This is a genomic window from Streptomyces sp. NPDC002669 (assembly GCF_042889165.1).
Taxonomy (GTDB): domain Bacteria; phylum Actinomycetota; class Actinomycetes; order Streptomycetales; family Streptomycetaceae; genus Streptomyces.
Genome location: NZ_JBIAQQ010000015.1, coordinates 1 through 115343, shown reverse-complemented (window position 1 = coordinate 115343; position 115343 = coordinate 1). Strand labels below are relative to the sequence as shown.

The 115343-nt window shown below is 72.1% G+C and carries 93 protein-coding genes, 1 pseudogene and 2 CRISPR repeat arrays (1 of these 96 running past the window's edge); of the genes and pseudogenes, 51 read left to right on the top strand and 43 right to left on the bottom strand.

The window, feature by feature from the left end:
- The 3 genes from ACFYW1_RS22560 to ACFYW1_RS22550 all read left to right on the top strand — a co-directional run.
- Window positions 1-467, top strand: the 3' portion of a protein-coding gene (locus ACFYW1_RS22560; protein ID WP_388995870.1) for a DUF3017 domain-containing protein. It extends 259 nt beyond the left edge of the window; only the last 467 of its 726 coding nucleotides appear in the window; its start codon lies off the left edge, out of view; its stop codon occupies window positions 465-467.
- Window positions 468-1086: 619 nt separating this feature from the next.
- The gene (locus ACFYW1_RS22555; protein WP_388995867.1) at window positions 1087-2076 is read left to right on the top strand and encodes a malate dehydrogenase; all 990 of its coding nucleotides are present in this window, start codon (window positions 1087-1089) and stop codon (window positions 2074-2076) included.
- Window positions 2077-2214: 138 nt separating this feature from the next.
- Window positions 2215-3591 carry a B12-binding domain-containing radical SAM protein gene (locus ACFYW1_RS22550; RefSeq protein WP_388995864.1) on the top strand — a complete coding sequence of 459 codons (1377 nt, stop codon included), beginning with the start codon at window positions 2215-2217 and terminating at the stop codon, window positions 3589-3591.
- A 44-nt stretch (window positions 3592-3635) separates the two neighbouring features.
- Here ACFYW1_RS22550 and ACFYW1_RS22545 read toward each other — a convergent pair whose 3' ends face one another.
- Both ACFYW1_RS22545 and ACFYW1_RS22540 read right to left on the bottom strand, forming a co-directional pair.
- Entirely contained in the window at window positions 3636-4370 is a 735-nt protein-coding gene (locus ACFYW1_RS22545) for an isocitrate lyase/phosphoenolpyruvate mutase family protein (RefSeq protein ID WP_388995861.1), read from the bottom strand.
- A gap of 135 nt (window positions 4371-4505) precedes the next feature.
- Window positions 4506-5024, bottom strand: coding sequence for a carboxymuconolactone decarboxylase family protein (locus tag ACFYW1_RS22540; protein ID WP_388995858.1), 519 nt, complete (start codon window positions 5022-5024; stop codon window positions 4506-4508).
- A gap of 47 nt (window positions 5025-5071) precedes the next feature.
- Between ACFYW1_RS22540 and ACFYW1_RS22535 the strand changes: the two genes are divergently transcribed.
- The 3 genes from ACFYW1_RS22535 to ACFYW1_RS22525 all read left to right on the top strand — a co-directional run bounded on the left by ACFYW1_RS22535 (window position 5072) and on the right by ACFYW1_RS22525 (window position 8091).
- Entirely contained in the window at window positions 5072-6481 is a 1410-nt protein-coding gene (locus tag ACFYW1_RS22535) for a PLP-dependent aminotransferase family protein (protein WP_388995855.1), read from the top strand.
- Window positions 6482-6612: 131 nt separating this feature from the next.
- Window positions 6613-6885: a hypothetical protein gene (locus tag ACFYW1_RS22530; RefSeq protein ID WP_388995852.1), complete on the top strand. Its 273-nt coding sequence runs from the start codon at window positions 6613-6615 to the stop codon at window positions 6883-6885.
- Between the two features lie 6 nt (window positions 6886-6891).
- Window positions 6892-8091 (top strand): glutathionylspermidine synthase family protein, encoded by a 1200-nt coding sequence (locus tag ACFYW1_RS22525; RefSeq protein WP_388995849.1) that lies wholly within the window; start codon window positions 6892-6894, stop codon window positions 8089-8091.
- A gap of 22 nt (window positions 8092-8113) precedes the next feature.
- Here ACFYW1_RS22525 and ACFYW1_RS22520 read toward each other — a convergent pair whose 3' ends face one another.
- Together ACFYW1_RS22520 and rocD are read right to left on the bottom strand one after the other, a co-directional pair.
- Window positions 8114-8929, bottom strand: a complete 816-nt coding sequence (locus ACFYW1_RS22520) for an SMI1/KNR4 family protein (RefSeq protein ID WP_388995846.1) — start codon at window positions 8927-8929, stop codon at window positions 8114-8116.
- Between the two features lie 115 nt (window positions 8930-9044).
- Window positions 9045-10250, bottom strand: coding sequence for an ornithine--oxo-acid transaminase (rocD, locus tag ACFYW1_RS22515; RefSeq protein WP_388995843.1), 1206 nt, complete (start codon window positions 10248-10250; stop codon window positions 9045-9047).
- Between the two features lie 246 nt (window positions 10251-10496).
- Between rocD and trpS the strand changes: the two genes are divergently transcribed.
- The gene (gene trpS / locus ACFYW1_RS22510) at window positions 10497-11510 is read left to right on the top strand and encodes a tryptophan--tRNA ligase (RefSeq protein ID WP_388995840.1); all 1014 of its coding nucleotides are present in this window, start codon (window positions 10497-10499) and stop codon (window positions 11508-11510) included.
- A gap of 111 nt (window positions 11511-11621) precedes the next feature.
- On the top strand, window positions 11622-12212 hold the full coding sequence (locus ACFYW1_RS22505) for a 2'-5' RNA ligase family protein (RefSeq protein ID WP_388995837.1): 591 nt from the start codon (window positions 11622-11624) through the stop codon (window positions 12210-12212).
- A gap of 65 nt (window positions 12213-12277) precedes the next feature.
- Here the strand turns inward: ACFYW1_RS22505 and ACFYW1_RS22500 are convergent, their stop codons facing one another.
- Both ACFYW1_RS22500 and ACFYW1_RS22495 read right to left on the bottom strand, forming a co-directional pair.
- Window positions 12278-13237, bottom strand: a complete 960-nt coding sequence (locus ACFYW1_RS22500; protein WP_388995834.1) for an SDR family NAD(P)-dependent oxidoreductase — start codon at window positions 13235-13237, stop codon at window positions 12278-12280.
- Between the two features lie 80 nt (window positions 13238-13317).
- On the bottom strand, window positions 13318-14682 hold the full coding sequence (locus ACFYW1_RS22495; protein ID WP_388995831.1) for an FAD-binding protein: 1365 nt from the start codon (window positions 14680-14682) through the stop codon (window positions 13318-13320).
- A gap of 142 nt (window positions 14683-14824) precedes the next feature.
- Between ACFYW1_RS22495 and ACFYW1_RS22490 the strand changes: the two genes are divergently transcribed.
- On the top strand, window positions 14825-15766 hold the full coding sequence (locus ACFYW1_RS22490) for a YihY/virulence factor BrkB family protein (RefSeq protein ID WP_388995828.1): 942 nt from the start codon (window positions 14825-14827) through the stop codon (window positions 15764-15766).
- Here the strand turns inward: ACFYW1_RS22490 and ACFYW1_RS22485 are convergent.
- The gene (locus ACFYW1_RS22485) at window positions 15714-16967 is read right to left on the bottom strand and encodes a D-alanyl-D-alanine carboxypeptidase family protein (protein WP_388995826.1); all 1254 of its coding nucleotides are present in this window, start codon (window positions 16965-16967) and stop codon (window positions 15714-15716) included. The genes ACFYW1_RS22490 and ACFYW1_RS22485 overlap by 53 nt on opposite strands.
- A 121-nt stretch (window positions 16968-17088) precedes the next feature.
- On the opposite strand from ACFYW1_RS22485, the gene ACFYW1_RS22480 reads away from it, so the two are divergent.
- The 3 genes from ACFYW1_RS22480 (at window position 17089) to ACFYW1_RS22470 (ending at window position 20575) form a co-directional block, all read left to right on the top strand.
- Entirely contained in the window at window positions 17089-17334 is a 246-nt protein-coding gene (locus ACFYW1_RS22480) for an SCO4848 family membrane protein (RefSeq protein WP_388995823.1), read from the top strand.
- 54 nt (window positions 17335-17388) lie between these two features.
- Window positions 17389-18810, top strand: coding sequence for a metallophosphoesterase (locus ACFYW1_RS22475; RefSeq protein WP_388996114.1), 1422 nt, complete (start codon window positions 17389-17391; stop codon window positions 18808-18810).
- A gap of 208 nt (window positions 18811-19018) precedes the next feature.
- Window positions 19019-20575 carry an ABC transporter substrate-binding protein gene (locus ACFYW1_RS22470; protein ID WP_388995820.1) on the top strand — a complete coding sequence of 519 codons (1557 nt, stop codon included), beginning with the start codon at window positions 19019-19021 and terminating at the stop codon, window positions 20573-20575.
- Between the two features lie 138 nt (window positions 20576-20713).
- Here ACFYW1_RS22470 and ACFYW1_RS22465 read toward each other — a convergent pair whose 3' ends face one another.
- The 8 genes from ACFYW1_RS22465 to ACFYW1_RS22430 all read right to left on the bottom strand — a co-directional run bounded on the left by ACFYW1_RS22465 (window position 20714) and on the right by ACFYW1_RS22430 (window position 27035).
- Window positions 20714-21457, bottom strand: coding sequence for a TetR family transcriptional regulator (locus ACFYW1_RS22465; RefSeq protein ID WP_388995817.1), 744 nt, complete (start codon window positions 21455-21457; stop codon window positions 20714-20716).
- A gap of 55 nt (window positions 21458-21512) precedes the next feature.
- Window positions 21513-21950, bottom strand: coding sequence for a hypothetical protein (locus ACFYW1_RS22460; protein ID WP_388995814.1), 438 nt, complete (start codon window positions 21948-21950; stop codon window positions 21513-21515).
- Window positions 21951-22160: 210 nt separating this feature from the next.
- Window positions 22161-22742: a hypothetical protein gene (locus ACFYW1_RS22455; RefSeq protein WP_388995811.1), complete on the bottom strand. Its 582-nt coding sequence runs from the start codon at window positions 22740-22742 to the stop codon at window positions 22161-22163.
- Window positions 22743-22921: 179 nt separating this feature from the next.
- Window positions 22922-23680 (bottom strand): succinate dehydrogenase iron-sulfur subunit, encoded by a 759-nt coding sequence (locus tag ACFYW1_RS22450; protein WP_388995808.1) that lies wholly within the window; start codon window positions 23678-23680, stop codon window positions 22922-22924.
- The gene (gene sdhA / locus ACFYW1_RS22445) at window positions 23680-25434 is read right to left on the bottom strand and encodes a succinate dehydrogenase flavoprotein subunit (protein WP_388995802.1); all 1755 of its coding nucleotides are present in this window, start codon (window positions 25432-25434) and stop codon (window positions 23680-23682) included. The genes ACFYW1_RS22450 and sdhA overlap by 1 nt, the downstream gene beginning before the upstream one ends.
- Window positions 25435-25462: 28 nt before the next feature.
- Window positions 25463-25939, bottom strand: a complete 477-nt coding sequence (locus ACFYW1_RS22440; protein ID WP_356932342.1) for a succinate dehydrogenase hydrophobic membrane anchor subunit — start codon at window positions 25937-25939, stop codon at window positions 25463-25465.
- Window positions 25940-25944: 5 nt separating this feature from the next.
- Complete coding sequence (gene sdhC, locus ACFYW1_RS22435) at window positions 25945-26325, bottom strand: succinate dehydrogenase, cytochrome b556 subunit (protein WP_148838815.1); 381 nt, start codon at window positions 26323-26325, stop codon at window positions 25945-25947.
- A 206-nt stretch (window positions 26326-26531) separates the two neighbouring features.
- Entirely contained in the window at window positions 26532-27035 is a 504-nt protein-coding gene (locus tag ACFYW1_RS22430; RefSeq protein ID WP_388996110.1) for a 2-oxo-4-hydroxy-4-carboxy-5-ureidoimidazoline decarboxylase, read from the bottom strand.
- 412 nt (window positions 27036-27447) lie between these two features.
- On the opposite strand from ACFYW1_RS22430, the gene ACFYW1_RS22425 reads away from it, so the two are divergent.
- The 3 genes from ACFYW1_RS22425 to ACFYW1_RS22415 all read left to right on the top strand — a co-directional run bounded on the left by ACFYW1_RS22425 (window position 27448) and on the right by ACFYW1_RS22415 (window position 30884).
- The gene (locus tag ACFYW1_RS22425) at window positions 27448-29055 is read left to right on the top strand and encodes a glycoside hydrolase family 20 protein (protein ID WP_388995798.1); all 1608 of its coding nucleotides are present in this window, start codon (window positions 27448-27450) and stop codon (window positions 29053-29055) included.
- A gap of 338 nt (window positions 29056-29393) precedes the next feature.
- Complete coding sequence (locus ACFYW1_RS22420; protein WP_388995795.1) at window positions 29394-30101, top strand: DUF4328 domain-containing protein; 708 nt, start codon at window positions 29394-29396, stop codon at window positions 30099-30101.
- Between the two features lie 201 nt (window positions 30102-30302).
- On the top strand, window positions 30303-30884 hold the full coding sequence (locus tag ACFYW1_RS22415; RefSeq protein ID WP_388995792.1) for a hypothetical protein: 582 nt from the start codon (window positions 30303-30305) through the stop codon (window positions 30882-30884).
- A gap of 193 nt (window positions 30885-31077) precedes the next feature.
- Here the strand turns inward: ACFYW1_RS22415 and ACFYW1_RS22410 are convergent, their stop codons facing one another.
- Window positions 31078-33762, bottom strand: coding sequence for an FG-GAP-like repeat-containing protein (locus ACFYW1_RS22410; RefSeq protein WP_388995789.1), 2685 nt, complete (start codon window positions 33760-33762; stop codon window positions 31078-31080).
- 308 nt (window positions 33763-34070) lie between these two features.
- On the opposite strand from ACFYW1_RS22410, the gene ACFYW1_RS22405 reads away from it, so the two are divergent.
- The 4 genes from ACFYW1_RS22405 (at window position 34071) to ACFYW1_RS22390 (ending at window position 37779) form a co-directional block, all read left to right on the top strand.
- The gene (locus ACFYW1_RS22405; protein ID WP_388996108.1) at window positions 34071-34712 is read left to right on the top strand and encodes an RNA polymerase sigma factor; all 642 of its coding nucleotides are present in this window, start codon (window positions 34071-34073) and stop codon (window positions 34710-34712) included.
- Window positions 34709-35491 carry a hypothetical protein gene (locus ACFYW1_RS22400; protein ID WP_388995786.1) on the top strand — a complete coding sequence of 261 codons (783 nt, stop codon included), beginning with the start codon at window positions 34709-34711 and terminating at the stop codon, window positions 35489-35491. Before ACFYW1_RS22405 ends, ACFYW1_RS22400 begins: the two co-directional genes overlap by 4 nt.
- A 345-nt stretch (window positions 35492-35836) precedes the next feature.
- Window positions 35837-36616 carry an RNA polymerase sigma factor gene (locus ACFYW1_RS22395; protein WP_388995783.1) on the top strand — a complete coding sequence of 260 codons (780 nt, stop codon included), beginning with the start codon at window positions 35837-35839 and terminating at the stop codon, window positions 36614-36616.
- Window positions 36616-37779: a hypothetical protein gene (locus ACFYW1_RS22390; RefSeq protein ID WP_388995780.1), complete on the top strand. Its 1164-nt coding sequence runs from the start codon at window positions 36616-36618 to the stop codon at window positions 37777-37779. The genes ACFYW1_RS22395 and ACFYW1_RS22390 overlap by 1 nt, the downstream gene beginning before the upstream one ends.
- A 465-nt stretch (window positions 37780-38244) precedes the next feature.
- Here ACFYW1_RS22390 and ACFYW1_RS22385 read toward each other — a convergent pair whose 3' ends face one another.
- A complete protein-coding gene (locus ACFYW1_RS22385; protein ID WP_388995777.1) occupies window positions 38245-39186 on the bottom strand; it encodes a L,D-transpeptidase family protein in 942 nt (313 codons plus the stop codon).
- A gap of 132 nt (window positions 39187-39318) precedes the next feature.
- On the opposite strand from ACFYW1_RS22385, the gene ACFYW1_RS22380 reads away from it, so the two are divergent.
- The 3 genes from ACFYW1_RS22380 to leuE all read left to right on the top strand — a co-directional run bounded on the left by ACFYW1_RS22380 (window position 39319) and on the right by leuE (window position 42351).
- Window positions 39319-40926 (top strand): methylmalonyl-CoA mutase, encoded by a 1608-nt coding sequence (locus ACFYW1_RS22380; RefSeq protein ID WP_388995774.1) that lies wholly within the window; start codon window positions 39319-39321, stop codon window positions 40924-40926.
- A gap of 65 nt (window positions 40927-40991) precedes the next feature.
- The gene (locus ACFYW1_RS22375) at window positions 40992-41603 is read left to right on the top strand and encodes a Uma2 family endonuclease (protein WP_388995771.1); all 612 of its coding nucleotides are present in this window, start codon (window positions 40992-40994) and stop codon (window positions 41601-41603) included.
- A gap of 82 nt (window positions 41604-41685) precedes the next feature.
- A complete protein-coding gene (gene leuE, locus ACFYW1_RS22370) occupies window positions 41686-42351 on the top strand; it encodes a leucine efflux protein LeuE (RefSeq protein WP_388995767.1) in 666 nt (221 codons plus the stop codon).
- Between the two features lie 31 nt (window positions 42352-42382).
- Here leuE and ACFYW1_RS22365 read toward each other — a convergent pair whose 3' ends face one another.
- Window positions 42383-43855 carry an FAD-dependent monooxygenase gene (locus ACFYW1_RS22365; RefSeq protein ID WP_388995764.1) on the bottom strand — a complete coding sequence of 491 codons (1473 nt, stop codon included), beginning with the start codon at window positions 43853-43855 and terminating at the stop codon, window positions 42383-42385.
- 38 nt (window positions 43856-43893) lie between these two features.
- Between ACFYW1_RS22365 and ACFYW1_RS22360 the strand changes: the two genes are divergently transcribed.
- A complete protein-coding gene (locus ACFYW1_RS22360) occupies window positions 43894-44538 on the top strand; it encodes a TetR/AcrR family transcriptional regulator C-terminal domain-containing protein (RefSeq protein ID WP_388995761.1) in 645 nt (214 codons plus the stop codon).
- 146 nt (window positions 44539-44684) lie between these two features.
- Here the strand turns inward: ACFYW1_RS22360 and ACFYW1_RS22355 are convergent, their stop codons facing one another.
- The gene (locus tag ACFYW1_RS22355) at window positions 44685-46652 is read right to left on the bottom strand and encodes a tachylectin-related carbohydrate-binding protein (RefSeq protein WP_388995758.1); all 1968 of its coding nucleotides are present in this window, start codon (window positions 46650-46652) and stop codon (window positions 44685-44687) included.
- Window positions 46653-46868: 216 nt separating this feature from the next.
- Here ACFYW1_RS22355 and ACFYW1_RS22350 point away from each other — a divergent pair, with 216 nt between their 5' ends.
- The 5 genes from ACFYW1_RS22350 to ACFYW1_RS22330 all read left to right on the top strand — a co-directional run bounded on the left by ACFYW1_RS22350 (window position 46869) and on the right by ACFYW1_RS22330 (window position 60507).
- On the top strand, window positions 46869-56588 hold the full coding sequence (locus tag ACFYW1_RS22350) for a LamG-like jellyroll fold domain-containing protein (RefSeq protein WP_388995755.1): 9720 nt from the start codon (window positions 46869-46871) through the stop codon (window positions 56586-56588).
- Window position 56589: 1 nt separating this feature from the next.
- Window positions 56590-56931 carry a hypothetical protein gene (locus tag ACFYW1_RS22345; protein WP_388995752.1) on the top strand — a complete coding sequence of 114 codons (342 nt, stop codon included), beginning with the start codon at window positions 56590-56592 and terminating at the stop codon, window positions 56929-56931.
- A 149-nt stretch (window positions 56932-57080) separates the two neighbouring features.
- Window positions 57081-58046: a glycosyltransferase family 2 protein gene (locus ACFYW1_RS22340; RefSeq protein ID WP_388995749.1), complete on the top strand. Its 966-nt coding sequence runs from the start codon at window positions 57081-57083 to the stop codon at window positions 58044-58046.
- A 2-nt stretch (window positions 58047-58048) separates the two neighbouring features.
- Complete coding sequence (locus ACFYW1_RS22335) at window positions 58049-59392, top strand: polysialyltransferase family glycosyltransferase (RefSeq protein ID WP_388995746.1); 1344 nt, start codon at window positions 58049-58051, stop codon at window positions 59390-59392.
- Complete coding sequence (locus tag ACFYW1_RS22330) at window positions 59389-60507, top strand: acyltransferase (RefSeq protein ID WP_388995744.1); 1119 nt, start codon at window positions 59389-59391, stop codon at window positions 60505-60507. Before ACFYW1_RS22335 ends, ACFYW1_RS22330 begins: the two co-directional genes overlap by 4 nt.
- Before the next feature lie 38 nt (window positions 60508-60545).
- On the opposite strand, the gene ACFYW1_RS22325 is transcribed toward ACFYW1_RS22330, so the two are convergent.
- Window positions 60546-61862, bottom strand: a complete 1317-nt coding sequence (locus ACFYW1_RS22325; RefSeq protein ID WP_388995741.1) for a polysialyltransferase family glycosyltransferase — start codon at window positions 61860-61862, stop codon at window positions 60546-60548.
- Window positions 61859-62839 carry a glycosyltransferase family 2 protein gene (locus ACFYW1_RS22320; protein WP_388995738.1) on the bottom strand — a complete coding sequence of 327 codons (981 nt, stop codon included), beginning with the start codon at window positions 62837-62839 and terminating at the stop codon, window positions 61859-61861. The genes ACFYW1_RS22325 and ACFYW1_RS22320 overlap by 4 nt, the downstream gene beginning before the upstream one ends.
- Window positions 62840-63047: 208 nt before the next feature.
- Between ACFYW1_RS22320 and ACFYW1_RS22315 the strand changes: the two genes are divergently transcribed.
- The 13 genes from ACFYW1_RS22315 to ACFYW1_RS22255 all read left to right on the top strand — a co-directional run bounded on the left by ACFYW1_RS22315 (window position 63048) and on the right by ACFYW1_RS22255 (window position 78828).
- Window positions 63048-64397, top strand: a complete 1350-nt coding sequence (locus tag ACFYW1_RS22315) for a DUF6716 putative glycosyltransferase (RefSeq protein ID WP_388995735.1) — start codon at window positions 63048-63050, stop codon at window positions 64395-64397.
- A gap of 53 nt (window positions 64398-64450) precedes the next feature.
- On the top strand, window positions 64451-65677 hold the full coding sequence (locus tag ACFYW1_RS22310; protein WP_388995732.1) for a cytidylyltransferase domain-containing protein: 1227 nt from the start codon (window positions 64451-64453) through the stop codon (window positions 65675-65677).
- Between the two features lie 50 nt (window positions 65678-65727).
- Window positions 65728-66660, top strand: coding sequence for an N-acetylneuraminate synthase family protein (locus tag ACFYW1_RS22305; protein ID WP_388995729.1), 933 nt, complete (start codon window positions 65728-65730; stop codon window positions 66658-66660).
- An 11-nt stretch (window positions 66661-66671) separates the two neighbouring features.
- Complete coding sequence (locus ACFYW1_RS22300) at window positions 66672-67727, top strand: hypothetical protein (protein ID WP_388995726.1); 1056 nt, start codon at window positions 66672-66674, stop codon at window positions 67725-67727.
- A gap of 176 nt (window positions 67728-67903) precedes the next feature.
- Window positions 67904-68863, top strand: a complete 960-nt coding sequence (locus ACFYW1_RS22295) for a LamG domain-containing protein (RefSeq protein ID WP_388995723.1) — start codon at window positions 67904-67906, stop codon at window positions 68861-68863.
- Window positions 68864-69441: 578 nt separating this feature from the next.
- Window positions 69442-70671 carry an amidohydrolase gene (locus ACFYW1_RS22290; protein WP_388996105.1) on the top strand — a complete coding sequence of 410 codons (1230 nt, stop codon included), beginning with the start codon at window positions 69442-69444 and terminating at the stop codon, window positions 70669-70671.
- Between the two features lie 355 nt (window positions 70672-71026).
- Window positions 71027-72076, top strand: a complete 1050-nt coding sequence (locus tag ACFYW1_RS22285) for a BMP family ABC transporter substrate-binding protein (RefSeq protein WP_356932379.1) — start codon at window positions 71027-71029, stop codon at window positions 72074-72076.
- 248 nt (window positions 72077-72324) lie between these two features.
- Window positions 72325-73908: an ABC transporter ATP-binding protein gene (locus ACFYW1_RS22280; RefSeq protein ID WP_388996102.1), complete on the top strand. Its 1584-nt coding sequence runs from the start codon at window positions 72325-72327 to the stop codon at window positions 73906-73908.
- Window positions 73905-75023, top strand: a complete 1119-nt coding sequence (locus ACFYW1_RS22275; protein ID WP_388995720.1) for an ABC transporter permease — start codon at window positions 73905-73907, stop codon at window positions 75021-75023. The genes ACFYW1_RS22280 and ACFYW1_RS22275 overlap by 4 nt, the downstream gene beginning before the upstream one ends.
- A complete protein-coding gene (locus ACFYW1_RS22270) occupies window positions 75020-76285 on the top strand; it encodes an ABC transporter permease (RefSeq protein ID WP_388995717.1) in 1266 nt (421 codons plus the stop codon). Before ACFYW1_RS22275 ends, ACFYW1_RS22270 begins: the two co-directional genes overlap by 4 nt.
- On the top strand, window positions 76282-76680 hold the full coding sequence (locus ACFYW1_RS22265; RefSeq protein WP_388995714.1) for a cytidine deaminase: 399 nt from the start codon (window positions 76282-76284) through the stop codon (window positions 76678-76680). Before ACFYW1_RS22270 ends, ACFYW1_RS22265 begins: the two co-directional genes overlap by 4 nt.
- A 163-nt stretch (window positions 76681-76843) precedes the next feature.
- Window positions 76844-78121 (top strand): thymidine phosphorylase, encoded by a 1278-nt coding sequence (locus tag ACFYW1_RS22260; protein WP_266415185.1) that lies wholly within the window; start codon window positions 76844-76846, stop codon window positions 78119-78121.
- Window positions 78122-78237: 116 nt separating this feature from the next.
- Entirely contained in the window at window positions 78238-78828 is a 591-nt protein-coding gene (locus ACFYW1_RS22255; RefSeq protein ID WP_388995710.1) for a Uma2 family endonuclease, read from the top strand.
- 116 nt (window positions 78829-78944) lie between these two features.
- Here ACFYW1_RS22255 and ACFYW1_RS22250 read toward each other — a convergent pair whose 3' ends face one another.
- Window positions 78945-82220, bottom strand: coding sequence for a S8 family serine peptidase (locus tag ACFYW1_RS22250; RefSeq protein ID WP_388996099.1), 3276 nt, complete (start codon window positions 82218-82220; stop codon window positions 78945-78947).
- 426 nt (window positions 82221-82646) lie between these two features.
- On the opposite strand from ACFYW1_RS22250, the gene ACFYW1_RS22245 reads away from it, so the two are divergent.
- On the top strand, window positions 82647-83024 hold the full coding sequence (locus tag ACFYW1_RS22245) for an STAS domain-containing protein (RefSeq protein WP_388995707.1): 378 nt from the start codon (window positions 82647-82649) through the stop codon (window positions 83022-83024).
- Between the two features lie 70 nt (window positions 83025-83094).
- On the opposite strand, the gene ACFYW1_RS22240 is transcribed toward ACFYW1_RS22245, so the two are convergent.
- The 4 genes from ACFYW1_RS22240 to ACFYW1_RS22225 form a co-directional block, all read right to left on the bottom strand.
- Entirely contained in the window at window positions 83095-83412 is a 318-nt protein-coding gene (locus tag ACFYW1_RS22240) for a hypothetical protein (RefSeq protein ID WP_388995704.1), read from the bottom strand.
- A gap of 10 nt (window positions 83413-83422) precedes the next feature.
- Entirely contained in the window at window positions 83423-84442 is a 1020-nt protein-coding gene (locus ACFYW1_RS22235; protein WP_388995701.1) for a sigma-70 family RNA polymerase sigma factor, read from the bottom strand.
- A gap of 241 nt (window positions 84443-84683) precedes the next feature.
- Complete coding sequence (locus ACFYW1_RS22230) at window positions 84684-85400, bottom strand: L,D-transpeptidase family protein (protein ID WP_388995698.1); 717 nt, start codon at window positions 85398-85400, stop codon at window positions 84684-84686.
- A gap of 158 nt (window positions 85401-85558) precedes the next feature.
- Window positions 85559-86881, bottom strand: a complete 1323-nt coding sequence (locus ACFYW1_RS22225) for an MFS transporter (RefSeq protein ID WP_388995695.1) — start codon at window positions 86879-86881, stop codon at window positions 85559-85561.
- Window positions 86882-86943: 62 nt separating this feature from the next.
- On the opposite strand from ACFYW1_RS22225, the gene ACFYW1_RS22220 reads away from it, so the two are divergent.
- From ACFYW1_RS22220 to ACFYW1_RS22210, 3 genes are all read left to right on the top strand, one after another.
- Window positions 86944-87897, top strand: a complete 954-nt coding sequence (locus ACFYW1_RS22220) for a LysR family transcriptional regulator (RefSeq protein ID WP_388995692.1) — start codon at window positions 86944-86946, stop codon at window positions 87895-87897.
- A gap of 340 nt (window positions 87898-88237) precedes the next feature.
- A CRISPR array of direct repeats spans window positions 88238-89427; the repeat unit is 29 nt; unit sequence GGGACCACCCCCGCACGCGCGGGGACCAC.
- A gap of 265 nt (window positions 89428-89692) precedes the next feature.
- Window positions 89693-90331, top strand: a complete 639-nt coding sequence (locus tag ACFYW1_RS22215) for an HAD family hydrolase (protein WP_388995689.1) — start codon at window positions 89693-89695, stop codon at window positions 90329-90331.
- Window positions 90332-90375: 44 nt separating this feature from the next.
- A complete protein-coding gene (locus tag ACFYW1_RS22210; RefSeq protein ID WP_388995686.1) occupies window positions 90376-91560 on the top strand; it encodes a helix-turn-helix transcriptional regulator in 1185 nt (394 codons plus the stop codon).
- 926 nt (window positions 91561-92486) lie between these two features.
- Window positions 92487-93855: a CRISPR direct-repeat array (repeat unit 29 nt; unit sequence GGGACCACCCCCGCACGCGCGGGGACCAC).
- A 309-nt stretch (window positions 93856-94164) separates the two neighbouring features.
- On the opposite strand, the gene ACFYW1_RS22205 is transcribed toward ACFYW1_RS22210, so the two are convergent.
- The 5 genes from ACFYW1_RS22205 to ACFYW1_RS22185 all read right to left on the bottom strand — a co-directional run bounded on the left by ACFYW1_RS22205 (window position 94165) and on the right by ACFYW1_RS22185 (window position 98628).
- Window positions 94165-94482 (bottom strand): 4a-hydroxytetrahydrobiopterin dehydratase, encoded by a 318-nt coding sequence (locus tag ACFYW1_RS22205; protein ID WP_388995683.1) that lies wholly within the window; start codon window positions 94480-94482, stop codon window positions 94165-94167.
- 33 nt (window positions 94483-94515) lie between these two features.
- On the bottom strand, window positions 94516-95046 hold the full coding sequence (locus tag ACFYW1_RS22200; protein WP_388995680.1) for a flavoprotein: 531 nt from the start codon (window positions 95044-95046) through the stop codon (window positions 94516-94518).
- Window positions 95043-96107 carry a DNA-binding protein gene (locus ACFYW1_RS22195; protein ID WP_388995677.1) on the bottom strand — a complete coding sequence of 355 codons (1065 nt, stop codon included), beginning with the start codon at window positions 96105-96107 and terminating at the stop codon, window positions 95043-95045. The genes ACFYW1_RS22200 and ACFYW1_RS22195 overlap by 4 nt, the downstream gene beginning before the upstream one ends.
- A gap of 786 nt (window positions 96108-96893) precedes the next feature.
- Window positions 96894-97322 (bottom strand): hypothetical protein, encoded by a 429-nt coding sequence (locus tag ACFYW1_RS22190; protein WP_388995674.1) that lies wholly within the window; start codon window positions 97320-97322, stop codon window positions 96894-96896.
- A gap of 544 nt (window positions 97323-97866) precedes the next feature.
- Window positions 97867-98628 carry an alpha/beta hydrolase gene (locus ACFYW1_RS22185; RefSeq protein ID WP_388995671.1) on the bottom strand — a complete coding sequence of 254 codons (762 nt, stop codon included), beginning with the start codon at window positions 98626-98628 and terminating at the stop codon, window positions 97867-97869.
- Between the two features lie 102 nt (window positions 98629-98730).
- On the opposite strand from ACFYW1_RS22185, the gene ACFYW1_RS22180 reads away from it, so the two are divergent.
- The gene (locus tag ACFYW1_RS22180; RefSeq protein ID WP_148838853.1) at window positions 98731-99882 is read left to right on the top strand and encodes an adenosine deaminase; all 1152 of its coding nucleotides are present in this window, start codon (window positions 98731-98733) and stop codon (window positions 99880-99882) included.
- Between the two features lie 142 nt (window positions 99883-100024).
- Window positions 100025-100357 carry a hypothetical protein gene (locus ACFYW1_RS22175; RefSeq protein ID WP_388995668.1) on the top strand — a complete coding sequence of 111 codons (333 nt, stop codon included), beginning with the start codon at window positions 100025-100027 and terminating at the stop codon, window positions 100355-100357.
- Between the two features lie 82 nt (window positions 100358-100439).
- Here ACFYW1_RS22175 and ACFYW1_RS22170 read toward each other — a convergent pair whose 3' ends face one another.
- The 5 genes from ACFYW1_RS22170 to afsQ1 all read right to left on the bottom strand — a co-directional run bounded on the left by ACFYW1_RS22170 (window position 100440) and on the right by afsQ1 (window position 104400).
- The gene (locus tag ACFYW1_RS22170) at window positions 100440-100643 is read right to left on the bottom strand and encodes a PspC domain-containing protein (protein WP_148838855.1); all 204 of its coding nucleotides are present in this window, start codon (window positions 100641-100643) and stop codon (window positions 100440-100442) included.
- Between the two features lie 92 nt (window positions 100644-100735).
- A complete protein-coding gene (locus ACFYW1_RS22165; protein ID WP_388996096.1) occupies window positions 100736-101308 on the bottom strand; it encodes a VanZ family protein in 573 nt (190 codons plus the stop codon).
- Window positions 101309-101567: 259 nt separating this feature from the next.
- Window positions 101568-102191: a hypothetical protein gene (locus ACFYW1_RS22160; protein ID WP_388995665.1), complete on the bottom strand. Its 624-nt coding sequence runs from the start codon at window positions 102189-102191 to the stop codon at window positions 101568-101570.
- The gene (locus tag ACFYW1_RS22155; RefSeq protein ID WP_388995661.1) at window positions 102188-103726 is read right to left on the bottom strand and encodes an ATP-binding protein; all 1539 of its coding nucleotides are present in this window, start codon (window positions 103724-103726) and stop codon (window positions 102188-102190) included. Before ACFYW1_RS22155 ends, ACFYW1_RS22160 begins: the two co-directional genes overlap by 4 nt.
- Window positions 103723-104400: a two-component system response regulator AfsQ1 gene (gene afsQ1, locus ACFYW1_RS22150; protein ID WP_176729344.1), complete on the bottom strand. Its 678-nt coding sequence runs from the start codon at window positions 104398-104400 to the stop codon at window positions 103723-103725. Before afsQ1 ends, ACFYW1_RS22155 begins: the two co-directional genes overlap by 4 nt.
- Window positions 104401-104603: 203 nt before the next feature.
- Here afsQ1 and ACFYW1_RS22145 point away from each other — a divergent pair, with 203 nt between their 5' ends.
- Complete coding sequence (locus ACFYW1_RS22145; protein ID WP_388995657.1) at window positions 104604-105365, top strand: SigE family RNA polymerase sigma factor; 762 nt, start codon at window positions 104604-104606, stop codon at window positions 105363-105365.
- A 204-nt stretch (window positions 105366-105569) separates the two neighbouring features.
- Here ACFYW1_RS22145 and ACFYW1_RS22140 read toward each other — a convergent pair whose 3' ends face one another.
- A complete protein-coding gene (locus ACFYW1_RS22140; RefSeq protein WP_388995654.1) occupies window positions 105570-106277 on the bottom strand; it encodes a uridine kinase in 708 nt (235 codons plus the stop codon).
- A 63-nt stretch (window positions 106278-106340) separates the two neighbouring features.
- Here ACFYW1_RS22140 and ACFYW1_RS22135 point away from each other — a divergent pair, with 63 nt between their 5' ends.
- Window positions 106341-106760: a hypothetical protein gene (locus tag ACFYW1_RS22135; protein WP_388995651.1), complete on the top strand. Its 420-nt coding sequence runs from the start codon at window positions 106341-106343 to the stop codon at window positions 106758-106760.
- Window positions 106761-106904: 144 nt separating this feature from the next.
- Here ACFYW1_RS22135 and ACFYW1_RS22130 read toward each other — a convergent pair whose 3' ends face one another.
- The 3 genes from ACFYW1_RS22130 to deoC are packed head-to-tail and all read right to left on the bottom strand — an operon-like array spanning window position 106905 to window position 110207.
- On the bottom strand, window positions 106905-107810 hold the full coding sequence (locus ACFYW1_RS22130; RefSeq protein WP_388995648.1) for an aldehyde dehydrogenase family protein: 906 nt from the start codon (window positions 107808-107810) through the stop codon (window positions 106905-106907).
- Complete coding sequence (locus tag ACFYW1_RS22125; RefSeq protein ID WP_388995645.1) at window positions 107800-109239, bottom strand: aldehyde dehydrogenase family protein; 1440 nt, start codon at window positions 109237-109239, stop codon at window positions 107800-107802. Before ACFYW1_RS22125 ends, ACFYW1_RS22130 begins: the two co-directional genes overlap by 11 nt.
- A gap of 5 nt (window positions 109240-109244) precedes the next feature.
- A complete protein-coding gene (deoC, locus tag ACFYW1_RS22120; protein ID WP_388996091.1) occupies window positions 109245-110207 on the bottom strand; it encodes a deoxyribose-phosphate aldolase in 963 nt (320 codons plus the stop codon).
- A gap of 157 nt (window positions 110208-110364) precedes the next feature.
- Here deoC and ACFYW1_RS22115 point away from each other — a divergent pair, with 157 nt between their 5' ends.
- Window positions 110365-111051 carry a PH domain-containing protein gene (locus ACFYW1_RS22115; protein ID WP_388995642.1) on the top strand — a complete coding sequence of 229 codons (687 nt, stop codon included), beginning with the start codon at window positions 110365-110367 and terminating at the stop codon, window positions 111049-111051.
- 36 nt (window positions 111052-111087) lie between these two features.
- Here the strand turns inward: ACFYW1_RS22115 and ACFYW1_RS22110 are convergent, their stop codons facing one another.
- Window positions 111088-111756, bottom strand: a complete 669-nt coding sequence (locus ACFYW1_RS22110) for a TetR/AcrR family transcriptional regulator (protein WP_388995639.1) — start codon at window positions 111754-111756, stop codon at window positions 111088-111090.
- A gap of 85 nt (window positions 111757-111841) precedes the next feature.
- Here ACFYW1_RS22110 and ACFYW1_RS22105 point away from each other — a divergent pair.
- Window positions 111842-112933, top strand: a pseudogene (locus tag ACFYW1_RS22105) (serine hydrolase domain-containing protein); the annotation flags it as partial.
- Window positions 112934-113315: 382 nt separating this feature from the next.
- Here the strand turns inward: ACFYW1_RS22105 and ACFYW1_RS22100 are convergent.
- Together ACFYW1_RS22100 and ACFYW1_RS22095 are read right to left on the bottom strand one after the other, a co-directional pair.
- Entirely contained in the window at window positions 113316-114347 is a 1032-nt protein-coding gene (locus ACFYW1_RS22100) for a DMT family transporter (protein WP_388995636.1), read from the bottom strand.
- A complete protein-coding gene (locus ACFYW1_RS22095) occupies window positions 114344-115000 on the bottom strand; it encodes a TetR/AcrR family transcriptional regulator (RefSeq protein ID WP_388995632.1) in 657 nt (218 codons plus the stop codon). Before ACFYW1_RS22095 ends, ACFYW1_RS22100 begins: the two co-directional genes overlap by 4 nt.
- Window positions 115001-115343: the final 343 nt, after the last annotated feature.

Sequence of the window (115343 nt, the reverse complement as noted above, 5' to 3'; positions counted from 1 at the left end):
GTACTGCGGGCACGGCCCCGGACGTCGCCTCCGGCAGCACCCCGGCCGGGGGCTCCGGCACCGCTCCGCGGGCATCCCGGCGGTTCCCCCTGTTCACCAAGGACACCGCGCGCCCCGAGGGCGGCGGCCGGGCCGCGCCCGGGGACGCGCCCGCCCCGGCCCGGCAGTGGCCGCTGCTCGCCGTGCTCTGCACGGCGGGGATCGGGCTGCTGATCGTGGCCGTCGACCCCTTCGCCGAGGCGTTCCGGGTCGGCACGATGCTGATCGGCGCGGCCCTCATCGGCGGCGCGGTGCTGCGGATGACGGTCCGGTCGGTCGGCATGCTGGCGGTCCGTTCCCGCTTCACCGACCTGGTGACCTATGGAGTGCTCGGCTTCCTCATCGTGATGCTGGCCCTGGTGGCTCAGCCCAAGCCGTGGCTGGACATCCCGTTCCTCGAACAGGCCGTCCACTTCACGATCCGCTGACTCGCCAACTCGCCGACGCGTCGACTCGCCGATCCGTGAACGGTCGGCGAGTGGCCGGCGAGTGATCGGCCGGTTCGCGGGCCGTCGGGCCCGGCCCGTACGGGCGGTCGCACGGTTGCGGACGGTGCCCGTCCCCTCCCCCGAGAAGGGACGGACACCCGGGGCGAGCCCCGGTCCGAAACGCTTCCGTCCCAAACCGCGGCGACTTGACCGGCCTCGCCCCCGTCCTGCGTTCAGCCTGGTCGACGGGGTGAAGGTGTTCAAGGGACGGCTGGGGCCTGTGGCACGGAAGTGACCATTCCGCCAAGGTGTGATTGTCCGGCAACGGAGTGGCGAACAAGGGCGCGCGACAGGCGCGCACCTGGTTCCGAACACCCCCGTGCGCCCGCCCTCGGCCCCTCCTTCCGCCCGTTCCCTCCGTCCTCCTCCGAGTGACCGGATTCGTCCGGGTGAGCGCTGTGTGACGGGTTGTGTGCGGTGCCACAGGGGGCCGGGCCGCCGGAAGGTTCCGGGTCGGATAGCCTGACCGCTGGATATCTCTTCACGTCAAGATTCAGACCGGGGATGTCCAGCACCAGGGGCAGGGACCCCCACCGCCAGCTGTCTAACGGAGATCGCCATGACCCGCACTCCCGTGAATGTCACCGTGACCGGCGCAGCCGGCCAGATCGGCTACGCGCTGCTCTTCCGCATCGCCTCCGGCCACCTGCTCGGCCCGGACGTGCCGGTCAACCTGCGTCTCCTGGAAATCCCGCAGGGCCTGAAGGCCGCCGAGGGCACCGCGATGGAGCTCGACGACTGCGCCTTCCCGCTGCTGCGCGGCATCGAGATCACCGATGACGCCAACAAGGCGTTCGACGGTGCCAACGTCGCCCTGCTGGTCGGCGCCCGCCCGCGCACCAAGGGCATGGAGCGCGGTGACCTGCTCTCCGCCAACGGCGGCATCTTCAAGCCGCAGGGCAAGGCCATCAACGACAACGCCGCGGACGACATCAAGGTCCTCGTCGTCGGCAACCCGGCCAACACCAACGCCCTGATCGCCCAGGCCGCCGCCCCGGACGTACCGGCCGAGCGCTTCACCGCGATGACCCGCCTCGACCACAACCGCGCGATCTCGCAGCTGGCCGCCAGGACCGGCGCCGCCGTCTCCGACATCAAGAAGCTGACGATCTGGGGCAACCACTCGGCGACCCAGTACCCGGACATCTTCCACGCCGAGGTCGCCGGCAAGAACGCCGCCGAGGTCGTCAACGACGAGGCGTGGCTGGCCGACACCTTCATCCCGACCGTCGCCAAGCGCGGCGCCGCGATCATCGAGGCCCGTGGCGCGTCCTCCGCCGCCTCCGCCGCGAACGCCGCCATCGACCACGTGTACACCTGGGTCAACGGCACCGCCGAGGGCGACTGGACCTCCATGGGCATCCCGTCGGACGGCTCCTACGGCGTGCCCGAGGGCATCATCTCGTCCTTCCCGGTCACCACGGAGAACGGCACGTACAAGATCGTCCAGGGCCTGGAGATCAACGACTTCTCCCGTGCGCGCATCGACGCCTCGGTGAAGGAGCTCACCGAGGAGCGCGACGCGGTCCGCGAGCTCGGCCTGATCTGATCCGTACGCCCCTTCGCGCGTACCCCGTCGCCCCCGGCAGCACCCGCTGCCGGGGGCGACGTGCGTCGGCGGACGTACCGGAAGGGGTTCGCGCCCCGGCCGGGAACTGATCGCGCGGCTCACAGAGTCTGGGCTTTCATGCGCGTGACGATGATCCTCCCGGCACTGACCGAGGCGACCAGCCCGCTGTTCCGGCCCATCAAGTACTCGCTCTTCCCGCCGCTGGGCCTGGCGACCCTCGCCGGGTACCTCGACCCGGACGACGAGGTGACGCTCCTCGACGAGCACGTCGAACGGGTGGACATCGAGGCGCTCGAAAGCCCCGACCTCCTGGTCGTCCAGCCGTACATCACCTCCGCGCGGCGCGGCTACGAGATCGCCGACCACTTCCGCGCCCGGGGCGTCCACGTCGCCATGGGCGGCCTGCACGTGACCTCGCTGCCGGACGAGGCCGCCGCGCACGCCGACACGATCTTCACCGGGCCGGGCGAGGACACCTGGCCGCTGTTCCTCAAGGAGTTCCGGGCCGGGGCGCCGGGCCGCCGCTACGACTCGAAGCTGCGCACCCTGGCCGGGCTCCCGCCCGTACGACGCGACCTGATCAAACGTCATCTGTACCTGGTGCCGAACTCGATCGTCGTCTCGCGGGGCTGCCCGCACCACTGCGACTTCTGCTACAAGGACGCCTTCTTCGAGGGCGGGAAGTCCTTCTACACCCAGGCCGTGGACGACGCGCTCGCCGAGATCGAGCGGCTGCCCGGCAGGCACCTGTACTTCCTCGACGACCACCTGTTCGGCAACCGCCGCTTCGCCGAGGCGCTGTTCGACGGGATGGCCGGCATGGGGCGGCTCTGGCAGGCGGCCGGCACCGTGAAGTCCGTGCTCCGGCCGGACCTGCTGGAACGCGCCGTGGACGCGGGGCTGCGCAGCCTGTTCGTCGGCTTCGAGACCGTCAACGGCGCGAACCTCGCCGAGCGGCGCAAGAACCAGAACATCGGCGAGGACTACGGGGCGGCCGTGCGCCGGCTCCACGACGCCGGGGTCATGGTCAACGCCAGCTTCGTCTTCGGGCTCGACCACGACGGCCCGGACGTCTTCGACCGCACGGTGGAGTGGGCGGTCGGGCAGGGCATCGAGACGGCCACCTTCCACATCATGACGCCGTACCCGTCCACCGGGCTGTGGAAGCAGCTGGAGGCGGAGGACCGGATCGTCCACCGGGACTGGGACCTCTACGACACCCGCCACGTCGTGTACCGCCCGAAGGGCATGACCCCGGACCAGCTGGAGGACGGCTACTGGCGCGCGTACCGCGACTTCTACCGGTGGTCCAACATATGGCGCGGCGCCGCGGCCCAGCCGGGTACGCACGAACGGCTCAGGCACCTGGCGTACGCGGGCGGCTGGAAGAAGTTCGAGCCCGCCTGGGACGCCCTGATCCGCTCCCGCAACGTGGTGCGGGCCATGCCGGCGCTGGAACGGACCCTGGCGGCCTTCGGCGGCAGAGGGGCATGACCGGGCCGCCCCCCGGCGGACGGGCACGGCCCCCTGCCGCCCGGCTACGCCTTCCGCAGCTCGTCCGCGATCTCCCGCACGGCCGCCAGGGCGCGGCGCTGGAGCCCGGGGCCGAAGGTGATCCGGGTGGCGCCCAGCTCGCCGAGCCGGTGCGGGGCCGGGCCGTCCGGCAGGGCGAGGGCGTTGAGCGGGCCGGGGACGGCGGCGGCCAGCCGGGGCAGCGCCTCGGGCGGGGCCAGGATCGGGTAGACGCAGTCCGCGCCCGCCGCCACGTACAGCAGGGCCCGGCGCACCGTCTCCGCCTCCGGGTCCGCGGTGCCGGGGGAGCCGTGGACGTACGTGTCGACGCGGGCGTTGACGAAGAGGCGGTCGCCCGCGGCCTCCCGGACCGCGGCGATCCGGTCCGCCTGCCGCTCGGCCCCGACGAGCGTGCCGTCGACCGAGTCCTCCAGGTTGCAGCCGACGGCCCCGCTCTCCAGGAGCCGTTCCACGAGCTCCTCCGGAGCCAGCCCGTAACCCGCCTCGACGTCCGCCGAGACGGGCACGGAGGCCGGGACGGCCCGCACGATCCTGGCCACGGCCGCGAACATCTCGGCGGCGGGCGTCGCCCCGTCCTCGTAACCGAGCGAGGCCGCGATCCCGGCGCTGGGCGTCGCGAGCGCCGGGAAGCCCGCGTCGGCGAAGGCGCGGGCGCTCGCCGCGTCCCACGGGCCGGGGAGGACGAGCGGGTCGCCCGGGGCGCGGTCGTGGTGCAGGGCGCGGAGGACGGACGCGGTCATGCGTGACTCCTGTGGGTGCGGGCCGGAAGACGGACGAGGGGCGGGGAGACGGACGCGGATGCGCCGGGTGGCACCGGGCACGTGACCCGGCGCGCGGTGGGCGGCGCGCGTGCCGGGCGCCGCGGTCGGGCCGGGTCAGTGCTTGATGTCGCCCGGCTTGTAGTGGCCGGGAACCATGCGGGTGGTCACCGCGAAGCGGTTCCACGCGTTGATCGCGACGATCGCTGCGATCAGGTGGGAGAGCTCGGTCTCGTCGAAGTGCTCGGAAGCCTTCTCCCACACCTCGTCCGGCACGAAACCGTCGGTCAGCACGGTCACCGCCTCGGTCAGCTCGATGGCCGCGATCTCCTTGGGCGTGTAGAAGTGCCGCGACTCCTCCCACGCGCTCAGCTGGACGATCCGCTCGACCGACTCGCCCGCCGCGAGCGCGTCCTTGGTGTGCATGTCGAGGCAGAAGGCGCAGTGGTTCAGCTGCGAGGCACGGATCTTCACCAGCTCGGCCAGGACCGGGTCGATCCCCTTCCGGGACGCCCCGTCCAGCCGGACCATCGCCCGGTAGACGTCGGGGGCGAGCTCGGCCCACGGCTGCTTCATGCGGGGGGCGTGCTCGGGGTTGAGGCCGGAGGCCGGTGCGCTGTTCTCGTTCGTCGTCATGAGTACGACACTACGAGCCAGGTGGCACACCTGTATGGTCCATTTCCATGACGGATTCCTGGGCCACTTTCGGCGCCGACCTGCACCTCGACACCACCGGGTCGACCGGGCTGCGGGCCGGGCTCATGGACGCCCTGCGGGAGGCCGTACGGACCGGCAGGCTGGCCCCCGGCACCCGGCTGCCGTCCTCCCGCGGGCTCGCCGCCGACCTCGGCATGGCCCGGAACACCGTCGCCGACGCCTACGCGGAACTGGTCGCCGAGGGCTGGCTCACCGCCCGGCAGGGCTCGGGCACCCGGGTGGCCCGGCGGGCCGAGCCGCGCCCCTCGGCCGTCCGGGTCACCCGGACCCGGACGGCGCGCTCCCGGCCCGCGCACAACCTGCTGGGCGGGTCGCCCGACCTCTCGACGTTCCCGCGCGCCGAATGGCTCAAGGCGGCCCGCCGCGCCCTGACGGCCGCACCCCACGACGCCTTCGGGTACGGCGACCCGCGCGGACGCGTCGAGCTGCGCACCGTGCTCGCCGACTACCTGGCCCGCGCCCGGGGCGTCCACGCCGACCCGGAACGCATCATGATCTGCGCCGGCTTCGCGCACGCCCTGAAACTGATGGGGACGGTGCTGCGCAGGCGACGGGTGCGGGAGGTGGCCGTCGAGTCGTACGGGCTGGACATCCACCACGACCTGCTCCGGGAGGCCGGGCTGCGGCTGCCCTGCCTGCCGGTCGACGACCGCGGGGCGCGAACCGGCGAACTGGCCGGACTGCGGGGCGTGGGCGCGGTCCTGATGACGCCCGCGCATCAGTTCCCCACCGGGGTGCCGCTGCACCCCGACCGCCGGGCCGCGGCGGTGGACTGGGCACGGGCCACGGGCGGGCTGATCCTGGAGGACGACTACGACGGCGAGTTCCGCTACGACCGCCAGCCGGTCGGCGCGCTCCAGGGCCTCGACCCCGAACGCGTGGTGCACCTGGGGACGACGAGCAAGTCGCTGGCCCCCGGCCTGCGGCTGGGGTGGATGGTGCTGCCGGAGGACCTGGTGGGGGAGGTGTCCGAGGCCAAGGGGGTGAGCGACTGGTCGTCGAGCGCGCCGGACCAGCTGACGCTCGCGGAGTTCATCGGGTCGGGCGCGTACGACCGCCATGTGCGCTCGATGCGGCTGCGCTACCGGCGCCGCCGCGACCAGCTCGTCGAGGCCCTGGCGGAACGGGCCCCGGAGGTCCGGGTCAGCGGCATCGCCGCCGGACTGCACGCCGTGCTCGAACTCCCCGAGGGCAGCGAGCCGTCCGTGCTGCGGGCGGCCGCCTGGCAGGGGCTGGCGCTGGAGGGGATCTCGCGCTTCCGCCACCCCGACGCGGCACCGGGGCGGGACGCGCTGGTCATCGGCTACGGCACACCCACCGACAGTGCCTGGACCGGCGCCCTGGACGCCCTCTGCCGGGTCCTGCCCACCCGGTGACGCACCGCGCCCGCGCCCCGCCGGGGCCCGGGACCTGTCCCGCCGGGGCCCGAACCCCCCGCGCTAGTCTGATGAACGGTCGCGTTCGATGGTCACACTGGCTTGATCTTTACTACGGGGGAGACAGAGACATGGCTGTACGGAGGCTGCGGTCGAGCACGGTGGTGCTCGGCGGCATGGGGGTGCTCGCCGCGATGATCACCTCCTGCGGTTCGGAACCGGACAAGCGGTGCGTCGACCCGGTCAGCCGGGACAGGCTGCCGAGCTACGAGTGCAAGGGCGGCGGCAAGGGCTCGTACTACTACGGCGGCAGCAGCAAGAACGGCAAGGTCGAGGGCGGCAGCTTCAACAAGTCGGCGGTCGACCGGGGCGGTTTCGGCTGCTCGGGCACCGGCGGCGGCTGAGCCGGCATGGAGCGCCGCACCACGCAGCCGCGCCCCGGCTGGCAGCAGACGGTGGAGGAGCAGGGGATCGTCTTCCCGCTCACCCGCTACCCGGACGGATCGCTGCGCCCGTACTGGGACGAGAGCGCCTACTACGTCTTCTCCCTGCCCGAGGTCGAGGCCCTGGAGGACGTGGTCGAGGAGCTGCACGCCATGTGTCTGGCCGCGGCCGCGCACATCGTGGAGAAGGACCGGTTCGCCGAACTCGGCATCACCGACCGCAGACTGGCCGGCCTGATCACCCAGTCCTGGCACCGCAGGGCCGAACTCCCGTCCCTGTACGGCAGGTTCGACCTGCGCTACGACGGGAGCGGCCCGGCGAAGATGCTGGAGTACAACGCGGACACCCCCACCTCCCTGGTGGAGGCCGCGAGCGCCCAGTGGTTCTGGATGGAGGACCGCTTCCCGGGTGCCGACCAGTGGAACTCGCTGCACGAACGGCTCGTGGACGCATGGCGGCGGCAGGCCGCCCTGCTGCCGCCGGGGCCGCTGCACTTCGCCCACTCCGACGGGGACGAACTGGGCGAGGACCTGATGACGGTCGCCTACCTGCGGGAGACCGCGGAACAGGCCGGCATCGAGACCGAGGCGCTCTCCGTCGAACGGATCGGCTGGGACCGGCTGAGCGGGCGGTTCGTCGACGAACGGCTCCGGTTCATCCGCAGCTGCTTCAAGCTGTACCCGTGGGAGTGGCTGGCGACCGACCGGTTCGGCCCGCACGTGCTGGACACCCTCGACAACGGCGGCGGCAGCGGCACCACCTGCTGGATCGAGCCCGCCTGGAAGATGCTGCTGTCCAACAAGGCGCTGCTGGCGATCCTCTGGGAGCTCTACCCGGGCCACCCCAACCTGCTCGCGTCCTACCTCGACGGCCCCCGCGACCTGGCGGCGGGCACCGGCGACGGACCCGGCCCCGGCTACGTCGCCAAGCCGCTGCTCGGCCGCGAGGGGGCCGGGGTCACGGTCCACGGACCGGGCAGCCCCGCGGTGCTGCGCGACGAACCGTGCTGCTACCAGGAGCTCGCGCTGCTGCCGGACTTCGACGGCAACCGCGTGGTGCTGGGAGCCTGGGTCGTCGAGGACGAGGCGGCCGGCCTGGGCATCCGGGAGTCCGCCGGACCGGTCACGGACGAGTACGCCCGCTTCCTGCCGCACGTCATCCTCTGAGGGCCGGTCAGGACAGGTCCGGTCAGGGCCGACGGGGCGGCGGGGCGGCGGGGCGGCGGGAAACCGTCGCCCCGTCAGGCCCGGCCGCGCGCAGCCAGCCGATCAGGTCGTCCGTCACGGGTTCGCCCGCCGCCGCGACGTCCGGGCAGATCGCGCCCAGCCCGAGCCGGTGGACCGAGACGCGGTCGCGGCCGTGGCGGCGCATGAAGAACCCGTCGCCCCCGCCGTCGTCCCCGACCAGCACCCAGTGGGGCGCGTACCGGGCCACCTCGAAGGTCTCGTTGCGCTCCGCGACGGTGTGCGGGCCGTAGACGTGGACGCCGTTGCCGAGCAGCACGCCCGGCGTCGAGCGCCACAGCCGGGCGATCGTGGGGTTGGGGCCGTCCCGCAGTCCGCGCAGTTGTGCGGCCCGGACGGCCAGGAACCCGGCGAAGGACTCCGCCACCGGGTACTCCTCGCCGTCGACGCCGTCCCGGCACACCACCGGGTGCTCCCCGGCCCCGGCCTCCCCGCTCCGGTCGAGGGCGAAGGAGTAGCCGTCCCCGCAGTCGGGTTCGACGGCGAAGCACAGCCGGGCGCCGCTCAGCCGCCACGCGGCGGTGATGGCCTCGTACATGTCGTCCTCGGCTGCCCCGGCGGGCCCGGCCGTCGCGATCTGCGCGTCGCCGGCCCGCCCGTGGCCGAACTCGGCCAGCCACCACCGGTACGAGGGCGGCAACGGGCCGACGCGCGACTCGGCGTCCCGGATCGCCTCCTCCGGCACGGCGGCGGCCGGCCCGCGACCGAACCCCGGCGACTCCTCGACGAGGTCCCGCAGTTGCGTCAGGTCAGGTCTCACGGCGCAGAGTCTGCCAGGCCGCGCCGCCGCCCCGGGCCGCGGGAGAACACCCCCGGCGGCCCGAGACCCCCGGCCCGGAGGCCCGAGACCCCCGGCCCGGCGCGCCGGCTCCCGGTCAGTGGCGCAGGACGCCGCGGAGCTGCTCCAGCCCCCAGTCCAGGTCCTCCTTGCTGATCACCAGCGGCGGCGCGATCCGGATCGTCGAGCCGTGGGTGTCCTTGACCAGCACCCCGCGCTCCATCAGCTTCTCGGAGATCTCCCGGCCCGTGCCGAGGGCCGGGGCGATGTCCACGCCCGCCCACAGCCCGCGGCCCCGCACCTCGTCCACCGCGCCGCCGCCCACCAGCAGCCCCAGCTCCCGGTGCAGGTGCTCGCCCAGCTCGGCCGCCCGCTCCTGGTACTCACCGGTGCGCAGCATCGCGACGACCTCCAGCGCGACGGCGCAGGCCAGCGGGTTGCCGCCGAACGTCGAACCGTGCTCGCCGGGCCGGAACACCCCGAGCACCTCCCGCGAGGAGACCACCGCCGACACCGGGACCACCCCGCCGCCCAGCGCCTTGCCGAGCACGTACATGTCCGGCACGACGCCCTCGTGCTCGCACGCGAAGGTCTTCCCGGTCCGGCCCAGCCCCGACTGGATCTCGTCCGCGATGAACAGCACGTCGCGCTCGCGCGTGAGCTCGCGCACCCCCGGGAGGTAGCCCGGCGGCGGCACCAGCACCCCGGCCTCGCCCTGGATCGGCTCCATGAGCACCGCGACGGTGTTCTCCGTCATCGCCTCCCGGAGCGCGGTGAGGTCCCCGTACGGCACGATCTCGAACCCCGGCGTGTACGGGCCGAAGTCCTCCCGCGCCTCCGGGTCCGTGGAGAAGCTGATGATCGTCGTCGTCCGCCCGTGGAAGTTGTTCGCGGCGACGATGATCTTCGCCATGCCGTCCGGGACGCCCTTCACCCGGTAGCCCCACTTGCGGGCCGTCTTCACCGCGGTCTCCACGGCCTCCGCCCCGGTGTTCATCGGGAGCACCGACTCCATGCCGCACAACTCGGAGAGCTGCGTGCAGAAGTCGGCGAACCGGTCGTGGTGGAAGGCGCGCGAGGTGAGGGTCACCCGGTCCAGCTGCGCCCTGGCCGCGTCGAGCAGGCGCCGGTTGCCATGGCCGAAATTGAGCGCCGAGTAACCGGCGAGCATGTCGAGGTAGCGCCGGCCCTCGACATCGGTCATCCACGCCCCCTCCGCCGTGGCGACCACCACGGGGAGCGGATGGTAGTTGTGCGCGCTGTGCGCCTCGGCGGAGGCGATGGCGGTTTCCGTGGTCGACACGGGGTCTCCGTTCGTCGTGGGCATGGGCGTGGGCGGGGTGGTGCCCACTTTGTATCGTCGGTCGGATCCGGTCCGAGGAAACCTCCGATTCCCGGCGTGCCCGACCGGCCGGGCACCGGTGCCCGCGCCCGCCGCCCCGGGCCCTTGCGTGATCCTCGTCTCATCCGCGGTGGCGCGCGCCGCCGGTCCGGGCGCCTTCCGCACCGGCTGCCGGAGATCGCTCCGGTACCTGAGACAATGAGTCCCATGGCCTCTGAACGCCCCCGCGTGCTCTCCGGAATCCAGCCCACCGCAGGCTCGTTCCACCTCGGCAACTACCTCGGTGCGGTCCGCCAGTGGGTGGCGCTGCAGGAATCCCACGACGCCTTCTACATGGTCGTCGACCTGCACGCGATCACCGTTCCGCAGGACCCCGCGGAGCTGCGCGCGAACACCCGGCTCGCCGTCGCCCAGCTCCTGGCCGCCGGTCTCGACCCCGAGCGGTGCACGCTCTTCGTCCAGAGCCACGTCCCCGAGCACGCCCAGCTCGGCTGGATCATGAACTGCCTCGCGGGCTTCGGCGAGGCGTCGCGCATGACGCAGTTCAAGGACAAGTCCGCCAAGCAGGGCGCCGACCGCACCACCGTCGGTCTCTTCACGTATCCGATGCTGATGGTCGCCGACATCCTGCTGTACCAGGCCGACCAGGTCCCGGTCGGCGAGGACCAGCGCCAGCACCTGGAGCTGACCCGCAATCTCGCCGAGCGGTTCAACGGCACCTACGGCGACACCTTCACCGTGCCGGACCCGTACATCCTCAAGGAGACGGCGAAGATCTACGACCTCCAGGACCCGTCGGCCAAGATGAGCAAGTCGGCGGCCACCCCGAAGGGCCTGATCAACCTCCTCGACGAGCCGAAGGCCACCGCCAAGAAGGTGAAGAGCGCGGTCACCGACACCGACACGGTCATCCGCTTCGACCGTGTGGAGAAGCCCGGCGTCAGCAATCTGCTGACCATCTACTCGACACTCACGGGCACCGGTATCGCGGATCTGGAGCAGAAGTACGAGGGCAAGGGCTACGGTGCGCTCAAGACCGACCTCGCCGAGGTCATGGTCGAGTTCGTCACACCGTTCCGGACCCGCACCCAGGAATATCTGGACGATCCGGAGACGCTGGACTCGATCCTGGCCAAGGGTGCGGAGAAGGCGCGGTCCGTCGCGGCCGAGACCCTGGCTCGTACGTACGACCGAATGGGCTTCCTGCCTGCGAAGCACTGAGTCCAAGGACCCTGGCGGTTTCGGGGCCGCAGGCTGCACACTGGCGACGGAAGCCGACCCGGTGGGTGGCCGAAAACAGGTCATCGACCATCGAGGATTGAGGAGAACGACGTGGGGACCGTAACGCTCGGCGTTTCGATCGCGGTCCCGGAGCCCTACGGCAGCCTGCTCCAGGAGCGGCGCGCGAGCTTCGGGGATCCTGCCGCGTACGGCATTCCCACCCACGTCACCCTGCTTCCGCCGACCGTGGCCGACGCGGCCGCCCTGCCCGCGATCGAGGCGCACCTCGCCCAGATCGCGACGGGCGGCCGTCCCTTCCCGATGCGGCTGTCCGGCACGGGGACCTTCCGGCCGCTCTCGCCGGTGGTCTTCGTGCAGGTCGTCGAGGGAGGCTCGGCCTGCTCCTGGCTCCAGAAGCGGGTCCGGGACGGCTCGGGGCCGCTGGTCCGCGAGCTCCAGTTCCCGTACCACCCGCACGTGACCGTGGCGCACGACATCTCCGAGGCGGCGATGGACCGGGCGTACGAGGAGCTCTCCGACTACGAGGCGTCCTGGACCTGCGGTTCCTTCGCGCTGTACGAGCAGGGCGCGGACAGCGTCTGGCGCAAGATCAACGAGTTCCCGTTCGGTGCCGGGGACGGCATGCCGGCCGTTCCCGCACAGGGCGGTTCGTCCGTGGACGAACCCTCCCTCCAGTCCTGATCACCACCCTCCGCACGCCCCCTTCGACCCCGGCGTGCCCCGGGTGACCCCTTCGCCCGTCCGGTTCAGAGCGGCAGGCGCCGGAACAGCGGGCGCGGCACGTGCCGCAGCGCCGACATCACCGCGCGGAGCGACCCGGGCACCCAGACCGTCTCCGAGCGCCGTCGCAGCCCCGCCACGATGGCCTCCGCGACCGCGTCCGGGGTCGTGGTGAGGGACGACGCCTCCAGCGGCGCCGAGGCGAACCGGGCGGCGGCGAGCCGGGCCGCCTCGACCCGGGGCGCACCGATCCACGGCGCACCGGCCCGCGACATGCCGATCCGTGACGCGCCGATCCGGGTGCCGCCGCGCGTACCGCTTCCGTTTCCCGCGGCGTCCGTCGGCTCCGTGCTTCCGGCCGCCACCGCCACGGGTTCCGCCACCGGCTCCGTCACCGCCCCCGGGGCCCCGGACCGTACGAGGCCGGGGCGCACGACCATCACATGCACCCCCGTGTCGTGCAGCGCGTCGCCCAGCCCCTGCGCGAACGTGTCCAGGCCCGCCTTGCTGGACCCGTAGATGAAGTCGGCGCGGCGCACGCGCTCGCCCGCCACCGAGGACAGCACCACCAGCGAACCGTGCCCCTGCGCCTGGAGCGCGCCGGCGCACACCAGCCCGGCGGAGACGGCCCCCGTGTAGTTGGTCTGGGCGACCCGGACCGCGGAGAGCGGCTCCTCCTCGTCGCGTTCCTGGTCGCCCGCGATCCCGAAGGCGAGCAGCACCATGTCGACGTCGCCCTCGGCGAAGACCTCGCCGAGCACGGCCTCGTGGGACCCGGAGTCGAGGGCGTCGAAGTCGACCGTGCGGACGTCGGCGCCGCGGGCGCGCAGTTCGTCGGCGGCCGCGTCGAGGGCGGGGGAGGGGCGCCCGGCCAGCCGGACCGTGCGGGTCCGCAGCGCGATCAGCCGCCGCGCGGTGGCCAGGGCGATCTCCGACGTGCCGCCGAGTACGAGCAGGGACTGCGGGGCCCCGAAGGCGTCCTTCACGAAAACGCTCCTTGCAGACAGGGGTGATGGCCAGGGGTGGTGACCGGAGGGATGACAGGGTGTGCGGAACGCGGCGCCGGTCAGAGCGACAGACGCCGGGAAAGATCCGAGCGGAACGCCCCGTACGGGTCCAACTCGGCGCGCAGCGAACGGAATTGGTCCAGCTTCGGATACATGGCGGCCAGCAGCTCGGGCCGCAGCCGGGAGTCCTTCGCCAGGCAGACCCGGCCGCCGGCCGCCGCCACCTCCTCGTCCAGCGAGTCCAGGAACCGGGCCAGGCCGGGCAGGGCGGCGGGCAGGTCGAGGGCGAGCGTCCAGCCGGGCACGGGGAACGACAGCCAGCCCGGGTCGCTCGCCCCGAACCGCTTCAGCACCGCGTGCGACGACGGGCAGCGCCGCAGGGAGAACCGGCGCACGATCCGCCGCAGCGCCTCCTCCTGCCCGAACCCGACGGCGAACTGGTACCGCACCGACCCGGCGCGCCCCCGGGGCCGGTCCCGGACCGGCCCGTCCAGGAGACGGAAGAACTCGGCGGGCTGCTGGAGTTCGCCGGGCCGGTACCCGGGCGCGCCGCGGTACCGGAGTTCGCCCAGCAGGGCGGCGCAGACCCCGCCGGGCAGTGCGTGGGGCACGAGGGCGGAGAGCGACGGCAGCCGGCCCGGGCGGAGCGCGAACGGGGTGCGCCGGGTGTGCGCCGGCCGCGCGTACCGGGGCGCCCGCCCGTCCACGGGCACGGGCTCGCCCCGGGTGAGCACGGCGCGCCCCGTCGCCCGGCCGCGGGCGAGGAGGTCGATCCGGGCGGCCGAGTAACGGTAGCGGTGGTCCCCGGCGGAGAGCCGGTCCAGCAGGTCGTCCAGGTCGACGGCGCGTTCGGTGTCGACCGACAGCCACGGCCCGGGGGCGCGGTGGCAGCGCAGCGTCGCCGAGAGGATCACACCCGTCAGGCCCAGCCCGCCCGCGGTCGCGTGGAAGAGGACGGTGCCGGGACGGACCGTGTGGATCTCGCCGTCGGCGGTCAGCAGCTCCAGCTCCTGCACGTGGCGCGAGAAGGAGCCGGAGTGGTGCTGGTCGTGGCCGTGCGCGTCGGCGCCGATCGCGCCGCCCACGGTGACGTACCGGTTCGGGGACGGGGTGGGCACGGACCAGCCGAGCGGCCGCAGGACCTCTGCCAGCCGGTGCAGGCCGACCCCGGCGTCGCAGACCACCAGCCCGGTGGTGGCGTCGACGGTGCGGATCCGGTCGAGCGCGGTCATGTCGAGGACGGAGCCGCCCGCGTTCTGCGCCGCGTCGCCGTGGGATCCGCCCAGCCCCCGGGCGATGGAACCACGGGGTCCGCAGCCGCGTACCGTCGCCGCCGCTTCCTCGTACGTACGCGGACGGAACCGCAGAGCGGTCGTCGGGGCGGTACGGCCCCAGCCGGTCAGGGACACCGTGTCGACAGACATGACGGTGACCGTAGCGCCAGGGAAAACCCTTTTGGGGGATTTGTTACAGTGCTCACCGTTATGGGTGATTGAGGGGGTGTCGGGCCGCACACCGAGGGGGCCGGGTACGGTTCCCGGCGCCCGGACGGGTAAGCCGTACGTCATGGACTGGCTGAAGAAACTCCCCGTCATCGGGCCGATCGTCTCCCGGCTGATGGCGACGCACGCCTGGCATTCCTACGAGACCCTGGAACGGGTCCACTGGACCAGGCTCGCCGCCGCGATCACCTTCACCAGTTTCCTGGCGATCTTCCCGCTGATCGCGGTCGGTGCGGCGATCGGTGCCGCGCTGCTCTCCGACGAGCAGCTGCGCAAGATCGAGGACAAGCTCGCCGAGCAGGTGCCGGGCATCTCCGACCAGCTCGGCATCGAGGGCCTGGTGGCCCACGCGGGCACGGTCGGGGCGGTGGCCGGTGCGCTGCTGCTCCTCACCGGGATCGGCTGGCTCGGCTCGATGCGCGACTGCCTGCGCGCCGTCTGGGGCCGGGACGACGTGGACACGGGCAACCCGGTCGTCCGCAAGCTCAAGGACGCGGGGCTGCTGCTCGGGCTCGGCGGCGCGGCGCTCGCGACCCTCGCGGTCTCCTCGGTGGGCACCGTCGCGGTCGGCCGGACCGCCGGCCTGCTGAACATCTCGGACCGGGGCGCGGGCGGTGTGGTGCTCCAGGTGGCCGCCATGGCCGTGGGGGCGCTCGGAGGTTTCCTGCTGCTGCTCTACCTGTTGACCCTGCTGCCCGGCGTGGAGCCGCCGCGGCGCCGTCTGCTGGTCGCGGGCGCGATCGGCGCGATCGGCTTCGAACTGCTCAAGCTGCTGCTCGGCAGCTATATGAAGGGCGTGGCGTCCAAGAGCATGTACGGCGCCTTCGGGGTGCCCGTGGCCCTGCTGCTCTGGCTCAACTTCACGGCGAAACTGCTGCTGTTCTGCGCCGCCTGGACGGCGACGCAGAACAGCGGGGGCGTCGAGGACGCCGAGGGGACCGGGGAGGGGACCGTCAGCGACGGGGGAGGCGACGCACCAGGTCCGGCAGCGGCCAGCGCCGGTTGACCAGGAACACCCCGCCGGCCAGCAGCACCAGGACGCCGCCGACGATGCCCAGCGCGATCCCGGCACCGCCGCTGCCGCCCGCGTCGGCGGCGACGGCCTTCTTGCCGCTCTCGGGGCCGTGCCCGCCCTTGTCCTTGCCCTGCGCGGCCGGGGCGCCCTTGCCCGATCCGGTGTCGGCGGACTTCGGGGGCACCAGCTCGCCGACCGGGGTGACCTTGCCGCTCGCCTCGAAGCCCCAGTCCAGCAGGCTCGCGGCCTCCTTGTAGACGGCGTGGGCCTCCTCGGACGACGGGTTCATGACGGTGACGAGCAGCACCTTGCCGTCGCGTTCGGCGACACCGGTGAAGGTGTTGCCGGCGTGCGAGGTGTAGCCGTTCTTGACGCCCGCGATCCCCTTGTACGGGTCGACGCCGTCCGCGCCGGTCAGCAGCCGGTTGGTGTTCTGGATGCCGAAGCTCTCCCGCTTCCCGCCCTTCTTCTCCGCGCCGGGGAACTCCGCCTCGGCCGTCGAGCAGTACTCCCGGAAGTCCGCCTTCTGCAGCCCGCTGCGGGCGAACAGCGTCAGGTCGTACGCGCTGGAGACCTGGTCGGGCGCGTCGTACCCGTCGGGCGAGACCACCTTCGTGTCGAGCGCCTGCAACTCCTCGGCGTGCGCCTGCATGGCCTCGACGGTCTTGGGCACGCCGCCGTACATCGCGGACAGCACGTGCACCGCGTCGTTGCCCGAGCGCAGGAACACCCCGAGCCACAGGTCGTGGACCGTGTAGCTGAGGTCCTCCTTGATGCCGACCAGGCTGCTGCCCTCGCCGAGGTCGGCAAGGTCCTCGTCCCGGACGGTGTACTCACGGGTTTTCGGCTGGAGCGCGGGCATCACGGTGTCCGCGAAGAGCATCTTCAGGGTGGAGGCGGGCGGCAGCCGCCAGTGCGCGTTGTGCGAGGCGAGGACCTCGCCGTTCTCCGCGTCCGCGACGATCCAGGACCGGCCCGTGAGGTCCTTCGGCAGCACCGGTGCGCCCGACTTCAGCTGGACCTGCGTACCGCTCCTCCCCAGCAGTTCGCCACCGACCCGGGACATGCCGGCGGGCGGCTTCGGCGCGTCGTCGGAGGTGTCCTTGCCGACCGCCGAGGCCGGCGCGATGGCAAAACTGGACAGCAAGGCGGCTGAGATGACCGTCAGTGCGGTCTTTTTGAGAGCAGGCACGGTCGGAAACGTACAGGCAGATGATATGAAAATGGGTACGGATGGCTTGACCCGCCGCATGCGCCGCCGGGACGGCCCACCCCGGGCGGCCCTGCGGGAACGCGGCGGAGATACTGAGTCCATGAAGCTCAGCCGCCCCGTCTCCTGGTTCCTGCTCGCCTTCGGGGTGTGGAGCTGGTTCATCTGGATCACTTTCGTCAAGAACCTGTGGAAGGACGGCAGCGGACTCGCCTTCGACGACGCGGGTGACCCGACTGCGTACTTCTGGGTGCATCTGCTGCTCGCCATCACGTCCTTTCTCCTGGGGACGGTCATCGGTGTGATCGGGTTCCGTGGTGTCAAGGCACTGCGCCGCGAACGCGCGTGACGAGCGGTAGACCGGGTGGGGAGCAAGCTGGTGGCAGTGGCCGGTTTCGTGGTGATGGTGGTCGTGGTGCTCGCGCTGCTCGGCGGCGTGCACCGCTATCTGTGGTGCCGACTGGTCCGTGACACGACGGCGGGAGGAGGCGTCCCGCGCCGGATCGGCACCGCGGCCGCGTTCGTCCTGCCGCTGCTGAGCCTCGGCGCCCTGGTCTCCGGCCGCGTGGGAGCGCCCTTCCCGCTCCAGCAGGTACTGGCCTGGCCCGGCTACCTCTGGCTGGCCGCGGTGCTGTACCTGACGCTGGCCCTGCTGGTGGGGGAGGCGGTGCGACCGGTCCTGCACCGGGTGCTCGCGAGGAGCGGTGGGGGCGGGGGCCGGGCAACCGGTACGAGTGACGGGAATCACCCGGACCGCTCCCCGGTCGCGGAGCCGGTCACGGAGTCGGCCGGGCCGGCCACCGGGCCCCGGAGGACCGTGACGGAGGCGGAGGCCGGGGCGGCCGACGCCCCCGGCTCCCTGGCGCTCGCCACCACGGCCGACCCCCCGGCCTCGGGCGTCTCCGGTGCCCCCGATGCCTCCGGCACCTCGGACCTCTCGGACGCCCCGGGTGCCACCGCCCCCGCCGATGCCCCCGCCCCGCGCCGTCCCGTCGTCGACCCCTCGCGCCGGCTGTTCGTCTCCCGGGTCGTCGGCGGCGCCGCCGCCGTCGCGGGGCTCGGGACGGTCGGCCTGGGAGCCCACGGGGTGCTGCGCGGGCCGAAGGTCGAGCGGGTCACCGTCCCGCTCGCCAAACTGCCCCGCTCCGCGCACGGCTTCCGGATCGCCGTCGTCAGCGACATCCACCTCGGCCCGATCCTCGGCCGCGCCCACACCCGGCGGATCGTCGACACGATCAACCGGACCGGGCCGGACCTGATCGCCGTCGTCGGGGACCTCGTCGACGGAACCGTCGCCGACCTCGGCCCGGCGGCGGAGCCGCTCGCCGGACTGCGCGCCCGGCACGGCAGCTTCTTCGTCACCGGAAACCACGAGTACTACTCCGGTGCGGCCCAATGGGTGGACCAGGTGCGGGAGTTGGGCCTGCATCCGTTGGAGAACGCCCGGGTGGAGATCGACGGGTTCGATCTCGCGGGCGTCAACGACGTCGCCGGGGAGAGCGAGGGGCAGGGCCCCGACTTCGCCCGCGCGCTCGGCGACCGGGACCGGGCCCGCGCCGCCGTCCTCCTCGCCCACCAGCCCGTCGTCATCCACGACGCCGTCGCCCACGGCGTGGACCTCCAGCTCTCCGGCCACACCCACGGCGGCCAGCTCTGGCCGGGCAACTTCATCGCCGACCTGGCCAACCCCACCGGTGCCGGGCTCGACCGGTACGGCGACACCCAGCTCTACGTCTCGCGCGGCGCGGGAGCCTGGGGACCGCCGGTACGGGTCGGCGCCCCCTCCGACATCACCGTCGTCGAACTCGCCTCGCTCCGGGCCTGACCTCGCGGTTCGCGGCAGCGGTCCGTAGGGAATGGCAGGTTCCGGCCTTTTGGGCGCGGCGAGGTTTCAGGCGCCCAACAAAAGGCTATGAATGTCTGTTTCACTCTTCCAGATGTGAATATCGTGTGATTGGGTGAGCGAGAGCATGCGGTGATGTGCATATCTGAAGCACGACACCGGGGTGGGGTTGGTAAGGGAGAGCACGACCATGCAGTCGATCCGGCTACGGATTCTTGCGATCATCGGGGTCTTGGTTGTCGTAGGGGTCGGTGTCTGGCAGTTGCTCCCCTCGAAAGATGTGGACCAGACCCCGATCGCGGTCGGCACCACGGACGTGGTCACCTCGCTCGACCCGGCCGGCGCGTACGACGCGGGCTCCTGGGCGATCTACAGCAACATCTACCAGTCCCTCCTGACGTTCAAGTCCGGGGCGACCGTTCCCGAGCCCGATGCCGCCGAGAGCTGCGGATTCATCGGCCAGAAGCTCCAGACGTACCAGTGCAGGCTCCGTGACGACCTGACCTTCTCCAACGGTCGGAAGATCACCGCGGCCGACGTCAAGTACTCCATCGACCGGATGCTCAAGATCAAGACGGATGCCGGTCCGTGGGTGCTGTTCCCGAGCCTGAAGAACGTGGTGACCGAGGGCCGCACCATCACGTTCAACCTCTCCTCGCGCGATGCGACCTTCCCGCAGAAGCTCGCCACGGGAGCCGGTTCGATCGTCGACCGCGAGGCGTACCCGGCGGGGAAGCTCAGGAGCGGCAACACGGTCGACGGCTCGGGGCCGTTCATCCTGAAGTCGTACCGTTCGGGCGTCGTCGCCGAGCTGGTTCCCAACCCCCTGTACAAGGGCGCGCTGAAGGAGTCCGGCGTCCCGGTCACCGTCCACTACTACGACAACTCCGACAAGCTCCTGGCGGCCTGGGAGGGCAAGCGGGTCGACATCGCGCACCGCGAGCTGCCGCCGGCCATGCTCGCCGAGCTGAACCCCGGTGACCCCGACCTGCGCGTCACCGAGTCGGACAGCGCCGAGATCCGCAACCTCGTCTTCAACGTCCGCCCCGGTTCCCCGCTGGCCAACAAGAAGGTCCGGCAGGCGATCGCCTCGATCGTCGACCGCGGACCCCTGGTGAGCAACGTCTACAAGAGCACCGTCGAGCCGCTCTACTCGCTGATCCCGCAGGGGGTCATCGGGCACAGCACGCCGTTCTTCGACGCCTACCCGACGCCCGACCCCGAGCGGGCCAGGAAGCTGCTGGGCGAAGCCGGTGTGCAGACGCCGGTGCGCATCAACTTCGGCTACCGCGGCGGCGACGAGATCCAGGCGAAGGAGACCGAGGAGCTCCGCCGCCAGCTGGAGGAGGACGGGCTGTTCAAGCTGGAGGTCCACGCCGTCGAGTGGACGAAGTTCCAGAAGGAGTACGCGGCCGGCAAGTACGACGCGTACACGGTCGGCTGGTTCCCCGACTACCCGGACCCCGACACCTTCAGCCAGCCGCTGGTGGGCCGCGACAACGCCCTCCACAACGGCTACTCCAGCAAGAAGGTGAACAGCCTGATCGGTTCCACGCTGCAGTACAGCGACCGGGGCCGCACCACGGACGACTTCAAGGCCCTCCAGGCGCAGGTCGGCGAGGACGTGCCGCTGATCCCGCTGTGGCAGAAGAAGGAGTACTCCGTCAGCACGACGGAGGTCGCCGGCTCGCAGTACCTCTCGGACGGCACCGGAATCTGGCGGCTCTGGGAGCTGCGGCGGATCTGACGGACCCGCAGGAGCGGACCTCGCGGGGGCCGTTCCCCCGGGGCCGGACCTCGCAGGACGGTCCGCAGGACGAACGAGGGGCGGTGCGCCCGGCCACACGCCGGAGCACCGCCCCTCGGTCCGTTCCGCCCCCGCCCCTCAGGGCTTCTTCGGCCCCGGCCCGCCGGCCGGCCGGCCCTTGGCCCTCGCCGCGCCGGGCAGGAACTCCTCCAGCACGTCGTGGATCTGCCGCACCACCGGGCGCAGCACCCGGAACCGGGAGAGCGCGATGACGCGGGCGCCGATCGGGGTGCAGCGCTCGACCAGCCGGCGGCTGCGTTCGGCGTGCTCGGTCCGGTCGTACACCCAGTACAGCACCAGGCCCATCTGGACCAGCCACATCAACTGCGGCAGGTAATCGTCCAGTTCGGGGTCGGTCTTGGTGTCGGATCCGTCCAGGCACCGCCGGTGGATGGCGATCGCGGCCTCGCGCGCCGCGACGGACTGCGCCGAGAACGGGCTGAGCGGACTCTCCGGGTCGGCTGCGTTCTTGAAGAACTGGGCCGCGAAGCGGTGGTACGGCTCCGCCACGTCCAGCCAGATGAGCAGGACCCCCCGCATGCGCGTCGCGAGGTCCTTCTCCTCGTCCAGGACCTTCTGCACGGCCGCCGCGTGCTCGGCGGCGAGCCGGTCGTAGAAGCCCTGGACGAGGTGCTCCTTGCTCGTGAAGTAGTAGTAGGCGTTCCCGACGGAGACCCCGGCCTCCTGGGCGATGGCCCGCATCGTCGTCCTGTCGTAGCCGCGTTCCTGGAAGAGCCGGAGCGCGGTTTCGAGGATGAGGGTGCGGGTCTGCTCGCTCTTGGGAGCCTTGACTGTCTTCACGTCTTTCACTTCCTTCACCACGGTCCTGAGGTTATCGGCCCGGGGCCGTGCGGCCCCGGGCCGGTGGTGACGGGTCTCAGTGCCTGGGCGGTACGGGGGCGGCCCATGGGCCGGCTCCCGGCGGCATCGGCCAGCCCTGCGGCGTCACCGGCGGGATCTTCCCGCTCTCCATCAGCCGGCGCCGCCGGATCGTGCTGAGCACGAGGACGTTGCCGAGGTGCATCACGCCGAGCACGAGCAGGACGACGCCGAGCTTCACGGACAGCGCCTCGAACAGCCCGCGGGCGTCGGTGACCTCGTCGGTCCGCCTCAGGAAGAGTGCGATGAAGCCCAGGTTGACCAGATAGAAGCCGACCACCAGCAGATGGTTGACGGCATCGGCGAGCTTCTCCTTGCCCTGGAGCACCTCTTCGAGGAACACCTTGCCGTTGCGGCTGAGCGTGCGCGCGACCCAGACGGTGAGCGCCACGCTGAACAGCAGGTAGATGACGTACGCGACGACGGTGAGGTCCATGCCCCCGCCTCCCTTGAACGCGTTCAAAAGCTTGTGTCATGGACTGTAGACCTGCTTTTGAACATGTTCAAGCGGGTGCCCCGGCGACCGGCCCCGGCGGTGGAGGGCACACGACGGGACGGGCCGTGGACAGGGACCGCAGGGGCGGGCCGGAGGTGCGGGCCGCGGACGGGAACGGCGGTGCGGGGCGGCCGGAGGGGCGGCGTGCGCTCAGACGCTCATGGCGCGGGCCGTGTTGAGCTGGGCCATCACCATGGGGAAGGTGTCCTGGGAGACCGCCGGGATCATCGTCGAGTGGTGCCGGCCGCCACTGGTGACCGTGACCTGGATGAAGCCGGTCGTCCGCTTCTCCTTCATCAGCAGGAACAGCAGACCGATCAGGCAGAACAGCGCGAAGACGATCGCGAGCACGATCCCCACCGTCGGGATCTTCTCCTCGGTGCGCGACAGGTCCGTGGCCGTCCACACCGCGCCCTTGAGGGGCATCGGCCCGGCCGGCGTCACGATCTGGTCGTTCATGACGGCGATGTCGCCGAATGTCAGCACCGGCATGCCCGCGCCGGGCTGCATCCCGGGCTGCGGGAAACCGGCGCCGGGCACGCCCGGCTGGGCGGCCCCCTGCGGATGACCGGGGACGGGACCGGGCTGGGACCCGGACAGCGGCTGCGGATAGCCGTACGCCGGGGCGCCGCCGCTCCCCTGGCCGTCCCCGGCGGTGGGCGGATTGCCCTGCTGCCCGGGGTCCGGGCCCCACTTGTAGGAGTCGTCCGCGTACGGATTCGGATCGCTCAACGTTCCCCGCTCTCGGTCGGTCCTGCGCGTCCCGGAGCCCTGCAGCGCCGGGGCGGTGAACCGGTGCCCGGTTCCGCACGACCGTACCGTCAAGTCCCGGGCCGCGCAGCAAAGGGCCCCGGCTCCCGCAGGAGTTCCTGCGGGAGCCGGGGCCCTTTGCGGCCGGTGACCGGCGGAGCTCAGAAGCGGCGCGTGATCAGCGCCCGCTTGACCTCCTGGATCGCCTTGGTGACCTCGATGCCACGCGGGCAGGCGTCCGTGCAGTTGAACGTGGTGCGGCAACGCCACACGCCGTCACGGTCGTTGAGGATCTCCAGGCGCTGCTCGCCGCCCTCGTCGCGCGAGTCGAAGATGAAGCGGTGCGCGTTGACGATCGCCGCCGGGCCGAAGTACTGGCCGTCGTTCCAGAACACCGGGCACGAGGACGTGCACGCGGCGCACAGGATGCACTTGGTGGTGTCGTCGAAGCGCTCGCGGTCCTCGGGGGACTGCAGGCGCTCGCGGGTCGGCTCGTTCCCCTTGGTGATGAGGAAGGGCATGACGTCGCGGTACGCCTGGAAGAACGGCTCCATGTCGACCACGAGGTCCTTGAGGACCGTGAGGCCCTTGATGGCCTCGATCGTGATCGGCTTGTCCGGGTTGATGTCCTTGATCAGCGTCTTGCAGGCGAGCCTGTTCTTGCCGTTGATCCGCATCGCGTCGGAGCCGCAGATGCCGTGCGCGCAGGAGCGGCGGAACGTCAGGGTCCCGTCCATGTCCCACTTGATCTTGTGAAGGGCGTCGAGCACGCGCTCCTTCGGGTCGATCGAGACCTGGAAGTCCTCCCACCGGGCCTCGTCGGAGACCTCGGGGTTGAAGCGGCGGATCCGGAAGGTCGCCGTGATGTACGGCGAGGCGGCGGACTGCGCCTCGACCTTGTCCAGAGTCGGGGTTGCCATCAGTACTTACGCTCCATCGGCTGGTAGCGGGTCTGGACGACCGGCTTGTAGTCGAGCCGGATCGACTCGGTGCCGTCGGCCGCGACCTCGCGGTACGCCATGGTGTGGCGCATGAAGTTGACGTCGTCGCGGTTCGGGTAGTCCTCGCGGTAGTGACCGCCGCGGGACTCCTTGCGGGCGAGCGCGGAGGTCGCCATGACCTCGGCCAGGTCGAGCAGGTTGCCCAGCTCGATGGCCTCCAGGAGGTCGGTGTTGAACCGCTTGCCCTTGTCCTGGATCGACACGTCGAGGTAGCGCCTGCGCAGCTCGGCGATCTTGTCGACGGCCGTCTTGATGGTCTGCTCGGTGCGGAACACCATCACGTTGGCGTCCATGCACTCCTGCAGCTCCTGGCGGAGCGCCGCGACGCGCTCGGTGCCCTTCGAGTCGCGCAGGCGCTCGACCTGCTCCTCGACCAGCTGCGCCGGGTTCTCGGGAAGCTCGACGAAGTCGTGATTCGCGGAGTACTCGGCGGCGGCGATGCCCGCGCGACGCCCGAAGACGTTGATGTCGAGCAGCGAGTTGGTGCCCAGGCGGTTGGCGCCGTGCACGGACACGCACGCGACCTCGCCGGCGGCGTACAGGCCCGGGACGACGGTGGTGTTGTCGGCCAGCACCTCGCCCTCGACGTTGGTCGGGATGCCGCCCATGGCGTAGTGCGCGGTCGGCTGGATCGGGATCGGGTCCGTGTAGGGCTCGATGCCGAGGTAGGTGCGCGCGAACTCGGTGATGTCCGGGAGCTTGGCGTCCAGCTGCTCCGGCGGCAGGTGCGTGAGGTCGAGGTAGACGTGGTCGCCCTCGGGACCGCAGCCGCGGCCCTCACGGATCTCCGTGTAGATGGAGCGGGACACGACGTCACGGGACGCGAGGTCCTTCATGACCGGCGCGTACTTCTCCATGAAGCGCTCGCCGTCCTTGTTGCGGAGGATGCCGCCCTCACCGCGGGCGCCCTCCGTCAGCAGGATGCCCATCCGCCAGATGCCCGTCGGGTGGAACTGGAAGAACTCCATGTCCTCCAGCGGCAGACCCCGGCGGTAGCAGGCGGCCTGGCCGTCACCGGTCAGGGTGTGCGCGTTCGACGTCACCTTGAAGAACTTGCCGGTGCCGCCCGAGGCGTAGATGACCGACTTCGCCTGGAAGACGTGGATCTCGCCGGTGGCCAGCTCGTAGGCGACGACGCCGGCGGACTTCTTGACGCCGTCCTCCTCGACGACCAGCTGGTCCAGGACGTAGAACTCGTTGAAGAACTCCACGCCCTCCTTGACGCAGTTCTGGTACAGCGTCTGGAGGATCATGTGGCCGGTGCGGTCGCCCGAGTAGCAGGCGCGGCGGACCGGGGCCTCACCGTGGTTGCGGGAGTGACCGCCGAACCGGCGCTGGTCGATCCGGCCCTCGGGCGTACGGCCGAACGGCAGGCCCATCTTCTCCAGGTCGAGAACGGCGTCGATGGCCTCCTTCGCCAGGATCTCGGCGGCGTCCTGGTCGACCAGGTAGTCACCGCCCTTGATCGTGTCGAAGGTGTGCCACTCCCAGTTGTCCTCCTCCACGTTGGCCAGCGCGGCGGCCATGCCGCCCTGCGCGGCGCCCGTGTGGGAGCGGGTGGGGTAGAGCTTGGTGAGCACGGCGGTGCGGCTGCGCTTCGTGGACTCGATGGCCGCACGCATACCGGCGCCGCCGGCGCCGACGATGACGGTGTCGTACTTGTGGATCTGCATGATTTCCTCTGGTCCCTCTGCCCGGCGCCTAGCGGATGTTCGGGTCGAAGGTGAAGATCACCAGCGTGCCCAGCAGGACGGTGAACACCGTGGCGGTGTACAGGAGCATCTTCAGCCAGAAGCGGGTGTTCTCACGCTCGGCGTAGTCGTTGATGACCGTACGGAGGCCGTTGGCGCCGTGGAGCATGGCCAGCCACAGCATCGCCAGGTCCCAGACCTGCCAGAACGGCGAGGCCCAGCGGCCCGCGACGAAGGCGAAGCCGATCTTGGAGACGCCGCCGTCCAGCACCAGCTGGATCAGCAGGTGGCCCAGGACCAGGACAACCAGGACGATGCCCGACAGGCGCATGAAGAGCCAGGCGTACATCTCGAAGTTGGTGCGCGAACCCTTGGGGGTCTTGCCGGTGCGCTTGCGCGGCGGCTCGATGACCGGGGCCGGGTTGTCGACGTCGTACAGGCTCACGCCCTCGACGGAGCCGATCGCGGCGGAGGACTCGGTGGACATTGGCCTCAGCTCCCGAAGAGTTCACGTACGGCGTGGCCGAGGACGGGGTACAGGGCCCCGACCATCAGGACGACCCAGATGCCCACGACGGACCAGAGCATCTGCTTCTGGTAGCGCGGGCCCTTGGCCCAGAAGTCCACGGCGATGATGCGCAGACCGTTCAGCGCGTGGAAGAGAATGGCGGCCACCAGGCCGTATTCGAGGAGCGCGACGATCGGCGTCTTGTACGTGGCCACGACGTCGTCGTACGCCTCGGGGGAGACACGGACGAGAGCGGTGTCCAGGACGTGTACGAACAGGAAGAAGAAAATGAGGACACCGGTGACTCGATGAGCCACCCAGGACCACATGCCTTCCCGGCCGCGGTACAGCGTTCCAGCCGGCACGGAAGAACCCTCCGGGAGCGGGGATTGGGGTCGGCCGGCTTGACTGTCGGTCTGACCCGGCCGGGTACGGTCCACCGGCCCCGGCCATCGTAGCGACGGATTGTCGGTTCGTTCGCGCCGGGGCCCACGGTGTGATCAAAGTGGCAACCAAACGGGCACGGACGGCCTAGAACGCCCTGCTGACCCCTCCGACCGAGCCCGTTCCGTTATGAAGCCGATACCAGGTCGATGATGCGGCCCCGGGCGAGCCGCCGCATCTCGTCGGCCGTGACCACCCGCTCGTGGTCGGGTTCGTGCCCCAGCCTGGTCCGGATCGCGGCGAGCACCTGGTCGGGCTGCTCGGCCGGCTCCATGCCGTCCAGGCAGATCACGAAGACATGGCCGAAGCGGCTCTCGTACGCGGCGTGCGCGGCCCGCAGCGCGAGATGGGCGGAGGGCGGGGCGGCGTCGTGCAGACCGGGGGAGACCTCGGCGGCGAGCGCCTCGGAGAGGTCGGCGGGCGCCAGGTCGTACCCCGCCTCGTCGGCCGCGGCCAGCAGGGCGCCGAGATCGGGGTAGGGGCGGTGGAGCATCAGCCGGTGCGCCCAGCGGCGGCTGCCGCAGCACGTCAGCAGGGCCGCCTCGGCATCCGCGGGCGGCACGGCGTTGAAATGGTCGAGCCCCGGGTGACGGGCCGGGCCCCGGGCGGGCACGGGCCCCTGGACGGGCAGGGCCGTCCGGGTGACCGGTTGCCACAACCGCTCCGGGAGGCCGGCGTGGGACTCGCTGGACCTGGACAGCGTGGGCTCCTCGGATCAACGGCATCTGTGACCCTGGGTGGGAAGGGACGGGTGAGGCCGGACAGATGCAGGGTGAAGGGAGAGACGAATGTGCCTCAAAGCTACCGAGGCGGGGCAACAGACGTCCGACGGATGCGCGAATTTCACCCGGACGAGAGGGTTTCGGAACGGCTGAGGGGCCGCGATCCGGTCTGATGGGCCGTGCCCCCGAGGAGAACGCCCGGCACGGGCCTCCTCGTTCCCGACCCTTCCCGAGCGCCCCGGCTGTCGTCCGACCTGCCTCCCGACCGACCTGCTTCCCGTCCTGCTTCCCGCTTCCCGCGAACAATGGAGGTTCCTGACCATGTCGCCCTCACGCGGCGCCCTCGTGGCCGGCGCGGTCCTCACCGCGGCGGCCGCCGCGACGGTCGCCGTCGTCGTCTGGCCGGAGGGCTCCGACCGCGGGCTCGCGGGGCAGACCTCGGCGCCCCGAGCCCCCGCGCCCTCCTCCGCGGCCCCCTCGCCGACCCGGAGCTACCCGCTCTCCGCGGCCCCCCGCACCATCCCCGCCGTGCGGGAACACCGGGCGGCCCGCGGCCCCGGCTGGCGCCCCGGCCCGGACGGCGGGGTCGTCGTCGCCGAGGGCAGCGGGACGCTCGCGGACGAGGGGCGGCTGCTGGCCCAGGAGCTGAAGATCCGCTACCGGGGCGACGTCCCCGCCCGCGCGGGCGACGTGGAACTGGCGATCGTCCCGGGCGGCGGCGCCCCCGAGTCGTATACCCTCGACGTCCGCGACGGGCGGGCGCGGATCAGCGGGCCCGACCAGGCCGGCGTCTTCTACGGGACCCGCACGCTGAAGCAGTCGGTGCGGGCCGACGGGGTGATGCCGGAGGGCGAGGTGCGCGACCGCCCCGACCGGCCGCAGCGCGGCCTCAACCTCGACATCGCGCGCAAGCACTACACCGCCGCCTGGATCGAGGACCGGCTGCGCGAGATGGCCGACCTCAAGCTCAACCAGCTGGGCCTGCACTTCTCCGACGACCAGGCCTTCCGCATCGAGTCCGACACCCACCCCGAGGTGGTGTCGCCGCAGCACCTCACCAAGGCGGAGGTGCGGCGGATCCTCGGGCTCGCGGGCCGGCTGCACATCGAGGTCGTCCCCGAGATCGACTCCCCGGGCCACCTCGGCGCGGTGCTGCGGGCCCACCCCGGCCTCCAGCTGCGCAGCGCCTCGGGCCGGCTCTCGCCCGGCTCGCTGGACATCTCCGACCCCGGGGCGGCGAAGCTCGTCGACGAACTCCTCGGCGAGTACACCGAGTTGTTCGACGGCGCGTACTGGCACCTCGGCGCCGACGAGTACCTGGCGCTGATGGCCCGGGACCCGGCGGCCTCCTACCCGCAGCTCCAGCGCGCCGCCCAGCGGAAGTACGGGGCGGGGGCCGGGATCAAGGACCTCGCCACCGGCTGGCTCAACGACCGCGCGGCCGTGGTGCGCCCGCGCGGCAAGCAGCCCAAGGCGTGGAACGACGGCTTCTTCCGCGACGGGTCCGTCCCCGCCGACAAGGGCATCGAGGTCGAGTACTGGACGGGCAAGGAGTACGGCGCCCGGCAGCCGGAGGAGTACCTGCGCGAGGGCCGGCGCGTGGTGAACCTCAACGACGAGTTCCTCTATTACGTGCTCGGCCAGCCCAACAACTTCGTCTACCCGACGGGCGAGCGGATCTACGAGCAGTGGACCCCGCTCGTCCTGCGCGGCACGAAGCCGGTTCCGGCGCGCTGGTCGGGCCAGATCCTCGGCGGCCGGTTCGCCGTCTGGGGCGACTTCCCGCAGGCGCAGACCCCGGCCCAGGTGGCGCGCGGTATCCGGATGCCGCTGCGGGCGACCGCCCAGAAGCTGTGGGTCCCGGGCAAGCCCGCGCTGACCTGGGACGAGTTCCGGGCGCTGGCCGCACGGATCGACGGGACGGGCTGAGCCGGACGGACGGGCCGCGGGGCCGGGGACGGGTCGAGCGGGCGAGTGGGCCGGGGGCGGGAGGCAGGTCGGGCGAGCCGCGGGGACGGGCGGGCGAGCCCGGGACGACCCGGACCGGGCGGGGCGAATCGTGGTGGACAGTGCGGTGGGCGGGGGTTACGTTCGCTCGCCGCGTGCGCCCCGGGGAGAGGCGGGCGCGGCTCCGTCCGTTTCCGAATGCCGTTTCCGAATCCTGGGGGTTCCTTTCCGCGCTGTGTTCCACCTGCCGTCTCAGACCGCCGGTCACCGACGACGGACGCTGCTCGAACTGCGCCGGCCCGGCCGGGGCGGCGGCCCCGGTGCCGCCCGCCCCGGCCTTCGTCGCTCCTCAGCAGTACCTGCGTTCACCGGACGGACTCGCGAAGGCCCTCGTCGTGCTGCTGTCGCTCGTCGCGGTGACGGATCTGCTCGCCGTCGCGGCGGGGCTGAACCTCCGCGGGCTGATCACGGACGGCCTGGCGAACGACTTCGAGACGTACGACGAGTCGGCGGCGACCATGGCGGACAACCTGTACGGGTCCGCCGGCGTGCTCCAGGGCGTCATGATGCTGGCCACCGGAATCGTCTTCATCGTCTGGTTCCGGCGGGTGCGGCTGAACGCCGAGGTGTTCGACCCGAGCATGCAGCCGATGGCGCCGGGCTGGGCGGTCGGCTCCTGCTTCGTCCCGGTGGCCAACCTGGTGCTGCCGCGCCGGATCGCGGGCGGCGTCTGGACCGCGAGCGCCCAGACCAACACCGACGGCAGTTGGCGCACGGTCCCGGCCACCCTGATGAACCTGTGGTGGGGCGGATGGGTCTGCACCCTGCTCTTCTCCTGGATCACGACCCGGCTGTCCTGGCGGGCCGAGGAGGTGGAGGAGATCATCGACGCGACGGACCTGACCATGGCGTCCGACGCGTTCGACGTCGTGGCCGCGGTGCTCGCCATCCTCTTCGTGCGCAGGCTCACCCGCATGCAGGGGGAGCGGGCGGCCCTCGGCCTGTATCCGCTCGGCACCCGGTCCTGACGCGCCGGCCCCCCGGCGGCGTGACCCGGCCGTCCCGCAGCGACCCGGTCGTCCTGCCGAACCTTCCTGCCGAATCTTCCAGGGGATGGGATTTCGGCCTCCTCGGGTGACGATTTTGAGCCATTCGGCGCTGGAAGCGATAACAGGAAGCGCCGCGTCCGGGTGTGTGCACGCACCCGGACGGGCCGACAGGAGACGCCGATGAGCCTGCTGGAACTGATCGCCGCCGCCGACGGGCGGAGCCTCGCCGTGAGTGCGGTCGCCTGCCTCGACCGCTGTCTGCCGCGGCCCGCGGACGGGTCCGAACCCGATCCGCTGCGCCCGTTGCGGGCGGTCCGCGCGGACGGCCGGGAATGGGACGCCCGACTGGGGGCCGCCCGTGCGGCGATGGAGGAACAGGCACCCGCGGACGACGTGGCCGAACAGGTCCGGCAGGCGCTCGCCGCCGCGCCCGGCGACTTCTCCGCCGCCCCGCTCCGGGAGTGGGCCGACGCCTGCTCGCTGCTCGCGCTGGAGGTCCACCGGCGGTTCGACACCCCGGGCGGCGACCCCGGAGCGGACGGCGCGGACCCGCTGCGGCGCTGCCGCGCGGGCGACCCGGACGGAAGCGGTCCGCTGGTCACCGGCGAACTGCGCCGCCAGATCCAGATCCTGGAGATCCTCACGGAGGCCGCGGGCACGGCGGGCGACGGCGCCGCCCTGCGCCGCGCGGTGGATCTGTCGACCGAGGGCCGCCGGGTGCTGCGCGCGGTGGCGTCGCGCCAGGCCCGCGGCCGGGGCTGAGCGCCCGCCGGGACCGTCGTACAAGAGGTGCCCGTACGGAAGGTGCTCGTACGAGAGAGGCCCGTACGGAAGGTGCTCGTACAAGAGGTGCCCGTACGGAGGACGTGTGTACGGGAGGAGCCCCTCGGGTCAGGTCCGAGGGGCTCCGGTCCGTGCGCCCCGCTTCCGGGGCGGTTCTTCCGGGCGCGTCCTGCTAAGGGGCCAGGGTGAGCCCGATCCGGATGCCGGTCGGTGAACCGAGCGCCGTCACGCCGTAGTAGAGGGCGGTGTCCGCCTTGATGCCCGAGGTGCTGGTGTTGTCGATCTGCAGGACCGTGCCGTTGCCCGCGTCCTCGCCGTCCGCGCCGGTCGCGATGTCCGCCCGGCCGTAGCCGGAGAGGTCGGTCAGGGAGACGGACGAGCCGAGCCGGTCGCCCGCCTCGGTGGAGCCCGGGACGCCCGCGGTGTCCTGGCTGTATCCGACGGCCCCGGTGCCGGTGGGCCCGGTGGCGGAGCCGCGGATCAGGAGGACCTGGCCGGCGTTGCCCCGGTTCACGCCGTCGCGGGTGAGGTCCTCGCCCGGTGCGCCGGTGAGGATGTCGCCGTAGCCGTCGAGGTTGACGTCGCCGATGGAGACGGACGCCCCCATGTCGTCGCCGGTCTCGCCGCCGCCCGGTACGCCTGTGGTGTCCTGGTGGATCGTTCTGCGGCCGGTGGAGGTCAGGCCGGTGGCCGAACCGAACACGGCCGTGACCGCGCCGCCCTTGGCGGTGTGCCCGGACTCGGTGGCGGACGGCTGGCCGACCGCCAGGTCGGTGGCGCCGTCCCCGTTGATGTCACCGGCGGCCAGTGAGCGTCCGCCGCGGGCGTCGAGGATGCCGACCCGCTGGAGCCCGGTTGCGGACCCCTTCAGCCACAGCAGGCGTCCGACGCCGCCCGGGTCCCGGTAGTTGATGGCCGCGTCCGCGTACCCGTCCTTGTTGAAGTCGCCGGTGACCGCGGCCGCGTAACTCACGGCGGCGGTGTACGCGGAGGTGTTCAGGTAACCGGACTTGGCCGCACCGGATTTGCCGTCCCAGGCCCACCAGCGGCCGGGCTTGCCGGGCGCGACGGAGAGGACGTCCGCCTTGCCGTCGGCGTTGAAGTCGCCGGAGGCGACGGTCGTGCCGAGCTTCTCGCCGCCGGTCCGCGCCGAGGAGGTGACCGAGTAGCTGCGGCCGGTGGTGAGGCCGGGGCCGTACATCAGGACGACCGTGCCGTTGTCGGCCTGGGTGAGGTCCTCGCCGGGGCCGCCGACGACCAGGTCGGCGTACCCGTCGCCGTTCACGTCGCCCCAGGCGTTGGACGAGCCGAACAGGTCGCCCGCCTCGGAACCGCCGGGCACCCCCGGGCTGTTCTGGTTCAGCGTCCGCTTCGCCGTCGTGCCCGGACCGCTCCTGGTCCCGGGCAGCACGGTGACGCGGCCGTCGCCGCCCGCCTTCGGGAGGCCGACGACCAGGTCGGTGACGCCGTCGCGGTTGAAGTCGGAGGTCGGGATCGCGGCGTTGCGGGTGGCGTTGGTCGCGTACGTGCGGATCGAGCCGAGCCTGCTGTACAGGTTCGCGCCGGGGCACTTCGTGGCGAACCCGTCGCGGTGCCCGGCGACGGTGTTGAACGTGACGTCACCGGCGGGCCGGGTGTTGCCGTCGGCGTCGGTGACGAGCCGGGTCAGCGTCACCTTGGCGGTGGGGCTCACCCCGTACTGCCCGAGCTTCCAGGCGGCGATCCGGGCGGCGGACTGCAGGGCGGCCGGGGTCGGCCTGCCGGTCTCGAAGTCGCCGAGCAGCGAGATGCCGGTCGAGTACGAGTTGAAGCCGTAGGTGTGGGCGCCCTTGACCGGAAGGTCGGCGCCGCCGCCCCGGCCCTCGAAGATCTGGCCGCACTTGTCGACCAGGAAGTTGTAGCCGAGGTCGTTCCAGCCCTCGGTCTTCACGTGGTAGGTCAGGATCGCCCGGACCATGGCGGCGGAGTCCGCGCAGCTGTAGCTGTTCGCGTCGGCCGTGTGGTGGATGTAGACCGCCTGCACCTTGTCGATGTACTCCGGCGGATCCTCGACCAGCGACTCGTCGGCACCCCACTGGGCGCGGCCGATGATCGGCGGCCGGTTGACGGTCGACGGCGGCGCGGTGGGCACGGTCGTCGACGGCTCGGGCGAGGGCGCGGCGGTGGCGCTCTCCGACGCGGAGGCCGTGGCGGTGGCGGGATCCGTCGGGGTCGCGACGTCCGTGGCCGTCGCGGTGTCGGCCGGGGAGGCGGACTGCGTGGGCGGCTCGGTCGGTGCGTCGGTCGTGGCGGGCGCCGACGGGCTCGTGGTCTCCTCCGTGACGTACGCGGCGGTGTCCAGGGAGCCGGGGGCGCTGCCGGCGGGGTTGCGGGACTCGGTACGGCTGACGCCCGGGTCCACCATGTGGAGCCGGAGGCCCTTGGGCAGTGCCCGGCCCGAGCCCACCTTCACCTGCACGGCGTCCGAGGTGCCGACCCACAGCGGTTCGGTCGCCCGGCGGGCCCCGGCCCGCTCGGCCCCGTCCGGCCCGTCGGCGGACATCTCCAGCTCCCGCCAGGGCGACCACTTCCCGGTTCCGGCGGCCCGGGTGCGCACCCGGGCGGCGCCGTTCACGTCCGCCGCCCCGTCCCAGCCGATGCCGACCAGCGAGAACGGTTCGGTCTTCGTCGTCGGCAGCTTCCGCTCGGTGGCGGTGCCCCCGTCCAGCGCGAGCGACCGCAGCTTCGCCGGGCGCTGCTTCGGCCCCGACGGACCGGCCGGCCCGTCGGACGGGTTGGCGATGGCGACCGTCACCACTCCCGCCCCGCCGAGCACCACGGCACCGACGGTCAGCCAGGCGCGGCGCTTCAGGCTCATCGGTCTGTACGCATGCGAACTGCGCGAGCTCAAATGCCCCACCTCTCAAGAGAGTTCACGTACCCAGAAGTTCACGGGCCGCAGCTGTCGCGCAGACGACCCGGGGTACCCAGCGCAGCAAGGGACCCAAACGTCACACCGAACCGCGCGGGAGTGACATACCTCACTCCCGCAGGGGGGTCCGGGGGGATCTGTGACATTTCTGTGAGATCGGGCGCAGAAGGGTGCAGGGGAAGATCGGTACCACCGCCCCGGCGGGGCACGGGCACGACAGCCGGTGCCGGACCGGGCCGTCGGCTGGGGATGTGGTGGGAACGGGCGAGGAACAGCGACGCAGGCAGGTGGACGACGTCGAGCTCGGCGATGCCGTCGAACGTGCCCGGCAGGGGGACGAGGACGCCTTCGCCGTCGTGTACCGGATGGTGCAGCCGGGCCTCCTCGGCTACGTGCGCGGGCTGGTCGGCGACGACGCCGAGGACGTGGCCTCCGAAGCCTGGCTGGAGATAGCCCGTGACCTGGGGCGCTTCCGCGGCGACGGGGCCGGGTTCCGGGGCTGGACGGCGGTGATCGCCCGGCACCGCGCGCTCGACCACCTGAGGAAGGTGAAGCGGCGGCCCCGCGTCACCCTGCTCGAACAGGACGTGCTCCACCTGCCCGGCGGCCACGACACGGCCGACGCGGCGCTGGAGACGCTCTCCACCCGGGAGGCGCTGGAGACCATCGGCGCGCTGCCGCAGGAGCAGGCCGAGGCCGTGCTGCTCCGGGTGGTCGTCGGCCTGGACGGTGCCGCGACGGCGCGCGTGCTCGGCAAGCGCCCGGGGGCCGTCCGCACCTCCGCGTACCGGGGGCTCAGACGGCTGGCCGAGCAGCTGTCCCCGGGTGGCAGGACGGGTGACAGGGCGGCCGACAGGACGAAGAAGGCGCGCCGCGTGCGGGGTGACGGAGCATGAGGGACGAATCGCAGCGGCGGCCGGACGGGCCGGACACGGACGGCGAGCGGCGTGCCGTGGCCGCGTTCCGGGCCGCCCGGGACGGGGGCGCGCACGCACCGGTGCCCTGGTGGCGGCGGCGCCGGCGCGACGACTGGCGCCCGGCGCAGCGGCGCCGCGGCACGCGCCCGGTCCGGGGAGTGCTCGGCGGGATCCTGGCCGCGGCGCTGCTCGGCGGGGTCGCGGTGGCGGCCGGTTCGGGGACGCTGCCGAACCCGTTCGGCGGCGACGGCCCCGACGGCCCGGGGCCCGTACGCCCGGCGCCCACCGCCCCCGCCACCCCCGGCGGCCACCGCACCGGCGGGGCCCCGTCGCCGGTGGACGACGACGGCACGGGGCGGAGCACCGGACCGGGCGCGGGCCCCACGAAAACCCCCGACGGCCCCCGGTCCTCCGACCGGGCCCGGAACGTCGCCGCCCTGTGCCGGGCGTACCTCGACGGCCGGGGCAACGGCAGGGCCATGGACGCCACCGCCTTCGAACGACTGGAGGCAGCCGCGGGCGGCGAGTCGGAGGAGGCGGTGAGGGCCTACTGCGAAGCGCTCCCCGAACCCCCGTCACCGGGGGAGACGAACAGGGGCCGGGACGGCCGGGGCCGGCGGGACGCGGAGGAACGGCCGACCACCCCCGAGGAGAACCGGGGCGCACCGGAGCCGCCGGGAACGAACGGCCCGGGGAGCAACGGCGGCACCCCCGGCGTTCCCGGCACGACCGGCGCCACCGGTGCCGGTGCCGGCTGAACCGCGGGTCACCGGGACGGGGCGCGTCGAGAGGGGTGCGGCGGGCGCGGGAGTTGCCGGACCGGCACCGCGACAGCGAGGGGAGAGAGGAATGAGGACGACCGGGGCCGCCACCCCCCACAGGAGAGGCCCCGGTCGTCTTCCGACAGGGCCGTAGGACGACCCCGTACTCCTCTCAGCGCCGTCGTCGCGTTTTCTGTCACACCACATCGTGGCCGGGCGATGTTGCGGGTTGTACAAGTCATGGACGCGGGCCCCGCGAAGGACGTAGCGTGCTGTGTCGCGCAGGGTGGCGCGAGCAGTGATGACCAGCTGCGATTCGCGACGGCAGGGCAGGTTGAGGGAGTGCTGGGGGACGACGCGGAGTTGACTGCCGCGGTGGTCGCGGCGCAGGACGGGGACGAGGACGCCTTCCGTACTGTGTACCGCGCCGTGCAGCCGCGGCTGCTGGGCTACATACGGACACTGGTGGGAGAGCCGGATGCCGAGGACGTGGCCTCCGAGTCCTGGCTGCAGATAGCGCGCGACCTCGACCGGTTCAGCGGTGACGCCGACCGCTTCCGGGGATGGGCGGCACGCATAGCCCGCAACCGGGCGCTGGACCATCTGCGGATGCGCGGCAGGCGCCCGGCCGTCGGCGGCGACGAGTCGGAACTGTCCGAGCGGCCCGCCGAGTCCGACACCGCCGACGAGGCGATCGAGGCACTGGCCACCGGCCGTACGATGTCGCTCATCGCCCAGCTGCCGCAGGACCAGGCCGAGGCGGTGGTGCTGCGGGTGGTCGTGGGTCTGGACGCGAAGAGCGCCGCGCAGACCTTGGGCAAGCGCCCGGGAGCGGTGCGCACGGCGGCGCACCGGGGGCTGAAACGGCTGGCCGAACTGCTGCGCACGGACGGGGCGGGCGGCTTCGGCACCGGCTCCCGCGCGGCGGACGGCGAGGGTGACGGCGCCCCCGCGGACCGCGCCGCCGGGGAGGACCCGGCCGACCCGGCCGCCACCCGCCTGGGTGCGGCGGGCCATACGGCGGAACTCGATGCCGTACCCACCCAACGCCCCGTCCGCAATGGTCTGGCGGCGCCGGCGGGTGTGACGCATTCGCGTCCCTGGACGCAGAAGGACATGTGATGGCCGACGAGCAGTACGAATGGCTTGACAAGGAAGCCGCGGAGAGATTGCTCCGTGGCGAACCGGTCGATCCCGTCGGTGGTCACGCGTGTACGGAGGCGGAGAGCCTGGTGGCCGCGCTGGACGCCGCCGCCCGGGCCGCCCGCCCGGCCACCGGTGAACTGCCCGGCGAGGCCGCGGCGCTGGCCGCCTTCCGCACCGCCAGGCGCTCCGCACGCGATTCCGCGCGCGCCCGGAAGCGGGCGGGCGCGCAGGCGGGCGGCGTCGAGAGCGCCGTCCGGCAGACCGGGACCGACACCCTGCCCACGGTGCGCATCAGGGCCGCGTCCGCCGCGTCGGGAGGCTCGGGCCGGAACCGCATCTCGCGTTGGAGCCGTCCCGTCCGCTTCGGCCTGGTCGCCTCCTTCGCGGGCTGCGCGCTCGGCGGGGTGGCCGTGGCGGCGGGTACGGGAATGCTTCCCGGGCCGTTCGGCGGCCGCGCCCCCGTGCCCGCGACCTCGGTCTCGGCCGCGGCGACCCCCGAGGAGCTCGGCTCCCGGCCCCCCGAGGGCGAGGCCCCGCGGACCCCGCCGCCCGCCCCGGAACGGGACGCGTCCGAGCCGGCGCCGCACCGTTCCGTCCCGCCGTCCGGCCGGCCGGACGGCACCGGATCGAACAGCGCCGAAGAACGCGGTACGCGCGAGCCCGACGGCTCCGCGAACGGTTCGACGAAGAACCCCGGCAAGGGCGGGCTGCCCGATTACTCCGGCGGGGGCTCGTCCGGCGAGTGGTACGCCAAGGCGCTCAAGGCCTGTCGCGACTACCGCAACGGCAACCTGGACGACGACCGCAGGCGCAAGCTCGAAACCCTGGCCAAGGGGGCCCGCAACCTGGAACGGTTCTGCGACCGCGTGCTGGAGGGGGCGGACAAGGGCGGGAACGGCACCCCGGGCAGCGACGGCGGCGGCAGCGGTGACGGCGACGGGGACCAGGACGACGGACGGGGGGACGGCGACAGCGACAGCGACGGCGACGGGTCGAACGGCGAGGACGGTTCGACCGGTGGCGGCACCCCGGCCGACGGCGGTTCCGGCGGCGGTTCCGGCGAGTCCCCCACGCCCACCCCCACCCCCTCGCCCTCCGTGGCCCTGTTCACCACCGGCGCTCCGGCCTCCTCGCGCTGACCGAACCACTGACCGAACCACTGATCGGCCCACGGACCGGGCCTCCGGCCGGCCCGCCGATCGAACCGCGCGCGGGCGGCTGAATCCGACTGGCCGAATCAGGTCGACCGAATCGGGCGGACCACTGCCCCGGCCGCGTCGTACCGTCCCGGGGCGCCCCGTGCCGGCCGTGCCACAAGCCGGTCGAACCGCAGGCCGGACCGGTCGGCCGCCCCGCGCGCGACCAGGTCTCTCCGGCCCCGGAACATCGGGTGTGACACTTTTCGAGGCTGTGACGCAGTACAGATTGAGCCGACTGGTCATCGGCAGCGCACAGAGCCGGGGTTCCCCCCGTACCTGCGGCTCAGCGCACATGGCGCGGGCGGGACACGTTCCCCCGGTCCCGTCCGCGCCCCTTCTCCTCCGGCCCGAAGGCCCCGCTTCCCGCCCGGTCCGACCGGGCCCGTTCGGCCCGCCCGCGGCCCGTCAGTAGACGACGACCTTGTCGCCCGTCTTCACCTGGTCGAAGAGCGAGGCGATCTTCCCCTCGTCCCGGACGTTGACGCAGCCGTGCGAGGCGCCGTTGTAGCCGCGGGCCGCGAAGTCCGCCGAGTAGTGCACCGCCTGGCCGCCGCTGAAGAACATCGCGTACGGCATGGGAGTGTCGTAGATCGTCGACACGTGGTGGCGCGATTTCCAGTAGACCGAGAAGGTGCCCTCGCGGGTGGGCGTGTACTGGGAACCGAAGCGGACGTCCATTGACGAGCGCACCCGGCCGTCGATCATCCACGACAGCGTCCGGCTGTTCTTGCTGATGCACAGGACCCGGCCGGTCAGGCAGCGCTTGTCCGGCTTCGCGACCGGCCGGGTGGTCGGCGGGTTCAGCTCGGTGGCCGTCGGCCGGCGCGTCATGGCGAGCAGCTTCTGCCAGGTGAGGGTGTCCGTCCTGCCGGTGCGGGAGAGGCCGCGCTTGCCCTGGAACGACTGGACGGCGGCGACCGTGACGGTGCCGTAGTAGCCGGTCGGGCTGCGGTCGAAGTGGCCGATCTGCCGCAGCCGCGCCTGGAGTTCCCGCACCTGGCCGCCCTGGGAGCCGCTCGACATCAGCGTCCTGCCCTGCGGGTCCGGCTTCGGCGTGGGCGACGCCGTGGCCGTCGGTGACGGGGGCGAGGACGACGGGGAGGGCGGGGCCGGGGTGGTGGGCGAGGGCGGCGGGGCGGACCTGCCGTCGTCGCTCGCGGTGGCCCGGGGCGACGACGGCCGGTCCGCCGGCACGCTGCCGGTGGCCTCCGCCCTGCAACCCGCCGCCGTGGTCACGGCGAGCACGGCGAGTGCCGCGGTCGCCCCCGCCCGGCCCCGCGGCCCGAACCGCCGTGCCCTGTCCGGTATCCCCGTGCGTGCCGTGCTTCCGGTGGTGCGATGTCTCATCTCGGCCCCCTGGGTGTCCGTAACTCATGAGACGGATTCCCGCTCTGCCCGGTTGCCAAAGCCCGCGCATGATGGGGGAACGGTGCCGGAACCGTGGTCACCGGCGAGCGGCCCCGGCGGGAGGCACAACGGATGACGCGAGAGTCGGAGTCGGGACTGCCCATCGAGCCGGTGTACGGGCCGGAGGCGTTGGAGGGGTGGGACGCCGGTGAGCGGCTGGGGGTGCCGGGGGGTTATCCGTTCACGCGCGGGGTGTACGGGTCGATGTACACGGGGCGGGCGTGGACGATGCGGCAGTACGCGGGGTTCGGGACGGCGGCGGAGTCCAACGCCCGCTACCGGCAGCTGATCGCGAACGGGACGACGGGGCTGTCGGTGGCGTTCGACCTGCCCACGCAGATGGGGTACGACTCCGACGCCCCGGTCGCGTCGGGGGAGGTGGGCAGGGTGGGGGTGGCGGTCGACTCCATCGACGACATGCGGGTCCTGTTCGACTCCATCGCGCTGGACCGGGTGTCCACGTCGATGACGATCAACGCGCCGGCCGCGGTGCTGTTGCTGCTGTACCAGCTGGTGGGCGAGGAGCAGGGGGTGGCGGGGCGGGATCTGACGGGGACGGTGCAGAACGACGTGCTCAAGGAGTACGTCGCGCGCGGTACGTACATCTTCCCGCCGGGGCCGTCGCTGCGGCTGACGGCGGACGTCTTCGAGTACTGCCGTGACGAGCTGCCGCGGTGGAACACGATCTCGGTCTCCGGGTACCACATGGCCGAGGCCGGTGCCACGCCGGTGCAGGAGGTCGCCTTCACCCTGGCCGACGGCATCGAGTACGTGCGCACGGCCCTGGCGGCGGGCATGGACGTGGACGCCTTCGCGCCCCGGCTGTCGTTCTTCTTCGTCGCCCGCACCACGCTCCTGGAGGAGGTCGCGAAGTTCCGGGCGGCCCGCCGGATCTGGGCGGGGGTGATGCGGGAGGAGTTCGGGGCGAAGGACCCCAGGTCGCTGATGCTGCGCTTCCACACGCAGACCGCCGGGGTCCAGCTCACCGCGCAGCAGCCCGAGGTCAACCTGGCCCGGGTCACCGTCCAGGCCCTGGCCGCGGTCCTGGGCGGCACCCAGTCCCTGCACACCAACTCCTACGACGAGGCCATCGCCCTGCCCACCGACAGGTCCGCCCGCCTGGCCCTGCGCACCCAGCAGGTCCTGGCCCACGAGACGGACGTGACCGCGACCGTCGACCCGTTCGCCGGTTCGTACGCCGTGGAGCGGATGACCGACGACATCGAGACGGCCGTGCTGGAGCTGATGGGGCGGGTCGAGGCGATGGGCGGGGCGGTGCGCGCGATCGAGCGGGGCTTCCAGAAGAGCGAGATCGAGCGCTCCGCCTACCGCGTCGCGCTGGAGACCGAGGAGGGCCGCCGGGTCGTGGTCGGCGTCAACCGCTTCCGCCTCGACGAGGAGGAACCCTACGAACCCCTGCGCGTCGACCCCGCAGTCGAGGCCGAACAGGCCGCCCGCCTGGCGAGACTGCGCGCCGGGCGCGACCGGGACGCCGTGGCGGCCGCCCTGGACCGGTTGCGCGAGGCCGCCCGGGGCACCGACAACGTCCTGTACCCGATGAAGGACGCGCTCAGGGCCCGGGCCACGGTGGGCGAGGTCTGCGACGCCCTGCGCGAGGTGTGGGGGAGGTACGAGCCGTCGGACGCGTTCCGAGCGGGCGGGGTGTACCCGCGCGGGTGATCCCTCGCCGAATGCCTCCGGCCGTGGATAAGCTCGTGAACAGTGGTCCCCGAAAGGAGGATGCCGTGGCCGTAATACAGCACGAGGAGCAGGTGCACGTGCAGGGACAGCCGGAGCTGACGCTCGGCGAGGCAGCCGACCAGCTCGCTCGCTCGCTGCCTGGGCATCGCGTGGAGATTCTCCAGGGGAGGCTCACTGTGACACCACCGGCGGACGGAACGCACGCTCTGGCGCTGTCCTGGCTCAGCGAGGAGTTCGGCGCACGGGCGCGCACCGTGGGGCTCAGGCTCGTCCAGGGGGTCGGGCTGTGGTTGCCCACGGGCCCCGAGGACTACGCGATTCCCGACCTGTCGGTCGTCGATGCGGACTTCCGGGACCATCACGCCATGAAGAACTGCTACGCCGCGCATGTCTTCCGCATGGTCGTGGAGGTGACCTCGACCAACTGGGCGGACGACCTCGGACCCAAGGTCGAGGACTATGCCCAGGCCGGTGTTCCGGTCTACGTCGTGGCCGACCGCAAGCACGACCGGGTGCTGCTCTGCACCGACCCGAGGGGCGGCGAGTACAAGAACAGGACGCACCACGGGCGCGGGACCTCGTTCACCGTGCCGGAAGTGGCCGGGGTCGAGATGAAGCTCTCCGTGGACCGGCTTCTGGACGGCGACGAGGACTGACCCGGGCCGTATCCGCCCGGGGTTTCCCGAACTCTGGAATCCCCTGGACAGGGGGCCGTACTGGCGTGCGACACTCCGCTCCATGCTGGGTGTCACCGATCTTCCGACCTATCTCGTCGGCCTGGTTCTGATCGTCCTGTTGCCGGGGCCGAACTCGCTGTACGTGCTGTCCGTCGCCGCCCGGCGCGGGGTGCGGGCCGGGTACGTGGCGGCGGCCGGGGTGTGGACCGGGGACACCGTGCTGATGACGCTGTCCGCGCTCGGGGTCTCCTCGCTGCTGCGGACGAACCCGATGCTGTTCACCGTCGTCAAGTTCGCCGGTGCGGGCTATCTGACCTGGATGGCCGTCGGCATGCTGCGGGCCGCGGTCGCCCTGTGGCGCGAGCGGCACCGGAAGGCGGCCGGGCCGGCCGTCGAGGGCGCCGGGGCCCCGGCGTCCGCGACGATGGAGCGGCCGTACCGGCGGGCGCTGGTGGTCAGCCTCTTCAACCCGAAGGCGATCCTGTTCCTGGTCTCGTTCTTCGTCCAGTTCGTCGACCCCGACTACCCCTATCCGGCGCTGTCCTTCCTGGTGCTGGGCACCCTGCTGCAGATCGCCAGCGCCCTCTACCTGTCGATGCTGATCTTCGGCGGCACCCGGCTGGCCGCCTCGTTCCGCCGCCGCAAGCGGCTGTCGGCGGGAGCCACGTCGGCGGCCGGCCTGCTGTTCCTCGGGTTCGCCACGAAGCTCTCGCTCAGCAGCGTGTGACGCTCCGGCCCGGCGGCCGCTCGACAGGCGCTCAGGAGGCCGTGACCGGGGCGAGCCCGAACCGGGCCAGGTACCGCACCAGCTCCGAGGGGGCCTCGCCCGCCCAGCCGAGGTAGCCGTCCGGGCGGACCAGGAACAGGCCCTCCCCGTACGCCTCGTGGGAGCCCGTGCGGTGTACGTGGACCAAGTCGCCGTCCAGCAGGGGGAGTTCGGCGCTCGTGCCGACCGCCAGCAGGGTGAAGTGCGGGCCGCGGAAGACGTCGAAGAGGCGTCGCCCCCCGTCCGTCGGGCCGTCCGGGGCGCGGTCGCCGGGGTGCAGGACCCCGGCCCGGCCCACCGACAGCGGGCCGGTGCGGTAGCCGAGGCCGAGCTGCTGGACCGCCGCGCCGCGCTCCTGCTCGCCCCGGTGGATGCGGGTGGACAGGCCGAGCACGTCGGCGGCGACCGGGCGGCGCTCCTGCTCGTAACTGTCCAGCAGGGCGTCCGGCGCCCCGTGCCGCAGGACCTGGCCGAGCTTCCAGCCGAGGTTGTACGCGTCCTGCACGCCGGTGTTCAGCCCCTGGCCGCCCGCGGGGGAGTGCACGTGCGCGGCGTCGCCCGCCAGGAGGACCCGGCCCGCGCGGAACCGGTCGGCCAGCGCGGCGCGCGGCCGGAAGTCGGAGGCCCAGCGGACCTCGGTGACGTCCCGCGCCGTCAGGTGGGTACGGGCGGCGACCAGGGCGCGCACCCCCTCCGGCGACGTGTCGGGCCCGCCCTCCTCGAACCGGGCGACCAGCTGGAAGTCCGCCGTGCCGGGCAGCGGGCAGAGCGTGAGGAAGCCCTGGCCGTCGGGCATCACATGCCAGTTGAGCCGGTCCAGCGCGTCCTCGGCCAGCCGCACGTCGGCGACCAGCATCGGCGCCGGGTCCACCTCCTCGCCGGTCATCGCGATGCCCAGCGCGCGCCGCACCGTACTGCGCCCGCCGTCCGCCGCGACCAGGAAGGCGGCCCGGACCGGGCCCGTGGTCAGGTGGGCGGTGACGCCGTCCGCGTCCTGGTCGAGGCCGGTCAGCGCGGTGGAGAAGGCGACGTCGCCGCCCAGTTCGCGCAGCCGGGCCAGCAGGATCTCCTGGGTGCGCCACTGCGGCATCAGCCACGGCTCCCCGTACGGCTCGGTCCCGGTCGGCGCCGCGCGGCGGAACATGTCGTGCTCCCGCAGCCGCTCCCCGTCCTGCCAGACCATCCCCACCGGGGCCGGCCCGCCGTGCTCGCGGACCGCGTCGCCGACGCCGAGGTCGTCCAGGACCTCCCGGGTGCGCGGCTGGATGCCCTTGCCGCGCGAGCCGGGGAAGAGGCCCGGCTCGCGCTCGGCGACCAGGACGCGCACACCGCGTCGGACCAGGTCGCAGGCGAGGGCCAGCCCGCAGGGACCGGCGCCGACGACCACGACCTCGGGCCCGGACGCCGCTGCCGTCCCCGTGGGCGCCGTCGCGCCGCCCCTTTCCTTAACGCTGTTAAGTTCCATGGTCGGGAGTGTGGGCTTAACGCTGTTAAATTGTCAAGGTGGGTACGACGAAGATCGACCGGGCCCGGGTGGCCGACACCGGGTTGCGGCTGTTGAACGAGGTGGGCCTCGACGGCCTCACCCTGCGCGCCATCGCCAGGGAGCTGGACGTCAAGGCGCCCGCCCTCTACTGGCACTTCAAGGACAAACAGGCGCTGCTCGACGAGATGGCCACCGTGATGTACCGCCGGATGCTCGACGAGGGGCTGCCGGGGCCGGCCCCCGAGCGCTGGCAGGACCAACTCGTCGCGTACAACAGCGGATTGCGCGCGGCCCTGCTGCGCTACCGCGACGGGGCCAAGGTCTACAGCGGCGCCAGGTTCACCGGCACCGACCACGCCGAGGGCCTGGAGACCCATCTGCGGACCATGGTCGACGCCGGGTTCGAGCTGTGGCAGGCGGTGCGGGCGAGCACCACGGCCTACTCGTACACGATGGGCTTCGTCACCGAGGAGCAGGGCGTCCTGCCGATGCCGGACGAACGGCGGGACGGCTTCGACATCGGCGAACGGGCCGACCGCATGGCCGCTTACCCGCTCGCCGCGGCGGCCGGTGCCGAGATCTTCGCGCACTACGACGAACGCTTCGAGGACGGGCTGCGGCTGATCGTCGCGGGCATCGAGGCGCGGTACGGGGTGCGCTGACCCCCGCATCACGCCGTCGGCACCCGCCTCGCACCGCTGACGCCCGTACGCACCGCTGACCCCGACGCGCCGGAGGGCGGGGGCCCCTGTCGTGGCCCCCGCCCTCCGGGGTGTGGCACGGCCCGCCCCCGGCGCGGGCCCGAGAATCAGTCGTCGGCCGGCCGGGGCAGGGCCGTGCCCCGGAACAGGGGTGCGGGCTGTTCGCCGTCCGCAGCGGCGCGGGCGAAGGTCTGCTGGACCTGGTAGACGCGGGTCTGGTTGTCGGCGGTGCGGAAGGTGTAGGCCCAGGTGGGGCCGCTGCTGTTGGTGTAGGTGAAGGCGGTCGGCACGGTGGCGGCGACCTCGGTCGTGGGCCGCTGCCAGGCGCGCCAGGCGCCGCTGCCCTGGGCGGTCTCGCCGGTGTTGTGGACGGCGCCGTCGGTGCCGCGCGCGGTGATCTCGGTGAGGCCGGTCAGCGGGGAGATCACGGCGCTCGGCGCGCCGTCGGCGGTCAGCCCGTCGATCGTCTCCCAGGCGCCGTACGCGCCGTTCTCGGCGGACTGGGCGGCGGTGATGACGTGCCCCTGGCCGTCGTTGGCGAACACCCGGATGCGGTAGCCCGGGTAGACGACGAGCGACGGCTCGCCGCTGATGTTCTGCGCGCCGAGGCCGGACCACGCGGAGAGGGCGCCGTCGGCGAACCGGGCGGTGGTCAGGGTGCCGGAGGCGGTGGTGGCGAAGAGCTGGATGCCGTCGCGGACGGTGACCGCCCGGAGGGTGCCCCCGAGACCGGAGCCGGCGAGCGGCATCCAGCCCAGGAAACCGACGTTGGCCCGCTGCTGGATGCGGTACCAGGGCTTGCCGTTCGCGTCGACGGCGAACTGTACGAGCAGCCCGTCCGGGGTCTTCGCGCCGACCGGGTGATGGGCCATGGCGCCGGCCAGGTCGATCCAGCCGGCCCAGTCCGCGGACGCCTTGGCGGTCTGGTTGCGCTGCCAGACGCTGCCGGAGGTGTTCTGCGCGGTGATGACGACGCGGCCGTCGGCGTGCCCGGAGAGGGTGGGGCGGCCGGTGAACGCCTCGTTGCCGGAGAGGGTGGTCCACTGCACGCCGTTGAAGTCCGAGGCGTCCGCCATCCGGCCGTGCACCAACCGCCCGATGTTGTCGGTGTACGCGAACTCCAGCGACCCCGTGGCGGACTGGGCCACCTCGGCCGGGGTGTAGCTCTCCAGCGGCACCGAGGGGGAGGCGGGGGTGTGGTTCGCGGTGATGCGGCAGGCGTCCGGGGCCCCGGTGACGTTGGTGAAGCCGGCCCAGCCGGAGGCGCCGACGGTCTTCTTGTAGACCGCGTAGTCACCGGTGTTCTCGTCGAACCGGTAGTAGTGGGCGGCGCCGGCCGCCGTCACGCCGATCAGGGTGTCCCCGCCGATCGAGGTGATCCCCTTGGAGTACTGGCCCCAGTCGGCCAGGCTCTCCACCACGTGCCGCTCGATCCAGCGCTGGCTGGTGAAGTCGTAGCGCGAGCGGTAGAGATGGCCGTCGGTGGCGGAACGGCCGTAGATCACGCCGGAGTCGGCGGCCACGATCAGGTCGTACTTCTGCCAGCCCTGGTCGATGACCTTTCCGCTGTCCTCGCTCCAGCTGTCACCGGCGGAGTCGTACTTGTACGTGCGCAGCTCACCGGCGTTGTCCAGCACCCAGATCCGGTCGCCCCGGTCGACGGTGACCTGGTCGCGGTCCTCGGCCCTGGTCAGCCAGCCGAAGTTCGGGCTGATCTTCTTGTGGTGGATGTCCCAGGTGCCGGTCGAACCGACCCGATGGCTCAGATAGAGGCCGTCGGACTTGATCCCGTAGAAGCGCGCGCCCTGACCCGCCAGCACCCGGCCGTACCCGCTCCAGCCGGTGTCGATCGTGCCCGGGGAGGCGAGGGTGCCCCCGGAGAGGGGCGTCGGCATGTCGTGGCGCAGCAGCTTGCCCGCGGAGTCCACGGCGTACACCGGTCCCGTGCCCGCACAGGTGGCGGCCTCCGCCGCCTGCGCGGTGGAGGGCAGGGCCACGAGCAGCGGGAACGCGGCCGCGGCAGCGGTCAGGACGGCGGTCCAACGCGCGGTACGTGGCGTCGAGTTGGAAGTCATGCAGTCGGACGCTAGGCGAGCTGCGGTGAACGGTGCGGTATCGGCCGGGTGAAGAAAGCGCCTTCGATGTTGACGGGTACATGAACACTCTGTGCTCGTCTCGACACACCGTCACCACGGTCCTCAACATCAACTGGTCCGTCATCGACCGGTCCGTTCCACGACGCACTTGGGGGAGCCGTGCCCGCGTACCGAAGAATCGCGCGACGACTGAGGATGCCCCGCGCGGTACGCGGTCCCTGGGGCAGGGCCGTCGGCCTGGCCCTCGTCGTCTCGCTGGCGATCGGCTCGCTGGCCCTGGCCGGGACCGGCTTCCCGATGTTCCCGGAGCGGCCCGGGGCGGCCGAGGGGCCCGGCCAGCGCTGGGGGAGCGCCGAAGGGCGCGGCCACACCGCGGGCGGCCCCGGCAACACCGAACCGCCGAGGTCGCTGCGGGCCAAGTACCCGCTGAAACCCCCGCGTCCGGCCCGGCCGGAGGTCCGGCCCAACAGCGTCGAGGTCACCGCGCCGCCCGCCGGGCGGGTCACCGGATTCGACCGCGCGACCAGCGAGGAGATCGTCGCCGAGCGCGACGCGCGCAGCCGCACCTACGCGAACCAGGACGGCACCCGCACCACCGAGATCTCCACCACTCCCATCAACTACCGTGATGGCAAGGGTGGTTGGCGCCCGATCGACGCGAAGCTGACCGGCCGCAAAAGCGCCGGGAACGGAAGCGGCGGTGACGGACGCGCCGCCCGCGATGCCGACGGCGGCGCGTCCGGCTGGACCAACACCGCCGACTCCGTCGGCCTCGCCCTGGCCGCCCGCGCCGACGCCCCGCGCCTGGCCTCCCTCACCCTCCCCTCCGGCGAGTCCTTCGGCTACGCGCTGAGCGGCGCCGCCGCCGTGCCGGGCCGCGCGGACGGCACCCGGGTCGCTTACGAACGGGTCCTGCCCGACACCGACCTGTGGCTGGACTCGCAGGCCGGCGGCGTCAAGGAGACCCTGGTCCTGCACTCCGCGTCCGCCCCCGCCGAGTACCTCTTCCCGCTCGCGCTCGACGGCCTGGACGCCGCCGTCCGGGACGGCGCGGTCGTGCTCACCGGCTCCGACGGCCGCACCAGGGCCGTCATCCCGGCCGGGTTCATGACCGACGCCCGGGGCGCCACCTCGTACGCGGTCCGCTACGCCCTCGTCGACCGCGACGGCCGCCCCGCCCTGAAGGTGACCGCCGACCGCGGCTGGCTCACCGACCCGGACCGGGTCTTCCCCGTCCGCGTCGACCCGTCCGTCGACACCGGCGCCGCGTCCACCTCCATGTACGTCCGGGACGGCGGCCCCTCCGTGATCGGCGCCGACGAACTCCAGGTCGGCCGCGGCCCCGCCGGGGCGACCCAGTCCTTCCTCGGCTTCCCCGGCCTCGACGAACGGCTGCGCAACCACCGGATCTTCGGCGCGCAGCTCCAGATCGTGAACTTCGACTCCGCCTCCTGCCGGGCGCGCCCGGTCTCCGTGCACCCGGTCACCCAGTCCTGGACCGCGAACACCTCCACCGCCTACCCGGGGCCGTCGGTCGGCGGGGCGCTGGCCTCCCGGTCGTTCGCCTACGGGCACGTCGCCCTCGGCGCCTCCCGGTCCGACTGCCCCGCGGCCGGAGAACTCTTCGACCTCGGCAAGGGCGGCCGCGACCTGGTCCAGGGCTGGGCCGACGGCAGCCGGCCCAACCACGGCCTGTCGCTGCGCGCCTCGGCCACCGACACGCTCTCCTTCAAGAAGCTCACCGGCCACTCCACCGCCAACCCGCCGAAGCTGTTCGTCACCCACTCCCCGTACGGCGCCGCGTACGCCTTCCCCAAGCCCGTCCCCGACCCGCCGGTCCTGCAGAACCAGGCGGGCAAGGTCAAGGTGGCGGTGACGAACACGGGCGCCGAGACCTGGACCCCGGCCACCTACTACCTCGCGTACCGGGCCTACGACGCCAAGGGCAAGCTGGTCACCCAGCAGCGGTCCGCCAACCTCACCGGGAACGTCGCCCACGGGGCGAAAACCACCCTCGACGCCACCGTCAAGGCCCTGCCGCCGGGCACGTACCTGCTCGACTTCACCATGGTCCGCACCGGCGGCAAGGTCTTCACCGACGAACAGGTCCCGCCCGGCCGACTCACCCTGCGGGTCTTCGACATCGCCCCGGTGGTCAAGGAGCAGTTCCCGCCCAACGGCTACCAGGCCCAGACCCTCACCCCGCAGCTGTGGGCGGCCGGGGTGGACATCGACGCCCCGCCCGGCTCGGCCCTCCAGTACAAGTACGAGATCTGCGAGGCCGGCCAGGACGGCAAGCCCACCGGCTGCACCACCTCCGCCTACCAGACCTCGTCCGCCCATCCCGTCCCGGCCGGGCGGCTGAAGTGGGGCACCACCTACCTGTGGCGGGGCTTCGTCAAGGACGCCTCCAACGAGGTGCCCACCGCACAGGTCGCCCTGGTCGCCGCCGTCCCGCAGCCCGAGATCACCTCGCGGCTGTCCGGCACGCCGGGCAAGGAGTTCGACCCGAACGTCGGCAACTTCACCGCCTCGGCCGTCGATGCCTCGCTCACCACCGTCGGCCCCGACATGACCCTGGTCCGCACGTACAACAGCCTCGACCCGCGCCGCGACCTCGCCTTCGGCGCGGGCTGGTCGACCCGGTACGACATGCGGCTCACCCCCGACGACGACGGCAGCGGCAACGTCGTCGTCCGCTACCCCGACGGGCAGGACGTCCGCTTCGGCAAGAACCCCGACGGCACCTTCGCCCCGCCGCCCGGCCGGTTCGCCAAGCTCACCCTGGACACGACCGCGAACACCTACCGGCTCCAGGACAAGTCCGGCACCAGCTACGACTTCTCGACCGGCGGACTGCTCACGAAGATCACCGACGCCTCGTCCAACACCGTCGGGTACACCTGGTCCGGCGGGAAGATCCAGAGCGCCGCGCACACCCGCAGCGGCCGTCGGCTCACCTTCACCTGGACCGGCTCCCACGTCACCGCCGTCTCCACCAACCCGGTCGACGGCGCCCCGCTGACCTGGACGTACACCTACACCGGCGATCTGCTCGACCAGGTCTGCGACCCGGCCGGCGGCTGCACCCGCTACACGTACACGGCGGGCAGCCACTACGGCAGCACCGTGCTCGACTCCCGTCCCGAGTCCTACTGGAAGCTCGGCGAGAGCGAGGGCACGGCGGTGAACAGCGCCGTCGAGGCCAACCTCGGCAAGGACCGCGGCACCGCCACCGACGTCACCCCGGGCGCGGCCGGCGCGATCGCGGGCGACCCGGGCACCGCGGCCGGGTTCAACGGCACCACCTCCCGCGTCTCCCTGCCCCCGGGCACCCTCAAGAAGAGCCGCGACACGGCCGTCGAGGTCTGGTTCAAGACCCCGGCCACCGGCGTCGGCGGCCCGCTCGTCGGCTACCAGGACAAGACCTGGGGCACCGCGCCCGGCGTGGGCGTGCCCGCCCTCTACGTCGGCAACGACGGCAAGCTGCGCGGTCAGTTCTGGACCGGCACCGTCGCCCCGATCACCGACACCACCAGGAACGTCAACGACGGCAAGTGGCACCACGCCGTGCTCTCCGTGTCCGGCTCCACCCAGAGCCTGTACCTGGACGGCAGGCTCTCCGGCACCCTCACCGGCAAACAGCTCCTCGCCGGCGGCCTGACCCACAACCAGATCGGCGCCGCCCACGCCTCCACCCCGGCCTCCTGGCCCGGCTGGGGCAGCGCCGGGGCCCGCTCCTTCGCGGGCACCATCGACGACGTCGCCGTCTACCACCACCCGCTGGGCGCCACGGCCGTCGCCGGGCACTACCGTGAGGGGACCAGGACCGCCGACGTCCTGACCCGCACCACCCTGCCCTCCGGCCGCATCGCCTCCGAGGTCGGCTACGACACCGTCCGCGACCGGGTCGAGGAGTACACCGACCGCAACGGCGGCACCTGGAAGATCGGCACCCCCGCCGTCTTCGGCGACGACAAGGACCTGCGCCGCACCGTCGAGGTCCACGACCCGGTCGACTCGCCGTACTTCTACGAGTACGACGGCCTGACCTCACGGCTGCTGCGCCACGGCGAGCCGATGGCGCTCGGCGCCCGCGAGCCCGGTCCCTCGCCCGACCCCTCCGGCAGCGAACCGCCGGGGGAGGTCTGCACCGAACCCGACCCGGGCGACCCGGCGTTCTGCACCAACCCGCCCGGCGACGGCGGCAGCGAACCGGACTTCATCCGGCACCCCGCCGACGGGGTCGCCATCCGCCTCTTCGAGTACGACGACAACGGCTTCCAGACCGGCATCACCAGCGAGAACGGCGACAAGGTCACCCTCGGCTACGACGACCGGGGCAACGTCACCAGCCGCACCACCTGCCGGGCCAAGGGCGACTGCCAGACCTCGTACACCGTCTACCCGGCCCCGTCCGGCGACCTCGACCTGCGCGCCGACCAGCCCTCGCAGACCCTGGACGGCCGTTCCTCCGGCCCCACCGACACCCGCTTCCGCACCCAGTACCAGTACGACGCCCGGGGCCTGCTCACCCAGCAGACCGCCCCCGACGGCGGCACCGTCAGGAACACCTACACCACCGGCGCCGAACCCGCGGTCAACGGCGGCAACACCCCCACCGGGCTCCCGCTGACCTCCACCGACCCGCGCGGCAAGGTCACCCGCTACCAGTACTTCAACTCCGGCGACCTGGCCCGGGTCACCGAACCCTCCGGCCTGGTCACCGAGTTCACCTACGACGCGCTCGGCCGCAAGCTCACCGAGAAGGCGATCTCCGACGCCCGGCCGGACGGCGCCACCGTCACCCTCGCCTACGACAAGCTGTCCCGGCCGGTCTCCACCACCGAACCGGCCACCACCAACGTCGTCACCCTCGCCACGCACCAGCAGCGCACCACCACCGAATACGACGCCGACGGCAACACCGTGCGCACCGAGGTCTCCGACCTGCGCGGCGGCGACGCCCCGCGCGTGATGACCTTCGCGTACGACGGGAACGGGCGCCCCGGGACGGTGACCGACGCCGAGGGCGGCGAGACCGTGTACGGCTACGACGCGCTCGGCAACAGGACGTCGATGGTGGACGCGAACGGCAACCACTTCGACTACGTGTACACCGCGCGCAACATGGTGGCCGAGGTCCGGCTGCGCGACTGGGACGACGACGGCGGCGACCCCGAGTACACCGTCGTGCAGTCCTACGCGTACGACATGGGCGGCCGGGTCGTCCGCAACACCGACGCGATGGGCCGCGACCTGGTCTACGAGTACTACGGCGACGACCTGCTCAAGTCCCTCACCCTCAAGGGCTTCCACGACCCCGACGGCAGCCGCCGGGACGTCGTCGTCGAATCCAGCACCTACGACGGCGCCGGCAACGTCCTCACCGAGAAGGCGGACAACGGCAAGCTCGTCACGGAGTACACCTACGACGCCGTCGGCCGCACCAAGTCCGAGGTGACCGACCCGGGCGGACTCGCCCGCCGCACCACGTACACCTACGACCTCGCGGGCAACGTGGAGACCACCACCTCCGGCGGCGCCCCCTCCAACGTGCCGTGGCCCACCTCCGTCACGCCCGAGACCGTCCGGTACACCTACGACGACGCGGGCAACGCCGAGAAGGAGACCGTCCAGAACGGCACCGAGAGCCGCACCACGCTCTACGGGTACGACCAGCGCGGCCTGGTCACCTTCCGCACCGACCCGGCGGGCAACCGCACCGACTACGCCTACGACGAGGCCGGCCGGCCGATCTCCGCCACCTCGCCCGAGGTCCGCACCGAGTCCGGCGGCTCCGCCCCCGTCACCTCCCGCCCCACCACCTACACCGGCTACGACACCTTCGGCGCGGTCACCGAGTCCGTCGACGCCCTCGGCAACACCAACCGCACCACCTACGACCGGCTGGGCCGCACCCTCACCGTCACCGCCCCCGGCTACCGGGCCCCCGGCTCCACCGGGACCGTCACCCCGACCACCACCCTCGGCCACGACGCCCTGGGCAACACGGTGACCTCCACCGACCCGCTCGGCCGCACCACCGAATTCCACTACGACCGCCAGAACCGGCTCGTCGCCAAGGACGTACCGGTCGGCAAGGACGACGAACGCGCCCGGTGGACGTACACCTACACCCGCACCGGCGAACTCCTCACCGTCACCGACCCGACCGGGGCCCGCGCCGAGACCACGTACGACGACCTCGACCGGCCGGTCACCACCACCAGCATCGAACGCAGGCCGGTGCCCGGCGCGTTCACCACCCGCAACACGTACGACGACGCGGGCAACGTGGTCGAGCAGACCGCCCCCGGCGGCGGCGTCAGCCGCTACACCTACGACGCCCTGGGCCAGCTGACCCGGATGACCGACCCGGGCGGGGTGGTCACCCGGTTCGGCTACGACATGAGCGGACGCGAGGTCCGCAACACCGACGGCATGGGCCGCACCTCCGCCAAACTCTTCGACGGCTTCGGCCAGTTGGTGCGCGACTCCGACCTCGACGCGAACAACAGCCCGCTGCGCGCGGTCGACTACGGCTACGACACCGCCGGCAACCTGACCGCCTCCACCGACCCGCTGGGCCGCACCACCCGCTACGCCTACGACGCGCTCGGCAGGCTGACCGGCCAGACCGAACCCGTCTCCGACACCGAGTCGATCACCACCTCCTTCGGCTACGACGCCCTCGGCAACCGCACCCGCTACACCGACGGCCGCGGCAACGACACCATCTACACCGTCAACCCGCTCGGCCTGCCCGAATCGGTCGTCGAACCGGCCACCGACCGCGACCCCGCACCCGGGGACCGCACCTGGACCACGGCGTACGACGCGGCCGGCCAGGCCGTGAAGCTCACCGCCCCCGGCGGCGTCGTCCGCGAACGCACCTACGACCGGGCCGGACTCCTCACCCGTGAGACCGGCAGCGGCACCGGGGCCGCCACCGCGGCGAAGGACTTCGGCTACGACACGGCGGGCCGGCTGATCCGGGCCTCGGCCCCCGGCGGCGACAACACCTACGCGTACAACGACCGCGGCTCCCTGATCGAGGCGAAGGGTCCGTCCGGCGACGCCACGTACGAGTACGACGCCGACGGGCTGCTCACCGCCCGCACCGACGCCGCCGGCACGGCGAACTTCGGCTACGCCCGGCAGCAGCTGACCTCCGCCACCGAACCGCTCACCGGAGCCACCCGCACCTACCGCTACGACGGGGCGGGCTCCGTCGAGGAGATCGACTACGGCGCCGGGCAGAAACGCAGCTTCGGCTACGACTCCCTGGGCCGGATCGACACCGACACGATCAGCAGCAGCGGCGGCGCCACCATCGCCTCGACCGACTACGGCTACGACAACGACGACCACCTCACCTCCAAGAAGACCACCGGCACCGCACGGGCCGGGGAGAACAGCTACGGCTACGACCACGCCGGCCGCCTCACCTCCTGGACGGAGAACGGCACCACCACCGAGTACGGCTGGGACAAGAGCGGCAACCGGGTCAGGAACGGCGACAGGACCGCCACCTTCGACGAACGCAACCGGCTGCTGTCCGACGGCGAGTACACCTACGACCACACCCCGCGCGGCACCCTGGCCTCCCGCACCTCCTCCGGCCTGACCGAGGAGTTCACCTTCGACGCCTTCGACCGGCTGACGAGGGCGGGGGAGTCCGGCACCGAGTACACCTACGACTCCCTGGACCGGGTGGCATCCCGCAACGGGGCCGGCTTCCGCTACGCGGGCCTGTCCCCCGACCCGGTCAAGGACAACAACTCCACCTACGGCAGGGGCGCCTCGGACGAACTGCTCTCGGCCGCCGAGGGCAACGGCCCGGCCCGGATGACGGTCACGGACAAGCACGGCGACGTGGTCGGCGACCTGTCCGCCACCGACGGCGCGGCCACCTCGCTGACCGGATCCACCGCCTACGACCCGTTCGGCCGGGCGTCCGCGCCGAGCGACGCACAGCCGGGCACGGCGGGCTCCGCCGGCTACCAGGGCGACTGGACCGACCCCGACACCGAGCAGGTGAACATGGGGGCGCGCTGGTACGACCCGGCCACCGGCGTCTTCGACTCCAGGGACTCCTACACCTACGCCTCCGGCGCCTCGATCCTCGCGAACCGGTACACCTACGGGGCCGGTTCCCCGATGGACTTCACCGACCCGGACGGGCACTGGCCCAGCTGCGGATGGTGCAAGAAGGCGTACAACAAGATCAAGAAGAACAAGTACGTCCGGGCCGTCGTCAAGACCGCCAAGAGCATCGGCAGGGCGGTCGCCCACACGGTCCGCCACCCCGTCTCCGCACTGAAGAAGGCCCTCGGCTACGTCGGCAGGGTGGCGAAGTACATCTACCGCAAGTCCGGCCTCAAGCGGATCGTCGACGCCGGGGTACGGGTGGCGAAGAGCATCGGGCGAAGTACCGGCTTCACCCAATGGGCCCGGGAGAAGGCGGCCGAGGCCCGCCGGATCTACCGCGAGACCCGGGCCGCGGTCACCCGCAAGGCACGGGAGGCGGCCGCCTTCGTCGCCAAGCACAACCCGATACCGGACATCGTGGCCGCGGCCCGGCCGCTCATGGCGGTGGCCAAGGCGGTGGTGACGGCCGATCCCAACCTGCCGGCGATCCTCGTCGGCGCGGCCAAGAACGTGATCGCGGACGTCGCGAAGGTGACGGACGCCATCCGGGAGGCGGTCGTCGAACAGGTCGGGGCCGTCGTCGAGACGGTCCGCGACTCCGTCGACTGGGGCGCCGTCTGGGACGGTGTGAAGACGGTCGGCAACGTCGTCGGCGAGGTCACCGGCTTCAACGACATCAAGGACTGTGTCACCCGGGGGGACATGGAGGCGTGCGCCTGGGCCGTCGCCACGGTCGCGGGCGCGGCCCTCGGCGGGGCGGGCGCGGGCGTGGTCCGCGCGGCCAAGGCGGGCCGGATGGCCACGAAGGCCGCCAAGTACGCCGACCGGATCGCCAAGGGGGCCGAGAAGGCCGAGGAAACCGTCGACCGGGTCGAGACGGCGGTCTCCTGCACCACGCTCGCCTCGGACCTGATGGGCAACAGCTTCCTGCCCGGCACCGAGGTGGTGATGGCCGACGGCAGCCGGAAACCGATCGAACGGGTCGAGGCGGGCGACGAGGTCCGCGCCACCGACCCCACCACCGGCAGGACCTCCACCCAGGAGGTCACGGCCACGATCAGGGGCGAGGGCCGAAAGGAACTGGTCCGCCTCACCCTCGACACGGACGGGGAGAAGGGCACCGCCACCGACACCCTGACCGCGACCGCCGGCCACCCCTTCTGGGTCCCGTCCCTGCGCAAGTGGCTCAAGGCCGGGGAACTGAAGCCGGGCCAGTGGCTGCGGACCGGCTCCGGCACCCGCGTCCAGGTGGCGGCGGTCCGCGGCTGGACCCAGCGGGCGGCGGTCCACAACCTGAGCGTCGGCCGGGCGCACACGTACTACGTCACGGCGGGGGCCACACCGGTCCTGGTGCACAACTGCGGCGACCTCGCGGAGTACGCCGACAGCCTGCGCCCCGGTTTCCACAAGGAGACCGGCCCCTTCTTCGCGGCCAAGTACACCTCCCCGTCGGGCCGGACGTACTTCGGCCACTCGGGCCACGACCTGAAGCCGGCTCCCGGGGGAGAGGTGGACTCCCTCGTCCGGAAGTTCACGCCGGAGGGCGGTCGTTACCATGCGGGATGCGCCGAGACCATGTGCCTCATCCAGGCCGAGGCGGCCGAGGGGGCGGCCGGTCTCCGAGGGGGATCGTTCGAAGTGGTGAAGGTGAGGGGACCGAACTCACCGCCCGGAGGCGCCCACGGCAAACCCGCCACTCCGTGCCCGACGGTCTGCCAGCCCAGACTGCGGCACCAGGGAATCGGCTTCGAAGGGGATTGATGTGAGCAGGCAGCACCTCCGGGTCAACCGGTTCGGCTTCGCCGAGTACGAGGACATGACCGAACTGTCCCGTGACGTGGACGTCCCCGAACTGGCGGGAGTCCTGGGCGCGATCGTGGAGCTGGTCCTCTCGGAGGAATCGGGGCTGCTCGATTCGCTGACGGACGGAGCCCAGGCGGACTTCGTGGTTCCGCTGGGGATGTGCGCGAGGATGCTGTCGGACGGCGGGTACTCGGCGCTGGAACTGGTCTCCGCGGCCGGCACCGTGAGCTACTGCGCCCGGCCCCACCTGTCCGGGTTCCCGGACGACCTCGTGCGGTTGCTGCACCGGCTGCCCCGCTGAGACACCGCCGGACGCGGTGCGGGGCCCCGGCCCCGCACCGCGTCACGCGGGTGTCGTCCAGAGTTCACCACCCGTCGCCCCGTCGGCCACCCCGTCCTCGGCGCCCCTCAATACGTTGGGCGGCCACAAGACCGAAGGCGAGGGCCGGCGTGCCGAAACTGTCCGTTGTCGTACCGCTCCACAATGTCGCCCCGTATGCCGACACCACGCTGGGCAGCCTGGCCCGCAACGCGGCCGGGGACGTGGAGTTCCTGCTGGTGGACGACTGCTCCACGGACGAGACCCCGGCCGTCATCGACCGCTGGGCCGAGCGGCTCCCGCGGGCCCGGGTCATCCGCCACGAGGTGAACGTCGGCATCGCCACCGCCCGCAACAGCGGCATCGAGGCGGCGGCCGGGGAGTACCTCACCTTCCTCGACGGCGACGACTGGTACGCCCCCGGGCACCTGGACCGGCTGCTGAGCGCCACCGAGGAACTGGGCGTCGACTTCGTCCGCCACGACCACGTCCAGGCGACGGGCACCGCCCGGGTGGTGCGCCGCGCCCCGGCCCGGATCCGGGACCGGGCGACCGACCCCCGGGAGGGCATCGCGTACCCGGGGATGGAGACGATGGTCGACTACCCCTTCGTCTGGGCCGGCCTCTACCACCGGCGGCTCTTCGAGGACGGGGACATGCGCTTCGACCCGGCGCTGCGCACCGCCGAGGACCGGCTGTGGACCTGGCGGCTGCACCTGCGGGCCCGTTCCTGCGCGGTCCTGGGACTCCACGGGATCTTCTACCGGCGCGGGGTCACCACCTCGCTGACCCAGATCAAGGACGCCCGCCAACTGGACTTCTTCCCCGCCTACGACACCCTGCTGGCGGAGCTGGAGCAGGACCGGGACGCGGAACTCCTGCTGCCCAAGGCGGTCCGCACCTACTGCGCGCTGATCGCCTTCCACACCGAGAAGGCGGGGGAGTACGAGGCCGCCACGGCCCGCCGGCTGCGGCAGGAGTCGGCCGCCGCGCTGCACCGCATGCCCCCGCACGTGCTGGACCACATCCTGACGACGATGGACACCAGGCGCAGCACCTTGCTCCGACGCCTGCGTGACAAGCAGAAGGCCGCCTGACCATGCCCACCCGCACCCAGATCTTCCAGGTCTCGACCCTGTACGGGGCCGCCACCCTCGCCGCCGCCCTCGACGCCGGCCAGTTCGGACCGCCGGCGGACAGCCGCCGCATCCTGCTGGTGTGCAACAACGCCCCGGTGCCGGAGACCGCCGCAGGACCGGACGCGCTGCTCGGCTACGACCGCATCGCCGTCCGTTTCGACTCCGTCATCAGCTGGAACGAGACGATCCGCCCCTACCACCCCGGCGCCTGGGGGCCGCGCGCCGACGACGTCGTGCTGTGGCAGCGCGCGCTGCGGCTCGCCTGGGACCTGGGCGAGGAACCCGTCGAACTGGTCCTGGAGTCCATCCAGGTCGACCCCGCCCGCGCCCTCGCGGCGATCTTCTCCGAGAGCGCCCTGCACGTCTACGCGGACGGCCTCATGAGCTACGGCCCCACCCGCACCAGGCTGCCCCAGTCGATGGGCTGCCGGGTCCGGCGGGTGCTCCACCTCGACCTGGTGCCCGGTCTGAAGCCCATGCTCCTGTCCGAGTTCGACGTGGCGACCGAACTGGTGCCGGAGGACGCCTTCCGCAAGGTCCTGGGCGAGATCGCCGCGTCGGCGGACGGCGACCGGCAGCTCGCCGAGGCGGTCGCGCAGGCCCCCACCGCAGTGCTCCTGGGCCAGTACCTGGCCGCCCTCGACATCCTGACCGTCGAGGAGGAGGAGGCCCTGCACATCCGCATGCTGCACGGGGCCGCCCGGGCCGGTCACACCGCTGTCCTCTTCAAACCGCACCCCACCGCCCCCGTCCGCTACTCCGACGCCCTGGATCGGGCCGCGGCCGAGGCCGGGGTCCGGCTCGTCACGACGGACACGCCCCTGCTGGCGGAGACCCTCTTCGAGCGGTGCTCGCCCACGCTCGTCGTCGGCTGCTTCTCGACCGCCATGCTCACCGCCGCCGTGTACTACGGCATCCCGGTCGCCCGCGTCGGCACCGGCCTGGTCCTGGACCGCATCGCCCCGTACGAGAACAGCAACCGCGTCCCGCTGACGATCGTCGACCACTACCTGCCCGACCTGGAACGGCACGGCGGCGGGGAGGTGCCCGTCCTGCCCGCCGCCGCGCCCGCGACCCTGGGACCGCTGGTCCGCACGGTCGGCTACTGCATGCAGTCCGAACTCCACCCGGAACTGCGCGACGAGGCGGAGAGCTGGCTGCGGGAACGGCTGGACGACAGCACCCGGCACTACTTCAAGCGCCGGCGGCTCGGCAAGCTCTCCCTGCCCGGCGGCAGCACCCCGGGCGCGGCGGCCCGGCTGCGCAGCACGGTACGGCGCACCCGCAGCACCCTGCGGGTGTGACGGCCTCCCCGCCGGTCCCGCCGGCCTCCTCGCCCGTACCGCCCGTGCCGTCCGTACCGGCGGCGGGCCCGCGGGGCGGGCGCCCGTCCCGCGAGCACCGCCACGACATCGACCTGATCAGGCTGCTCTGCTCGGTCGGCGTGATCCTCTGCCACACGGGCTCCGCGTTCGTGAACGCCGTCGGCCGCGAGCCCTCGGGCGGAGCGGGCACCTACTGGGCGGGGCTGGTGGCGGACTCGGCCGGGCGGTTCGCCGTGCCGCTGTTCTTCGCCATCGCCGGGTGGGTCGTCCTGGTCGGCGCCCCGCCGAAGGACGGCGCGCAACTGCGGCGGCGCATCGTGCGCATCGTGCTGCCGCTCGCCGTGTGGACCGCCCTCCACCTGGCATGGGGGCGACTGCGCGGCACCAACGACGACCCGGTCGGCGACCTGGCGTTCGACTCGCTCTTCGCCTCGGTGCGCCCCGCCTACCACCTCTGGTACCTGTACGCCTACGTCCCCGTGGTCATGGTCCTGGCCTTCGTGGTGCTGGTGCGGTCGGGCCGGCGGCCGTGGGGGCTGGGCGCGGCGCTCCTGGTCCTGGCGGCGGCACCGTCCCTCTTCGGCGACCTCTCCCGGCTCACCGGGACCGAACTGCCGCGCTTCGGCTGGGGTTTCGGCCCGTACCAGCTGATCTACGCGGTGCTGGGCGCGTTCCTGCTCGCGCTGCCCGCCGGGGCCGCCGGCGCCACCGGCCGGAAACGGCTGCTGTGGACCCTGGTGGCACTGGTGGCACTGGCCGCGGTGATCGGCCACCAGTACCGGGTCCACTACGCGATCCCGTACGCCAATGTGCTGGTGGCCCTGTTCGGCGCGGGGGTGCTGCTCTCCCTGCACCGGCTGCGGATCCCCGAGGGGCTGCGCCCCCGCCTGACCCGGCTGGCCGACGCGTCGTTCGGCGCCTACCTGGTCCACGTCCTGGTCCTCGGCGTGCTCACGGACCTGTTCGTCTCCCCCGGCCCGTCCCTGCCGTCGGCCGCCGCGCTGATGGTCGCGGTGACGGCGGCGACCACGCTGCTGTCGTTCGGCGCGGCGCTGCTGTGGGGGCGGCTGGGGCTGAGCAGGGTGCTCGGCTGAACCGGGCCCCGGGCGGGCGGACCCGCCCGGGGCCCGGTTCAGCGCAGTACGGCCCGTCCCAGCCGACGCGCCTTCCGGGCCGCCCGCCGCACCTCCGGTCTGCGGGAGAGGGCGGCGAGCCGGCCGGGCAGACCGCCGGGGAGCCCGAGCACCGTGAGCCTGCGCCGGGGGAACAGCCGCTGCTCGTCCGGCGTGACGCCGTCCGCGAGGTACGCGGTGGCGGCCGGCCGCAGCCCCGGGTGGATCCGCGGCTGCATCGTGAACCCGATCGCCGCCACCAGCCGGCCCGTGTCGCCCGGCGTCCGGGTGCGCCCCGTCTCCAGCTCGGGCAGCAGGACGTGGGCCAGGACCGCCGGAACCCGGTTGCTGTTCTGATACGGCGTCAGCCGCTCCAGCAGCATCCCCGTACCGGTACGGGCGGTGTCCAGACCGTACAGCTGCCGCGCCGTGAACAGCGCGGTGGAGAAGCAGCCCACGACGAGCACCGGCCGCAGCCGCTCGTACAGCGTCTCCGCGAGCACCGGCGCGTCGAGCACGGTGAACTCCACACCGAGCCGGGCGGCCTCGGCCTCCAGCAGCCGGGACCAGCGGGCGGGCGCCGTCGGATGGGGCTTGAAGACGATCTGGCGGTGCCCGCGCGCGGCGGTCCCGCGCAGCATGCGCAGATGCAGTTCCTCCTCCTCCCCGGCGGTGAGGATGTCCAGCGCCGAGAGGTACTGGCCGAGCAGGAGCGCCGGACGGTCGTACGGGAGCTCCGGCGCGGGCGTGCGCGCCCCGATCTGTTCGAGGACCGCGCGGAAGGCGTCGTCGGGAACGGTCTCCGCCCCGACGCCGAACTCCGTGAGCAGCAGGGGCTTCAGCCCCGGCACCAGATCGAGGTGGAGGACCCGGCGCACCCGCGTGCCGAGCAGCGGATCGAGCTTGATCCGGGTGGGCCCGTAGCTCATCAGCCCGTCCGCGTACACGTCCACGGCCGCGCCCGTGAAGATCCCGGTGACCGCGAGGGCCGGGTTGACCTGGATGGACTCGACGGCGAACTCCACGTCGTCGTCGCCCAGTTCCCACAGCCTGCGCAGATGACGCTCCCACAGCGGTACGTCCTCGGCCCGCGGCGACCAGCCCGACGGGTGGAACGGCTCGATCGCCGCGTTCCAGGAGAGCACCTCGTCGAACCGGTCCCGGATCGCCCCGAAGCCCGGCATCGCGTCGAGCGGCGTCGCGACCTCGGGCACGGCGGCGTTGTTGCTGATCAGCAGGATGCGCCGGTCCGCGGGCCGGACGAGACCCGTGTCGACGGCCGCGGCCAGGGTGGCCGCGCCGTAGAGGGTGGACGCGCAGAGGATCTGAGTGGTCATGCGGCGGCCCTCGCGGCGGTGAAGGGACGGCGGCGCAGCCGTCGCAGCCGGGCGGACCTGTCGGCGTCCATGGCGTCGATCGTCTCTTTCAGAATGTCCTGCGGCATGCGGTGCAGCGCTGCCGCGCCCCTGTCGAGAAGACCGCGGGCCACGGCCGGCTCGAATTTCGAAATGGTTGCCAAATGGTGGGAGATCAATGCGCAATAGGTGCGCACTGCTTTCGGCAGCAGCGCGTCGGCCTCCGGATCCCGCGCGGTCTCGTCGAGTACCTGGTCGAACGCGCGAATGAAATCGAGCTGCCGGAGGTCGCCGATCTGGGTCAACGAAGAGGAAACCCCGCGCCGGTAGAAAACCCCGAGCAGGCCGACCGCGGCGAAGGATTCCGCCTCCCGGTGCAGCCGCCAGATCCACGGCCGGTCCTCGGCGGTGCGCAGCCCGTCCGTGAAACGGATCAGCCCGCGCTCGACCAGACGGCGGTGGTAGACACCGGCCCAGGCGTACGGATAGTCGACGGACGTGGTGCGCCCGACCGGGAGGATCGCCTCGCGCGGGTTCATCGGCACGTCGCGCAGACCGTGCGGCACCCGGGCCGCGGTGCGCGACCTGCCGTGGCACCGCACGTGGTCGGTCCGCAGGAAGTCGCACCCCAACCTGTCCATGGCGGCGACGAGTTGGGCGCAGTACCCGGGGGCCAGCCAGTCGTCCCCGTCGAGGAACGTGACGTACTGGCCGGCCGCCGCGTCGAGGCCGGTGTTGCGGGCGGTCGCCAGCCCCCGGTTCTGTTCGTGCCGCCGCAGCACCACCCCGGGGATCTCGTCCCGCGCCCGGAGCAGGACGTCCGCGGTCCCGTCGGTCGAGGCGTCGTCGACGAGGACGAACTCGAAGTCCTCGCGCGCGTTGGCGCGCAGACTTCGAAGGGTGTCGGGGGCATATGTCCGCACGTTGTAGAACGGCACGATGACGGAGAGCTTAACCACTCGGTCACGCTAAGGGCGGTTTCGGCATTTGCCTTGTCCCGGAGAAGTACTGCGGGTGAACGGCACATGCGGAAATGGTGAACCGACGTGAATGCACGGGTTCTTCGGGACGTGAACCGGGCCGATTGGCCAATCGTCGACGGGCTGTTAACCAGCTGTTGCCGTCGCGTTGGGCCGCGAATCGAAATGGCTTCCTAAGTTCTGGGACGTGCCCCCACGTACCGAAAAGACGACCGCCCTCCGGGTAGCCGTGCTCGCCGACTCCGACACCCGGTGGAAATGGGGCGCGCTCACCGCGCGCCGCCTCACCGCCGGTGCGTCCGGTGCGCCGGCGCAGCGCGTCGAGATCAGCGGACTGCTGCTGCGCGGCCGGGCCACCCCGACCCCGCGCCAGCTCGCCGAGGTCGGCGACGTCGGCATCGGACCCGACCGGGTGCGCGAGGTGACGGCCGTCGAGTTCCTGCACGCGGTGCGCGACGAGGGGTACGACGTGGTCGTCCTCGCCCTCGTCGGCGGCGGCGTCCAGGCCATGCTGCACGGCCTCGCCGCGCTGCGGCTGCCGACCCGGCCCGTCGTCGTCACCGGCTACGTCGGCGTCGTCTACGAGAAGCTCGCCGACGGACTGCTGCTGCGGCACGGCGCGGACATCGTCCTCGCCAACTCCCGCCACGACGCGGAGCGTTTCCGCGCGGTGTACGAGGGGGTGGGCGCCGACGCCTCGGCCGTCACGGAGGCCGCCCTGCCGTTCCTCGGCGGCGAACCGCACTGCCCGCAGGAGGGCCGCGACACCGTCGTCTTCGCCGCCCAGCCGTCCGTGCCGGCCTCCCGCGCCGACCGCACGTACCTGCTGCGCAGGCTCGTCGAGCACGCCCGGCTGCACCCCGGTCGCGAGGTGGTGCTGAAGCTGCGCTCCAAGCCCGGCGAGCACACCACGCACATCGAGGAACTCCCGTACCAGCGGCTCGCCGAGAAGCTGCCCGGCGGGACACCGCCCAACTTCCGCCTGGCGTACGGGAACATGGGCGAGGTCCTGGACCGCACCGACCTGCTGGTCACGGTCTCCTCGACCGCCGCCCTGGAGTCCCTGCACCGGCGCATCCCGACCGCCGTCCTCACCGACCTCGGCGTCCGCGAGACCCTCGGCAACCACCACTTCATCGGCTCCGGACTGCTCACCTCCTGGGACCACCTCGACGGCGGCCTGCGCCCCGAGCCCGACCCGCAGTGGCTGGCCGGCCAGGGCGTCGCCGCCGACGGCACGTACGCCACCGCCTACGACCACGCCCGCGCCCGCGTCGACGCGCTGCTCGCCGCGCCCCGGCTGCCCGACCTCGCCCCCTACTACACCCCGGCCACCGCGCCCGGCTACCTCCCCGGCATCCTCGCCCGCCACCACCTCGCCCCCGACGGCCACCCGCTGCCGGGCGCCGAACGGCCGCGCGAGACGGGCGGGGTGCGCGGCGCGGTCCGCGAGGCGGTCCGGGAGGCGGCGCGCGGAGCGTACCGGCAGGGCGTCCAGCGGGTCGCCCCCGTCATCCGGCGGATGGGCGAGCTGTGACCCCGTCGGCCCCGACTTCCCATTCGACCCCGACCTCGACCCCAGGAGCAGCGATGACGCCGCCCACCGTGCTCGCCGTGATCCCCGCCCGCGGCGGATCCAAGGGCGTACCGGCCAAGAACCTCGCCCAGGTCGGCGGCGTACCGCTGGTCGCCCGCGCCGTACGCGCCTGCCTGGCCTCCCACGAGGTCACCGACGTCGTCGTGACGACCGACGACGCGGCCATCGCCGACGCGGCCCGCGCCGCGGGCGACACCACGGGCACCCCCGAGCGGCTGCACATCGTCCAGCGCCCCGCGGCCATCGCCGGGGACAGATCCAGCAGCGAGGACGCGGTGCTGCACGCCCTGGACGCGTACGAGGCGATGCGCGACCGGAAGGCCGACGTGGTGCTGCTCGTCCAGTGCACCAGCCCCTTCGTCGTACGGGAGGACATCGACGGCGTCGCCGCCGCGGTCGCCCGCGACGGCGCCGACACCGCGGTCACGGTCGCCCCCTTCCACGGCTTCCTCTGGCGCGACGGCAGCGCGACCGAGGAGGGCAACCACGGCGTCAACCACGACAAGTCCGTACGCCAGATGCGCCAGGACCGCCCCGAGGACCTCCTCGAAACCGGCACCGCGTACGCCATGGACGTCGAGGGCTTCCGCACCCACCGCCACCGCTTCTTCGGCCACACCGCACTGGTGCGCACCGACGCCGCACGGGTGCTGGAGGTCGACGACCCGCACGATCTGGCCCGCGCCCGCGCCCTCGCCCCGCTGCTCGACCCGTCGCCGCTGCCCACCCTCGACGACATCGACGCCGTCGTGCTGGACTTCGACGGCACCCAGACCGACGACCGGGTCCTCATCGACGCCGACGGACGCGAGATCGTCGCCGTCCACCGCGGCGACGGCCTCGGCATCGCCGCGCTGCGCAGGGCCGGGCTGCCGCTGCTGATCCTGTCCACCGAGCAGAACCCGGTCGTCGCGGCCCGCGCCCACAAGCTCCGCATCCCGGTCCTGCACGGCATCGACCGCAAGGACCTCGCGCTCAAGCAGTGGTGCGACGAGCAGTCCATCGCCCCCGAACGAGTCCTCTACGTCGGCAACGACGTCAACGACCTGCCCTGCTTCGCGCTCGCCGGCTGGCCCGTCGCCGTCGCGAGCGCCCACGACTCGGTACGGGCGGCCGCACGCGCCGTCACGACCGTCCCCGGCGGCTTCGGCGCCATCCGCGAGATCGCGGCCTGGCTGCTCGGCCCCACCCTCACGACCACCGCCAAGTCCCCCAAGTGATCCCGGGTCCCCAAGCCCGCCACGTCATCCGAGCTAAGGAAACGCACCTCATGAACACCTCCCGCCTGCGCACCTTCGGCACCCGCACCGCCGGCCCCGGCCGCCCCGTCTACATCACCGGCGAGATCGGCATCAACCACAACGGCGACCTCGACAACGCCCTCGCCCTGATCGACATCGCCGCCGAGGCCGGCTGCGACGCGGTCAAGTTCCAGAAGCGCACCCCGGAGATCTGCACCCCGCGCGACCAGTGGGACATCGAGCGCGACACCCCCTGGGGCCGGATGACGTACATCGACTACCGCCACCGCGTCGAGTTCGGCGAGGACGAGTACCGGGCCATCTCCGAGCACTGCGCCCGGCGCGGCATCGACTGGTTCGCCTCCCCGTGGGACACCGAGGCCGTCGCCTTCCTGGAGAAGTTCGACGTCCCCGCCCACAAGGTCGCCTCGGCCTCGCTCACCGACGACGAGCTGCTGCGCGCGCTGCGCGCCACCGGCCGCACGGTCATCCTCTCCACCGGCATGTCCACCCCGAAGCAGATCCGCCACGCGGTGGAGGTCCTCGGCTCGGACAACATCCTGCTCTGCCACGCCACCTCGACGTACCCCGCCAAGGCCGAGGAGCTGAACCTGCGGGTCATCAACACCCTCCAGCAGGAGTACCCCAACGTCCCGATCGGCTACAGCGGCCACGAGACCGGCCTCCAGACCACCCTGGCCGCCGTCGCCCTCGGCGCCACGTTCGTCGAGCGCCACATCACCCTGGACCGCGCCATGTGGGGCTCCGACCAGGCCGCCTCCGTCGAGCCGCAGGGCCTCAGCCGCCTGGTCCGCGACATCCGCACCATCGAGGCATCGCTCGGTGACGGCGTCAAGAAGGTGTACGAGTCTGAGCTCGGCCCGATGAAGAAGCTCCGCCGGGTCACGGGCGTCGTCGCCGAGAGCGAGGCGGCCACGGCCGCCGAGCCGGTCGCGGTCTGACGGGCCGACCGGTGAACCTCGCCTTCGTCGAGAGCCCGGTCCAGCTCCTGAACGTCCTGGAGTGGGCCTACGCAGAGGGAGGCGACGACCGGGTCCTGACGGACATCACGGTCGTCGTCCTCCCCCCGGTCGACCCGATGTCGCGCGGCCAGCTGCGCCGGATGGCGGAGCTGGCCCGCGACGAGGGCATCCACGTCCGCTGGCAGGAGGCGCGCGGCGGCGCGAGCGCTCCCCTCAAGAGCCTCCGCGACCTGGCCGGACTCGTCCGCGGGGCCCGCCACGTCGTCATCGGCGACCCGTTCTCCCGGTACGTACAGCTCCTGCTCACCATGGTCCGGGCCCGCCGCCTCACGGTGGTCGACGACGGCACCGCCACCATGGAGTTCGTCGCCCAGCTGGCCCGCGGCGAACGCCTGGTGCGCTGGCACCGCAAGGGCGGCTCGGGCCCGCGCGAACTGGTCCTGGCCCCGGTCACGGCCCGCGCCCGCAGCCGCTTCGTCCCGTCCGAAACCCGCACGGTCGAGGTCTTCACGGCGATGCCGGTCGAGGCCCCGCCCGGCGTCACCATCACCCCCAACACCTTCGCCTGGACCCGCGCCCGCTTCGGCCCGCCCGGCCTCACCAGGGGCGCGGACCTGGTCGGCACCTCCCTCGTCGAGACGGGCGTGGTCGACCGCGACCAGTACCTGGAGGCCGTCGCCGCCCTGTCCCGCACCCACGGGGCCACCCGCTACTTCGCCCACCGCCGCGAGTCCACCGACAAACTCCACGCCCTGGAGGCCCTCACCGGCCTGGAGATCGTCCGCCCCGACCTCCCCCTGGAACTCATCGCCCGCCGCGGCCCGATCGGCCGCACGGTCCTCAGCTTTCCCTCCACCGTCGTCCACACCCTGCCCCTCGCCCTGGCAGGCACCGAGGTGAAGGTCGCGGTCTGCGACATCGCCCCGGAATGGCTCCGCGACACGGCCTCCCCCCGCGCCCAGGGCTTCCTGAGCGGCGTCACGGCAACCGCCCGCGACGTACAACGCCTCGCCCCGTGGCGCGCCACGGCGGTGACGGAGGCGTAGGCCCCGTCACCGCTGCCGCCGGCCGAGGGGAGCCCTCGACAGTCGCCGAATCGTCCGGACAACCGGGCGGCCTCTGCGTAGAGTTCTGCGGGATTCCCTCTCCCGGGAATCTTCGTCTTCGTGGAGCTGGGGTGGGGATCATGTGGAGACGCTTGCGCCGTCGAAGAGGAGCCGGGGTGGTGGCCGTTGCCGCGCTGAGCCTCGTCGCGGGAGGGGCACTGGCACCGCAGGCGACGGCGGCAGGGCGAGCCGGCAGTGAAGCCGGGGCGAACGGGGGGGCCGGCGTCCGGTGGAGCCCGGCGGGGATCTCGCCGAAGCCCTCCGGTCCGGGCCGCACGACCGGTCTGCCGCAGCAGTTCGGACAGGGGCAGGCAGTCAAGGGGCGTTGGCAGTTCGAGGAGACGACCGCCGGTGCACCTGTGAGCACTCCGGACTCCGCAGGGCAGTCCGGGCCGATGAACCTGTACGGGGGAGCGCAGCTCGGGCCGGGGTGGATCGACGCCAGTGGTCTTCGGCTGAACGGCGTCGATTCCTACGCCGAGGTCCCGGCCGTGCCGGTCGACACGAGTTCGAGCTTCACGGTGACCGCATGGGCTCAGGCGTCCGAGCTGTCGGACCGGCCGATGACGGTGATCAACGCCGCAGGAAACAAGCGCAGTGCCTTCGCCCTGCGCTTCCTGTCGACTCCCGAGGATTCCGAAGGCTACGGGCGCTGGGAGCTGACGCTGCCCGAAGCGGACCGCACAGGGGCTGCGACCAGGCAGGTCAGCAGCACTGAGTTCTACGACGTCCGTGAGTGGAACCACCTGACGGTGGTCTACGACAGCGTCGCCGAGCAGGCCCGGCTCTACGTCAACGGCATACTCCAGGACGTCAGGTGCCCCGACGACGACGGGGACGGCGAGCCGGACGACAGCACCTGCCGGGACGAGATCGCCTGGGCGGACGACGTGCGGATGTTCAGGGCCGACGGACCCCTGCAGGTGGGACGTGCGATGTCGGACACCGAGGACGAGTACTTCGCCGGAACGATCGACGACGTCTGGGTTTTCCAAGGAGCGTTGAACAGCAGTCAGGTCAGCTATCTCTCCAATACTTGGTTCGACATTCCGACCGAGGTTCCGGCCGGCAGTTGATGCCACCGCCCTACCGGTCGGGGCCCCTTTCGCGATCCTGTCGCGGAGGGGGCCCCGACCTGGGCACGCACATGCGTCACCTCTTCGTCCGGACCGCGCTCCCCGCCCCGGCGTCCCCGAGCGGGCGGCCCGTGGTCGAGCGACCACGACCGAGTAGGGCTCCGTCACTCACCTGGGTCTTTGCCGGACAGGCGGACGGCCTCCGCACGACCAGCGCCGTGGAGGTTTGCCCGAAGCGGGCGCGGCCACCGCTGCCGCCCTCGCACCCGCCGGTCCCGGGAGCCCCGCCCGGGCGTCGGTACGGCCGAAGCCATTGCTGAAGGTTGAGCAGGTGAAGCCCCGGCGGGCTCGTGAAGGGCCCGGCTGCGACCGTGCTGCTGTACGCGGTGCGCCGCTATGCCCACGAGATCGACACGTTCCGGTTCGTACCTCCCGGACGAAGCGGGCGAGTGTACCCACCGTGCCGACGCCTCACACGCTGCGACGCGGCCAAATATTCGTCCGCGTGGCTGAACCTTTGCTGTTTCGCAGGCAGTTGAAGGGGGAAGCGTCGTACGCTTCGCCAGGTGAACCACTTGATGTCCTGTGCGTCCGATGTCCAGCCGACCGTCCAGGGCGAAGCCCTGCCCGGCACCCTGCCCGAGGACCTGCGTGCCGAACTGATCGCCTTCCGGCGCGATCTGCACATGCACCCCGAGCTCGGCAACCAGGAGTTCCGCACCACCGCGGCCATCAAGGCCCGGCTGGAGAAGGCCGGTCTGCGGCCCCGGGTGCTCTCCACCGGGACCGGACTCATCTGCGACGTGGGCACGCGGGACGACTCCACCCCGCCCGTTCTCGCCCTGCGCGCCGACATCGACGCCCTGCCGATTCCGGACACCAAGACCGGCGTCCCGTACCGCTCCACCGTCCCCGACCGGGCCCACGCGTGCGGGCACGACGTCCACACCACCGCGGTCCTCGGCGCCGGCCTCGTGCTCGCCGGCCTCGACCGGCGGGGGCTGCTCCCGAACCCGGTGCGGCTGATCTTCCAGCCGGCCGAGGAGGTGCTGCCCGGCGGGGCGCCCGAGGCGATCCTGTCCGGGGCGCTGGAGGACGTCGGGCGGATCATCGGGGTGCACTGCGACCCGAAGGTGGACGTGGGCCGGATCGGCCTGCGGGTCGGGGCGATCACCTCGGCCTGCGACCGGCTGGAGGTCTCCCTCGACGGACCGGGCGGCCACACCGCCCGCCCGCACCTGACCACCGACCTGGTCACCGCCGCCGCCAAGGTGGCCACCGAGGTGCCCGCGCTGCTGGCCCGCCGGGTCGACGCCCGTTCCGGCCTCGCCGTCACCTGGGGGCGGCTGGAGGCCGGTCACGCCTGCAACGTGATCCCGCAGCACGCCGAGCTGTCGGGCACCGTCCGCTGCCTGGATCTGGCGGCCTGGCGGGAGGCGCCGGACCTGGTGCACGCCGCGATCGACGAGGTGGCCGGGCTGTACGGCGCCAAGACGGTGATCAACTACGTCCGGGGCGTCCCGCCCGTCGTGAACGACGCCGCCATGATCGACCTGCTCGCCGGCGCGATGACCGCCCGCCGCGGAACGCAGTCGATCGAGAGCACCGAGCAGAGCCTCGGCGGCGAGGACTTCTCCTGGTACCTGGAGCACGTCCCCGGCGCCATGGCCCGCCTCGGCGTCCGCACCCCCGGCGACACCGCCCGCCTCGACCTGCACCGCGGCGACTTCGACGCGGACGAGGAGGCGATCGCGGTGGCCGTCGAGCTGTTCACCGCGGCGGCACTCCTGGACGGCCGCGGCGACTGACCGGCTGCGGCGAAGGGCCGGGAGCGGTGACCGGGCGGGAGCGGCGGCCGGGCGGGGCGGCGACCGGACGGGAACGGCAGGAGCGGTGGGAACGGGGGCCGGGAAGCGGTGCCCCGGCCCCGTTTCCCGACCGCCCGAACAGGCCCCGCCGCGTGGCGGGTACGGTGGTGTCCGGTCGTTCGCTGGCTCCGTGTCGCCCGATGGCAACCACCCGTAACCGGGTCGGTCACCTCCCGTTCGCGACGATCCGATAACGGCTTCCGTACGGGGCTTTATCTGACATCTACGCGCGTTACGATCGCGGCGAAACCAGCGCCGGAAGAGGCGCTTCGGTCAGGTTTGAAGGAGCCTTCCCTTGCGCCGGATCACCCGGATTGCCACCGTGGGCCTTGCGTCCGCGGCGCTCGCACTCAGCGCCACGGCCTGTGGCAGTAAGACGTCGTCGGATGCTGGTTCCGACTCCAAGGAAGCCAAGACGGCCATCGCGTACGACGTCGGCGGTCGTGGCGACCAGTCGTTCAACGACGCCGCCTACGCCGGTCTGGCCAAGGCCGAGAAGGAACTCGGCTTCAAGGGCACCGAGGCCGAGCCGTCGGACGGCGAGGCGGACGCCGACAAGGTGCAGCGCCTCACCACGCTGGCCCGCGCCGGCAACAACCCGGTGATCGGTGTCGGCTTCGCGTACGCCCCCGCCATCAAGAAGGTCGCGGAGAAGTTCCCGAAGACCACCTTCGGCATCATCGACGACGCCTCGGTGACCGGCAAGAACATCGCCAACATGGTCTTCAACGAGGAGCAGGGCTCCTACCTCGCCGGTGTCGCGGCGGCCAAGGTGACCAAGTCCAAGACGGTCGGCTTCATCGGCGGTGTCGAGACCCCGCTGATCAAGAAGTTCCAGGCCGGCTTCGAGCAGGGCGTCAAGGACACCGACTCCTCGGTGAAGGTCCTGTCGCAGTACCTGACCCAGCCGCCGAACTTCGACGGCTTCTCCAAGCCCGACCTCGGCAAGGCCGCCGCCCAGGGGCAGCTCGACAAGAAGGCCGACGTCGTCTACGCGGCGGCCGGTCTGGCCGGCTCCGGCTCCATCGAGGCCACCGCCAAGGCGGGCAAGTGGGCCATCGGCGTCGACTCCGACCAGTACAACCAGAAGGGCCTGGCCGCCTACAAGGACCAGATCCTGACCTCGGTCACCAAGGACGTCGCGGACTCCGTCTACAACCTGATCAAGTCGGTCAAGGACGGCAAGCCGCAGTCCGGTGAGGTCCGCTACGGCCTGGACAAGGACGGCGTCGGCCTGGCCGACTCCAACCCGGCCTTCACCAAGATGACCGACGTCATCGCCGCCGTGGACAAGGCGAAGAAGGACATCATCGACGGCAAGGTCACCGTCAAGACCACCCCGTAACGGCACCTGCCGGTACGGCTGCTTCCCCCGGGCCCGGAGCGTGCACACCGCCGCTCCGGGCCCAGGGGGATGTTCCTGCGAGAAGTTCCGAAGAAGTTCCGCCCGTCACAGCGTCTTCCCAGCACAGAGGCACGACCCCGGTCTTTCGACGTGTTGAGCACAGGCGTCTTACGATTCGGCAGCGCTACGCGTGTAGACAGCCCTCCGGCGCGATAACTTCACCCCGCCCCTGCCCCTCCGCCCCGCTCCTGTCCGGCCAAGGAGAGTGCGTCATCAACGCGTCCAGCCCCCCCGCCGTAGAACTGCACGGCATCACCAAACGCTTCCCGGGTGTCGTCGCCAACCGGGACATCGACATCACCATCCGCAAGGGCACGGTTCACGCCCTCGTCGGTGAGAACGGTGCCGGCAAGTCCACCCTGATGAAGATCCTCTACGGCATGCAGAAGCCGGACGAGGGCACCATCACGGTCGACGGGACCGAGGTGACGTTCGGCAGCCCGGCCGATGCCATCGGCTGCGGCATCGGCATGGTGCACCAGCACTTCATGCTCGCCGACAACTTCACCGTCCTGGAGAACGTGGTTCTCGGCGGCGAGAAGCTGCACGGCATCGGTTCCGCGGCCCGCAAGAAGATCCTGGAGATCTCGGACGCGTACGGTCTGGGGGTCCGCCCCGACGCCCTCGTCGAGGACCTCGGCGTCGCCGACCGCCAGCGCGTGGAGATCCTCAAGGTCCTCTACCGCGGCGCGCGCATCCTGATCCTGGACGAGCCGACCGCCGTGCTCGTGCCGCAGGAGGTCGACGCGCTCTTCGACAACCTGCGCGAGCTCAAGGCCGAGGGCCTGACCGTCATCTTCATCTCGCACAAGCTGGGCGAGGTCCTGTCGGTCGCCGACGACATCACGGTGATCCGCCGCGGCACGACGGTCGGCACCGCGGACCCGGCCACCACCACGACCAAGCAGCTCGCCGAGCTGATGGTCGGCAGCGAGCTGCCCTCTCCCGAGACCCGTGAGTCCACGGTGACGGACGTCGCGATGCTGCGCGTCGAGGACCTCGCGCTCACCGTGACCGACCCGGACGGCGCGGTGCGCGACGTGCTGGCCGGCATCGACCTCACCATCCACAAGGGCGAGGTCCTGGGCATCGCCGGGGTGGAGGGCAACGGCCAGACCGAGCTGATCGAGGCACTGATCGGCATGCGGAACCCCGACGGCGGTGTGATCACCCTCGACGGCCAGGACATCTCCCACATCCCCACGCGCAAGCGGCGCGAGAGCGGCATCGGCTACATCCCGGAGGACCGCCACCGGCACGGCATGCTGCTGGAGGCGCCCCTCTGGGAGAACCGTATCCTCGGCCACGTCACCGAACGGCCCAACAGCCGGCACGGACTGCTGGACATCAAGGCGGCCCGCGCCGACACCGAGCGGATCGTGCGCGAGTACGACGTCCGCACCCCCGGCATCGAGGTCACCGCGGCCTCCCTCTCCGGCGGCAACCAGCAGAAGCTGATCGTCGGCCGGGAGATGAGCCACGATCCCAAGCTCCTGATCGCCGCCCACCCCACCCGCGGCGTGGACGTCGGCGCGCAGGCGCAGATCTGGGACCAGATCCGGGAGGCGCGCCGCGAGGGCCTCGCCGTCCTGCTCATCTCGGCGGACCTGGACGAGCTGATCGGGCTCTCCGACACCCTGCGCGTCATGTACCGCGGTCGGCTGGTCGCCGACGCCGACCCCGGCACCATCACCCCGGAGGAACTGGGCTCGGCCATGACCGGCGCCGCCACCGGTCATCTCGAGGCAGCACCGGAGGACGAGGACCGATGAAGAAATTCGACAAGGACCGGCTGATCCTGGGCTTCGCCGGCCCCGTTCTCGCCCTGGTCGTCGCCTTCGTGCTCACCACCGTGGTGCTGCTCGCCTCGGGCAAGAACCCGTTCGAGCCGTACCGGCTGATGCTCGACTCGGCGGCGTACGTCGACGTGCAGGTCCTGATCATCAACCAGGCGGGTACGTACTACCTCGCCGCCCTCGCGGTCGCCGTCGGCTTCCGGATGAACCTCTTCAACATCGGCGTCGACGGTCAGTACCGGCTCGCCGCGATGATGGCCGCGCTGGTCGGCGCGAGCGTCGACCTGCCCGGACCGCTGCAGATCGCGCTGATCGTGATCGTCGCGATGCTGGTCGGCGCCTTCTGGGCGGGCATCGCCGGCTTCCTCAAGACCACCCGGGGAGTGAGCGAGGTCGTCTCGACGATCATGCTCAACTCCATCGCGACCGCGCTGATCGCCTGGCTGATCCTGCCGAAGAACTTCGGTGTGCAGCCCGCCGGCTCCAACAACCTGACCACCGGCGACCTCCCGGAGTCCGCCTGGTTCCCCGGTCTGTCCATGGGCGCGGAGGCGGGGGAGATCTACGGATTCACCTTCGTCGCGGCCGCCTGCGGCATCATCTACTGGTTCGTCCTGAACCGCACCCGCTTCGGCTTCGACCTGCGGGCCACGGGTGAGAGCGAGAGCGCCGCCCAGGCATCCGGCGTGGACGCCAAGAAGATGATCCTCACCTCGATGCTGATCTCCGGCGCCGTCGCCGGTCTCGCGGGCATGCCGACGCTCCTGGGCGACTCGCACACCTACAGCCTCGACTTCCCGACCGGGATCGGCTTCACCGGCATCACCATCGCCCTGCTCGGCCGGAACAACCCGGTCGGCATCGCCTTCAGCGCCCTGCTGATCGCCTTCCTGGACAAGGCGTCCGCCTCGCTCGACCAGTTCGGGTACGAGAAGGAGATCGCCACGATCATGCAGGGGCTGATCGTGATCTCGGTCGTCGTCAGCTACGAACTCGTGCGCCGTTACGGAACCCGCCGCCAGCAGCAGAAGGTCGGCGAGGAACTCGCCGCCGGCCATGCCCTCAAGACCGAGAAGGAGGCCGCACTGTGAGCGCAACCCAGGTTTCCGCCGCGAGCGTCGCCCCCAAGAAGGGCGGCGGCCGCCGCAAGCTCACCCTGCCCGTCATCCTGCTGATCATCGCGGGCGGTCTCGCACTGGTCTCACTCGTCCGCCTGATCAGCGGCGCCAACGACGTGACGTCCGTCGGACAGGTCGCGGGCGCGCTCGAACTGGCGGTCCCGATCGGCCTCGCCGGACTCGGCGGTCTGTGGGCCGAGCGGGCGGGCGTCGTCAACATCGGTCTCGAAGGCATGATGATCCTGGGCACCTGGTTCGGTGCCTGGGCCGGGTTCCAGTGGGGCCCGTGGGTGGGCGTCCTGTTCGGCATCATCGGCGGTGCCCTCGGCGGCCTGCTGCACGCGATCATCACCGTCACCTTCGGGGTGAACCACATCGTCTCCGGTGTGGCCATCAACATCCTCGCGGTCGGCGCGACCCGCTACCTCTCCAACTACGCCTTCGACGGCGTCGAGGGCGGCTCGTCCAAGCAGTCCCCGCGGATCGAGGCGATCGACCGCATCACCATCCCCGGACTGTCGGACTGGCTCCTGGACATCCAGCAGAAGCACTGGTTCCTCGTCTCGGACATCGCCGGGGTCGTCGGCGGCCTGGTCACCAACCTGTCCTGGCTGACCGTCGTCGCGCTGCTGCTGATCCCCGGCACCTGGTGGGTGCTGTGGCGCACCTCGTTCGGGCTGCGGCTGCGTTCCTGCGGCGAGAGCCCGGTCGCCGCCGAGTCGCTCGGCGTCAACGTCTACAAGTACAAGTACATCGCCGTCGTCATCTCCGGCGGTCTCGCCGGTCTCGCCGGCGCCTTCCTGGCGATCGTCTCCACCGGCATCTACCAGGAGAGCCAGACCGGCGGCCGCGGCTACATCGGTCTCGCCGCGATGATCTTCGGCAACTGGATGCCGGGCGGGATGGCGCTCGGCGCGGGCCTGTTCGGCTTCACCGACAGCCTCAAGCTGCGCGGCGGCGCCGAGAACGTGCACGCGATGCTCCTGCTGCTCGCGATCCTGCTGGTGGCCGTGCTGATCTGGCAGCTGTACCGGAAGAAGTACGTGGCGGCGGTGGTCTCGGCAGCGGTTTCCGGGCTGCTCTTCACCTGGTACGCGCTGACCGACCAGGTGCCGAGCCAGTTCGTCGACGCGGCCCCCTACGTCACGACGCTGCTGGTCCTCTCGCTCTCCGCGCAACGGCTGCGCATGCCCAAGGCGGACGGTCTCGTCTACCGGAAGGGCCAGGGCAAGTGACGGCCGCCGCGGAGGTCGACTGGGCGGCGCTGCGCGGCGCCGCACGGGCCGCCATGACACATGCGTACGTGCCGTACTCGCACTACCCGGTCGGCGCCGCGGCCCGGGTCGACGACGGCCGCACGGTCTCCGGCTGCAACGTCGAGAACGCCTCGTACGGGATCGGGCTGTGTGCCGAGTGCGGCCTGGTCTCCGCGCTGCACGCCACCGGTGGCGGCCGGCTGACCCACTTCACCTGCGTGGACGGGGCCGGCGAGATCCTGGTGCCGTGCGGCAGGTGCCGGCAGCTGCTGTACGAGTTCGGCGGCCCGGAACTGATCCTGGAGACGCCGGACGGGCTGCGCACGCTCGACGAGATGCTGCCGCAGGCGTTCGGCCCGGGGCACCTGAAGTAACCGGGGCACCCGGGGCGGCGGACGCCCGCACCGCGACCACCGTGGCCCTCCCGCGCGTCGGGAGGGCCACTCCCATCTCCACCCTCTATGCGCGTAGAGTCATTCGGGACTCTCGCGTACCGCACGCACACACGTACGTACCGGCCGGAAGGACTCCCAGCACATGGACGCCATCTCCGTCATCCGCACCAAGCGGGACCGAGGCGAGCTGACCCCCGAACAGATCGACTGGGTCATCGACGCGTACACCCGCGGTGAGGTCGCCGACGAGCAGATGTCCGCGCTGGCCATGGCGATCCTGCTGAACGGCATGAACCGCACCGAGATCGCCCGCTGGACCGCCGCGATGATCGCCTCCGGCGAGCGGATGGACTTCGCCTCGCTCTCCCGGCCCACCACCGACAAGCACTCCACCGGCGGCGTCGGCGACAAGATCACCCTGCCGCTCGCCCCGCTGGTCGCCGCCTGCGGCGCCGCCGTGCCGCAGCTCAGCGGCCGGGGCCTCGGCCACACCGGCGGCACGCTGGACAAGCTGGAGTCCATCCCCGGCTGGCGCGCGCACCTGTCCAACGAGGAGATGCTGAACGTCCTGGACACCACCGGCGCGGTCATCTGCGCCGCCGGTGACGGCCTGGCCCCCGCCGACAAGAAGCTGTACGCGCTCCGCGACGTCACCGGCACCGTCGAGGCCATCCCGCTGATCGCCAGCTCGATCATGTCCAAGAAGATCGCCGAGGGCACCGGCGCGCTCGTCCTGGACGTCAAGGTCGGCTCCGGCGCCTTCATGAAGACCATCGAGGACGCCCGCGAGCTGGCTTCCACCATGGTCGCGCTGGGCACCGACAGCGGCGTGCGCACGGTTGCCCTGCTCACCGACATGGCCACCCCGCTCGGCCTGACCGCGGGCAACGCCCTGGAGGTGCGCGAGTCCGTCGAGGTGCTGGCCGGCGGCGGCCCGAAGGACGTCGTCGACCTCACCCTCGCCCTGGCCCGCGAGATGCTGGACGCGGCGGGCCTCAAGGACGCCGACCCGGAGAAGGCCCTCGCCGACGGCTCCGCGATGGACGTCTGGCGCCGCATGATCTCCGCCCAGGGCGGCGACCCGGACGCAACCCTCCCGGTCGCCCGCGAGCAGCACGTGGTCACGGCCCCGTCCACCGGCGTGCTGACCCGCCTGGACGCCTACGACATCGGCGTCGCCGCCTGGCGCCTGGGCGCGGGCCGGGCCCGCAAGGAGGACCCGGTGCAGGCGGGCGCGGGCGTCGAGCTGCACGCCAAGCCTGGCGACACGGTCACGGCCGGCCAGCCGCTGCTGACGCTGCACACCGACACGCCGGAGAAGTTCGACTACGCGCTGAAGGCCCTGCCCGACGCGTACGACATCGCCCCGGCGGGCACGGCCTTCACCGCCACCCCCGTGGTGCGGGAACGTATCGCCTGACCTGCGGTTTTCCCATACGGGTGAACGGGACCGGTGGACCACCGCCGGTCCCGTTCGGCATGCTGGACTCGGTGACGCACCGACAAGAGGCGACGCACCGACAGGAGGAAACCGCCATGGGCGCACCCACCGGCGACCCCGCTCCGGGCCACGACCGGGAATGGGACGACCTCGTCCGGATCTGGGAGGAGACGGACGCGCCCGAGGGCTGCAAGGTGGAGATCATCGAGGGGATCGTCACCGTGTCGCCACCGCCGTCCAAGGACCACAACACCACCGCGGAGCTGCTGCAGCGCAAGCTCTACAGTGTCATTCCGGAGGACTGGGGGATCTACCAGACCCTCGGGGTCTCGGTACCGGGCCGGGCCGGGCTCTACATCCCCGACCTCGTCGTCGTACCGCGTGTCATGGCGACCGGACCGGGCAACCGCATTCCGGCCGAAGAGGCCCGCCTCGTCGTCGAGATCACCTCGAAGGCCAATGCCAACCACGACCGCATCGGCAAGGTGCGCGGCTGCGCGAAGGCCGGTGTCGGGCTGTTCCTGCTGCTCGACCCGTGGCACTCGGGCCGCCCCACCGCCACGCTGTACGGGGAACCCGACGGCGGCACCTACCGGGTGCTGGACACGGTCGAGTGCGGGGAGAAGCTCACGCTGCCCGAGCCGTTCGGGCTCGTCCTGGACACCGGGGTGTTCCCGGTGAGTTGAGGAGTGCTGCCGAGGCGACAGGGGAACGCGAACGGCCCGCCGGGGCGGAGGAATCCGTCCCGGCGGGCCGTTGTCGTGCACGGGCGGGGGCCTGTCGGCTCACCGCCCGGGATCGGTCACTTGCCGAAGTAGGCGTGGTAGATCGACACCGACGACTTGTTGCCCTTCTTGTCCGTGACATCGGCCCGGTAGGAGATGGACTTCCCCTTGGCCGGGTTCTTCACGGAGAGCTTGCCCTTCTTCACCGCGGACTTCTTCCACGTCTTGCCGCCGTCGTAACTGACGTACACCGTCAGCGACTTGAGGTTCTTGCCGGCGGCGGCGCCCTGCACCGTCACGGGCACCGAAGCGGTCCGGCCGGCCGTGACCCGGCTGTCGGAGGTGACGTTGGGAGTGAACCGCACCGTGGAGACCGGCAGCATGGTCGGGGCCGAGGTCCGCTTGGAGCGGAAGGTCCAGCTCGCGTCGATCCGGGTGGAGACCGGGGAGAGCGCGGCGCTGCGCCGCAGCGAGGTCGTCAGCCGGTAGTCGGCGGCGGCGGACGGCACGGCGAAGGGGGTGCCCCCCGTCAGCGAGTCCTCGTTCTGGGCGAGCTTCTTGCCGTTGCGGTACAGGACCGTCTTGGCCGAACTGTAGGCGGAATCACCGAGGTTGCCGCTTCCGTCGGCCACCATCGGCAGTGCGCCGACGAGGTCGTTGCCGTCCCGGATGATGCCGTACTCGGAGGTGACCGCAGGGCCGAACACCGCGGTGTTGACCTTCTTCGTGTAGGACTTGCCCGCCTTGAAGGTCTGCGGGTCGCCGAGGGAGTACTGCGCCTCGGTCACCGGGTAGCCGTCCTCGTCGAGCCCGCCGTCCTGGTTGAACTCGAAGCCCCACTTCACCTTGTCGGCGGTGGAGACGTAGGTGGTGACGTTGCCGGGGATCTTGTGGATGGTCCAGCTCGCCCAGACGCTGCCCGCGCCGGGCAGCGCGGCCCACGCGGAGACCTCACCGGTCTTGCCCTTGGCGGGCGAGCCGAGGGTGAGGCCGACCTTGGCCAGCTGGGCGGCGGTGTACTTCCGCTGGTAACCGGTGGACGCCTGCGTCGCCGGGCCGCCGGCCGCGATGTCGTACCGGGTGGAGGCACCCTTGGCCCAGCTGCCGAGCCAGTGCTGGGAGAGCGAGCCGTCGGTCACCTTCGGGCCGAAGTGCGCGGTGTTGAAGTTCTTGTAGGTGTCGAGGATCCAGCCGTAGGTGTAGTCGCCCTCCTCGGTCGCGAACTGGAGGTCGGGCGCGGCCAGCAGGGACTTCGTCCCGGTGGCGGGCAGGGTGATGTTCACCGGCTTCGCCTTGCGCGCGTCGAGCGTCACGGTGAGGTTCTTGGTGACGTCCAGCTTCGGCTGGGACAGCCAGTCGGTGCCCTTGGCGTAGTCGTCGGGGTCGACGGTGACGGCCCCGTTCAGGGTGTAACCACCCTTGGGGAGACGGACCTTGGCCGTGCCGTCGGTGTTCGTCGGGGAGAGCCACTGGCCGAGCGCCGTTCCCGAGAGGCCGAAGAAGTCGGTCTCCACGAACTGGGCCGGCTTGCCGTCGCGCCCGATGGTCCTGACGGTGACGTCGTACGACTCGATCTCGCGCTCGACCGCGGCCGCCGTGCGGACGCTCTGGCCGCCGCCGGTCCCGACGACGTACGCGGAGTAGACACCGTCGGCGGTGCCGCCGAGCTTGGTGTTCACGGTCAGCGGCACGTCGGCGGTACCGCCCGCGGGGACGGTGACCTTGTCGGCGCCGAGGGTGAAGAAGCCGGCCGGGGCGGGCTTGCCCTTCGGCCCGGTCGCGGTGACCGCGAGGTCGAGGGTGACGTCATCGGTGCCGAGGTTGCGGTACGTCAGCTTCTTGGTGACCGGGGTGTCGTCGGTGTGCGGCCACTGCTGGAGGCCGAAGCCCAGCGAGACCGGTTCGGCGACGACGGTCTGGGCGATCGCCCGGTCGACGGCGATCCGGCCCGTGCCCTGCTCGAACGGGGTGTACGCGCCCGGCTTCGTCGAGGCGGTGAGCGCGCCCTTGAGCTCGGCGTACTTCCACTCCGGGTGCTGCTGCTTGAGGAGCGCGGCGGCGCCCGCGACGTGCGGGGTCGCCATCGACGTGCCGGAGATCGTCAGGTAGCCCGGCGGGTTCTGCCCGACCTCCTGGTCGATGGCGGAACCGGGGGCGGCGGCGGCCGTGATGTCCACGCCGGGGGCGGTGACGTCGGGCTTGATCGCGCTGTCGCCGATGCGCGGGCCGCGGCTGGAGAACTCCGCCAGGCCGTCCTTGTCGTCGACGGCGCCGACGGTCAGCGCGGCGTCCGCGCTGCCGGGGGAACCGACGGTGCCGGCGCCGGGGCCCTCGTTGCCCGCCGCGATGGCGAACAGGACGCCCTTGTCGGCGGACAGCTTGTCGACCGCCGCCTCCAGCGGGTCGACCTCGGGGGTGTCACCGCCGCCGAGGCTCAGGTTGATGATGTCGGCGCCCTGCGCGACCGCCCACTCCATCCCGGCCAGGATCTCGGAGTCGTCGCCGAAGCCGTCGTCGTCGAGGACCTTGCCCTCCAGGAGCTTGGCGTCCGGCGCCACGCCCTTGAACTTGCCGCCCGACTTGGCACCCGTACCGGCCGCGATCGACGAGACGTGGGTGCCGTGGCCGACCCGGTCCTTGGCGTCCGGGGAGGTGGTGAAGTTCTTCGTTTCGAGGATCTGGCCCTTGAGGTCGGGGTGGGTGGCGTCCACTCCGGTGTCCAGGACGGCGATCTTGACGCCCTTGCCGGTGTAACCGGCCTTCCACGCGGCCGGGGTGCCGATCTGCGGGACGCTCTTGTCGAGGCTCGCCCTGCGCACGCCGTCCAGCCAGACCCGGTCGATCCCGGCGGCGGTGGTGAGCTGGGCGCTGCGCGGGGTCTTGCTGGTCAGCGCCTGCCAGATGTCCCCGGCGTCGCGCTGCGGGGTGATCACCGACTCGGCGTTCAGCGTCTTCAGGGTCCGGGCGACCCGGGTGGAACCGGCGTCGCGGACCTCGGCCTTCGCGGTGGCGGCCTTCGCACCCCGGTAGGAGACGATCAGCTTCAGGCCCGCCTTCTGGGCCCGGCGGTTCTCCGCCCGGCTCAGCTCGGTGATGTCGAACAGCCGGCGGTCCAGCTTCCCGGAGCTGATCAGCCGGTGCGCGTCGGCCGGGACGAGCAGCGTGTGCCCGTCGCGTATCTGGCGCTGCACGGGTATGTGCTCGCGCCCCTTCGCGGCGCGGAAGCCGACGACCCGGCCCTTGGCGTCCACCGTGACGAGGTCACCGGTGATCAGCGTCAGCCGGTGCTGGGTCAGGGACTTGGTGCCGGTCGGCCCGGTGGTGTCGGGCTGTGCGGCGGCCGGGCTGGTCATCCCGGCCGCGAGCGCCACGGCGGCTGCCACGGCGACGGTCGAAACACACGCGTTCTTCACGTGTCTGCGCAACTCTCCCCCTGGAGAATCAGGCGGCCCCGAGGGCCACTGGTCAGTCGGCACGACGGCGACGCCGGTGCCGACCGGTTCACGTACCTAGAGGGGGAATTGGGCAGACGGGTTCACAGGAGGCGCACAGATCACCGGAGTTGACTGAAGATCACCGGTCCGGGACGGTGCGGAACGGTCCGGGGCGGAACGGTCCGGGGCGGTGAGGGACGGCTCGGAACGGCGCGGCACGGTCCGGGGCGGCGCGGAACGGCTCGGCGCGGAACGGTGGGGCCGCCGGGGACGACTGTGGGGAAGTGCCGGACCGGGCAGCGATGAGTTTCGGCCGCCGCGTCGGTCTCTCCTGATGTGGAAGCCATGACCCCGATCGTTCTCGTCGTCACCGGCCGCGTCACCAGGGACGCGGTGCCGGGACTCTGTGCCGAGCTGGAGGCGCTGCTGCACGGCCCCGACGGCGCCGCCCGCGACCCGGCCGCCGGGGTGGACTGCGACGTGGGCGGGGTCGTACGGGCGGACCTGGCACTGGTCGAGGCGATAGCGCGGCTGGTGGTCGTCGCACGCCGGGCGGGCGGCCGAAGACTACGGCTGCGCAACGCGTCCCCGGAACTGCGGAGCCTGCTGGACCTGGTGGGACTGGCCGAGGTGATGGGCGTCGCGAGCGTTACGGGCGCGGCCGACGCAATGGGCGTGAGGGACGCGGGCTGCGGGACGGGAGCGGGGGAGACCGTGGGCTGACCGCCCCCGTCTCCCCGGTCGCCCCCTGCCGAATCCCGCCCCGTCCATTCCGCCCCCGCGCCCGCCCGGCTCAGTCCTCCGCGTCCCCGGACGAGGTGATCCGGGCCGAGTCGCAGAGCACCACACGGGCGGAGGCGCTCCCGTCGGCCACGACCTTCGGTGGAACGCCGGACGAGTCCGGGAAGGCGGTGGGGCGCGCGGGCTCCGCCATGAAATCCTCGCAGGAGGATTCGGGCTGCGGCCCCGGTTCCGCGCCGGAGGACGGCGGCGCCACCGGGGCCGGGCCGCCGGTGGCGGAGGGCTCACCCATCCACCGGGTCACCCCCCAGCCACCGGCCGCCAGCACCACCCAGCCGGCCACCAGCCCGTTCCGTATTCCGCGTCTCACCGGCCCGGCCTCATGCCGTCGCGTCGTCGTCGAGGTGGTCCGGCAGCCCGAAGAGCGGGAACCAGCGCGGCGTGTCCAGGAAGCAGTGCATCCCCGTGATGGCGCCGTCCGAGATGTCGATGACCTGCACCGCCCACGGCACGAAGCCGGGGCCTTCCGGATTCGGCTTGTAGTGGGCGAACGCCGGGGTGCCGTTGGCGAACGTCGGCACCAGGCGGGAGCCCGCGCAGCCCGCGCCGATGGAGAGCATGAAGCCGGTGATGTCGTCGTGCCCCTGGAGCCAGAGGTCGAACGGCGGCATGGTCATCACGGCGTCCTCGTGGAGCAGCGCGGTCAGCGCCGCCATGTCGTACCCCTCGAAGGCCGCCACGTACCGTTCCAGGAGCTTGCGCTGCTCCTCGTCGAGCGGATTCGCGGTGTCCACGGGCTTGCCCTCGTGCTCCGTGAGGGTGGCCCGGGCCCGCTGGAGGGCGCTGTTGACGGAGGCGACCGAGGTGTCCAGCAGCTCGGCCACCTCGCTCGCCTTCCAGGCCAGCACCTCGCGCAGGATCAGCACGGCCCGCTGCTTGGGCGGCAGGTGCTGGAGCGCGGCGACGAACGCGAGCCGCACCGACTCCCGCGCCACGGCGGCCTCCGCCGGGTCGGCCACCGTCGGCAGGATGCGGCCGTCCGGCATCGGCTCCAGCCAGGTGTTCTCCGGCAGCGGGTTGAGCGCCGCCTGGGCGAGCGGCGTGGGCCCCGTCAGGTCGACGGGACGGGCCCGCTTGTTGCCCGCGTTCAGCATGTCCAGACAGACGTTGGTGGCGATGCGGTACAGCCAGGACCGCAGCGAGGAGCGCCCCTCGAACTTCTCGAAGTTCCGCCAGGCACGCACCAGCGTGTCCTGTACGGCGTCCTCCGCCTCGAAGGCCGAGCCGAGCATCCGGTAGCAGTAGCCGGTCAGCTCGACCCGGTGTCCCTCCAGACGGCTGTCGATGTCCGTCGTCGCCGTCATATCACTCATCGCTCCACCCCTGTTGCGCTGTGCCACCGCCCACTTCGGCACTTCGGAAGCTACAGCAGGCCACTGACAACAGGGACGGAAAGCGCCGAAGCCGTCCTTGCCCCAGCCGTGTTCCAGTCACGTTCGGGGCGAGTTCCGGCCGAGTTCCGACCAGGCCCCGGCCGGGTTCCGAACAAGCCCCGCCGGGGCTCCGACCAGGCCCGATCGAGTTCCGACCGGGCTCCGGCCGGCCCCGGGACGGCGCCGGGGCCCGGTCGGCCGGGCCGGATCAGGTGCCGGGCTTGCGCCCGTACACGTAGACGTCGTCGCCGTTCCTCAGCAGCTTCCAGTACGACTTCGCGTCGGCGGAGCGCATGTTGACGCAGCCGTGCGAACCCGGCGGGTTCCACATCTTCACGCCCACCGAGTGGAACGCCTGCCCGCCGTCGAAGAACTGGGCGTACGGCATGGCCACGTGGTAGATCGACGAGACGTGGTCGATGTTCCGCCAGTAGATCTTCTTCGACCCGGTGCGGGTCTCGTACCCGTTGCGGCCGGTCCGGACCGGTACGGGACCGAACTTCAGCTTGCTGCCGTCCTGGATCCAGCTCAGCTGCCGGGTCAGGTCGACACACGCGATGCGCCCCTTGTTGGTGGGGCACTTCTTGTCCTTGTTCGGGTTCTTGCCGGCCGCCTTCTGGGCCGTGAGCGTCTTCATCGTGCGCCAGGTGACCGGACCCGCGTACCCGATGGTGGGGGTGACCCCGTACGTGCTCTGGAACGACCGGATCGCCTTGCAGTCGGCGGACGACTGCTTGCCGTCGACCGGCCGGTGCAGGTACTTCTCGACCTGCTTCTGGTACGGCCCGGTGGACTTCGTGCAGGACGCCGCCTGCGCCGACCCGCCGGTACCGATGACCAGGGCGGGCACCGAGGCCAGCCCCGCGACCGTCAGCGCGATGCCGCGCCGCAGCCGTGTTCTCCGTATGTTCCCCGCGACTCCCATGTACGCCAACTCCCCTTCGCGCGCCGTGAGGTGATTCCGCCTGCTAGACGCGCGTCGGGGAGTCGATGGTTGTGCGCCGAATGTCTCAGTTCTGCACGGGCGCCGGGCACCGGGTGCCGGGTGCCGCCCGGGGCGGGCGCCGGAGGGCGTGCCCGGCCTCAGGCCCGTGCGGCCGCCACCGGCGAGGTCCGGAGCCGTTCGGCGCGGGCGGCCCGCGAGCCGTACAGCGTGATCGACACGACGCCGAGTACCGCGAACAGGCCCAGCGCCACGGTCCCGGTCCAGCCGCCCGCGTGGAAGGCGACCGCGCCGAGCGTGCCGCCCGCGCTGGAGCCCAGGTAGTACGCGGACTGGTAGAGCGCCGACGCCTGGGCGCGGCCCTTCGTGGCCGTACGGCTGACGGACGAGGAGGCGACCGCGTGCCCGGCGAAGAAGCCCGCCGTGATCAGGACCAGGCCGAGGAGCACGGCGGCCAGCCGGTCGGAGAGGGAGAGGAGCAGCCCGGCGGCGGTGGTGGAGACGGCCAGGTACAGCGCACCCCGGCGGCCGAGCCGGGCGACCAGCTTGCCTGCCGCGGCGGAGGAGACCGTACCGACGAGGTAGACCAGGAAGATCGAGCCGACGACCCCCTGCGGGAGGTTGAACGGCGCCTCCACCAGCCGGTAGCCGATCACCGTGTAGACCGCGCCGAACACCGTCATGAACAGCGCGCCGATCGCGTACAGCCGGCGCAGCAGCGGGTCGGAGAGGTGGTCGCCCACGGTCCTGGCGAGGGCCTTCGGGTTCAGCGTTCCCGGGGTGAAGTGCCGGGCCCTGGGGATCATGAAGTGGAAGACGACCGCGCAGGCCAGGGCCATCAGTCCGACCGCGCCGAGCGCCGCCCGCCAGCCCCACAGCTGGGCGATCCAGCCGGTGACGATGCGGCCGCTCATGCCGCCGATGCTGTTGCCGGCCACGAACAGTCCGATCGCGGCGACCAGCGCCTTCGGCCGTACCTCCTCCGCCAGGTACGCCATCGCGGAGGCGGGCAGTCCGGCCAGTGCCGCGCCCTGGACGGCGCGCAGCGCGATCAGCCAGCCCAGCGAGGGGGCGAAGGGGACGAGCAGCCCGACCAGTACGGCGACCGTCAGCGACGCGGTCATCATCTGCCGCCGTCCGAACCGCTCGGAGAGCGCGCTCATCGGCAGTACGCACAGTGCCAGCGCACCCGTCGCGGCGGAGACCGTCCAGCTGGCCTGGCCGGCCGTGGCGCCGAGGGAGGCGGAGACGGCGGGCAGCAGGGCCTGGGTGGAGTAGAGGAGTGCGAAGGTCGCGACGCCTGCGGCGAAGAGCGCGAAGCTCATCCGGCGGTAGCCGGGGCGGCCGGGTTCGAGGCGGTCCGGCGCGGCGGTGGCGGCGGGCGCGGGGGAGGCGGCGACGGGGGACGGCTGGGACGAGGCGGCCACGACGAGCGTGGACGCCCCGGTACTGGCAGGAGGCATGCTTCGAAAGTAGGCCCCTCCGTTTCATGCGTCCAATGCACGAAGTGGCGATAATCAATCCCATGGCGCATGAACGCAGCTCACAGCCTCGGCTGTCACCGGGCAGTTACGAAGAAGACATCCGCGCCGTGCTCGCACCGCGCCTGGCCCACTTCGCGGCGGTGGCCCGCCACGAACACGTCACGCGCGCCGCGCAGGAGCTCGGCGTCCCGCAGTCGACGCTGTCGCGGGCGATGGTCAGGCTCGAACAGGACCTGGGCGTCGCCCTGTTCGCCCGCAAGGGCCGTACGGTCTCGCTCACCCCGGCGGGCCGCACCTTCCTCGGCTCCGCCGAGCGGGCCCTGGCCGAGGTGGAGAAGGCCGCCGACTCGGTACGGGCCGACGCCGACCCGGCCACCGGGAAGGTCGCCTTCGGCTTCCTGCACACGATGGGTTCGGAGACCGTCCCCGCCCTCATCCGCGCCTTCCGCGCCGACCACCCCGGTGTCCGCTTCCAGCTCGTGCAGAACTACGGCGAGGCGATGATCGAACGCCTCCGGGCCGGCGGCCTCGACCTCTGCCTCACCTCCCCCGTCCCGGACGCCCCCGACCTGGTCGCCCGCCGCCTGGACGAACAGCGCCTGCGCCTGGTCGTCCCCGAGGACCACCGCCTCGCCGGCCGCCGCCGCATCCGCCTCGCGGAGGCCGCCGACGAAAAGTTCGTCACCCTGGAACCGGGCTACGGCCTGCGCCGGATCACCGACGACCTGTGCGCCGAGGCGGGCTTCACCCCCCGGGTGGCCTTCGAGGGCGAGGAGGCGGAAACCCTCCGCGGCCTGGTCGCCGCCGGCCTGGGCGTGGCCCTCCTCCCCCCTCCGGCGGTGGCCCGCCCCGGAGTCGTCGAACTGACGGTCACGGCCCCGAGAGCCGCCCGCGAAATCGGCGTCGCCTGGCTCGACGGCCACCCCGACACCCCACCGGTGGCCGCCTTCAAACGCTTCCTCCTCTCCCGCCGGGGGCATTTGCTGCCGGACTGAGGCTTTTGTCGTTACGGGCCCCACGTACGCGGGGCCCACACCCGGTGCGCCTCCGCGTCGAGCACACCTACGGGACCACCCCCGCGTGCGCGGGGACCACCTGATGACCCTCAAGGCCGCGGAGTACGCGCCGGGACCACCCCCGCACGCGCGGGGACCACGCGGCGGTGCCGATCGTGGGACCACCCCCGCACACGCGGGGACCACCGCAGGGCGTACGCCGTGGCATCGCTGCCGGAGGGGCCACCCCCGCACACGCGGGGACCACATCCGTGATGCCATCAACCCCCTGACCGAGCTGGGACCACCCCCGCACGCGCGGGGACCACTCGCCGGGGACTCGGCACGCGGCGCACGCGCGGGGACCACGACCCACCTCCTGGTCGGTGAAGTCCTCGCCGCGGGACCACCCCCGCACGCGCGGGGACCACGAGACCGGCGCCGAGCCGCTGGTCGTGCGCCGGGGACCACCCCCGCACGCGCGGGGACCACCCGTCGTATCCGATGACGCAGGAGAACCCTGGGGGACCACCCCCGCACGCGCGGGGACCACCGAATGGGCCGATTTCCTTCAGCACGTGAGCGGGGGACCACCCCCGCACGCGCGGGGACCACGCCGGTGACCTGGTCACCATCTACCACGACACGGGACCACCCCCGCACGCGCGGGGACCACCCGAGGACTGCGACGGCCACGCGGTCGGCCCCGGGACCACCCCCGCACGCGCGGGGACCACTCCCTCCGAGGGCCCGCGTCAACCTCAACCAAGGGACCACCCCCGCACGCGCGGGGACCACCCAGGCCGGGAGATCGCAACGACACCGATCGAGGGACCACCCCCGCACGCGCGGGGACCACGAGAGCAGCTTCCGGCCGTGTGACCGCCTTCAGGGACCACCCCCGCACGCGCGGGGACCACGCGGTGGGCTGGATCGGGTGGGCGCAGTTCACGGGACCACCCCCGCACGCGCGGGGACCACGCCCCGGCCGCCGGGCCCACTGTCCTCGGATGGGGACCACCCCCGCACGCGCGGGGACCACTCGGGCGGGTACGCGTGGTGCGCGCCGATGGAGGGACCACCCCCGCACGCGCGGGGACCACAACCGCCGTCTGACCAGCGCGTCCGGCGACCGGGGGCCACCCCCGCACACGCGGGGACCACCGGTCGGCCGCTTCTACGGCGGCCGGGAACTGCGGGCCACCCCCGCACACGCGGGGACCACACGGTCGCGGCCGGGACACCGGCGTTGAGCCAGGGGCCACCCCCGCACACGCGGGGACCACACGGCCGGGCCGGTCATGAGCATCTACGCCGGGGGGCCACCCCCGCACACGCGGGGACCACATGCTGAAGACCCCGACCGTGTGGCCGGGCCCGGGGCCACCCCCGCACACGCGGGGACCACGTCCTGATAGAAGCAGCAGCCGCGGGCCCGGTGGGGCCACCCCCGCACACGCGGGGACCACCTGCTCCTGGAGGCGAGGATGCGCCGACGCCTGGGGCCACCCCCGCACACGCGGGGACCACAGTTCGCGACCTGCTGCTTTATCGCGTCAGGGTGCGCTTTTTACTTACTTCCAAAGATTCCGGCATAACGCCTACAAGGGGCATCCTGTCTGGGTAGTAGATAGGAGATCTGTGCAGAGCGATTGTCTCAGGCCGCCTTCATCTCGACGGTTCTTTCTCACGACTGAACTCGGTCTGTAGCAGCCGATAGGTCTGAACCCAGGGTTGTGCGACGCACACGCGGCCCGCCAGTTCTGGTTGTTGGCCCTGCCCGTAAGCTCACTGGGTGAAGACGATCGTGTTCGACATCGGTGAAACGCTCGTTCGCGACGATCGCTACTGGGCCTCCTGGGCGGACTGGCTGGGCGTACCCGGACACACCTTGTCCGCGCTCGTCGGCGCCGTCACCGCACAGGGCCTCGACAATGCGGAAGCCCTTCGCCTTCTGCGCCCCGGCATCGACATTGCGGCCGAGTACGCCGCGCGAGAGGCCGCCGGCCGTGGCGAGCACCTCGATGAATCCGACCTGTACGAGGACGTGCGCCCTGCACTCACCGCGCTGCAGGAGTTGGGGGTCCGGGTCGTCGTCGCGGGCAACCAGACGATTCGTGCCGGTGACCTGCTGCGCGGCATGGGTCTGCCGGCCGACTTCATCGCCACCTCTGGGGAATGGGGCTGTGCCAAACCGTCCCCCGATTTCTTCGCACGGGTCCTCGATGCCTCCCACGCCCCGGCGCAGGACACCGTCTACGTCGGTGACCACCCGATGAACGACACTGTCCCGGCCGCACGGGCAGGGCTTCGCACGGCGCACCTCCGTCGCGGCCCCTGGGGGCACCTGTGGGCAGACGATCCCCAAGTTCGGGAGACTGCGGACTGGGTGATTGATTCGCTCATGGACCTGATCGACATCGTCGCCGAATAACCGGTTTCGTACCTGCCCCGTGACGGCGCGGGTACGGTCGGAGCATGTCCGCCGACTCCCCGCGCGAGGTCGGTGAGCGAATCGCCGCACGCCGACGCGCGCGCCGCCTCACCCAGACCGGTCTGGCCTCGGCCGCGCACGTCTCCTACGCCACCATCCGCGCTGTCGAGCGTGGTGCACGGCGGCCGAGCGACGAGGTGATCGAAGCGATCGCCGCCGCCCTCTCGGTGGACGCCACCCAACTGCGCACGGGGTATGTGGGCACTGAACGGCGGGTTCACCAAGCCCTCCCGGAACTGTCGGCCACGATCGCCGGGTACGACATCCCACAAGGCTCTCCCACCCGTACGCCGGACGAGCTGGCGAACGCGATCAGTACGGCAGTGGTCTGGAGGCTCGGCGCCCAGTACGGGCGGATCGCCACGGAGATCCCCAGCCTGTTGGGCGACGCCATCCGGTACGCCCACGCCGCGCGCGGTGCCGAACAGCGGACCGCTGCCCGGATGCTGGCCGCTGCCGCCCGTGTCGGCGACGCGGTTGCCTTCAAGTACGGGGCACGTGACCTTTCTGCCCGGCTGATCGACCTGATGCGCTGGGCAGCCGACCGTACGGAGGACCCTCTCGTTCAGGCTGCCACGGCATACGTACGGACCGAGGTCTTCTTCACGGCCCGGTCCCACGCCGCCGGCCTTGCCGCACTGGAGCAGGCGATCGACGTGGCGCCCGCGCCGTCGTCCCGGTCGGAAGCGGCTTCCCGCGGCGCCCTCCACATGCGGGCCGCCGTCATCGCCGGACGCGACGGAAACGCAGATGCCGCCAACACCCACCTGGAGCACGCCCGGCAGCTCGGTGATCAGGTCGCGCGCGAAGGCATCTACCTGGGCACTGCGTTCGGCCCCGACTCGGTCCGAATCCATGAGGTGTCCGTCGCTGTCGGCCTCGGGCGCGACCACGTCGACCGCGCTCTGCGCGTAGCGACGGAGTGGACGCCACCTGTCGGCCTGCCGGCCGAGCGCCGCAGCGGTTTCTACATCGAGCTGGCCCGTGCGCAGGGGTGGGCCGGGCTTCAGGCCGACGCGTTCGGGAGTCTCAAAGCAGCGCGGGCAGCAGCTCCGCAGCACACGCGCGAGCACCCGTGGGCGCGTGAAGTCGCCGGCAGCCTGCGGCGTTTTCATCGCGCCGACGCGGAGGCCCTGTCGCACTTCGCGCACTGGATCGGGGCTGTCTGACCAACTGCTACAAGCAGTAGCAGTTGTGGCTCGGCCCAGGCCTCAAGCTCTGTCTGTCCGCATCATGCAGGTAGAGGAGGGCCCCATGACCACCCCCATGCTCGGGGAAGGGCAGGTGAGCATCGCCTGTCTTCACAACGCCGCTCGCCGGCGCTGTGGCGCTGTGGTCCGGTACTCCGTGCAGACCAGGGCCATTGCCCTGTCAGGGCAGGTCCGGACGCGGCCGAGCATCTCCTGCGGCTGCGATTCCCTCGTCAGTACTGGAGCCGACGATGCCCACTGCTGAGATCGGCCTGCCTGATCCGGCCCTCCTGTCCACTGCCCAGCAGCGCGGCACCCACTGTGTCTGGTGCTCCGTCGCGCTGGTCAACGGAACGGCCCGTGACCTCGGTCCCCGCCCGGTGGATGCCCACGGAACCTCGGCTCTGTGGTTTCCCCGCTGTTGTCCCGTCTGCTGGAAGGGCCACGGCCAGTGATCACCCTGACGAAGTACGCCCACTTGCGCGGCGACCGGGCGTACCGCGTACTCCTCGGTCATACCTGCGCGTGCACCGCCTGCCGACGCGCACCGTGCCCGGTCGCGGTCCGGCTCGTCCGGGTGTGGCGAGAGGCCCGTCGGTGAGGTGCGACCGCTGTCAACAGCTCATGACATACGGGGAGTCGAGGGCGTACGACGTGCCCGGTGCGACCGGGCCCGGCATCACGGTCCGTATTCATGATCGGCCGTGCTCGTTGCCCGTTTCGGTGCGGCCGACACCGTATCCGGGTGAGCGGAAGCCCTGATGGCCATGGTGATCGAGGTCGCCCGAGACGCCTGGGTGCGCATCGTCCGTTCGGAAGCCCGCAGATTCGGTTATGGCCGTGAGGCAGACGAGAGTTCCGGCGTCTGGCACATCCCCACCGGGGCTCGGGGCCCGAACGGCTGGTGAACAATCCCCGCATGCGCGGGGACCACGCATGTGCCCAACTCCGTCGGGGATTCTGGTAGGGACCACCCCCGCACGCGCGGGGACCACTGAACGATTCGCTGGTACGGCTGCACTGCCTCGGGACCACCCCCGCACGCGCGGGGACCACGTCCACCGCAACCCGGACGTCGTGGACGCGGGACCACCCCCGCACGCGCGGGGACCACACTCGCCGGAGACAAGAACGTGCGCGGCCCCAGGGACCACCCCCGCACGCGCGGGGACCACCACGGTGTCAGCCGGCAGCTCACCTACTACGGGGGACCACCCCCGCACGCGCGGGGGACCACCGAGGTGGGCCCACCACTGCTCGGTGTGGCCGGGGACCACCCCCGCACGCGCGGGGACCACGTCCACGCCCAAGCCTCGTTCGTCTTCGACCCGGGACCACCCCCGCACGCGCGGGGACCACGCGAGCTCGCTCCGCTTGGGCAGGGCCAGGGAGGGACCACCCCCGCACGCGCGGGGACCACATCCTGACCTCGTCCCGGGGGAGCGTGAGGGTGGGACCACCCCCGCACGCGCGGGGACCACTGCACGCAGGTCTTGCAGGCGCGGGTGACCGGGGGACCACCCCCGCACGCGCGGGGACCACCCGTCCGGGACGGTGATCACGGCAGATCGGGTGGGACCACCCCCGCACGCGCGGGGACCACGCACTGGAGGCCGCGGACCAAGGGCCGGGAGAGGGACCACCCCCGCACGCGCGGGGACCACCATGCGACTGAACTGCGGGAACGGGGTGGGCTGGGACCACCCCCGCACGCGCGGGGACCACTCCGCACAGTCCGACAGCAGCTCGGCGCCCTCGGGACCACCCCCGCACGCGCGGGGACCACACCATGACGTACCGGACACGCGGTCGCGATGGGGGACCACCCCCGCACGCGCGGGGACCACCGGGGGAAGCTGGCGACTTTGATTGTGCCGGTGGGACCACCCCCGCACGCGCGGGGACCACGGTCCTTGCCTTCTCCCGCGGGATCATCACCAGGGACCACCCCCGCACGCGCGGGGACCACAACCCCATCTCCTTCAGCAGCGCCCGCAGGCCGGGACCACCCCCGCACGCGCGGGGACCACCCGTCCTGCCCGTCGTACAGCCACCAGGAGGAGGGACCACCCCCGCACGCGCGGGGACCACCGGTGCGCTGGTGGCTCTGTGTGTCCAGGTCTGGGACCACCCCCGCACGCGCGGGGACCACAGCCGCTCCACGTGGTCGACGAAGTCAACTCCGGGACCACCCCCGCACGCGCGGGGACCACGCGCCCGAGATCGCCCGGCTGCTGATCGCCGCGGGACCACCCCCGCACGCGCGGGGACCACAGTTCGTGACCTGCGGCTTTATCGCGGCAGGGCGCCAGTTTTACTTACTTTCACGGATTCCGACATAACACCTACAAGGGGCATTCTTTTTAGGTGGTGGGTAGAGGTCTGTACGGAGCGATTATCTCAGGCCGCCTTCCCCTCGACTGTCCCTTCTCATGGCTGAACTCGGTCCGCAAGGTGGGAGGCTTGGACCTGTTCCACAAGTCGATGTCCGCATGTTGACGGTTCGACAGCGCCAATCCCACAGGCGCCTGGCTCGGTTTTCCCGGTACCTGGTACCCGGCGCCTCCATGCCGCCCGTCGGGGTCAGTCGAGTGGGGTGGACTGGTGCGCTGCGGCGATGGCGTCGATCCGGGCTGCGAGGTCGAAGTCGGCCTCGGTCAGCTTGTAGTCGGCGTCGTGCGTCGTGACGGCGATGTGCAGGTGGTCGATCCTGAGGTCGATGTCCGCATGGTGGCCGATGCGCCGTTCCCGGTCGGCGATGTGCACGATCATCGCGACACCCGCGTGGTACCGGATATCTACCCTGCGATGGATCGTGTCCCCGTCCCGCGTCCACTTCGGCAACGCGGCCAGCCGCTCCGCGATCTCCTCGCCCGACAACGGCTTCGGTGCGTCTGTCACGTCATCCCCTCCCGATCATCGGTGCCGGTACCTTCACCGCTTCATCGCGTCCAGAGCGGCACGCCACGGGTAGCTCCTCGGGTTCCCCTGCTTCGGCGGGTGAGACGTGTACCCATCCGGCCCGTCGAGGTACAGCACGCCCTGCGCTCGCAGGTCCGCGATGCTGCGGGCCACGGCGGGCTGTGCGGCTTGAGCGCGATTGAAGTACGGCATGGCCGCCACCGGCACCCCGAGGTGCACGCCTTCGGACACCAGGCCCAACGCAAGGGTGTCCGCGATCCCGTTCCCCCACTTGTTCAGGCTCGTGCAGGACAGCGGGGCGACGAGCATGGCGTCCGCCTTCGGCAGCGCATCTTGTTCCTCCGGCAGCTTGTACTGCGAGCGGACCCGGTGCCCGGTCAACTCCTCCAGCTCTCCGAGGCGCGGTTCCCACCACCGGGCGGCGGACGGGGTCAGGACGAGACAGGTGTCCCAGCCACGATGCTGTGCCTCCCGGACGCCCTCGTCGATGTACTGGGTCGGTCCGGCCGCGCAGGCGATGAGGTAGAGGACTCGCTTCGTCATGCGGGGAGTCCACATCGCACGGCCAGACGGCGCAAGTCGCCGCCGGGGACCGGCGTCGCCCCGACCACGTCGGCGACAAGGCCGACCGTGGACTGCCGACCGAGGACCTCTTCCGGGGCCAGTCGTGCCGCTTCGACCGATGATTCGGCAGCTGCCTCCTTCCGTCGTGTCAGGAGCCGAGCGCGTGCCATCGTGATGAGGTGCTGTGCCTGCCGCTCACGGGACAGTCCGTACAGCGCTTCGCTCCCCAGCCCGTCTGCGGCTTTGATCGCCGAGTCCCCGTCCTCGAGCCTGGTCAGTACATCCACTCGATGGAGACCCGCATTCGTCGGCCCGAACATCGTGTAGTCCTCGTCGAGGTCGGCGCCTTGCCGGTCGGCCACCTCGGCGGCCCGGTCCACGTGCTCACCTGCCTGACGCATCGCGACCACAGACCGGCCCATGGAGGCGGAGGCGATCGCCGCGGACAGGTACAGCATGCCGAGCGTCGAGAGCCCCAGGGGCCCGCCGGCCTCCAGCTCCGTGGACAGGCATCGAGCTGCTCCCGTTGCGAATTCCACGGCTGCCAGGGGCTGTTGCTGAGAGATGAGCGGCTTCGCCACCCGCCGCGAAGCCGCACCGATCGCCACCGGATCGCCGGACCGCTCTGCAGAGGTCAGGGCCTGGTCAGCGGCCACCGCCGCCTGAACCGCCGTTGCCGGGCCGTACTTGTGGAGGAACGAGGCTGTCAGTTGGAGGACTCGCGACAACAGGGCGTGAGCCTCGCCGGCCTCGGCACCGGCCCGCGCGGCGGACCGTCTGGATCCCACGACCAACATGGGCAGCTCGCGACCGAGTGCCCCGTAGTGGCAGGCCTGGAACGCTTCGCAGCAGTAGGTGAGCCGACGCCGCAGGTCTGCAGGCGGCGGGGGATCCTTGTCCTCGCTGTCGTCGCGGTACAGGACATCGATGACAGCGAGCGCCTCGGCGGGTGGCGTGGTTGCCGGGGGCGGCTCCGGAGGCCCGTCCAACGGAAGTTGCTCCAAGGGGATGCGTAAAACCTCGGCCGCGCGCACCAGCACGGACAGACGTGGGTCCTGCTGGCGCCGGCCGCCTTCGAGGTCCTGTACCCACCTGCGCGGTCTTCTTTGCCCGCCAGTTGACGAACAGCGCAGCAGGCCGCTCCTTGCGCAACCGCTTCGGCTGCACCCACGAGGCGGACGGGAGTTCCCGCGTCCGGTACACCCCCGACGGAACCCGGTGGAACATCCCGCCCCGGAACCGGTGACCGCGCTTCGGCCCGGTCCGCGGACGCGCTGTCGGCGAACCACCCCCGCCCACGCGGGGAACACAGCACCATGACCGGCCCGTACTTCTCACGGCTCGGACCACCCCCGCACACGCGGGGAACATGCCAACGCCGACGGCAACGCGCGCTTCTACGGCGGACCACCCCCGCACGCGCGGGGACCACGACCTCTACGCGGTCCGGATCGGCCTCGACGGCGGACCACCCCCGCCCGCGCGGGGATCACCGACGGCTGCTTCCTGGCCCACAAGTGTCCCGAGGGACCACCCCCGCACACGCGGGGACCACCCAGGGATCAGGCCCTTCACGAAGTCCTTCACTGGACCAGCCCCGCACGCGCGGGGATCACTGGGCCTTATGCCGAAGCACGACAGTCGTCACCTCGGCGCGGCGGATGCCGCCGAGGTCGAAATCTGCCGCCGAACCTGCCCGGCAACCGCTGCTGTGGCATTCATGCCCGAGCCCACTATGACCCAACGTCCGCGTCCCGAGCAGCCCGCCGGGAAACCGGTATCGGGAAACTGCCGGTACCGCGCGCCGCCGGTGGAAGCGACCGGTGTCAGGACGCGGCCAGGCGCGCCTCCTCCAGCTGGGCCACCAGCCGCACGACCCGCCGATTCCGGGCCCGGCCCCAGCTGTGGCCCCCCATCATCAGCAGCTGGTCCGTCCCGCCGGAGGCCAGCACCAGCTCCGGGACGTCGGACTGGTAGACCTTGCCCGACAGGACGGCCACCCGCACCTCCAGGACGTCCGCCCAGGCGTGAGAGCGCGTCCCGAACATCCCGGAGTACCTCACCCCGGCCGGCCCGTAGGAGACGCTGAACATCGGCGCGCGGAACGTCAGCATCACGCCTGGTACGCCCAGGATCACGACCGGGACCAGACTGACCACGTTGCGCACGCCCGCCGCCATCACTACGGCGACCAGCAGGCACGCGCCGCCCATCAGGAAGTAGCTGATCGCCGAGAGAGGGCGCCTCTTCCGCATTTCTGTTCCCCCAGTTCCGCAGCGCGTGGCGCGCGGCGCCGTTCGCGGCCCGAGCTCCGGGGACGCCGCCACCGCCCGTGGACAAGCATACGAACGGCGGCGCAGCGGCCGTTCCCTCGTGGCCCTGTCCCTGATCGCCTACGTCCACATCGCCCACAGGAGCGACGAACGGTGGCCTGTGCAGGGCCAACCCCGCATGTGCGGGGACCACGCCGCGATGAGCCGTGAGCTGAGCGGCAACCCGGGGCCACCCCCGCTCACGCGGGGACCGCACGGTGCGCCAGATGCGCAGCAGCTCCGGCATGGGACCAACCCCGCCCGCGCGGGGACCACGACAGCTGCTCGATGCGTGTGCGCTGAAGCCAGGGACCACCCCCGCCCACGCAGGGACCACCGTTCGTGACCTGCGACGTCATCTCGCCCAGGCGCCGATTTTGCTTACTTCGCAGACTCCGGCCCAACGGTCGTAGGGGCTGCCCTGCCTGGTCGGCAGGGCGGCGTCCACGTGGGCGGGCGTCCTGAATTATTTTCTCCGCTCCCTCCGTCAGTTCCGCAAGGACTTCCCGAACCCCGCCGCCAACGGCATCCGCAGCCCCAGTGGCGGCGGGGCCGCGAGGGCGTCGGCGACCGGGCGGGCGTAGGGGCGGCCGAAGAGGGAGCCGCGGATGAAGTCGGTTGCCAGGGAAGAGACTTCGGAGCGGTGCTGGCGGAGGGAGTGACCGTCCGAGTGGACCTCGAAGCGGCAGGTGTCGCGGTTGGTCTTCTTGGCGCGTTCGGCCAGGCGGAAGGAGAGTTCGGGGTCGGTGCGGGCGTCGTTGGTGCCGTGTACGAGGAGGACCTGGCGGCCGAGCAGGTGCTTCACCGGTTCCGGGTGGTCGGTTTCGTCCTCCGGCAGCCAGGGGGCCATCGCGAGGACGGAGCTGACCGCCGGGTGGCCGCCCGCCCGGAGGGCCGCCCGGCCGCCCATGCCGTGGCCGGCCAGGCAGACGGGGACGTCGCCGTACCGTCGTACGACCTCGTCCGCCGCCCACTCGGCGTCCGCCGCGAGGTGGGCGGCCGTCGCGTTCCAGCCGCGGCAGCGGTACCGCACCACGTGCGTGACGAGCCCGTCCTCGCGGCCCGCGCGGGCCAGGGCGCGGGCCAGGGGGAGTTGGAGTGCGTAGGAGACGGGGGAGGGGCGGCGGTGCGAGTCGGCCTCGCCGTCCGGGAGCAGCAGAACCACGCCGCTGACCGCTGTTGGTGCTCCGGCCGTCCTTACGGCCCGTCCCAGCCTCGCAGCAGGCAGGGGGAGTGCGCGCTGTGCCATGGCAGAACAGTGTCAGAAGGGCGGGTGTACTCCACCCGTATTCGCGGTCACTGTTACGTATCGACAAGCGACATCTACGCGCGTAGGGGCTAGAGTGCGCAGATGATGAGCCCGACCCTTCATGTGCCCGGCCAGGATCAGATCCGGCGTGCCCCCAAGGTGCTTCTGCACGACCATCTCGACGGTGGTCTGCGCCCGGGAACGATCGTCGACCTCGCCCGCGCGAGCGGCTACGACGGACTTCCCGAGACCGAGCCCGACAAGCTCGGCATCTGGTTCCGCGAGGCGGCCGACTCCGGGTCGCTGGAGCGCTACCTGGAGACGTTCGCCCACACCTGCGCCGTCATGCAGACCCGTGAGGCGCTGTTCCGGGTGGCCGCCGAGTGCGCCGAGGACCTCGCCGCGGACGGCGTCGTCTACGCCGAGGTGCGGTACGCCCCCGAGCAGCACCTGGAGGCCGGGCTGAGCCTCGAAGAGGTCGTCGAGGCGGTCAACGAGGGCTTCCGCGAGGGCGAGCGCAGGGCCCGCGAGGACGGCAACCGCATCCGGATGGGCGCGCTCCTGACCGCGATGCGGCACGCCGCCCGCTCCCTGGAGATCGCCGAGCTCGCCAACCGCTACCGCGACCAGGGCGTCGTCGGCTTCGACATCGCGGGCGCGGAGGCGGGCTTCCCGCCCACCCGCCACCTCGACGCCTTCGAGTACCTCAAGCGCGAGAACAACCACTTCACCATCCACGCGGGCGAGGCGTTCGGCCTGCCGTCGATCTGGCAGGCCCTCCAGTGGTGCGGCGCGGACCGGCTCGGCCACGGCGTCCGCATCATCGACGACATCGAGGTCACCGACGACGGCGTGAAGCTCGGCCGTCTCGCCTCCTACGTACGGGACAAGCGCATCCCGCTGGAGCTGTGCCCGACCTCCAACCTCCAGACCGGCGCCGCCGCCTCGTACGCCGAGCACCCCATCGGGCTGCTGCGGAAGCTGCATTTCCGGGCCACCGTGAACACGGACAACCGGCTGATGAGCGGTACGACCATGAGCAATGAATTCGAGAAGTTGACCGAGACTTTCGGATACACGCTCGACGACATGCAGTGGTTCACCGTCAATGCAATGAAGTCGGCATTCATTCCTTTCGATGAACGTCTGGCGATGATCAACGAGGTGATCAAGCCCGGCTACGCCGAGCTGAAGTCCGAGTGGCTCTTCGAGCAGACCGCTGCGACCAGCGTTTCTTCCGCCTCCACCGACTGATCGGTGCCTTGACGACCGGCGGCCGGGACGATGATTTCCCGGCCGCCGGTCGTCTTTTTCCGCGTGTCGCCATGTTTGCGGGAAGGTACTGGGCTGGCTAATTTTCAGAGTCCACGTCCCTCTTCCCAAGGATGAATTTCACATGAAGCAGTCTGCTGCCAGGACTCTCGGCGTCGCCGCCCTCGGTGCCGCTTTCGCCGCTGCGGCCGCGGGCACCGCCTCCGCCGCCGTGCTGCCGGGCGGAGCCGCCGCCACCACCGTCCTGCCGGTCGCCGGCGCGGCGCTGGACACCGCGACCCGGACCCTGCCGGCCGAGGACGTCACCACCACGCTCCTCGGCAAGGGCCAGCAGAAGCTCGTCGACGGAGCCACCGGCACGGCGAAGGGCCTGCTCGGCGGCCTGCCCGCGGGCGGCGGCCTGAACGCCAACGGTCTGACGGCCAACGGCCTGTCGACCGCCGGGCTCGGCGGCTGACCTCGCGGCACGCACCGCATGCGCCTGTGGGCGGACACCCGGACCGGGTGTCCGCCCACAGGCGCATGCGTGTGTACGAGGGTCACCAGGCGGCGGCCGACGACGTCTTCTCGGACGGGAGGAGCAGCCACAGCGCCAGGTAGAGCAGGAACTGCGGCCCCGGCAGCAGGCAGGAGGCCAGGAAGATGATCCGCATGGTCCCCGCGGAGGTGCCGAAGCGCCGTGCCAGCGCTGCGCACACTCCGCCGATCATGCGTCCGTCCGTGGGGCGGGCAAGTGCGGCCATGGTGGGCTCCTTCGCGAACCGTTGCGGGGAGCAGCTCCGTCGTGCTCCCGATGCATCCATGGTGGCCCGACGAACAGGGGCAAAGCGTCGCTCTACGGGGCGACCCCGACCCTGGAAATCGTCGGGGTCGCCCCCTGAGCCGCCTCGTCCCTGGGTCGGGGCGGTACCCCGACCCGCTCCTGCTTCCGGCGCGGCACTCCGACCCGCTCCCGCTTCCGGCGCAGCCGCGCCCGGCACATGGGGACCACCAGCAGATGGGCGAACGCCACGCCGAGGGTGTTCAGGAGCAGCGAGTCGACATCGACGACCTGGCCGGGCACGCCGGTCTGTGCCAGCTCGATGCCCAGCGAGATCAGCGCGCCCGCGGCGACGGTGCGGGCCATCGAGGCCCACGGGGAGACGAACAGCCGGCCCCCGGCCATCGGCAGCAGCACGCCGAGCGGGGCGAGCAGCAGCAGTCCCTCGCCGATCCGGCGGGCGGCCTCGACGGGGCCGAGGGACAGGTCCGCTCTGATCCCGGCGAGGGGTTGCAGATTCGAGGCAGTCATCCAGGGCACGTCGAGCGGCCGCAGGGTCAGCCACCCGACGAACAGCAGATGCGCGAGGAGGAGAGATACCCCGGCCCCGCGGAAACGGATAACGGTTTGACCGTCCAAACCTTCCAGACCTTGACGCACGTCCCCCAAGACGCGTCGCACGGCAGGATCGGTTCCGCATAGCCGGAATCCGGTCCGGCACGGCCGGAGGCGCTCCGAGGCCGGCACGGGGAGGGGCCGGGGCCGGTTCGGGACGGTCCGGAAAGGTCCGGAAAGGTTCGGAGAGGTGTTCCGGGCGGGGCGGGGGACACGCCTTGCCGCAGCCCCGTGCCCGCCGCTCAGGCCCCGTCCCGCACCCGCCGCTCAGGCCCCCGTACCGCGTTCGCCGTCAGAGCCCCGTGCCCACGCCCAGGTTCGGTACCGCCTTGGGGCGGGTCTTCATCTCCGAGGTGCACAGGTACCCGCGCGGCTCGTACTCCCCGGGGCCGCCCAGCATCACCGTGCCGTCGGGGGCGAGCGACTTGCTCTCCGCGTACGTGCACACGATCTGGGCCAGCGCCTCGGACTGCAGGTCCTCCGGCTGCTTGGTCAGCCGCAGCGTGCCCGGCCGGTCGCCGGTGCGGGCCGGGCCCACCCGGAGGGTCTCCGGGACGGTCGTGGAGTACCCGGCCTTCCGCTCGGCGGCGGGCGGCTTCTGCCGTAGCTCGTCGAGGAGGTCGCGGGCGATGCGGATCGGGTCCTCCCCGGCCCCGTCGGCCGCCCGCACCGTACGGTCCACCGTGACCAGCTGCGAGGAGCAGACCAGATAGACCTGTACGGGGACGCCCCGCAGGTCCTGCGTCGCCACGTTCTTCGTGGTCGTCGTGCAGGGCACCTGGGACGGCGCGGCCCCGGCGTCCACCGGTACCGACGTGGTCCTGATCCCGCAGGCCGAGAGCAGCACGGCCCCGGCCACCGCGCCGGTCAGGGCCGCGGCCCGGCGGAGCGTCCGGCGGTTCTCGCTGTTCCTCATGCCTCGTCGCCCTCCTCGTCCCGGAGCCCGGCACCGTTCTCCCCGTCGGAACGGGTGAGCCGTTCGGCGTCCTGCGGCAGCCGCAGCACGAACACCGCGCCGTCGCCGTCCGGCGAGTTCGAGGCCGTGATGTCGCCGCCGTGGATGTGCGCGTTCTCCATGGCGATCGACAGGCCGAGGCCGCTGCCGTCGGAGCGCGGACGCGAGGCGCTGGCCTTGTAGAACCGGTCGAAGACGTGCGGCAGCACGTCCTCGGGGATGCCGGGGCCGTGGTCGCGGACCTCGATGACGAGTTCGTCGCCCTCGGTCCGCACCGCGACCCGCACCGGCGAACCGCCGTGCTTGAGCGCGTTGCCGATCAGGTTCGCCAGGATCACGTCGAGGCGGCGCGGGTCGAGGCGGACCATCATGCCGCGCTCGGCGTCCAGGTCCACCGCGTCCAGCCAGGCGCGGGCGTCGATGCAGGCGGTGACCTGGTCGGCGACGTCGACGGTGTCGAGGACCAGCCGGGCCGTGCCCGCGTCGAAGCGGGTGACCTCCATCAGGTTCTCCACCAGGTCGTTGAGGCGCCGGGTCTCGCTCACCACCAGGTGCACCGCGGGCGCGATCATCGGGTCGAGGCCGTCCGCCTCGTCCTCCAGCACCTCGGTGACGGCGGTCAGCGCGGTGAGCGGAGTGCGCAGTTCGTGCGACATGTCGGCGACGAACCGCCGGCTCGCCTCCTCCCGCGCGCTCATGTCCGCGACCCGTTTCTCCAGCGAACTCGCGGTCCTGTTGAACGTACGGGAGAGATCGGCCAGTTCGTCCGTGCCGGACACCACGAGGCGGGTGTCGAGCTTGCCCTCGCCGAGCTTGCGGGCGGCGTCGCCGAGCCGCTGCACGGGGCGCAGCACGGTCGTCGCCGCGGCCTGCGCGAGCAGCGCCGAACCCACCAGCGCGAGCCCGGTGGCGATCCCCAGCGACCAGGCGAGGGAGTTGAGGTCCTGCCGTTCCTGGTCGAGGGACTTCAGCATGTAACCGGTCGGGCCGCCACCGATGATTTTCGTGCCGCCCACCAGGTACGGGGTGCCCCGGATGCTGGTCCGCTGCCAGAACAGGTGGTACTCGTACTTGTTGCCGGACTCCAGCGACTGCTTCTTGTTCACCGCCTTCTGCAACGGCAGCGGCACGTTGTCGAGCGTGAAGGTGTCCAGGTCGGAGTTGCCGACGATCGGCTTGCCGGCGTCGCGCTCGTCGACCAGCAGCACGCTGTAGCCGGGCGAGCTGTTCGCCATCTGCGTGGCCGCGTTCTGCAGGTCGTCCTTGGTGGGGTGCAACGGCAGCGCGGCCGCCCGGTTCTGCATCTCCTGACGGAAGTCCCCGAGCGCGGCGTCCTGGGTACGGGTCAGCACGGCCTCGCGGTTCAGCCAGTACGCGATTCCCGAGGCGGAGACCGCGGCGGTCAGGGCGACCAGCCCGAACACGACGACGAGACGCAGGCGCAGACTGGTCCAGCGGAGCCCGGTCAGCAGGCGCCGCGCGGTGGCATCGCTCACTGCGGCGAGTCCAGCCGGTAGCCAACACCGCGGACGGTACGGATCAGGGTCGGCGAGGACGGCACGTCCTCCACCTTGGCACGCAGCCGCTGCACGCAGGCGTCCACCAGCCGGGAGTCACCGAGGTAGTCGTGCTCCCAGACCAGCCGCAGCAACTGCTGCCGGGACAGGGCCTGGCCCGGCCGACGGCTCAGCTCCAGCAGGAGCCGCAGCTCGGTCGGCGTGAGCTGGAGGTCCTCCCCGTTCTTGGTCACGGTCATCGCGGACCGGTCGATCACCACGTTCCCGAAGGACGCGGAGTCGGTGGACTCCCGTTCGCCGCGGCGCAGCACCGCGCGGATGCGGGCGTCGAGCACCCGGCCCTGCACGGGTTTCACCACGTAGTCGTCCGCACCGGACTCCAGCCCGACCACGACGTCGATGTCGTCGCTGCGCGCGGTCAGCAGGATGATCGGCAGCTGGTCGGTGCGCCGGATGCGCCGGCACACCTCGAAACCGTCGATGCCGGGCAGCATCACGTCCAGCACGATCAGATCCGGCCGCTGCTCGCGCAGCAGTTTCAGGCCGTCCTCTCCCGTCGCCGCGGTGGCCACACGGTGGCCCTGGCGTGACAGCGAGAGTTCGAGGGCCGTGCGGATGGCGTCGTCGTCCTCGATCAGCAACAGGAAAGGCACGCTGGTCATTCTGACCCATGGTGGAGCCCCAGTTCGACCGTTGCGGCCCACTCGTGCCTCCGGCGTACCCACGGCGCACCCCCGGCGCGGTGGTGAAGTCCCCTGTGACAGGGCTGTGACAGTCGGCGGACAGGGCCATGAAACTGCCCCGGCAAGCTCTTCGGCACAAGGAACGGACGGACTCCACCGATGGGGGGCGCGAGATGAACGCAACTCACAGCATCACCGCAAGCGCAGTTGTCACGCGTCTGCACGATGTCGGGCGGAGTGCCGAGAAGTCCGGTGCTTCGAGCGGGCGGGGGTGCGTTCGTGGCGCCGGGCGTCAGCACACGTCGTACATGACGGTGGTTGACGCGCCTGTGGGGGGCAACGGGGGGAACAACGGGGGCAACGCGTACGGGGAGGGCACGGGGGAGCGGAAGGTCCCGGCACAGGCCGAGAACGCCGAAGCGGCGTTCACCGCCTACGTCCGGGAGCGCCGCGCCTCCCTGTACGCGACCGCCTACCACCTGACCGGTGACCGGTTCGAGGCCGAGGACCTGCTGCAGAGCGCCCTGTTCTCGACGTACCGGGCGTGGGACCGGATCAGCGACAAGGCGGCGGTGGGCGGCTATCTGCGCCGCACCATGACGAACCTGCACATCAGCGCCTGGCGCAGGCGCAAGCTCAACGAGTACCCGACCGAGGAGCTGCCGGAGACGGCGGGCGACACGGACGCGATGCGCGGCACGGAACTGCGCGCCGTGCTCTGGCAGGCGCTGGCGCGGCTGCCCGAACTCCAGCGCACGATGCTGGTCCTGCGTTACTACGAGGGCCGCACCGACCCGGAGATCGCGTCCATCCTCGACATCAGTGTCGGCACGGTGAAGTCCAGCATCTGGCGGTCGCTCCGCCGGCTGCGCGAGGACGAGGTCCTCAGCTTCGGCCGTGACCAGGAGGAGTCCTTCGGCGAGCTGGTGGCCTGAGGCAGGGGGGAAACCACGGGGGCCCGAGGGGGGACCACGGGGGCGCCGCTTCGGGGGAGGCGGCGCAGTACGGGGAAAAGTCGCGGGGTCGGACGGGCCGGGGGGTCCTGTCCGGCCCCGTCGGCATGTGACGGGGGGTTTCCGCACGGGCCGGACGCCCCACGAGAACCGGGGCCGGGGCGTCGGGTCCGTGCGGAACCGGTGTCAGGCCGTCTCGCGCGAGACCGGCGCGCGGCGGCACCGTCCCGCCGCGGCGGCGGCCAGCCGGCCCAGTGCCTCCTCCTTGCCGCACGGATACGCGCCCAGGGCCGTCTGCCGGGCCACGATCCGGCGCTCGGCCCGCATCAGCCGCCAGCCGCGGCGCAGCAGGAACGGCACCGACTTGCGGCCCTCGCGCAGGTCCCGCAGCAGCCGGCGGCGGAACGTCGTCGTCGGACGGCCGCGCAGGCACAGCGCGTCGGCGAGCACGCCCAGTTCCTGGCACCGTTCGACTATGTCGGCGGCGAAGATCCCCTCGGCCACGAACAGCGGCGTGCGCTCGATGTGCAGGGTCTCCCGGTCGATCCGCGAACTCGTGGCGATGTCGTAGACCGGGACGTCCGTGCGCCCCGTGCGGCACAGCTCGACGATCGCGGCCACCGCCCCGTCCGCGTCCCAGGACTGTGCGGAGTCCCAGTCGATGTCCGTGCTGCCCGCGACGAGCGGCAGCGTGGGGTCGTCGCCCTCCTTGTAGAAGTCGTCCAGGCGCAGCACCGGCAGGTCGGTGCGGGCGGCGAGGGAGGACTTGCCGGAGCCGGAGGGGCCCGCGAGGAGCACCACGCGGGTCGGGATCGGTTGGGAATTCACAGGACACGAGTGTGAGGCATGCACCCGCGCAGGGGATCCCCCGGTACCCGTGTTGGTATCCAGCATCACATCTCAACTACTCTACGCACTCAGATGATTACTCGATCGTCTCGATCAGGTGGGAAACACATGGCACGTCATGCACTTTCCAAGTCCCCGCGCCGCGCCCTGCTGAGGGCGGGCCTGACCATCACCGCGGTGGGCGCCGCGCTCGGTGCGGGGGGTGCGGCGGCCCAGGCGGCACCGGCCCCCGCACCGGCCGCCGGCGCGCAGGACACCGGCCTCGGCACGGACGTCGACGCGGCGACGGGCGCGGTGACCGGGGCGCTCGGGACGTCCCTGAAGCACGGCATCGCCCCCGTCACGCACCTGCAGCTCGACCCGCTGGCCAAGACGGGCACGGATCCGCTGAACAACGGCGTGGAGACCCAGGTCGCCGACTTCAAGCCGCTCTCCACGACCGTCCTGACCGACCCGCTGACCAGCGGCGGCGCGCTGAAGGACCTGCCCGTGGTGGGGCCGGTGGCCCAGGCGCTGCACGGCGGTTGAGACGACGGCGGCCCGCCCTCCGGGGCTCCCGGAGGGCGGGCCGCCGCCCGGCCGCACGGGCCGACCCGCGGCGAGGGGGAACGCACGGGCCGGCCGGCGGCGCGGGGAGGAGCGGTCGGTGACCCGGAGGCCGCCCGACGGCTCTCAGTACGAGGAGCCCGAGGCGCCCAGTGCGCCCGTCGGGTGCCAGACCGTCTTCGTCTCCAGGAAGGCCGTCAGGCGGTGGATGCCGGGGTCGGCCGTCCAGTCCGCGGTGCCGTCGCCGTCGGTGTCCTGCGGGCGCAGGACGCGCTTCAGGTTGTCCGCCGCCGCGATCTCCAGCTCCTTCGCGAGCCCGGCGTCCGCGCCCGTGAGGTCGATGGCGTTGACGTCCTGGTGGGACGCGAGCGGGGTCGCGATCTCCGCCGTCCGGCCGGACAGGACGTTGACCACGCCGCCCGGCAGGTCGGAGGTGGCGAGCACCTCGCCCAGGGAGAGCGCGGGCAGCGGGCGGTCCGCCGAGGCGACGACGACCGCGGTGTTGCCGGTCGCGATCACCGGGGCGATCACCGAGACCAGGCCCAGGAACGACGAGTCCCGGGGGGCCAGGACCGCGACCACTCCGGTCGGTTCGGGCGTGGACAGGTTGAAGAACGGGCCCGCGACCGGGTTCGCCCCGCCCACGACCTGGCCGATCTTGTCGGTCCAGCCGGCGTACCAGACCCAGCGGTCGACCGCCGCGTCCACGACGGCCGCCGCCTTGGACTTCGACAGGCCCTCGGCCTCCGCGACCTCCCGCACGAACTGGTCCCTGCGGCCCTCCAGCATCTCCGCGACGCGGTAGAGGACCTGGCCGCGGTTGTACGCCGTCGCGCCCGACCAGCCGCCGAACGCCTTGCGGGCGGCCACGACCGCGTCGCGCGCGTCCTTGCGGGAGGACTGCGGGGCGTTCGCCAGCCACCTGCCCTTGGAGTCGGTCACCTCGTACACCCGGCCGCTCTCGGAACGGGGGAACTTGCCCCCGACGTACAGCTTGTAGGTCTTGAAGACGCTCAGACGGTTATCGGACATCGAGGTACGCCTCCAGGCCGTGACGACCGCCCTCGCGGCCGAAGCCCGACTCCTTGTAGCCGCCGAAGGGCGAGGTCGGGTCGAACTTGTTGAACGTGTTGGCCCAGACGACGCCCGCCCGGAGCTTGTTCGCCACCGCGAGGATGCGGGAGCCCTTCTCCGTCCAGATGCCGGCCGAGAGGCCGTACTGGCTGTTGTTGGCCTTGGCGACCGCCTCGTCGGGGGTGCGGAAGGACAGCACCGACAGCACCGGGCCGAAGATCTCGTCGCGCGCGATGGTGTGCGCCTGGGTGACGTTGGTGAACAGCGTCGGGGCGAACCAGTAGCCTGCGGCGGGCAGTTCGCAGGGCGCGGACCAGCGTTCGGCGCCCTCCGCCTCGCCCGTCTCGGCGAGCGCGGTGATCCGGGCCAGCTGCTCCGCGGAGTTGATCGCGCCGATGTCGGTGTTCTTGTCCAGCGGGTCGCCGAGCCGGAGCGTGGACAGCCGGCGCTTCAGGGCGTCCAGCAGCTCGTCCTGGATCGACTCCTGCACGAGCAGGCGCGAACCGGCGCAGCAGACCTGGCCCTGGTTGAAGAAGATGCCGGTGACGATGCCCTCGACGGCCTGGTCGATCGGGGCGTCGTCGAAGACGATGTTGGCGCCCTTGCCGCCCAGTTCGAGGGTGACCCGCTTGTCGGTGCCGGCGACCTGGCGGGCGATGGCCTTGCCGACCGCGGTCGAACCGGTGAACGCGACCTTGTGCACGTCCTCGTGCGCGACCAGGGCGGCGCCCGCGTCCCCGTAACCGGGGAGGATGTTCACGACGCCCTTGGGCAGGCCCGCCTGGCGGCAGATGTCCGCGAAGAACAGCGCGGACAGCGGGGTCGTCTCGGCGGGCTTGAGGACCACCGTGTTGCCGGTGGCGAGCGCCGGGGCGATCTTCCAGGCCAGCATCAGCAGCGGGAAGTTCCACGGGATGACCTGGCCCGCGACGCCGAGCGGGCGGGGGTCCGCGCCGAAACCGGCGTGGTCCAGCTTGTCGGCCCAGCCCGCGTAGTAGAAGAAGTGCGCCGCGACCAGGGGGAGGTCCGCGTCGCGGGTCTCCTTGATCGGCTTGCCGTTGTCGAGGGTCTCCAGGACGGCCAGCTCGCGGCTGCGCTCCTGGATGATCCGGGCGATCCGGAAGAGGTACTTGGCGCGCTCGGAGCCGGGCAGCGCCGACCACTTCTCGAACGCCTTGCGGGCCGCCTTCACCGCCCGGTCCACGTCGGCCGCCCCGGCCCGCGCGACCTCGGAGAGCACCTCCTCGCTGCTCGGCGAGACGGTCTTGAAGACCTTGCCGTCGGCCGCGTCGGTGAACTCGCCGTCGATGAACAGGCCGTACGAGGGCGCGATGTCGACGACCGAGCGCGACTCGGGCGCGGGCGCGTATGTGAATGCAGATGCCATGGGGATCAGTCCACCGTCACGTAATCGGGGCCGGAGTAGCGGCCGGTGCTGAGCTTCTGACGCTGCATCAGCAGGTCGTTCAGCAGGCTGGAGGCGCCGAACCGGAACCAGTGGTTGTCCAGCCAGTCCTCGCCCGCGGTCTCGTTCACCAGCACCAGGAACTTGATCGCGTCCTTGGAGGTGCGGATGCCGCCGGCCGGCTTCACGCCGATCTGCACGCCGGTCTGCGCCCGGAAGTCGCGCACCGCCTCCAGCATCAGCAGGGTGTTCGCGGGCGTGGCGTTGGTGGAGACCTTGCCGGTCGACGTCTTGATGAAGTCGGCGCCGCCCAGCATGCCGAGCCAGGAGGCGCGGCGGATGTTGTCGTACGTGGACAGCTCACCCGTCTCGAAGATCACCTTCAGGCGGGCGTCGGGGCCGTCGGGCCGCGCGCACTCGGCCTTCACGGCGAGGATCTCCTCGTAGACCTTCAGATAGCGGCCGGAGAGGAAGGCGCCCCGGTCGATCACCATGTCGATCTCGTCGGCCCCGGCGGCCACGGCGTCGCGGACGTCCGCGAGCTTCACGTCGAGCGCGGCGCGCCCGGCGGGGAAGGCCGTCGCCACGGAGGCCACCTTCACGTCGGAACCGGCCAGCGCGGCGACGGCGGTGGGCACCATGTCGGGGTAGACGCAGAGCGCCGCGGTGCGCGGGGTCGTGCGGTCGGTCGGGTCGGGATTGAGGGCCTTGGCGGCGAGGGCCCGGACCTTGCCCGGGGTGTCCGCGCCTTCCAGGGTCGTCAGGTCGATCATCGAGATGGCCAGGTCGATGGCGTACGCCTTGGCCGTGGTCTTGATCGAACGGGTTCCGAGGGACGCGGCACGCGCTTCGAGGCCGACGGCGTCGACGCCGGGCAGCCCGTGCAGGAAGCGGCGCAGCGCACTGTCGGACGCGGTCGCGTCGGCGAATGCTGGAGCTGTGGTGGGCATGGTCACCAGGGGAGCATATCTACGCGCGTAGCGACCTGTACAGGGGCCCGGTCCTCCGGGGAGGGCGCCGGGCACGGGGCGAGGCGCGGGCCGGCGGGTGCGCGGTACGGGACGGCCGCCCCGGCGCCGCTCGGGGCCGTCAGGCAGAATCGGGCCCATGACGAGCCCCACACCGCCCGCCGAGCCGGTCTACGCCGACCGGACCTTCCGCTCGCCCGCCGGGATGGTCGGGGGCGTCCTGCTGCTCCTGCTCATCTGCTGGATCGGCGGGGACGCCCTGCTGCGGGGAAGCGGCCGGGTGCCGTGGCTGGCGCTGGCGGGGGCGCTGACGGCGGTGCCGCTGATCGTCGCGTTCACGCTGCGGCCCGTGGTGTTCGCCAACGAGCAGCGCATCCGCATCCGCAACCCCTTCCGGACGATCACCATGCCGTGGACCGAGGTCGCGGACCTGCGGGCCGGGTATTCGAGCGAGCTGTTCACCGAGGGCGGCGCCAAGTACCAGCTGTGGTCGGTGCCGGTGTCGCTGCGGCAGCGGAAGAAGGCGGCCCGGCAGCAGTCCCGGCGCTCGCTGGACGACCCGTACGACCGTACGTCCGTGACCGCCGACATCCGCGACACCAAGGCCCGGACGGCGACGGCCGACCAGACCATGGCGGACCTGCGGGAACTGGCGGAGCGCGCGAAGGCGGGCGCGAAGTCCACGAAGGCGGGCGCGAAGTCCGCGGCCTCCGCCGCTTCGGCGGCGGGCGCGGAGTCGGCCGTGTCGGTGCGCTGGGCGTACGAGGTGATCGTGCCGGCGGTGGTGGGTGCCGTGCTGCTGACGGTTCTCCTCGCGACCGGCTGAGGCGGGACCCGGACCCGGTCGGGGCCGTCGACGCGATCACGCGTCGGCGGCCCCGACGGCGTTCTTGGCGGTGTACTGGCGGCACTCCCCGGTGAAGACGGTGGCCAGCTCGGCGGCGATCAGTGACGCGCACAGCTCGGCCGCGGGCACGCCGTTCACCCCGGCGGGGTCGCGGTAGACCTGCATGGCCAGCCCCTCCGTCACGGCGGTGAGACGGACGGCCGCGAGCCACGGGTCCAGCTCCTCCTCGACCTCGCCGCACTCCTTGCCGTTGCGCACGGCCCGGGCGATGTCCTCGCGCAGCCGCCGGGCGGTCTCGACGTCGACCGCGGCGAGGGCCGGGTTGTCCAGCGCGCGACCGGCGAACGCCCGGGTGACCCGGAACTCGGTGCGGCGCGTCTCGTCCAGCGGGACGAACTCGGTCATCGCCTCGGCCAGCACCTGCGAGATGGGCCGGCGGTGCTCGATCCCGGCCCGGATGCGCTCGTCGGCCCGCCGCCGGATGGCCGCGCCCACCTCGCCGAACGCGTGGAGCAGCATCTCGTCCTTGGTGCGGAAGTAGTGCTGCACCAGCCCGACCGACATCCCGGCCTCCGCTGCGGTCCGGGCGACGGTGACGGCGTCCAGTCCGCGATCCGCGATCAGTGCGCAGACGGCGACGGCGATCTGGCGGCGGCGTTCCTCGTGGTCGGAAGTTCTCGGCACTTGATAACCGTATCACCGTACGGTAAAAACCGTATCGCCATATGGTTATCCAGCCCGCCACCCGGCGGGACGACGGGGGAACCCCATGCGCTTTTCCTCACGGCGGGCCGCCGCGCCCACGGCCGCCACGCTGTTCTGCCTGCTCTTCCTGCTCCTGTGCGTACCGGCCGCCCCGGCCGGTGCCGCGCCCGCGGGCCCCGCGGCGCCGGTCGGGGCCGAGCGCCTCGCCGCGATCGACTCCTACGTCCAAGGCCGGATGAGGACCACCGGGGCCCCCGGGCTCGCCTACGCGGTGGTCGGCCCCGACGGGCCGGTCCACCAGAGGGTCTGGGGGAGCGACGGGCGGGGCGATCCGGTCACGGCCGACACCCCGTTCCTGTGGGGCTCGGTCGCCAAGCCGGTGACCGCGACCGCCGTGCTGACGCTCGTCCGGGACGGCCGGCTCCGCCTCGACGACCGGGTCGTCGACCACCTGCCGGACTTCCGGTTCGGCGGCCCGGGGCACGCTCCCCGGGTCACGGTCCGCCACCTGCTCGCCCAGACCGCGGGGCTGCCCGAGTCGGCCACCTTCGCGGTCACCGACTGCTTCGACGCCGACTGCCCGCGCCCGGCGGAGCGCGTCGGCGCGCTGGACGACGTACGACCGCTCGGCCCGCCCGGCACCGAGTACGCCTACACCAGCGCCAATTACCTGGTGCTCGCCGCCGTGGTCGAGTCCGTCACCGGCCGCCCCTTCGCCGAACACCTCCGGCGGTCCGTGCTCGGCCCGGCGGGCATGGACGGGGCCATCGCCGACCGGGCCTCGGCGCGGAGGCGGAACCTGGCGCCGGGCCACCAGTACCTGTGGGGCCGGCCGGCCGCGATCGCCGACGGCGTGGACGACGGCGGCGCGGCCTACGGCTACCTGGGCGGCGACCTGAACGACCTCGCCGCCTTCGCCTCGCTCCAGCTCCGGCAGGGCAGGACCGCCGACGGCCGCACCGTGCTCACCCCCGGGTCCGTACGGCTGATGCGTGAGGAGGGCCGGACCGCCGACGGCGCGGGCACGGGGTACGGGCTCGGCTGGCGGGTCGGCGGGCTCGACGGCCCGCTCGACGACGCCCTCTGGCACACGGGCGGCACCCCCGGCTACTCCGCGATGATGTTCCTGCTGCCGGAGCGGAACCTCGCCCTCGTCCTCGAACAGAACCTGTACGGGCTCCTCCAGGACGAGGCGGTCATGGAGGTCGGCTTCGGCGCCGCCCGCATCCTCGCCGACGGCCGGGCGCCGACGGGCGGTCCTTCCCAGGCCCTCTACCACTGGGCGGTGTGGGGGACCGCCGTGCCGGCCGCGGCCCTGGTCCTCGCGGCCGGACGCTCGGCCCTGCTTCTCCGGCGCCCGGCCTCCGCGTCGCGCCGCACCGTCCCGACCGTGCTCTGGTGCCTCGCGGGCGGGGCGCCCCTGATCGCCCTGGCCCTGGTCGCGGACCGGGTGGGCCCGGGGCAGCTCGCGAACTGGGCGCCCGACGTCGCCGTCTCCCTCTGGACCGCGGTGGCCGCCGGAGCCGTGACCGCGCTCCTCAGAATCGCTCTCGCGGTGCGCGGCGCCCGCGGCCGGGGGACGAGGCCGGGACCGGAGCCGGTTCCGGCGGGCGCGGGCCGGTCCGCCGTCCCGCGCGCGGGCGGCGCAGGGGACGGGAGGGCGTGGTCAGGACGCCGAGACAGGCGATGACGAGCGCGATCCCGACCCAGCCGAGCGCGGGCAGGCGCTCGCCCACGACCAGGACCGCGAGCACGGCGGCCACGGCCGGCTCCAGCAGGGACAGGGTCGTCGCGGTGCTGACCGGGATGCGGGACAGGCCGAAGCCGAACAGGACGTATCCGGTGAACATCGGCACCAGCGCCATGTAGAGGCCGACGCCCGCGTTCGTCCAGGAGGCGAGCAGCGGTGCGCCGGTGACCAGCAGGACCGGTACGAGCATCAGCCCGCCCAGCCCGAACACCGCGCCCATGGCCGCGCGCGAGGCGATGCCGCGCACGATGAGGCGGTGCGCCGCCCACGCGTACACGGCGTACGTCGCGCCCGCGGCCAGCCCGAGCGCCACTCCGGCGACGGTCCGTCCTGCGGAGCCCGTACCGCTTCCCGCGTCGGCCCGCGCGGCCTCGGCCGCGCACAGCAGCACGGTGCCGGTCAGGCCCAGCGCGGCACCGGCCGTCCAGCGCCGGGACAGGCTCTGCCGGTCGACGACCCGTTCCAGCAGGGCGGCCGCCGGCGGGGCCGACCCGATGGAGACGACCGTCCCCACCGCGACCCCGGCCAGCCGCATCGAGGTGTAGAACGCCAGCGGGTACAGGGCCACGCCCGCCCCTCCGAGGAGCACCGTCCGCCACCGCGCCGCCAGCGCCGCGCGGTTCCGCACGATGCGGCGCCCGGCCAGCAGTGCCTGGAGCAGTCCGCCCGCGCCCATCGCCGCCGCGCCGATCGCCAGCGGCCCCACCTGCGGCGCCAGGGTCGCGGCGGTCCCCGTGGTGCCCCAGAGCACCGAGGCGAGCAGCACGGCGAGCACGCCCGCGCCCGCTCCGGCGGCGGACCGGCCCGCCGGCCGGGTCACAGCCCGTCCACCAGGGACTCCGCCATGACGCGGGCGCGCCGCATACGGGTGCCGTCGCCCTCCAGGCCCGCCCGCACGATGGCTCCTTCGAGGAGGAACGCCAGGTGCTCCGCCGTGTCCCGGACCTTCTCGTCGAGCGCTTCCCCGTTCCGCGCTTCCCCGTCCCCGGCCTTCTCGGCCCGCTCGGACAGCAGCTCCCGGAGGTGGGTGACGAGCAGGCCCTCGACCTCCTCCTTGTGCCGGCGCACCACGGCCCGGCCCTCGTGCCCGGTGGGCAGCTCGGCGGCGGCGTTGAGCAGGCCGCAGCCGCGGAAACCGTGCTCGTAGGCGAGGCCGGCGTGGTCGGCGTAGGCGTCGAAGACGGCCAGCACGGCGTCCCGGGGGGTCCCGGCGCCGTCCAGCCGCCGCCGGTAGAGGCCGAGCCACTCCTCGTGCCGGGCCCCGAGGTAGGCGGTGACGAGGACGGCCTTGGAGTCGAAGTTGTTGTAGAGGCTCATCTTCGCCACACCGGCCTCGGCGGTGATCGTGTCGATCCCCGTCGCCGCGACGCCGTCGGCGTAGAACCGGCGCGCGGCGGCTTCGAGGATGCGCCCCCGCGCGGGCCCCTGGCGTCGCTTCACCGGCCGCTTCCCGGTGGCCCCGGCCTCGGTCATGGCTGCCCCTCTCCTTGATTGGGTAGACCAGTCTACCTAATCATGTGGGCATGCGCTTTCCGGGGCGGCGGGAAAGGAGGGGCCTGGTTCCGGAGGGGGTGGACCGTGCGCGCCGGATGCCGGCCGGTCGTCATGCCGGACGGCATCCGCCGCGCACGGTCCAGGGTCTTTCGTTTGGATCATGCCGGGCTCGCGTGCCCCGGCGCTTCCCCAAGCTCTCGGCTGCGCTCGAGCAGGGGAGACCCCATCGCTCGCGGCGTTGTCGTCGGTCGCCATGGCTCCGCCATGTCTCCCTCCTCCGCCTTGCGATCGCACGCACCGGACCCCGCTCACTGATCCGGCC

What these genes read in the sequence shown, in the direction of transcription:
- ACFYW1_RS22555 (WP_388995867.1), top strand. Translation starts at nt 1,087, where the DNA reads ATGACCCGCACTCCCGTGAATGTCACCGTGACCGGCGCAGCCGGCCAG.
- ACFYW1_RS22550 (WP_388995864.1), top strand. Translation starts at nt 2,215, where the DNA reads ATGCGCGTGACGATGATCCTCCCGGCACTGACCGAGGCGACCAGCCCG.
- ACFYW1_RS22545 (WP_388995861.1), bottom strand. Translation starts at nt 4,370, where the DNA reads ATGACCGCGTCCGTCCTCCGCGCCCTGCACCACGACCGCGCCCCGGGC.
- ACFYW1_RS22540 (WP_388995858.1), bottom strand. Translation starts at nt 5,024, where the DNA reads ATGACGACGAACGAGAACAGCGCACCGGCCTCCGGCCTCAACCCCGAG.
- ACFYW1_RS22535 (WP_388995855.1), top strand. Translation starts at nt 5,072, where the DNA reads ATGACGGATTCCTGGGCCACTTTCGGCGCCGACCTGCACCTCGACACC.
- ACFYW1_RS22530 (WP_388995852.1), top strand. Translation starts at nt 6,613, where the DNA reads ATGGCTGTACGGAGGCTGCGGTCGAGCACGGTGGTGCTCGGCGGCATG.
- ACFYW1_RS22525 (WP_388995849.1), top strand. Translation starts at nt 6,892, where the DNA reads ATGGAGCGCCGCACCACGCAGCCGCGCCCCGGCTGGCAGCAGACGGTG.
- trpS (WP_388995840.1), top strand. Translation starts at nt 10,497, where the DNA reads ATGGCCTCTGAACGCCCCCGCGTGCTCTCCGGAATCCAGCCCACCGCA.
- ACFYW1_RS22495 (WP_388995831.1), bottom strand. Translation starts at nt 14,682, where the DNA reads ATGTCTGTCGACACGGTGTCCCTGACCGGCTGGGGCCGTACCGCCCCG.
- ACFYW1_RS22490 (WP_388995828.1), top strand. Translation starts at nt 14,825, where the DNA reads ATGGACTGGCTGAAGAAACTCCCCGTCATCGGGCCGATCGTCTCCCGG.
- ACFYW1_RS22480 (WP_388995823.1), top strand. Translation starts at nt 17,089, where the DNA reads ATGAAGCTCAGCCGCCCCGTCTCCTGGTTCCTGCTCGCCTTCGGGGTG.
- ACFYW1_RS22475 (WP_388996114.1), top strand. Translation starts at nt 17,389, where the DNA reads ATGGTGGTCGTGGTGCTCGCGCTGCTCGGCGGCGTGCACCGCTATCTG.
- ACFYW1_RS22470 (WP_388995820.1), top strand. Translation starts at nt 19,019, where the DNA reads ATGCAGTCGATCCGGCTACGGATTCTTGCGATCATCGGGGTCTTGGTT.
- ACFYW1_RS22460 (WP_388995814.1), bottom strand. Translation starts at nt 21,950, where the DNA reads ATGGACCTCACCGTCGTCGCGTACGTCATCTACCTGCTGTTCAGCGTG.
- ACFYW1_RS22450 (WP_388995808.1), bottom strand. Translation starts at nt 23,680, where the DNA reads ATGGCAACCCCGACTCTGGACAAGGTCGAGGCGCAGTCCGCCGCCTCG.
- sdhA (WP_388995802.1), bottom strand. Translation starts at nt 25,434, where the DNA reads ATGCAGATCCACAAGTACGACACCGTCATCGTCGGCGCCGGCGGCGCC.
- ACFYW1_RS22440 (WP_356932342.1), bottom strand. Translation starts at nt 25,939, where the DNA reads ATGTCCACCGAGTCCTCCGCCGCGATCGGCTCCGTCGAGGGCGTGAGC.
- ACFYW1_RS22425 (WP_388995798.1), top strand. Translation starts at nt 27,448, where the DNA reads ATGTCGCCCTCACGCGGCGCCCTCGTGGCCGGCGCGGTCCTCACCGCG.
- ACFYW1_RS22415 (WP_388995792.1), top strand. Translation starts at nt 30,303, where the DNA reads ATGAGCCTGCTGGAACTGATCGCCGCCGCCGACGGGCGGAGCCTCGCC.
- ACFYW1_RS22410 (WP_388995789.1), bottom strand. Translation starts at nt 33,762, where the DNA reads ATGAGCCTGAAGCGCCGCGCCTGGCTGACCGTCGGTGCCGTGGTGCTC.
- ACFYW1_RS22400 (WP_388995786.1), top strand. Translation starts at nt 34,709, where the DNA reads ATGAGGGACGAATCGCAGCGGCGGCCGGACGGGCCGGACACGGACGGC.
- ACFYW1_RS22390 (WP_388995780.1), top strand. Translation starts at nt 36,616, where the DNA reads ATGGCCGACGAGCAGTACGAATGGCTTGACAAGGAAGCCGCGGAGAGA.
- ACFYW1_RS22385 (WP_388995777.1), bottom strand. Translation starts at nt 39,186, where the DNA reads ATGAGACATCGCACCACCGGAAGCACGGCACGCACGGGGATACCGGAC.
- ACFYW1_RS22380 (WP_388995774.1), top strand. Translation starts at nt 39,319, where the DNA reads ATGACGCGAGAGTCGGAGTCGGGACTGCCCATCGAGCCGGTGTACGGG.
- leuE (WP_388995767.1), top strand. Translation starts at nt 41,686, where the DNA reads ATGCTGGGTGTCACCGATCTTCCGACCTATCTCGTCGGCCTGGTTCTG.
- ACFYW1_RS22365 (WP_388995764.1), bottom strand. Translation starts at nt 43,855, where the DNA reads ATGGAACTTAACAGCGTTAAGGAAAGGGGCGGCGCGACGGCGCCCACG.
- ACFYW1_RS22355 (WP_388995758.1), bottom strand. Translation starts at nt 46,652, where the DNA reads ATGACTTCCAACTCGACGCCACGTACCGCGCGTTGGACCGCCGTCCTG.
- ACFYW1_RS22350 (WP_388995755.1), top strand. Translation starts at nt 46,869, where the DNA reads ATGCCCCGCGCGGTACGCGGTCCCTGGGGCAGGGCCGTCGGCCTGGCC.
- ACFYW1_RS22335 (WP_388995746.1), top strand. Translation starts at nt 58,049, where the DNA reads ATGCCCACCCGCACCCAGATCTTCCAGGTCTCGACCCTGTACGGGGCC.
- ACFYW1_RS22325 (WP_388995741.1), bottom strand. Translation starts at nt 61,862, where the DNA reads ATGACCACTCAGATCCTCTGCGCGTCCACCCTCTACGGCGCGGCCACC.
- ACFYW1_RS22310 (WP_388995732.1), top strand. Translation starts at nt 64,451, where the DNA reads ATGACGCCGCCCACCGTGCTCGCCGTGATCCCCGCCCGCGGCGGATCC.
- ACFYW1_RS22305 (WP_388995729.1), top strand. Translation starts at nt 65,728, where the DNA reads ATGAACACCTCCCGCCTGCGCACCTTCGGCACCCGCACCGCCGGCCCC.
- ACFYW1_RS22290 (WP_388996105.1), top strand. Translation starts at nt 69,442, where the DNA reads ATGTCCTGTGCGTCCGATGTCCAGCCGACCGTCCAGGGCGAAGCCCTG.
- ACFYW1_RS22275 (WP_388995720.1), top strand. Translation starts at nt 73,905, where the DNA reads ATGAAGAAATTCGACAAGGACCGGCTGATCCTGGGCTTCGCCGGCCCC.
- ACFYW1_RS22260 (WP_266415185.1), top strand. Translation starts at nt 76,844, where the DNA reads ATGGACGCCATCTCCGTCATCCGCACCAAGCGGGACCGAGGCGAGCTG.
- ACFYW1_RS22255 (WP_388995710.1), top strand. Translation starts at nt 78,238, where the DNA reads ATGGGCGCACCCACCGGCGACCCCGCTCCGGGCCACGACCGGGAATGG.
- ACFYW1_RS22250 (WP_388996099.1), bottom strand. Translation starts at nt 82,220, where the DNA reads ATGACCAGCCCGGCCGCCGCACAGCCCGACACCACCGGGCCGACCGGC.
- ACFYW1_RS22245 (WP_388995707.1), top strand. Translation starts at nt 82,647, where the DNA reads ATGACCCCGATCGTTCTCGTCGTCACCGGCCGCGTCACCAGGGACGCG.
- ACFYW1_RS22230 (WP_388995698.1), bottom strand. Translation starts at nt 85,400, where the DNA reads ATGGGAGTCGCGGGGAACATACGGAGAACACGGCTGCGGCGCGGCATC.
- ACFYW1_RS22225 (WP_388995695.1), bottom strand. Translation starts at nt 86,881, where the DNA reads ATGCCTCCTGCCAGTACCGGGGCGTCCACGCTCGTCGTGGCCGCCTCG.
- ACFYW1_RS22220 (WP_388995692.1), top strand. Translation starts at nt 86,944, where the DNA reads ATGGCGCATGAACGCAGCTCACAGCCTCGGCTGTCACCGGGCAGTTAC.
- ACFYW1_RS22210 (WP_388995686.1), top strand. Translation starts at nt 90,376, where the DNA reads ATGTCCGCCGACTCCCCGCGCGAGGTCGGTGAGCGAATCGCCGCACGC.
- ACFYW1_RS22200 (WP_388995680.1), bottom strand. Translation starts at nt 95,046, where the DNA reads ATGACGAAGCGAGTCCTCTACCTCATCGCCTGCGCGGCCGGACCGACC.
- ACFYW1_RS22190 (WP_388995674.1), bottom strand. Translation starts at nt 97,322, where the DNA reads ATGCGGAAGAGGCGCCCTCTCTCGGCGATCAGCTACTTCCTGATGGGC.
- ACFYW1_RS22185 (WP_388995671.1), bottom strand. Translation starts at nt 98,628, where the DNA reads ATGGCACAGCGCGCACTCCCCCTGCCTGCTGCGAGGCTGGGACGGGCC.
- ACFYW1_RS22180 (WP_148838853.1), top strand. Translation starts at nt 98,731, where the DNA reads ATGATGAGCCCGACCCTTCATGTGCCCGGCCAGGATCAGATCCGGCGT.
- ACFYW1_RS22175 (WP_388995668.1), top strand. Translation starts at nt 100,025, where the DNA reads ATGAAGCAGTCTGCTGCCAGGACTCTCGGCGTCGCCGCCCTCGGTGCC.
- ACFYW1_RS22170 (WP_148838855.1), bottom strand. Translation starts at nt 100,643, where the DNA reads ATGGCCGCACTTGCCCGCCCCACGGACGGACGCATGATCGGCGGAGTG.
- ACFYW1_RS22160 (WP_388995665.1), bottom strand. Translation starts at nt 102,191, where the DNA reads ATGAGGAACAGCGAGAACCGCCGGACGCTCCGCCGGGCCGCGGCCCTG.
- ACFYW1_RS22145 (WP_388995657.1), top strand. Translation starts at nt 104,604, where the DNA reads ATGAACGCAACTCACAGCATCACCGCAAGCGCAGTTGTCACGCGTCTG.
- ACFYW1_RS22140 (WP_388995654.1), bottom strand. Translation starts at nt 106,277, where the DNA reads ATGCTGGATACCAACACGGGTACCGGGGGATCCCCTGCGCGGGTGCAT.
- ACFYW1_RS22135 (WP_388995651.1), top strand. Translation starts at nt 106,341, where the DNA reads ATGGCACGTCATGCACTTTCCAAGTCCCCGCGCCGCGCCCTGCTGAGG.
- ACFYW1_RS22130 (WP_388995648.1), bottom strand. Translation starts at nt 107,810, where the DNA reads ATGTCCGATAACCGTCTGAGCGTCTTCAAGACCTACAAGCTGTACGTC.
- ACFYW1_RS22125 (WP_388995645.1), bottom strand. Translation starts at nt 109,239, where the DNA reads ATGGCATCTGCATTCACATACGCGCCCGCGCCCGAGTCGCGCTCGGTC.
- deoC (WP_388996091.1), bottom strand. Translation starts at nt 110,207, where the DNA reads ATGCCCACCACAGCTCCAGCATTCGCCGACGCGACCGCGTCCGACAGT.
- ACFYW1_RS22115 (WP_388995642.1), top strand. Translation starts at nt 110,365, where the DNA reads ATGACGAGCCCCACACCGCCCGCCGAGCCGGTCTACGCCGACCGGACC.
- ACFYW1_RS22095 (WP_388995632.1), bottom strand. Translation starts at nt 115,000, where the DNA reads ATGACCGAGGCCGGGGCCACCGGGAAGCGGCCGGTGAAGCGACGCCAG.